We start from the raw sequence: 113,798 nt of genomic DNA, 5'->3' as shown, positions 1-113,798 counted from the left end.
GGCGACAGAACGCAATCGAGTTGCGACTCTGCGTCAACCCCCGGTAATGTCACGGTCGAGCCGTAGGCGTGCGAGAGGGGTGTTGCTACCGTGACCATCATGGCGACCCGTCATCAGCAGGGCACGCAGGGCTGCGACCGGAGCCTTCGCGAGACGATCGACGAGCTCGACGTCCCGGAGGGCTACAAAGCCGAGCTGATCAACGGGGAGATCATCTTGTCGCCTTCCCCCCCAAGGCTGCATTACCTCCTCATCCGCGCGATCGAGGCACAGCTGCGCGCGCACAACGACGGCTGGCAATGCCCGACGGAACAGACGATCGAGCATCCTCGCTTCGCCGACCTGCCCCAGCCCGATCTCACGCTGCTCCCCTTCTCCGACGACCCTGCGCAGGACGACACCTGGTGGCCCGCGGACAGGGCGCTTCTCGTCGTCGAGGTACTCTCCCGCTCCAACTCGGCCAACGACACGTTCGCCAAGCCACAGCTCTACGCCCGCTTCGGCATACCGCTCTACTTGATCGTCGACCCTTTCGGCGGCCAGTGCACGCTGTACACGAAGCCGGTGAGCGGCCTCTACGAGGACAAGAGCGCCATCCCCTTCGGCGCCCCGGTCCCCCTCCCGGACCCGGTCGGCTGCACCCTCGACACCAGTTCCTTCCGCACCTTCGACCGACCACGAGGACGCGGGCCTTCCACCCGCCCCAACGACTAAGGCCCTTCGGAAGCGAAAGAGGCCGACCGTCCCGCGCCCCGGACGTGCCGCGCGCAAGGACGCCCAGGTCCGGCACGCGATCACCCGGCTCCGCACTGAACCGAACAGTGTGGCGTGCAGGCGGTCGACATTGAGGAGCTGGACCGTCATGGCGACCCGAGAGCAGCCGTCCGGCATTTCGCAGGTCTTCGAGGAACTCGACGTTCCTGAGGGCTTACGCGCGCTTCGGCATCCCGCTGTATCTGACCATCGACCCCTTCAACGGGAAAGGCGTCCTGCACCTGGCTCCCACGAGCCGCGGCTACCGCAAGCAGCGCGTCTCAGCCTTCGGGGAGCACATCGACCTGCCCGAACCCGTCGGCTTCGTCTTGGACACCACCCGATTCGCTACCTACCCGGACGGGTGACCGACACCGTGCGGAGTCGGACGCGTCACCTGGCGTACGGGGGTGGGGGCCGGGAACTGCGGGCGGGTGGTGGTGACGGTGTCTCTTCCCGTTGGGAGAATGCCGAGGGCCCTCAGGGGTTCTGAGGGCCTCAAGGGTGGGGTGGGTGGTGCGGACCTGGGGTCAGGCGTCCAGGGCGGTGCCGTGGAGGCGGGTGGGTTTGAGACGGATGACGACGCGGTGGTCCTCGGCCATCCGGGCGAGGAAGGCGGTCTCGTCGGCGGGATCGGGGAAGCCGCCGGACATCGCGAGGAGTTCGAGGCCTGTGGCGTCGCCGGGGATGAGGCTGGGCGGGGAGACCTCGGCCAGGCCCTCGACCAGGGCGTACGACAGGACGGTGTCGCCCTGGACGTGGAGGGTGGCGCGGGGGTCGCGGCGCAGGTGGGTCACCTTGATGCGGCCTTCGGCGGAGGAGAAGCGCAGGAGGCGGGACTCGGGGTCCCAGACGTAGGCGAGGGTGGCCAGGTGCGGGTCGCCGTTGCGCTTGACGGTGGCCAGGACACCGAAGCTCTGGGCCCGGAGAATGCGGTCGGCCTCGGTGTCGGTCAGCGGGCGGGCCGCGGGGCCCTGTCCAGGACCGTAGGTGCGCGTGGTCATGGAAGTTCGTCCTCTCGTCCTGGAAGTCGGGGGTTCAGGCGGCGGTCGCGACGGGAGACTCGGCGGCGGGGGCGGGCTCGGGGGTGCGCGGGATGAGGAGGGAGACGATGAAGGCGGTGGTGAGGAGGGCGGCGGAGGTGGCGAAGGCCAGGTGGTAGCCGGTGGTGAGGGCTTCGGGGGCGGGAGTGCCGGAGGCGAGGTGGGATTCGGTGCGGGAGGCCGCGAGGGTCGAGAGGACCGCGACGCCGAAGGCCATGCCGATCTGCTGGGTGGTGTTGAAGAGGCCGGAGGCGAGGCCCGCGTCGTCGGCGCCGGCGCCGGACATGCCGAGCGTGGCGAGCGAGGGGAGGACGAGGCCGCCACCGGCGATCAGGACCATCACCGGCAGGAGGTCACGGACGTAGGAGGCGTCGACGGGCACCCGGGTCAGCCAGAGCATCGCGGCGACCAGCAGGACGAGACCGGCGAGGAGCGTGGCGCGGGTGCCGAAGCGGGCGCTGAGCGGGGCCGAGACGAACAGGGAGACGGCGCCGATCGCGACCGCGGCGGGGAGCATCGCCAGGCCCGTCTCCAGGGCCCCGTACCCCAGGACCTTCTGCATGTAGAGGGCGACGAGGATCTGGAAGGCGAACATGCCGGACAGGGCGAGCATCTGGGCGATGTTGGCTCCGGCGACGGCCCGGGAGCGCAGGATGCGCAGCGGCATCAGCGGGTTCTTCGCGGTGGCCTGGCGGACGAAGAACGCGGCGAGCAGGACCGCGGAGAGCGCGCCGAGGCCGAGGGTCCGTCCGGCGAGCCAGCCGTGCTGCTCCACCCCGACGACCGTGTAGATCGCGAGCATGAGGCCGGCGGTGACGAGCGCGGAACCCGCGACGTCGGCGCCCTTGGCGAGGCCGATCCCGCGGTCGTTCGGCAGTGCCGGGACGGCCAGCGCGAGGACCGCGAGCCCGATCGGCAGGTTGATCAGGAAGATCCAGTTCCAGGCGAACAGGTCGGTGAGCACCCCGCCGAGCACCTGGCCGAGTGAGGCGCCGACGGCCCCGGTGAAGGAGAAGACCGCGATCGCCTTACCGCGCTCCCCCGGCGAGGTGAAGAGTGTGACGAGGATGCCGAGCACCACCGCCGAGGCCATCGCGCTGCCGATGCCCTGGCCGAACCGGGCCGCGAGCAGCATCCCGGGGCCGTCGGAGAGCCCGGCGACCACCGACGCCGCGGTGAAGACCGCGGTCCCGGCGAGGAACATGCGCTTCCGCCCGACGAGGTCGCCGAGCCGCCCGGCGAGCAGGAGCAGACCGCCGAACGCGATCAGGTAGGCGTTGACGGTCCAGCTGAGCCCCGCGTCGGTGAAGCCGAGTTCCCGCTGGAGGACGGGGAGCGCGACGGTGACGATGCTGCCGTCGAGGATCGTCATCAGCCCCGCGGCCGACAGCACACCGAGGGCGAGGGTCTTGGACCTGAGGAATCCGGAGGTGGGGGGCGAGGCGAGCGACATCGAGATCTCTCCTGTTCCGTCGTGCGGGGTCGCACGAAGCCGACAAGAAAGACCATAACAGATAGTCCCGTTGCAGACGATCTATCTCGGATGTTTTCTAGGCGGTGCGCTCCCGAGCCCGCCTGGCACCGCCGACGACCTCCGCCCGCACGCCCAGATGCCCCTCCGCCAACCTGGTCAGCGCCCGCAGCATCACCTCGCGCTCGTCCTCCGGCAACTCCCCGAGCGCCGCCGAGTGCACTCCGTCGACGATCTCCTGGCTGCGCCGCGCGACCTCCGCGCCCTCGGCGGTGATCGCGATGATGCGGGCCCTGCGGTCCTTGCTGGACGGCCTCCGCTCGGCGAGCCCCGCCTTCTCCAGCGCGTCCACGGTGACGACCATCGTCGTCTTGTCCATGTCGCCGATCTCCGCGAGCTGCACCTGCGTCCGCTCCTCCTCCAGCGCGTGCACCAGCACACAGTGCATCCGCGCGGTCAGCCCGATCTCCGCGAGCGCCGCCGCCATCCGGCTCCGCAGCCCGCGGCTCGTGCGGTCCAGCAGGTACGAGAGATCCGGCTGGGCGTTCGTCGGCGCGAGAGAGGTCATGCCCTCATCATACAAACCGTTCCCGAACCAGATAATCCACAACAGCCCCATCTCCGCCCGCCACCTGCGCGGAGAGGGCGCCCGGCGGGTGGGCGTCAGTTCATGCCGTTGTTGACGCGGTAGACGTCGTAGACGCCGTCGATGGAGCGGACGGACTTGAGGACGTGGCCCAGGTGCTTGGGGTCGCCCATCTCGAAGGTGAAGCGGCTTGTGGCGACGCGGTCGCGGGTGGTCGCGACGGTGGCGGAGAGGATGTTGACGTGGTGGTCGGACAGGACCCGGGTGACGTCCGACAGGAGGCGCGGGCGGTCCAGGGCCTCGACCTGGATGGCGACGAGGAAGACCGAGTCCTCCCGCGGCGACCAGGCCACGTCGACCAGCCGGTCGGGCTGGTTCTTGAGCTCCTCGATGTTCACGCAGTTGGTCCGGTGCACCGACACGCCGCTGCCCCGGGTGACGAAGCCGACGATGTCGTCGCCCGGTACCGGGGTGCAGCAGCGGGACAGCCGGACCCACACGTCCGGGTCGCCCGCGACGACCACGCCGGGATCCCCGGCCGGACCGGCCCGGCGGGCGCGGCGGCGGGAGGGGATGGCGAGTTCGGCGATGTCCTCTTCGGCGCTCTCCACGCCGCCGAGCGCCTGGACCAGCTTCTGCACCACGGACTGCGCGGCCACATGGCCCTCGCCGACCGCCGCGTACAGCGAGGAGACGTCCGGGTAGCGCAGGTCGCGGGCCAGCGCCAGCAGCGCCTCCCCCGACATCATCCGCTGGAGCGGCAGGTTCTGCTTGCGCATCGCCCGCGCGATCGAGTCCTTGCCGGATTCGATCGCGGTGTCCCTGCGCTCCTTGGAGAACCAGTGCCGGATCTTGTTACGGGCGCGGGCGGACTTGACGAAGCCCAGCCAGTCGCGCGACGGCCCGGCGTCCAGCGCCTTGGAGGTGAAGATCTCGACGGAGTCGCCGTTGTCCAGCGTCGATTCGAGTGACACCAGCCGGCCGTTGACCCGGGCGCCGATCGTGCGGTGCCCGACCTCGGTGTGCACCGCGTAGGCGAAGTCCACGGGCGTGGCCCCCTGGGGCAGCGCGATGACGTCGCCCTTGGGGGTGAAGACGAAGACCTCCGACACCGACAGGTCGAAGCGCAGCGACTCGAGGAACTCCGACGGGTCGGCGGTCTCCTTCTGCCAGTCCAGGAGCTGGCGCAGCCACTGCATGTCGGCGGCCTTGCGCCCGCCGACGCTCTCCTCCTTGTACTTCCAGTGCGCGGCGACGCCGTACTCGGCCCGCCGGTGCATCCCCCAGGTGCGGATCTGGAGCTCGACGGGCTTGCCCTCTGGCCCGATCACCGTGGTGTGCAGCGACTGGTACATGTTGAACTTCGGCATCGCGATGTAGTCCTTGAACCGGCCGGGGACCGGGTTCCATCGCGCGTGGATCGAGCCGAGCGCCGCGTAGCAGTCGCGGACGGAGTCCACCAGGACGCGGATGCCGACGAGGTCGTAGATGTCCTCGAACGAGCAGTCGCGGGCGATCATCTTCTGGTAGATCGAGTAGTAGTGCTTGGGCCGTCCGGTGACGGTGCCCTTGATCCGCGCCTCGCGCAGGTCGCCCGAGACGTTCTCGATGACCTCTTGGAGGAAGACGTCGCGGCGGGGGGCGCGCTCGGACACCAGACGGGCGATCTCGTCGAACCGCTTGGGGTACAGGGTGGCGAAGGCCAGGTCCTCGAGCTCCCACTTGAGCGTGTTCATGCCGAGGCGGTGGGCCAGCGGCGCGAAGATCTCGAGGGTCTCGCGGGCCTTCTTCTCCTGCTTGTGCCGGGGCATGTAGCGCAGGGTGCGCATGTTGTGCAGCCGGTCGGCGAGCTTGATCACCAGGACCCGGATGTCGCGGGCCATCGCGACGACCATCTTGCGGACGGTCTCGGCCTCGGCGGCGTCGCCGTACTTGACCTTGTCGAGCTTGGTGACGCCGTCGACCAGCGCGGCGATCTCGTCGCCGAAGTCGGCGCGCAGCTCCTCCAGCGTGTAGGAGGTGTCCTCGACGGTGTCGTGCAGGAGGGCGGCGCACAGGGTCTCGGTGGACATGCCGAGTTCGGCGAGGATCGTCGTCACCGCGAGGGGGTGGGTGATGTACGGGTCGCCGCTCTTGCGCTTCTGGTCGCGGTGGTAGTGCGCCGCGACGTCGTAGGCCCGCTCGATCAGGCGTACGTCCGCCTTGGGGTGCGTGTTGCGGACCGTCTTGATCAGAGGTTCGAGCACTGGGTTCATGGTGGGACCGCGCTGGGCGCCCAGCCTGGCCAGCCGCCGGCGTACACGTGCCGCGGACGGTGGAATCGAGGACGGCGCCGCCCCCGAGGCCGCCGGACGCGGTGCGCCCGGTGACGACTCACCCTGGTCTTCGGCCCGGACGGTGTCGGCGGGGGCAGGCGCGGGCGCGGCGGAGTCGGCCTCGGGCGTCGGGTTCTCGCCCGCGCGGGACTCCGGCGCGGACGTCCCTGTGCTCTTGGCAGCAGCCGTCTCAGCGGGCACCCAGCCTCCTCGTCTCCCGGAACGATTCCCTGGTAAAGGCCCAGTCTATAGCCAGGACCAAGGCGACGACCCGGATACCCCGGTTCCCGCCTGACCGAAACTCCAGGTCAGACCGCCACCAGGGTGTGGATGGGAAGATCGGTCAGCCGGTCCCGCCCGTCAAGGAACGTCAGTTCCATCAGGACGCTCAGCCCGGCCGCCTCGGCACCCGACTTGCGGACCAGCGACGCGGCGGCCGCGGCGGTGCCGCCGGTGGCCAGGACGTCGTCGACGATCAGCACGCGGTCTCCGGGGCGCAGGGCGTCCCGGTGGATCTCGATGGTCGCGGTGCCGTATTCCAGATCATAGGTCTCGGCGTAGGTTTCCGACGGCAGCTTGCCGGATTTGCGCACCGGGACCACCCCTACGCCGAGGGCGAGCGCGACGGGCGCGGCGAGCAGGAACCCGCGCGCCTCCAGCCCGACGACCTTGGTGACGTCGCCCGCGGCCTCGGCCATGGCGGTCACCACGGCCTGGAACGCCGCCGAGTCGTCCAGCAGCGGGGTGATGTCCTTGAACAGCACCCCCGGCTTCGGATAGTCGGGGACGTCCCGGATCAGACCGAGGATCGACTGCTGCAGGCCCTGCGACGCCATGGGTTTCCTTCCCGGCAAAAGAGATGTGCATGACCGGGCCGAATGACCCGATCATGCACATCGGAGCTGCGTTTCCGCTGGTGGATCAGGGGCGGCGGGAACTCCGCGTGCCCTTTCGAGGCTGGTTGCGCGGCCCGCTCTGGACGACCTTGACGACCGTCTGGTGCGCTTCGGCGACCGCGTCGGCGTCCGGGGACTCCTCGTCGTCGAGGTCGTCGTCGGCGTCGTCATCGGGCTCGCCGTCGGCGGTCTTGGCCGCGCGGGCCTGCCGCTTCGGGCTCGCCGCGCGCCGCGCGACGTTCTCGCGGAGCTTGACGTACATCGGCTCGCGCTCCTTGAGCTGGACGAGCAGCGGCGTCGCCACGCAGATCGACGAGTAGGTACCGACGATCATGCCGATGAACAGGGCGAGGGACAGGTCCTTCAGGGTGCCCGCGCCCAGCAGCGTGGTGCCGATGAACAGGATCGCCGCGACCGGCAGGATCGCCACCAGCGAGGTGTTGAGCGAGCGGACCAGGGTGCTGCTGAGCGCCTGGTTCGCGGCCTGGCTGTAGGTGATCCTGCTGTTCTCGTTGAGCGGCTTGGTGACTTCCTTGATCATGTCGAACACGACGACCGCGTCGTACAGCGAGTATCCGAGGATCGTGAGGAAGCCCAGCAGGGTCGCGGGCGTCACCTCGAATCCGGACCAGGCGTAGAAGCCCGCGGTGATGATCAGGTCGTGGAAGAGCGCGACGACCGCCGCCAGCGCCATCCGCCACTCGAACGCCACCGACAGGTAGACGATGATCAGGATCATGAAGACGACGAGGGCCTGCCAGGCCTTCTTCGTCACGTCGCCGCCCCAGGTGGAGCCGACGCTCTCGGCGTTGACCTGGGTCCGCTCGACGCCGAGGTCGGTGGCGACGTTCGCCTGGACCGCGGTGATCTCGGCCGGGGTCAGCGGGTGCGTGGTGACCCGCCAGTTGCCGCCCGCCTCCTGGACGATCGGCGTGCCGCCGGCCTCCTCCGCGACCGCGTCGCGGACCTGGCTGATCGACGACTTGGCCGCGCCCTCGATGGTGAACACCGAGCCGCCGGTGAACTCCACGCCCGGGTGCAGGCCCCGGATCAGCAGGCCGGCGATCGAGAAGAGGATCAGAGCGCCGGAGATCGCGTACCAGAGCTTCGGCCGGCCGACGATGTTGGTCGCGAGCTCACCGTGCATGAACCGCTGAATGACACCCGACATCATGCCTCCAGGCGCTTCGCCGCACGGAATGCGGTGGGAGTGGGCTTGTGCAGCTCGCTGGTGTCGAGGCCGGACCACTTGTGGCCCTTGGAGAAGAACGACCAGCGGGCGAGCAGGGCGACCATCGGCTTGGTGAAGAAGAACACGACGATGAGGTCGATGAGCGTGGTCAGGGCCATCGCGAACGCGAAGCCCCGGACGCCGCCGACGGCCAGGAAGTACAGCACGAGGCCGGCGAGCATGGTCACCATGTCGGCGACCAGGATCGTGCGCCGGGCCCGTTTCCAGGCCGCCTCGACCGACGACCGCAGCGGCCTGCCCATGCGCAGTTCGTCGCGGAGCCGTTCGAAGTAGACGATGAACGAGTCGGCCGTGATGCCGATCGAGACGATCAGGCCGATGATGTGCGGCAGCGACACCCGGAACCCGGCGTTCTCGCCGAGGATGACCACCAGCACGTAGGTGACGCCGGTGGCGACCACGAGGCTCGCCATGGCGACCAGGCCGAGGGCCCGGTAGTACCAGAGGCAGTACAGCAGGACCAGGCCGAGGCCGATCGCGCCGGCGATGAGGCCGCCGCGGAGCTGGTCGGCGCCCAGCGAGGAGGAGATCTGGCTGACGGTCTGCTTGTCCTGCGGGAACTGGATCGGCAGCGCGCCGTACTTGAGCACCTCGGCGAGGTTCTCCGAGTACGCCTGGGTGAAGTCGGCGCCGCCGGAGATGCTGGCGGTGCCGCCCAGGATGGCGCCGTTGGAGATCTGCGGGGCGGAGACGACCCGGCCGTCCAGGACGATCGCGATCTGCGACTCGGGCGAGCCGGGGGCCGCGACGTAGGCCTCGTTGGCCTTCTTGGTCAGCTCGCCGAACTTCGCGGTGCCGTCCCGCTTGAAGGTCAGCACGACCTCCCAGCCGGTCTGGCCGGTCTGCGCGTTGGGCGCGGAGACGTTCGCTTCCTTGATCTCGGTGCCGGGCACGGCGACCGGGCCGAGGATGTACTTGTAGGAGCCGTCCTCCTCACACGCGACGACGTACTCGGCGTCGGACGCGTCCGCGCCGGCGACCTTGGCGCCGTCGGGCGTGCAGACCGTCTCCTTGTACAGCGCGATGACCTTCTCGTCCTTGACCTTGGAGAAGTCCTCTCCGCTGTCGACGGCGGTCGCGGTCGGCTCGGCCGAAGGCGAGGCGGTACCGGTCGGGGTCGCCGAGCCGGCCGGCGAGGGCGTCGCGGTCGGGAGCGCGGCGAGGCCGCTGGACAGGGCCCGGTTCTTCTCCGACGGGGTCGCGCTGGGCGTGGCCGAGCCGGTGGGCGTGGGTGTGACCGAGCCGCTCGGCTCGGCGGTCGGCTGCTCCTCCGGAACCAGGGTGCTCGCGCCGATGCCGGTGACGAGGACCTGGCGGAACTGGAGCTGGGCGGTGGTGCCGACCAGTTCGATGATCCGCTGCTGGTCGTCACGGTCTCCCGGGACGGACACGACGATGACGTTGTCGCCCTGCTTGGTGACCTCGGCGTCGGTCAGTCCGGATCCGTTGACACGGTCCCGGATGATCTTGATCGCCTGGTCCATCTGCTCCGAGGGAGCGGCCTTGCCGTCCTCGGTCTGGGCCGTCATGGTGATGGTCGTGCCGCCGGCCAGGTCGAGCCCCAGCTTGGGGACCGGTGACCCCTGGAGGAACATCACGCCGGTGAGCACCCCGAGGATCGCGAAGAACGCGACGAGGGTGCGCACCGGATTCGGGATGCTGCGGTTGTTGGACGCCACTGTGGTCGATTCTTCCTAGGTGATCCCTCGACGGTCCGGCAGGGCCGCCGCCACGGATGAACGGAACGAGGGATCAGGCCTTGTCGGAGGTCTGGGGCTTCGCGGGCGCGTCGTCGGCGTCGCCCTTGGTCAGCTCGACGCCGCCCTCGGCGGGCTTGTCGGCGTCCTCATCGGACTCGGCGTCGGCGTCGGCGTCCGCGGACTCCTCGTCGACGAACTCGACTTCCTCGATCACGCGCAGCACGGCCTGGGCCATGACCCGGACCTCGACGCCCTCGGCGATCTCCAGGAGGATGTCGCCCTCGTCGCTGTCCAGCACGGTGCCGTAGATGCCCGAGGACGTGACGACACGCGACCCCGGGTGCAGGGCGGACTGCATCTTCGCCTGCTCCTGCTGCCGCTTCTTCTGCGGGCGGATCAGGAAGAAGTAGAAGGCCACCGCGATGAGGGCCAGCCAGATGAACATGGACAACGGGTTGCCCTGCTCAGACGCTGCGAGAATCGACATTGTCGTCCAGTTTTCCGATCTAGGTGATGAGGGCCGGTCGCCGGGTGGTCCGATGATCCGTTCCGGGGTGGTCACGGAGTCTAGACATCCGGACACTCCACCGGCAAAGACGTGACGACCCAGCCCGTCGCGAAGTTCCCGGTCCCCGGCCGTCAGGCTAGTCGGCTTCTTCCCCCACGTCGAACAAGGCGGGCGCGGCGGGGCCCGGCACGGCGGGCGGGGTCAGGCCCAGGTGCGCCCAGGCTGCCGGAGTCGCGACTCTTCCGCGTGGCGTGCGGGCGAGCAGCCCCTGACGAACGAGGAAAGGCTCGGCGACGACTTCGACCGTCTCCGGCTCCTCCCCCACGCTGACGGCCAGGGTGGACAGGCCGACCGGGCCGCCGCCGAACTTGGTGAGCAGCGCCCGCAGGACCGCCCGGTCGAGGCGGTCGAGGCCCTGGGCGTCGACCTCGTAGAGATCGAGGGCGGCGTGCGCGAGATCCCGGGTGACCAGGCCGTCGGCGCGGACCTCGGCGTAGTCGCGGACGCGGCGCAGCAGCCGGTTGGCGATGCGGGGGGTGCCGCGGGAGCGGAAGGCGACCTCGGCGGCGGCGTCGTCGGCGATCCGGACGCCCAGCAGGCCCGCCGAGCGGCCGACGATCACCTCGAGCTCGGCCGGGTCGTAGAAGTCCATGTGACCGACGAACCCGAAGCGGTCGCGCAGCGGGCCGGGCAGCATGCCCGCCCGGGTGGTCGCGCCGACGAGGGTGAAGGGGGCGATGTCCAGGGGGATCGCCGTGGCGCCGGGGCCCTTGCCGACGACGACGTCGACGCGGAAGTCCTCCATCGCGAGGTAGAGCATCTCCTCGGCGGGGCGGGCCATCCGGTGGATCTCGTCGAGGAACAGCACCTCGCCCTCGCTGAGGGTCGAGAGGATCGCCGCGAGGTCGCCCGCGCGCTCGATCGCCGGGCCGCTGGTGATCCGCAGCGGGGCGCCCAGCTCGGCGGCGATGATCATGGCGAGGGTGGTCTTGCCGAGGCCGGGCCCGCCCGACAGCAGCACGTGGTCGGGGGCCCGGCCGCGCCGCAGGGCGCTGTGCAGGACCAGGGAGAGCTGCTCGCGGACGCGGTGCTGGCCGATGAAGTCGTCGAGCTTCTTGGGGCGCAGCGCGGCGTCGATCGCGCGGTCCTCGACGCTCTGCTCGCCGCCGACGAGACGGTCTTCGCTCACGGGCGGCTCAGCTTGCGCAGGGCCGCCTTGAGCAGCTCGGGAATCGGCGGGACCTGCTCGCCGTCGAGGTCGGCGGCGACCGCGTCGACCGCGGCCTCGGCCTCGCGCGCGGCCCAGCCGAGGCTCTGGAGGCCGGCCGCGACCTGGTCGCGCCACGGCTGGACGCGCTGGGCCGGGACGGGGAGACCGCCGGTGCCTCCCACGGGGGCGCCGAGCTTGTCCTTGAGCTCCAGGATGATCTTCTGGGCGCCCTTGGGGCCGACGCCCGACACCCGGGTGAGCGCACGGGCGTCGCCGGTGGCGACGGCGCGGCGGATCTCGTCGGGGGCGAGCGTGGCCAGCATGGCGAGGGCGACCTTGGGGCCGACGCCGCTGGCGGTCTGCACGAGTTCGAAGACCCGCTTCTCGTCGTCGCTGGCGAAGCCGTAAAGGGTGAGGGAGTCCTCACGGACGATCAGGGAGGCCGCGAGCCTCGCCTCCTCACCGGGCACGAGGGCCGCGGCCGTCGCCGGGGCGACCAGCAGCGCCAGCCCGACGCCGCCCACCTCCACCACGGCGCTGTCGGGGCCGGTGGAGTCCACCCGCCCGCGCACGTATGCGATCACCGTCTGCCTCCTCGTGTCTGCCCCGCCCGCGCCTGCGCGGCCCGGTGGGCCGCCGCGAGCCTCGCCTGCGCGCCCCCGCGCCACACGTGGCAGATCGCCAGCGCGAGCGCGTCGGCTGCGTCGGCGGGCTTGGGGGCGGTGGCCAGCCGCAGCAGCCGGGTGACCATGAGGGTCACCTGGGCCTTGTCGGCCCGCCCGCTGCCGGTGATCGCCGCCTTGGCCTCGCTGGGCGTGTGCAGCCCCACGGGCAGCCCGCGCCGTGCCGCGCACACCATCGCCACGCCGGCCGCCTGCGCGGTGCCGATCACGGTCGACACGTTGTGCTGGGCGAAGACCCGCTCGACGGCGACGGCCTCGGGCGCGAACTCGTTGAGGACCTGCTCGATCCCCTGCTCGACCTTCAGCAGCCGCTCGGCCTGCGGAAGGTCGGCATCGCTCCGGATCACGCCCACGTGCACGAGGGTGAGCGGAGCCCCGGGCGTCCCCTCGACGACCCCGACCCCGCACCGGGTCAGACCCGGGTCCACCCCGAGTACGCGCACGTTCGACCTCCGCGCTCACCTGCGAACACCAGTTCGGAAGAACCGGCCCCGCCAAACATACCGCGACCTTCCCCGAAGCGCCGCTGGGCGCGGCCCCGCACACCACCCGTTTCCAGCGAGCGCCGAAGGCGCGGCCGACGCACACCACCGGCTTCCGCAGAGCGCCGGAGGCGCGGCCCCTCACAAGGAGCCCTGCCCCACCCGTTCTCCAGGGAGTGCCGAAGGCGCGGAGCACCACGTGATCGGGCGCCCCTGGGCTGCCCCGTAGGCCCCCAGGGCCGAAGGGGCAGCCCAGGGCGCGAAAGCGCCCGATCACCAGCCCTACCGCAGGCCCCCTAGGGCCGGAGGCAGGGCCAGCTACTCGTCTTCTTCGAGTTCGGCCATGACCGAGTCGGGGACGTCCATGTTGGCCCAGACGTTCTGGACGTCGTCGCTGTCCTCGAGGGCGTCGAGGAGCTTGATGACCTTGCGGGCGCCGTCGGCGTCGAGCGGGACCTGCATGGTGGGCAGGAAGCTGGACTCGGCCGACTCGTAGTCGATGCCGGCCTCCTGGATGGCCTTGCGGACGCCGAGCAGGTCGCCGGCCTCGGAGACCACCTCGAAGTTGTCGCCGAGGTCGTTGATCTCCTCCGCGCCTGCGTCGAGGGCCGCCATCATGACGTCGTCCTCGGTGGTGCCGGTCTTGGGGACCACCACGACGCCCTTGCGGTTGAACATGTACGAGACCGAGCCGGGGTCGGCGAGCGAGCCGCCGTTGCGGGTCAGCGCGACCCGGACCTCGGAGGCGGCGCGGTTGCGGTTGTCGGTGAGGCACTCGATGAGCACCGCGACGCCGCCGGGCGCGTAGCCCTCGTACATGATCGTCTGCCAGTCGGCGCCGCCGGCCTCGAGGCCGCCGCCGCGCTTGCGGGCGCGCTCGATGTTGTCGTTCGGCACCGAGTTCTTCTTCGCCTTGTAGATGGCGTCGAAAAGGGTCGGGTTGGACTCGGCGTCGGGGCCGCCGGTGCGGGCCGCGACCTCGATGTTCTTGATCAGCTTCGCGAAGAGCTTGCCCCGCTTGGAGTCCAGGGCCGCCTTCTTGTGCTTGGTCGTCGCCCATTTGGAGTGGCCGGACATGCTCTTACTCCTCGTTCTTCGACTGACGCACCAGCTCGGTGAAGTAGCGGTGCACGATGGGGTCCCCGGTGAGCTCGGGGTGGTAGGCGGTGGCCATGAGGCGGCCCTGCCGAACCGCGACGATCCTACGGTGTGGACCCTCGGGCCGCGATCCCGCGTGCTGCGATCCCCCGGCCGCCCCGTGGGGATGATCCGGGAGCTCGACCCGGCCCAGGACCTCCACGCCCGCGCCGATGGACTCCACCCAAGGCGCCCGGATGAACACCGCGTCCAAGGGGCTGCCGTCGAAGTCGATCGTAGACTCGTAGGAGTCCACCTGGCGACCGAAGGCGTTCCGCCGCACCGTCATGTCGATGCCGCCTATCGTCTCCTGGCCGTCGGCGCCGTCGACGATCCGGTCCGCGAGCATGATCATTCCGGCGCACGAGCCGTAGGCGGGCAGGCCGGACCCGATCCGCTTGCGCAGCGGCTCCAGCAGGTCGAACGCGCGCATGAGCTTCCACATCGCGGTGGACTCGCCGCCGGGGATGACGAGGCCGTCGAGATCGTCGAGTTCTTCGGCGCGGCGGACTCGGACGGCGGTCGCGCCGCACTGCTCCAGGGCTCTGGCGTGCTCACGGACATCGCCTTGGAGGGCGAGCACACCGATGACAACAGACAAGACCGGACCTTTCCAGGGGGTTACTTCAGTGTAGAACGCACGGGTCTGCCGGTGATCTTCCCGCGCGTCCGGTCCTGGGTGGTTCGGAACGTCGTGGGTCAGGCCAGCCGGAACCGGCGCAGCGGCAGCTCCAGCGGCAGGAAGCCGTCCGCGCCACGGCCCGCGAGCTCCCTGCCGAACAGGCAGGCGCGGGCCAGTTCCAGGCCGAACTCCTCGGGGCCGAACGGCAGGGGGACGTCGGAGGCGCCGCCGTCGATGGCCTTCCAGAAGGGGGCCTCGGCGGGCAGCCGCTCGCCCTGGTCGACGACCACGCCGTCGTCGGCGGTGACGTAGATGTCGCGGACCAGCGCCCCGCCGGAGTACCAGCGGAACCAGCAGGCCCCGACCCGCTCGTGCAGGACCAGGACGCCGCAGTCGGCGCCGGGCAGCTCGGTGGCGATCGTGTCGGCGACGCGCCTGGCGTCGTCGTCGAGCTGGAACAGGCGGCGGTCGCAGACCGCGAGGCCGCCCGGGTAGGCGCCGATGAAGACCTCGTCCTCATACGGCCAGAGCGCGAAGTCCAGGACCGTCTCGCCGGTCGCCTCGACCGAGGCGGCGGGGTAGAGCCGCCTGGCCAGGTCGAGTGCGGCTCCGCCGTCGGGCTCCAGGCCCGGCCGGAACACCCTGCCGGGGTCGCCCCCGCTGCTCGCGCACGCCAGTGCCACCGACCATCCCACGCCTGCGCTCCCCTCCCGGCCGTCTCCCCCGCCGACCCGGGGCCGACCGAGAGTCAAGGCTAACGTGTCGGCCGCGGGCGCGGCGAGGTATCCCCGAGAGGAGACGGGCGCGGGAACGCCGTCGTGGGCGGTGCTACCAGCCGCGGCCGGCGAACTTGTCGGCCTCGTTCATGGTGCCGACGTTGATGCCGACCATGGCCTCGCCCAGGCCGCGGGAGACCTTGGCGATGACGTCCGGGTCGTCGTAGAACGTGGTCGCCTTGACGATCGCCTCGGCGCGCTGGACCGGGTTGCCGGACTTGAAGATGCCGGAGCCGACGAAGACGCCCTCGGCGCCGAGCTGCATCATCATCGCGGCGTCGGCCGGGGTGGCGATGCCGCCGGCGGTGAACAGCACGACGGGCAGCTTCCCGGCCTTGGCGACCTCCTTGACCAGCTCGTACGGGGCCTGGAGCTCCTTGGCCGCGACGTACAGCTCGTCCTCGGGCAGGGAGGACAGGCGGCGGATCTGGTCGCGCAGCTCGCGCATGTGGGTGGTGGCGTTGGAGACGTCACCGGTGCCGGCCTCGCCCTTGGAGCGGATCATCGCCGCGCCCTCGGTGATCCGGCGCAGCGCCTCGCCCAGGTTGGTCGCGCCGCACACGAAGGGGACGGTGAACGCCCACTTGTCGATGTGGTTGGTGTAGTCGGCCGGGGTCAGCACCTCGGACTCGTCGATGTAGTCGACGCCGAGCGCCTGGAGCACCTGGGCCTCGACGAAGTGGCCGATACGGGCCTTGGCCATGACCGGGATCGACACCGCCTCGATGATGCCGTCGATCATGTCGGGGTCGCTCATGCGGGAGACGCCGCCCTCGGCGCGGATGTCGGCGGGGACGCGCTCCAGGGCCATGACCGCCACCGCCCCGGCGTCTTCGGCGATCTTGGCCTGGTCCGGCGTGACCACATCCATGATCACACCGCCCTTGAGCATCTCCGCCATGCCGCGCTTGACGCGAGCGGTACCGACGGCGGTGTTCTCCGCGGGAACAGTAGTCACGGGATGTCTTCCTCACAGACGACGACAAAACAGTCGTCTTCCATGATATTGCCTGATCACGGACGTCCCGGACTCGGCACTGTGTCAGTGTCCGGGTCTGGGGGCTTACGGCATGACGGGCTTGCCCTTGTTGACCAGGACCACCCAGACCTGGCCGCGGGCGAAGGTCATCGGGGCGCCGGCGGTGGTGGTGAAGGTCGTGCCCTTGCGTTCGGAGGGGCGCGACCAGGTGCAGTCGTAGGCCTTGCCGTCGCGCAGCACGAGGGCCTTGCCCGTGCCGGTGACGCGGAGGTAGGGCGTGTAGGAGCCGAGGAAGTCGTGGTACTTGGATCTCTTGGTCTGCACGTACTGGATGACGATCGTCCTGCCGCCCTGGATCCCGCCTTCGGCCGCGGTGTTGGGGGCGCCGTTCCGGTAGGTGAGCCAGCGCTTCTTCTCGGCCGACCACCGGAAGGTCAGGCTGGCCGAGGGCCAGCGCGCGGTGTACTGCTTGATCTTCCGGCCGCCTTCGGGGGCCGGGCCGAAGCGGAAGCCGATGTCCTTGGCCCGGCCCGTCTTGGGCGCCCGGCGCAACAGCTCCTTGACGTCCCCGTAGAGGTTGTAGGGCGCGGACCGAGAGGAGGAGCGGATGTAGCCGGTCCCGCCCCTGTCCTCGGAGACGTCGGTCAGGAGCGCCTTGCGGATCTCCGGCAGCATCCTGGACTGGACGCCGGAGAACGCCAGCGCCGGCCGGGTGAACTGGCTGAGCAGGTGCAGATCCGAGATGCGGGCGCTGCGGACGGGCCCGACGCGGGCGGGGTACTTGGAGCAGAAGACCGCCATGATCCGGGTCTCGCCGCCCTCGACCTGCTCGACGTAGACGATGTCGGCGGACCGCAGGCCCTCCTGCGGCAGCGCGGGCCCGGTGTTGTCGACCTTGACGGCGATGACCCTGTTCCGCAGCCCTTTGTCTCCGCCCGTGAACGGGTGGTATCCCAGGCCGGTCGGGGTGGGCGTGGGCGTCGGGGTCTCGCTGGGGATCTCACCGGTGGCCGGGACGTGCTCGGGGTCCTTGCTGCACGCGGCGGCAGCCAGTCCGAGCAGCGACAACGTGAAGCCCCTCCGGGAAAATCCACGCAACGGCCTCTCCTTCACCCCGACGGCAGACCGGGTCGAAGATACCCGAGCTATCCCAGTGCGGGAGGAGTGTCATCTATCTCAAAGAATTCCGGCATCGGTGCATGACCGGCCAGCGGAAGGACCCGGGCGAGGATCCGGCGCCGCGCGATCCGGGTCGCCGACGCCGCGTCGTTGTAGAAGCGGCGGGCGAAGGCGACCTTCTGCGCCGCAGTGTCCAATTCCTCCAGGAGGGGGCCCACCCGGTCCCCGAGCGCCTCGTGGAATCCGGGCTGGTCGACCACCGCGCGCAGCGCCCGGGACAGGTCGCTCTCGGCGAACTCGCGGCCTTCGGCGTCGGCGGTGCGGGCGGCGTGCGCGGCCGTCGCGAGGACGAGGCTGGTGGCCGGGTCGAGGAGCTGGGAGGTGGCGAGTTCCAGGGCGACGGCGGCGCGGCGCACGAGGGCGCCGTCCAGGGCGGCTCTGGCGAGGTCCACCCGGGCGTGCAGCCGGTCGAGGCGGCCCGCCCGCCACGAGACGTAGATGGACACCAGGAAGAGGGCGGCGAGCCACAGCAGGAGGGTGAGGAGTCCGTCCATCAGGAGGCGGTCTCCACCACGCCGGGCGCGCCGACCGCGACGGTCTCGTAGACGCGCAGGACGTCGCGGGCGACCGTGGACCAGTCGTAGGCGCGCACCGCCGAGGCGGCCTCCTTGGACAGGGCGTCGCGCCTGTCCGGTTCGTCCAGGAGACGGGCGGCCTCCTGGGCGAGGGAGTCGGCGTCGCCGGTGCGGAACAGCACGCCCGCCCTGCCGCCGTCGAGCACGTGCCGGAACGCCTCGATGTCGCTGGCGAGGATCGGCGCGCCGGCCGACATCGCCTCGGTGAGCACGATGCCGAAGCTCTCGCCGCCCAGGTTGGGCGCGACGAACGCGTCGACGGAGTGGTAGGCGCGGACCTTGTCCTCCTCGCTGACGAGGCCGAGCAGCACCACCCGGTCCCGGAGTTCGGGGCTGACCTTGGCGAGGATGTCTTCCTCGTCGCCGGGGCCCGCGAGCAGCAGGCGCAGCCCCGGACGGTCGCGGCCGAGCGTCTCGAAGGCGCGCAGCAGGACCTGGAGGCCCTTGCGCGGCTCGTCGAGGCGGCCGAGGAAGCCGAGTGCCTGGGGCGCCTCCGAACCCGCGGTGCCGGTGCGGCCGGACCAGCCCGGGAGCGGCTCGGCCTCGGTGTACCGGCTCATCGCGATCCCGTTGGGGATGAGCACGGCGTCGCCGCCGAGGTGCTCGACCAGGGTCGTGCGGGCCGCCTCGGAGACCGCGATCCGGCCGGTGATCTTCTCCAGCGCCGACTGGAGGATCGGCGCGGTCACGCTGACCGCCCGCGACTTCTCGTAGGAGGCGTGGAAGGTCGCGACGAGCGGGCCGTCGGCGACCCAGCAGGCGATGAGGCCGAGGCTGGGGGCGGCGGGCTCGTGGATGTGCAGGACGTCGAAGGCGCCGTCCCGTATCCAGCGGCGCACTCGCGCCGCGGAGAGGAACCCGAAGGACAGCCGGGCGACCGACCCGTTGTAGGGCACCGGGATCGCCCGGCCCGCCGAGACGATGTACGGGGGCAGCACGGCGTCGTCGTCGGCCGGGGTGATCACCGAGACCTCGTGGCCCAGCTCGAGCAGCGCCTCGGCGAGATCGCGGATGTGCTGCTGGACGCCGCCGGGCACGTTCCAGGTGTACGGGCAGACGATGCCGATCCTCAAGAAAGATCCTCCACCCAGATCTTCTGCATCATGTGCCAGTCGGCGGGGTGGGCGGCGATGCCCTCGGCGAACGCGTCGGCCATGGCCTGGGTCATCGCCCGGGTCTTCTCCTTGCGGGTGCCTTCGCGCGGCTGCGGGACCTCCTCGTGGACGCGCGCGCCCCAGTCGTCGCCCTCGAACCACAGGGTGACGGGCAGGAGCGCCGCACCCGTCTGGACCGCGAGGGCCGCGGGGCCGCCGGGCATCCGGGCGGCGCGGCCGAAGAACTCGACCTCGACGCCGGTCTCGGAGAGGTCCCGGTCGGCGACCAGGCAGACGACCTTGGGCTCGCGCAGCCGCCGCGCCATGACGCCGAACGCCGAGGCGCCGCCGGTGAGCGGCAGGATCTCGAAGCCGAGGGACTCGCGGTAGGCGAGGAACCGCTTGTACAGCGACTCGGGCTTGAGCCGTTCGGCGACCGTGGTGATCGGGTAGCCCTGGGTGCCGAGCCAGGCCCCGGCGTGGTCGTAGTTGCCCATGTGCGGGAGCGCGATCACCACGCCGCGGCCCTTGGCCATGGCGTCGTAGATCTGCTGGTCGCCCGTGACGCGCATGCCGTCGCGGATCCGGTCGCGGCCGATGACGGGCATCCGGAAGCTCTCCAGCCAGTAGCGCATGTAGGAGCGCATGGCGGTGCGGCTCAGCTCGCGGACCTCCGGGGAGTCCGCGGGGCGACCGACGACCCTGGCGAGGTTCTTCTCGAGCTGCCGCACGCCCCCGCCCCGGGCGCGCCAGGTGCGCTCGCCGAGCGCGGTGAACAGGCGGCGGGCCAGCGGCTCGGGCATCCGCTTCACCGCGGCCCAGCCGAGCGCGTAGGCGGCGTCGGCGGCCTCGTCCCTGATCTGGATCACCGGCCCACCCGCTCGGCGGCCGCGCGGGTCTGGGCGTAGACGGTGTGGAAGCGCTGCGCGACGGTGATCGTGCCGAGCACGGCGAGGACGACGAGGGCTGTGTGCAGGGCGTACGGCACGCCCAGCCCGTACAGGCCCGCGCCGACGAGGCTGATGATCAGCCGCTCGGCCCGCTCGGCGATCCCGACGTCGCAGGTGAGGCCGAGTCCTTCGGCGCGCGCCTTGGCGTAGGAGATGACGACGCCGGAGACCAGGCAGTACAGGGCGAGCCAGGCCAGCAGGGCGTTGTTCCCCGCGCCGGTGAACCACAGGATGAGACCGGAGAAGATCGCCGCGTCGGCGACCCGGTCCATCGTGGAGTCCAGGAAGGCGCCCCACGGGCCGGTCTTGCCGGTGATCCGCGCGACCGCGCCGTCGAACATGTCGAACAGGACGAACGCGGTGATCACGATGGTTCCCCAGAACAGCTCGCCGCGCGGGTAGAAGCCCAGGGCCCCGGCGACCACGCCGGCGGTGCCCACGACCGTGATCACGTTCGGGGTCACACCGGTTCTGGCGAGTGTCCTGCCCACCGGGGTGACCACCTTGGCCAGCGCGGGGCGCAAGCGGTTGAGCATCGTCGTCCAAACCATCGACATCAGGAGTCCCGCCATCGTAGTCCCCGGGCAGCCGCCGGGAGGTGGCCCCTTGCCTGCGCGCCTCGGTGGGAGGAGGGTGGGAGTACGGGTGTGACGCCCGTCACCGCGGGCGTGCCCACACCCTCCCTCAACGTGGAGGTGAGCGGACATGTCCGACAAGAACGGCTCTTCCGGGGGGAGAGACACCGACGTAAGGGCTCCCGAGGCCGACCGGCCCGCGCGGATCAGGAACGTGGTGCTGGTCGGCCGCTCCGGAGCGGGCAAGACGACCCTCGCCGAGGCGCTGCTCTCGGCGTCCGGCGCGATCCCCAAGGCCGGGCGGGTGGAGGACGGGACCACGATCGCCGACCAGTCGCCGTCCGCGGGCGGCGAGGCCCGCCAGCACCGGACGGTGAACCTCGCCCTCGCGCCCTTCGCGTGCGACGGCGTCAAGGTCAACCTGCTGGACGCGCCCGGATACCCCGACTTCCTCGGCGACCTGCGGGCCGGGCTGCGCGCCGCCGACGCCGCCCTGTTCACGATCTCGGCGGTGGACGGCGTCGACGGGCAGACCCGCGCGCTGTGGGAGGAGTGCGCGGCGGCCGGGCTGCCCCGCGCCGTGGTGATCACCAAGACCGACCAGATGCGCGGCGACTACGCGGCGACCGTCGCGGCCTGCCAGGAGGCGTTCGGCCCCGGCGTGGTGCCGCTGTACGTGCCGGACGGGCAGGCGCTCGTCGGGCTGCTGAGCGCCCGCCGGTACGACTACTCCTCGGGAGAGCGCCGGGAGGAGGGCAAGGGCCTGCCTGAGCGGTACGCGCCCCTGCGGGAGGCGCTGCTGGAGGCCGTCATCCAGGAGAGCGAGGACGAGGGCCTGATGGACCGGTACGTCGCCGGGGAGGATCTGCCGGTCGACGAGCTGATCGGCGACCTGGAGAAGGCGGTCGCGCGCGGGGGGCTGTTCCCGGTGCTGGCCACCGCGGTCCCGCACGGGGACCGGCCGGGACCCGTCACGGGCATGGCCGAACTGCTCGAGGTGATCACGCGCGGGCTGCCGTCGCCGCTGGAGCACGAGCCGCCCGCGGTGACCCTGGAGGACGGCAAGGCGACCGCCGCACTCGTCTGCGACCCCGACGGGCCGCTCGCCGCCGAGGTGATCAAAACGGTCGCGGACCCCTATGTCGGGCGGATCTCGCTCGTCCGGGTGTTCTCCGGGACGCTCCGGCCGGACGAGACGGTGCGGGTGGCCGGGCACAACGGCAGCCCGCACGTCTCCGAGGAGCGCGTCGGGGCGCTCACCACGCCGCTCGGCCGACGGCAGCGGACCGTCGCCCAGTGCGTCGCCGGGGACATCTGCGCGATCTCGCGGCTCGGGCACGCCGAGACCGGCGACACCCTGTCGGCGCCCGCGCGGCCCCTGCGGGTGGCGCCCTGGGAGCTGCCCGACCCGCTGCTGCCCGTCGCGATCAGGCCGCGGTCCAAGGCCGACGACGACAAACTCGCCCAGGCGCTCGGCAGGCTCGTCGCCGAGGACCCGACGGTCCGGCTCGACAACGACGCCGAGACCGGGCAGCTCGTCCTGTGGTGCCTCGGCGAGGCGCACGCCGACGTGCTGCTCGACCGGCTGCGCGGCAGGTTCGGGGTCGAGGTCGAGCCCGCGGAGCTGAAGGTGCCGCTGCGCGAGACGTTCGGCGCGGCCGCCGAGGGGCTCGGCCGCCATGTGAAGCAGAGCGGCGGGCACGGCCAGTTCGGGGTCTGCCGGATCACCGTGGAGCCGCTGCCGCCCGGATCGGGCATCGAGTTCGTCGACCGGATCGTCGGCGGGGTCGTGCCGCGGCAGTTCGTCCCGTCGGTGGAGAAGGGCGTGCGGGCCCAGGCGGCCAAGGGCGTCGCCTCCGATCACCCGCTCGTGGACGTCCGGGTGACCCTGCACGACGGCAAGGCCCACCCCGTCGACTCGAGTGACCTCGCCTTCCAGACGGCCGGGGCGCTGGCGCTGCGCGACGCCGCGACCAAGGTCCCCGTCCCGCTCCTGGAACCCGTCGACGAGGTCGAGATCCTGGTCGACGACGACCACGTGGGCCCGGTCATGTCCGACCTGTCGTCCCGCCGCGGCCGGGTCCTGGGCGCCGAGCCCATCCCGGGCTCCCGCACCCTCATCCACGCCGAGGTCCCCGGTCTGGAACTCACCAGATACGCCGTGGACCTCCGCTCCCTCTCCCACGGCACGGGCACCTTCCACCGCACCTTCCTCCGCCACGAAAGGTTCTGAGCACCTGAAGGGTTCCAGCTCGGCCATCGGGCGCGGCCCCTGACCCGGAAATCACACGGGTGCGATCGGGCGCCGCGATCCCGAACGCCCGATCACCGCCGCGGCGGAGCGGCGGCGATCGAGCAGGCGGCGGTGCCGCCGGGGAGCTTGTGGCGGTTTCTGGCCACCAGGCGGTAGAGGCCGTGCGCCGCCCAGCTCACGGGCGGTACCGCGAGCACGTATCCGAGCGGCCGCCACGGGCCGCGTGCCGACCGCAGGAGCGCCGCGACGCCCCGGGCGCCGCCCGATACCGTCCCGTCGGGCCGCACCCACAGCACCTCGTGCGCCGCCCGCTCGGCGGTCACCCCGTAGCCCGCGAGGTCCTGCCACTGGTACGGCAGCACCTCCGCCGCGGGCCTGATCCGCCTCTCGATGAACCCCACGCACACCGTGCAGAACCCGCAGTCCCCGTCGAACAGCAGCACGTCTCCGGTCCTCATGCTGCGACCGTACGCCCCTCCTTGAACGCGTTCAAGGGTTCGCGATGTCTCCTTGAACACGTTCAAGGAGAGGGAGAGAACGCGCCCACCGACGGCGGGCGCGTCCCGGTCGATCATTCCGGCCAAGACTCGGCGAGGACCTTGCGGGTGTCCCTGAGGAGCTGGGGCATGACCTTGGTGTGGCCGACCACCGGCATGAAGTTGGTGTCGCCGCCCCAGCGGGGGACGATGTGCTGGTGGAGGTGGGCGGCGATGCCCGCGCCCGCGACGAGGCCGAGGTTCATGCCGACGTTGGCGCCCTGGGCGCCGGTGCCGCGGCGGACCGCGATCAGGCCCGCCTGGGTGAACTTGGCGAGTTCGAGCGCCTCGGCGTCGTCGAGCTCGGTGTAGTCCGCGACGTGCCGGTACGGGCAGATCAGCAGGTGGCCGGAGTTGTACGGGTAGAGGTTCAGCACCGCGTAGACGCCCTCGCCCCTGCGGACGACGAGGCCCTCTTCGTCCGGGCCCTTGGGGATCTCGCAGAACGGGCAGCCGTCGGCGGCGCCGGGCCCCGTCGGCTTGTTCTCGCCCTTGATGTAGGCCATCCGGTGCGGGGTCCACAACCGCTGGAAGCCGTCGGGCGTGCCGACGCCCTGCTGCTCCTCCATCTCACCCGGGTCGTGTCCCACCGCATCCCCTTTCCTAGGCCTGCCCAGGATAGGCGGGCCCGCCGCGCGGGGGGAAACCGGACCGTACCCACCGGGCCCGGTGGCAGGCTCTCGAAGAACCCGGCTTCGCCGGGGAGCCCACCACCGGACCGTACCCACCAGGCCCGGGGCAGGCTCTCGAAGAACCCGGCTTCGCCGGGGAGCCCACCACCGGACCGTACCCACCAGGCCCGGGGCAGGCTCTCGAAGAACCCGGCTTCGCCGGGGAGCCCACCACCGGACCGGTCACTTCCCGTTTAGCACCAAATCATCACGAATACCGGTATTCATAGGTGCTGCTCAGACTTCTCCGACATGATTGACCGCGCGACCAGGCCATGCAGGAGGAGTCCGCGATGACCGATCTCGACCGCCCCTACGGCGGGGAACACCGAGCCGAGGCCAGGCCGCCGATGCCGTACTTCCCCGCCCCGTCGGCCGCGGCCCCCGCGGCGCCGCCGCAGCAGGCCCCCGCGCAGCAACAGCAGCAGGGCGCGCCGCAGCAGGGCGGCCACCAGGGCACCGCTGCCGCGATGTCGGCGATGTCCGCGGGCGTCTCGACCGGCACGGTCCTGCCGCCGGGCCAGGCCCCGGCGGAGTTCGCTGCGACCGGCCGGCGGCGCAGCGGGGACCCCTTCTCGCCCGAGTCCTACTCCCCGGAGTCGTACGCGCAGGAGTCCTACGCCCCGGCCCCGGAGTCCTACGCCCAGCCGGGCTACCCGGCCGAGGCCGCGCCCCCGGAGGTCTACAAGGCCCCCGAGCCCTACCAGCCGGAACCCGTCGCGCCCGCGCCGCCGCCTCCCCCGGCCGAGGAGGCGCCCCGCCACCAGGGCGGCGTGCAGGGGCAGATAAAGATCGAGGACGAGGTCGTCGAGAAGATCGCCGCGCTCGCCGCGCTGGAGGTCAGCGGGGTCGCCGCACTCGGCGGGCAGAGCCGCACCTCCGAGACGATGGAGGCGGTCCGCCAGCGCATCGGCATGAGCGACCGGGGCGAGCCCCGCGTCCGCGCCCGCGTCCTGGACAACGAGATCTCCGTCGACATCGCCCTGATCGTCGAGTACGGCAGCGTCGTCATGGAGGTCGCCAAGGTCGTCAAGACCAACGTGGCCCGGATCGTCGGCCTCATGCTCGGCCTGCGCGTCGCGTCGGTGAACGTCACCGTCGAGGACGTCCGCATGCCCGACGAGCAGCCCCGCCCCTGACCGGGCGGCGTCCGGCTACCTGCGCTGGAGCTCGCAGTCGCGGGCGCCTTCCCGCGTGGTGACGGTCAGGCCGACCTTCTTGACGGCCTGGGACGAGACGTCCGGGAAGTCGAAGATGTGCGGGGTGGGGTCGCCCGCGGTGGTGTAGCTCTGCATGCTGGGCTCGCCGTTGGCCGGGACGACGAGGGCGCGGACCGCGCCCACGCCGGTGAAGACCACGGTGACCTTCACGCCGTCGTCCGCGCGCTTGTAGAAGGCCCGCTGGGTGCCGCAGGGGCCGTCGGCGCCCTTCTGGGTGCCCTGGCCCGAGCCGCCCCCGGAGCCTTTGCCCGGGTCCGCCGTGGCACCGCCGCCGAGGTCGGGGAAGTAGTCGCTGGGCGCGGGCGCCGCGGAGTCCCCTTCGGCGGGCGCACCGGGCGCCGCTCCCGTGGCCGTCGGCTCGTCTTCGAGCAGCGGCTGCGCCAGGACCGCGCCCGCGCCGAGGACGAGGACGGCGGCGAGGACGTAACCGGACCTGCCGAGGACCCGGTGGACCAGGGTGGTCTCCGGCATGTGCTCTCCCATGGGCGTTACTGGGGGGTAGGGAAGGAAACCAGAGGCTACCGCACCGGAAGGCCCAGGACCCTGGTCGCCATCAGCGCGATCCTGGCGGCGGCGTCCTCGTGCGAGCCCTCGGGCGTGACCAGGTAGCTGACGGTCACCCGCAGGACCATGTCGATCGCCAGCCGGACCGAGAACGGGTCGAGATCGGGCCGGTGCCTGGCCACCAGCGCGGTCACCGCGGTGATCGCCTGCGGCAGCGGCGGCACCTCGCGGTTGCGCACCACCTCGGCCAGCTCGCCCATGACCAGGCCCGTGCGGGCGCTGGTCAGCACGGCCTTGAGCACCGGGTTGGCCGAGGCCGACCGGAACGTGTAGAGCACCGCCTCCTCGACCGCGAGCCCGACGTCCTCGCGCCGGTCGAGGAGCTGCTCGGTGAGGCCGTCGAGGTGGCGTTCGAACTCGCGCATCACCAGCGCCTCGCCGAGCGCCTCCTTGGAGCCGAACTCGTTGTAGGCGCTCTGCCGGCTCACCCCCGCCTCGACCGCCACATGCGAGACGCGCAGCCGCTGCCACCCGCTGCCGAGGATCAGGCGTCCGGCGGCGTCGAGCAGCTTCTCCCGCGCGGGCGTGCGCGGCATCGTGGTCCCCGTCACACCCCGAATAGTACCGATCCGATCGGGTCCGGACGAAGATCGTCCGGACCCGATCAGATCACGTCCGGCGGCGTCAGACCTGCACGCGGTCGGCGATGGCCTTGAGGATCTCGGCGACGGCGGCGTCCACCGCGACGCCGTTGTTCTGCTCGCCGTTGCGGTAGCGGAACGAGACGGCGTCCTTGGCGACGTCGTCGTCACCGGCCAGCAGCATGAAGGGGACCTTCTGCTTCTGGGCGTTGCGGATCTTCTTCTGCATCCGGTCGCCGGAGGCGTCGACCTCCACGCGGACCCCGAGGTCGCGGAGCTTCGCGGCGACCTTCTCCAGGTACGGCACGTGCTCGTCGGCGATCGGGATTCCGACGACCTGGACCGGGGCCAGCCACGGCGGCATCGCGCCCGCGTAGTGCTCCAGCAGGACGCCGAAGAACCTCTCGATCGAGCCGAACAGCGCCCGGTGGATCATGACGGGGCGCTGGCGGGTGCCGTCGGCGGCCTGGTACTCCAGGTTGAACAGCTTCGGCAGCTGGAGGTCCATCTGGATGGTGGACATCTGCCAGGTGCGGCCGATCGCGTCACGGGCCTGGACGGAGATCTTCGGCCCGTAGAAGGCGGCGCCTTCCGGGTCCGGGACGAGGGCGAGGCCGGAGTTCTCGGCGGCGACCCGCAGCATCTCGGTCGCCTCCTCCCACTCCTCGTCCGAGCCGACGGACTTCTTCGGGTCGCGGGTCGACAGCTCCAGGTAGAAGTCGTCGAGGCCGTAGTCGCGCAGCAGGTCGAGCACGAACTTCAGGAGCGAGTGCAGCTCGTCCTGGGTCTGCTCCCTGGTGCAGTAGATGTGCGCGTCGTCCTGGGTGAGGCCGCGCACGCGGGTGAGGCCGTGCACGACGCCGGACTTCTCGTACCGGTACACGGTGCCGAACTCGAACAGGCGCAGCGGCAGCTCCTTGTACGACCTGCCCCGCGCGTCGAAGATCAGGTTGTGCATGGGGCAGTTCATGGGCTTGAGGAAGTACTCGGCGCCCTCCAGCTCCATGGGCGGGAACATGCCGTCGCGGTACCAGCCGAGGTGCCCGGAGGTCTCGTACAGCTGGCCCTTGGTGATGTGCGGGGTGTTGACGAACGAGTAGCCCGCCTGCTCGTGCCGGACGCGCGAGTAGTTCTCCAGCTCGCGCCGGATGATGCCGCCCTTGGGGTGGAACACCGGCAGGCCGGAGCCGATGATCGGCGGGAAGGAGAACAGGTCGAGCTCGGCGCCCAGCTTGCGGTGGTCGCGCTTCTCGGCCTCCTCCAGCATCCTCAGGTACTCGTCCTGCTTGTCGCGGGACTCCCAGGCGGTGCCGTAGATGCGCTGGAGCTGCGGGTTCTTCTCGCTGCCGCGCCAGTAGGCGCCGCCGGCGCGCATCAGCTTGAAGGCGGGGATGTTCCGGGTGGTCGGCAGGTGCGGGCCCCGGCAGAGGTCCTTCCAGCACAGGTCGCCGGTCTTGGCGTCGAGGTTGTCGTAGATGGTGAGCTCGGCGCCGCCGACCTCGACCGACTCCTCGTCGTCGACCCCGGCGCCGCCCTTGAGGCCGATCAGTTCGAGCTTGTAGGGCTCGTCGGCGAGCTCGGCGCGGGCCTGCTCGTCGGTGACGACCCGGCGGGAGAACCGCTGGCCCTGCTTGACGAGCTCGCGCATGCGGCGCTCGATCTTCTTCAGGTCGTCGGGGGTGAAGTGCTCCGCCACGTCGAAGTCGTAGTAGAAGCCGTTCATGACGGGCGGGCCGATGCCCAGCTTGGCGTCCGGGAAGAGCTCCTGGACGGCCTGGGCCATGACGTGCGCGGTGGAGTGCCGCAGGATGTCGCGGCCGTCCTTGGAGTCGATCTCGACGCCCTCAAGGTCGTCCCCGTCGGTGACGGCGTACTCCAGGTCGCGCAGCTCGCCGTTCACCCGGGCGGCGACGATCTTCGGGCCACCGCGCCCGGCGTCGTCGAGGACCTGGCCCGCCGTGGTGCCGGCGGCCACCGCTCGCTCGTCTCCGCCGAGGGTGACGCGCAGTTCGGACACGGGAACTCCTTGATCGCTCGAATTCGTCTGGGAAGCGATGAGGCCCCGGGAGTGATCTCCCGGGGCCTCATCTGGTGTCTCGGAGGTCAGCGCGCAGGCTCCGAGTGCCGGGTGTGCCCCGGCGTCGTCGTCTCTAGCGCTGCTGCCATGGTTGACACTCTACCGCTGTTCGGACGCGGCGCAGATCGAATATCGCTTTCCGCCCTCCCGGGCCGTCCCGCGGCCTCCGGCGCGGGGCCTAGTGCAGGACCGCGGGGGTCGCCGGGAGGGTCTGCGGGCTGACCGTGGCGGCGGTCGGCAGCCCCGCGGCGCGCCAGGCGACGAAGCCGCCTTCGAGGTCGGTGGCACGGGAAAGGCCCAGTTCCTGGAGGGCGGCGGCGGCGAGGCTCGAGGTGTAGCCCTCGGAGCAGAAGACGACGGCGCGGACGTCGTAGCCCGTCGCGGCCGCGATCCTGGCGTCGCTCTCGGGGTCGAGGCGCCACTCCAGGACGTTGCGTTCGATGACGAGCGCGCCGGGGATCTCGCCCTCTTCCGCGCGCTGCGCGGCGGGGCGGATGTCGATGAGCAGGGCCGGGTCTTCGGCGTACGCGGCTTCGGCGTGGGCCTGCGCGGGCGTCACGCGGACGAGGCGGGCGCGGGCTTCGGCGAGGAGTTCGTCGATGGAGCGGGCGCCGGCGGGGCGGGTCACCACTCCTCCGCGGACTCGGTCTTGAGGACGGTCAGCTCGCCCTCGGGCGTCAGGTCGTACCGGTTCATCGTGGACAGCGGCGGCGAGTAGACGTGGACGCTCACCGCGGGGGCGGCGGAGACGTTGCGGACGTCGTGGATGTGGTGCGTGCCGAAGTGCCTGACCCGTCCGCCGGAGAGCGCCTGCTCGGCGCGGAGCGTCGCCTCCTCGAGCTCGCCGAGGACGACGGCGAAGGCCCCGGCGGATCCGCCGTGGTCGTGGAACCCGGTGCTCTGGCCGGGGAGCCAGCTGATGATCCACACCTCGTAGTCCTCGTCCCCTTCGATCCGCTCGTACCAGCGGCCCTGGGGGTCGAGCCGCACGCGGTGCAGCCACTCATCACTCGTCTCGGCGAAGAGCCGGGCACGCTCGGCGAGCGTCGGGGCCCCGACTTCCGTGGTCGTCAGCGTCATGGGACCCATCCTGGCCTGCATTTCCTATTGAGTCAATCGGAAAGCTCTAGTTTGCAGGGATCAAGATCCGTCACTTGGGTCACAAAGCCGATGATCGGGTACAGAACACCCCGAACTACGGTCCCGGCCGGAGCGCGTGGAGCCGTCCGGCCGGGCCATAGGTTCAGCGGGAGGGGTCGAGGACGAGCTTTCCGATGGTCTTACGGGAGCGCAGGGCCTCGTGGGCGGAGCGGGCGTCGGTGAGGGCGTACTCGCCACCGTTGACGACCTTCAGGGTGCCCGCGGCGGCGAGGTCGAAGAGCTCGGTCATCGCGCGGCGCATGATGTCGCCGGGCAGGGTGAGGACATGAGGGAGCCACATGCCTACGACGGCCGTGGAGTGCCGCAGGAGCGAGGGCGCGGAGATGGGCGAAGGCTGCTCCCGAGAGGCCATGCCGTAGAAGGCGAGGCGGCCGAAGGGGGCGAGGGCGGCCAGGGACTGGTCGGTCACCGTGCCGCCGGTCATCTCCAGCACGACGTCGACGCGGCGGCCGCCGTTGGCCTCGATGAGGGCCTTGCGCAGCTCGGGCGTGGCGGGGTCCACCGCGACGTCCGCGCCGAGGCTCAGCGCGAACTCGCGCTTCTCGGGGCTGGACGCCGTCGCGATGACGCGGCCCGCGCCGAACGCCTTGGCCAGCTGGACGGCCAGCGTGCCGACGCCGCCCGCCGCCGCGTGGACCACCACGGTCTCCCCCGGCTCCAGGTGGACGCTCTTGCGCAGCATCACCCAGGCCGTCGCGCCCTGCACGATGAGGCCGAGCGCGGTCATGTCGTCCACGCCGTCCGGGATGTCGTAGAGCGCCCCTTCGAGCGCGAGCGCCTTCTCGGCGTAGCCTCCGCCGTCGGCGGTGAGGCCGACGACGCGGCGGCCCCCGGCCGTCCCGGCGATCTCGCCGCCGGGGACCATCGGCAGCTTGGAGGCGGCGAGGTAGGTGTTCTCCGCCTGATGGGTGTCGGCGTAGTTGACGCCCGCGCGGGTCACGTCCACGAGGACCTGGCCCGGCCCGGCGACGGGTTCCGGCAGGTCGGCCAGGGTGAGGACCTCGGGTCCGCCGAACTCGGTGATCTGGATGGCGCGCATGTCAGCTCCTCGGCCCGGGGACGCCCCGGAAACGGAACGGTTCGATGTCGCGGCCGGGCACGACCGGCCACGCCTGGCCGACGAGGTCGGAGTCCAGGATCTTCAGGAAGGCGTCGGCGACGGTCTCGACGTCGAGGATGGGGAACGAGCCGAGCGCCTCGCGCAGACCGTCGAGGATGGCGGTCTCGGCGAACGACGGGCACAGCGCGTTCACCTTGATGTTCTCACCCTCGTAGGCGGGCCCGAGCGAGCGGATCAGCCCGACGACGGCGGTCTTGTTCGCCGCGTACAGCGGGTCGATCGGCATGGGGGTGAGCCCGGCCATCGAGGCGGTCGCGATGATCTGCCCGCCGCCGCGCGCGCGCAGCGCGGGGAGCGCGGCGTTGACGCCGTAGACGACGCCGTCGAGGTTGATCGACATCGCGCGGCGGTAGCGCTCGACGTCGAAGAACTCGCCCATGCCCGAGCCGGTGGCGACCCCGGCGTTGAGGAAGGCGATGTCGAGCCCGCCGAAGCGCGCGACGGCCGCTTCGACCGCCTTGACGCTCTCGGCGGGCTCGCGCACGTCGCAGCGGACGAACAGGCCGCCCAGCTCGGCGGCGAGCTTCTCCCCGCCGGCCGTGTCGACGTCGGCGAGCACCACGTGCGCGCCGAGCCCGGCCAGCCTGCGGGCCACGGCCGCGCCGATCCCTGCCGCGCCGCCCGTGATCCAGGCGACCTTCCCGTGGAGTTCCATGGGACCCCTCCTTCAAGTAACTGACGGGTCAGTTAGGATACCGCCATGGACTTCGCGTTGAGTGAGCGGGCCGCGTCGTATCTGGCCCGGCTCGAAGATTTCATGACGAAGCACGTCTACCCGGCCGAACCCGTCTACGCCAGTCAGCACGCCGAGCTGGTGGCCGCGGGCAGGCCGCACGAGGTGCCTCCGATCGTCGAGGAGCTGAAGCGCGAGGCGCGGGCGGCCGGCCTGTGGAACCTCTTCCTGCCGGACGTCTCGGGCCTCACCAACACCGAGTACGCGACCCTCGCCGAGGTCACCGGCCGCTCCCCGCTGCTGGCCCCCGAGGCCACCAACTGCGCGGCCCCCGACACCGGCAACATGGAGGTGCTCCACCTGTTCGGCACGCCCGAGCAGCAGGAGAAGTGGTTGAAGCCGCTGCTGGCAGGCGAGATCCGGTCGTGCTTCGGCATGACCGAGCCCGATGTCGCCAGCTCCGACGCCACCAACATCGCCACCTCCATCGTGCGCGACGGCGACCACTACGTGATCAACGGCCGCAAGTGGTGGACCACCGGCGCGGCGGACCCGCGCTGCAAGGTCATGATCCTCATGGGCAAGACCGACCCCGAGGGCCACCCCTACCTCCAGCAGTCGATGGTCCTCGTCCCCCTCGACGCCCCCGGCCTCACCATCGTCCGGTCCCTGCCCGTCTTCGGCAGGCACGACCAGCAGGGGCACTGCGAGATCCTCCTGGAGGACGTGCGGGTGCCCGTCGAGAACCTGATCGGCGAGGAGGGCGGCGGTTTCGCCATCGCCCAGGCCCGCCTCGGACCCGGCCGCATCCACCACAGCATGCGGGCCCTCGGGATGGCCGAGCGCGCGCTCGAACTCATGTGCCAACGCGCGGTGGACAGGGTCGCGTTCGGCAAGGCGCTCGCCCAGCAGGGCGTCGTGCAGCAGCAGATCGCCGAGTCGCGCATCGCCATCGAGCAGGCCCGCCTGCTCACCCTCAAGACCGCCTGGCTGATCGACACCGTCGGGCCCAAGGGCGCGCGCACCGAGGTCGCCGCGATCAAGGTCGTCGCGCCGCGCGTCGCGGGCGAGGTCATCGACCGGGCCATCCAGATCCACGGCGGCGGAGGCGTCTCCGACGACTTCCCGCTCGCCGCGATGTGGGCGGGCGCCCGCTCGCTCCGGCTCGCCGACGGGCCCGACGAGGTCCACCTGCGTTCGGTGGCGCGTACCGAGCTCGCGTCTTATCTCGGAAAATAGAGTCCGGGAGGACGAGAACACACATGGCCAAGAGACTGTCCGCCGCCACCCGGCGGGACCAGCTGATGCGGGTCGCGCTCACCGAGTTCGGCAGGCGCGGCTTCCACCTGACCCAGATGGAGCACGTCGCGGCGGCGGCGGGCGTGTCCAAGGCCCTGCTCTACCAGCACTTCGAGTCCAAGGAGCAGCTCTTCGCCGAGGTCGCGCAGAACATCGTCGACGACCTCACCGGCCGCCTGTCGGCCGTGGACGTCGAGGGCGCGACCTCGCTGGAGCGCATCTCGGGCATGGTCGGCACCCTCTTCGACTACGCGACCGCCGAGCCCGACGCCTGGGCCGTCATCATCCGGCATCTCGACAAGCCCGAGGTGGGCGTGGAGCTGCGGGAACTGCGCGACAGGTTCGGCGAGGCCGCGGCGGGGCGGCTGCTGTCGCGGCGCCGCAAGGTGCTCGCCCCGGAGGAGCTGGCCAAGAACGAGCGGCGCGCCCCGCTGCTCATCCCGCTGATCTACGGGTCGCTGTTCTCGCAGATCTCCTGGTGGCTGGAGCACCCGGAGGTGCCGCGCGGCCGGGCCGAGTCGGCCGCGCTGGACTTCATCTGGCTCGGTCTGGACCGGCTCAGGGAAGGCGAGCACCTGCCCCATCCCTGAGGCCTCCTGCGCACTTCGGAGCCCATGAGGCCTTGCGGCGCCGGGCGCGGGTGCCCGATCATGGCGGCTACCGCGCTTTCGGTCCCCCCGCACCGGAAGAGGACGCCCATGGCCGACGACACATCCCTCGAAGCAGAGGAGCGGGCCGACGGCGTCCGCCGGTACTTCGCGCCCGACCCCGTCACCCCCGACCCGCCCGGCACCCAGGCCGAGCGGACCGTGCTGCTGTGCGCGGGCGCGCTCGGCGTCGTCGGGGTCGTGCTGCTGTTCGCCGCGCCCGTGTTCGGGGTGCTGCTCTGCCTGGCCGCCGCGGCCCTGGGCGGCTCGGCGGGGCGGCGGCTCCTGGCGGCGCGCAAGCTCGCCGAGCGTGCGCGGGCCGCCTACCGTGCCCGGCTGCTCGACACCGAGAACCGTCCGGCCGACGGCGTCGTGGACGGCTGGCTGGAGGGCTCGCTGCGCCGCGCCGTCGACGTCGGGTGGCGCGAGCTGGGCATGCGCGGACCGTTCGGCGGCCTCGGCTCGGCCGAGCTCCAGCTCGTCGGGGTCCCGCGGCTCTTCCCCGGCGTCACCGGACGGGTCGGCGCCGACGGCAGGCTCCGGCTGAACGCCTACCAGATCACCGTGCTCTACCTCACCGACCGCAAGCTGTGCGTCTTCCAGTGCGAGCTGAACATGGCGTCCGGCGGACTCCGGTACGCCACCACGCACGAGTTCCTCCGCCCGCACCTCAGCACCCTGACGACCGGGCACGGCTCGACCGCGCTGCCGGTCGCCGGACCGGACGGCACCGAGGCCCGGCCCGTCACCACGCTGGCGTTCGAACTCGGCGCGGCGGGCGCGACCGTCGCCACCGAGATCCCGGTCGCGGCCGACGGGGCGTCCGTCGAGTGGCTGTCCGCGCCGTCGCTGCACGCGGTCGCGGAGATCCGGCGGCAGCTCGACTGGACGGGCTGAGCGTCAGCCCGCCCGCCGGACCGGCTTGGCCATGCAGGTGGAGCACAGCTCGGGCACCGCGTCGTAGGGCGGGAAATCCGGGATGCGGAGATATCCCATGCGCTCGTACAGGCGGACGGCGTCGGGCTGGCGGTCGCCGGTCTGGAGGATGACCCGGACCGCGCCCGCCGCCCCCGCCGTCTCCTCGCTCCACACCATCAGGGCCGTCGAGACGCCCTTGCCGCGGTCGCCCGGGGCCACGTAGACGCGCTTCAGCTCGAGGTCGCGGCCGCGCCAGCGGAGCGCGGTGTGCCCGACAGGGCGGTCCCCGGCGCCGTAGGCGACGCCGACGAACTCCATCTCGGCCGGGTCGACGTGCAGGGCGTCCTCCACCGCGGCGTTCCCGATCGCGATCCGGTCGGCGTACCGCGCGTTGAGCTCTTCCGCCATCTCGGCGCGCAGCGCCACCGCGTCAGGGTGGTCCCACGCCACCCTGCGCACCGTCGTCGTCCGCCGCGCCGTCGGGAGTTCGGTCATGAGATCAGAAGATAACCCGCGGTGCCCGATGCGTATGACGGGAGGTCATGTGAGCCCCGCCTCGGCCTCGGCGGCCGCCCCCGCGGCGGCCGACGCGAGCTGCTCGGCCTCCTCGAAGGACTTGCGCGCCGCGGCCCGGTGCACCCGCACCTGGTCGAGCCGATGCCGGAGGGTCTCCTCCTCCTGCTCGACGTCCTCCAGCGCGCGGCGGAGCTGATCCCTTTCGGTGGCGAGCGCGTCGGCCTTGGCGCGCAGCTCCGCGGCCTGCCTTCTGGCCTCGAACCTCCGCCGCTCGGCCGCGCGCCTGCGCTCCTCGGCCTTCCGGTTCTCCTCGGTCTGGTCGGCCTCGGCCCTGTCCTGTTTCTTCTTCTTGCCGGGCTCGCGCGCCTTGCCTTCGCGGCCCTGCTCGTCCGGCTCGGCGGGCTCCTCCTCCCCGAACGCCGCGGGCAGGCCGAAGCCCACGTAGGCGCGCGGATGCGTCAGCCTTCCCGAGGCCACCTCGGCGGCGGCGTCGGCGTCGGAGACCGCGGCGTGCAGGGTCTCCTCGACCTCGTGCCTGGCCTGGTCGCCGAGCGGCCGCCCGGTCTCCTCCACCAGCGCCTCGGCGGCCCGGACCGCCTTGTCGATCAGCGGGGTGCGCCTGCGGTCGAGCTCGGCGGTGTCGCCGCCGCCCTCCCACGCGGCGCGCAGCCGCTCGCCGAGCGCCAGCACCTCGCCGGCGAGCGGCGGGCGCTCGCGCACGAGCAGGTTGACCGCCCACGCCGACACCGTCGGCCGGCGGAGTGCCTTGATCTGCTGAGCCGTCGCCGCGTCCCCCGCCGCCTTGGCCGTCTCCGCCAGCCTCCGGCGCGTCTGGACGAAGTCCCCCGGTGCCCCCCGGTACAGCTCCTCCATTGCCTCATCTAGCCCCACAGCCCTTGCCTACCACCTGCAAGGCCCACAGAACCCGCCGTCCGCCCATTTCCACCACTCAAGCGAGCAGATCATGGCCTATCGGTATCGTTCCGGCGGATCATGACAGGCCGGAAACCCCCGCTGCGGACATGCTGTTTCCCGGGTGCCGCGCGCTGCTCCCGCCGCCTTCACCCGGCGTTCGCGTCCGGCGTCTGCACTGGGCGCATGACCCTCTCGCGCCGGCAGGCGCTCACCACGACGGGGATCGCGGCGCTCGGCGCGGGCTGCGGGCCCGCCGTGGCGGTGACCGCTCCGCTCGGCGGCGGCGCCGCGGCGGGCAGGCCCGACCCGTTCCGGCTCGGCGTGGCCTCGGGCGACCCCTGGCCCGATTCGGTGGTCCTGTGGACCCGGCTCGCCCCCCGCCCCCTCGCCGACGACGGGCTCGGCGGCGTCGGCTCCCGGACCGTCCAGGTGGCGTGGCAGCTCGCCGAGGACGCCCGCTTCCGCAAGGTCGTCCGGACGGGCACGGTGGCGGCCAAGGCGTCGGGCGGGTACGCGGTGCACGTGACGCCCACAGGGCTGGCGCCCGGACGGGAGTACTACTACCGGTTCCGGGCGGACGGGCACCTGTCCCCCGTAGGACGGACCCGTACGGCGCCCGCGAGGGGCGCGATGACCCCGTTCACTTTCGCGGCGGCGTCCTGCGCGCACTACGAGCACGGGTACTTCACCGCCTACAGGAGGCTCGCCGAACAGGACCCCGACCTGGTGATCCACCTCGGGGACTACCTGTACGAGTACGCCCCCGGCTCGTACGGCGGGGCCAACGGGGCGGTGCGGAAGCACACCGAAGGCAAGTGCCAGACCTTGACGGACTACCGGCGCCGGCACGCCCAGTACAAGACCGATCCCGACCTCAAGGCCGCGCACGCGGCGGCCCCTTGGGCCGTCGTCTGGGACGACCACGAGGTGGAGGACAACTGGACGGGGACCGTGCCCGGTTCGTCCGTGCCGGGTTTCACCGCGCGCAAGCGGGCCGCGATGCGCGCCTACTACGAGAACATGCCGCTGCGCTCCGCCGCCCGCCCGTCCGGGACGAAGATGCGGCTCTACCGGCGGCTCACCTGGGGCGCGCTCGCCTCGTTCCACCTGCTCGACACCCGCCAGTACCGCACCGACCAGCCGTGCGACGACTGGCTCCGCACCGGCTGCGACGACCGGAACGACCCGGGAGGACGCGTCCTGGGCTCCGCCCAGCTCTCCTGGCTCGACGGCTCCCTGCGCGCCTCAGGGGCCCGCTGGGACGTCCTGGGGCAGCAGATCTTCCTGGCCCAGCGCGACATGGCACTCGGCCCCGCGCTCAAGGTCGGCATGGACGCCTGGGACGGCTACACCGCCGAGCGCGACAGGCTCTTCGACGTCCTCGCCGCCTCCGGCGCCCGCAACCCCGTCGTCCTCACCGGCGACGTCCACACCGCCTTCGCCGCCGACCTCCTCCGCGACTTCGACGACCCGGATTCCCCTCGCGTCGGCGTGGAGCTCGTCACCACCTCCATCGCCAGCGACGGCGACGGCTACCGCGACACCGCCGCCATCGCCGCCCTCCTCGCCGAGAACCCCCACTTCGCCCACGCCGACCAGCGCCGGGGCTTCCTCCTCGCCCGGGCCGCCCCCGACTCCCTCACCGCCGACTTCCACACCCTCGACCGCATCTCCCGCAAGAACACCCCCTCCCACCGCACCACCCGCCTCACCCTCCCCGACACCGCCCGCGCCCTCGCCTGACCCCACCCCGACCGCGCCACCGCCGACACGACCCGCCCGCCGTGGCCCAGCCCGGCGAACCCTGACGCGGCGCAACGCGACGGACACGACATGACACGTCCGCCCCGGCCCCGGACCACCCGTCCGGCTCGCCCCGACACGAACGTCCCGTGAACTCCTTCCAGAGCAGGGCCCCGGCCCGGCCGACGGCCACGGACCTTGACGAGGAGTCCCCCGGAACAGGGTTCCAGCCCGGCCACCGGCCACGGGCTTCGACCAGGAGCCCCAAAAGGGGTTCCAGACCGGCCACCGGCCACGGGCCTTGAGGGAGCCCCAACGGGGGGTTCCAGACCAGCCGGCGGCCACGGGCCTTGACGAGGAGCTCCCAGAAGGGGTTCCAGACCAGCCACGGGCCACGGGCCTTGACGAGGGAACCGCACCGGTGTGATCGGGCGCCCCGGCGTCTGCCCCGGAGTCCTGTGAGCCGCCAGGCGAGCAGGACGGAGGGGCAGACGCCGGGATCCCCGGCGCCCGATCACCGGAGCGACGAAGGAGCGGCCTAGGAAACAGCCCAGCCGGTGAGGCCTCGGCCGTCCAGGGGGAGGCGGGTGGTGGAGCGGTAGACGGAGCCGGTGAAGGAGGAGGTGCCGGGGGCGCCCACGTAGAGGGTGCCTCGGGTGATGTGGAGGGTGAGGCCGTAGTGGGAGGTCTTGGAGAGGCGGGGGGACAGGAGGCGGGAGGGGGTGAGGGGCTTGCCCTTGCGGGCGCGGAGGATCTGGGCCGAGGCGGCGCCGGGGATGCCGATGGCGAGGTCGGGGCGGCCGTCGCCGGTGAGGTCGCCTGCGGCCAGGGCGGCGCCGAAGCGGTCGTTGCGGTGGAGCCTTCCCGGCACGCCCTTGGTGTCGCGGCTCCACATGGGGCCCTTCTCGCGGAAGGACGGGCCGGAGAAGACGTGCACGGCGCCTTCGCCCGCGCCGAGGTCCCGGTCGGTGAGCGCTTCACCGGGGACGCCCACGGCGAGGTCGTCGTAGCCGTCTCCGTCGAAGTCGGCGGAGGCGAGGGCGGTGCCGAAGCCGTCGTCGCGTTCGGGGCCCCCGCGCACTTTCCCGGCCTGGGACAGCACCTTCGCCTTGCCGCGGAGCGGGTCGATGACCGTCACGGCGCCTTCGCCGCGGTGCCCCGCGCCGGGGACGCCGACGGCGATGCGGGCGCGGCCGGTCCCGGCGAAGTCGCCGATGGCGAGGGCGGAGCCGAAGGCGTCGGTCCGGGCGCGGCGCTGCTTCGTCCGGCCCAGGCGTGCCGGGAAGGTCTTGCGTCCTTTCACGCCGCGCGCCCGCAGCCCGTAGACGACGATCTCGCCTCCGCCGGACGCCTCGGGCGCGCCCGCGACGAGTTCGGCGTCGCGGTCGCCGTCGAGGTCGGCGACCGCGACCGCGGTGCCGAGGCCGCGCCGCCCGGTCAGCACGGGACCCGCGCGCAGTTCGGCGGCCCCGCCGAGGTACACCCGCACGGTCGCCGCGCCGGGTGCGCCGACGGCGAGGTCGGCGCACCCGTCCCCGTCGAGGTCGCCGGTGGCCAGGGCCGCGCCGAACCCGTCGAGGGGGCGGGCGGCGGCGGGGGCGAGCCAGGCGGTGCGGCCGTCGGCGTAGGCGACCGCGATCTGGCCCGCGCGGCGCTGGCCGCCGATGGTCGCCGACGGCGCGCCGACGACGAGGTCGGGGCGGCCGTCGCCGTCGAGGTCGTGGGCGCCTCCGCAGCCCGCGGCACGGGCGTGCGCGGGCGCGGGGAGCAGCGCGGGAGCGGCGAGGACGGCGGGCACCACGAGGGCGGCGAGCAGGCGCATGCCCGAAACGTCCCCTTCGGCCGCGACGTCCCGACGACCCGCGGACGGCCTCCGCATGACGTCCCACTGAATTCCGCGTGCAAACTCTGGGTAAGCAAGAAAATACTCTCCGAGAGGACAAGGGGGCCTGCCCTCGCGGTCGATGGTTTGGGGCGCGATGCCCTGATTACTTTCTGTTATGGCCGTACGTGATCTGGTAGTCGTGTTCATCATCGCCGGAGTGCTCTACCCGTCCGCGGGATCCCCGTCGGGCGGCCTCCTTCCGTCCGGATCCTCCGGATCGCCCGTGCGCATCGAGCGCGTGCGGCACGCCTCAGCCGAGGCGGGCGGACAGTGGGTGGAGCTGAAGAACCACGCCAAGAGCAGCCGTGACCTGCGCGGGTGGCGGCTGCGCGCCGGAAACGGGGCGGTGTACGAGTTCGGGCCCTACCGGCTCGGGCCCGGACAGTCCGTCCGCGTCCACACCGGGAAGGGCCACGACTCGCCTTCCGACCTGTACTGGGGCCGCCGCGTGCCCGCACTCCCCGACACCGGGGCGACGGTCACGCTGCGCACCCCCCACGAGTCCGTCGACAGCTGCCGCTACACCACCGAGGAGGACTCCTGCTGATGGCCGACTGACGTCCGATCGATGTCCGGCCGATGACCGAAGCCGGACCTTGCCGCGGCACTTTCTCTATAATTCCTATTGACTTGATAGGATTTTATGGGAGATCATAAGTGCCGCGCCCGTCCCCCTCTCCGGGCGTGGAGAAGACCGCCAACGCCCTGGAGTGTGAAGAAGATGCTCACCCGTCGCCAACTGCTGCGCAGTTCGGTAGTCCTCGGCGTCGGGAGCCAGGCAGTGACCCGCGGGACGGCCCCTGCCGACGCCCTCTTCACCGCGGGACGCGCGCCCGACCAGCGCCCCAACATCGTGCTCGTCGTCGCCGACGACCTGGGCTACGGGGAGCTGGGCGCCTACGGCCAGGACAAGATCAAGACCCCGGTCCTCGACCGGCTCTCCCGGCAGGGCCTGCGCTTCACCCAGGCCTACTCCGCGGCCCCCGTCTGCGCGCCGTCGCGGTGCTCCCTCATGACGGGCCTGCACACCGGGCACTCCCGGGTCCGCCAGAACCCCCAGGCGGGGTTCCCCGGCGACCTGCGCCAAGAGGACACCACCTTCGCCGAGATCCTCCAGGGGGTCGGCTACCGCACCGGCCTGTTCGGCAAGTGGGGCTTCGGGCCCGAGCGCCCCGGCGCCTCACACCCCAACGCCCGCGGCTTCGGCGAGTTCTACGGGTACATCACCCACACCGCGGCGCACGACTACTACCCCGACCACCTGTGGCACAACGGGCAGAAGGTCCGGCTGGCGGGCAACACGGGAGCCCGGAAGGGCAGCTTCGCCCCCGACCTCTTCCGCCGCCGCGCGGCGGACTTCGCACGCGAAGGCGGGGACGAGCCTTTCTTCCTCATGTACGCGACGAACCTTCCGCACGCGCCGGGCGAGGCGCCCAGCCTCGGGCGTTACGCGAGCAAGCCGTGGCCGCGCGCCGACCGGGCTCACGCCGCGCAGGTCACCCGGCTGGACACCGACCTGGGCACGCTCCTCGACTCGCTACCGAAGGCACGGCCGACCCTTGTCCTCGTCACGAGCGACAACGGCCCGCACGAGGAGCAGGGCTTCAACCCCGACAGGTTCGACGCCAACGGCAAGTTCCGCGGATACAAGCGCAACCTGTACGACGGCGCCCTGCGCGTCCCGCTCATCGCCTGGGGGCCCGGCCTGGTCCGCAAGGGCGTCACCGGCCGCGTCACCTCCCAGCTCGACGTCTTCCCGACCCTCGCGGAGCTCGCCGGGGCCGGGCTGCCGCGGCCGCTGGACGGGGTGTCCATCGCCGGCACCCTCGCCGGCCGCGGGAACGCGGCGCCCGCCGGGCACCTGTACTGGTACCGGAACGAGAAGTCACAGACGCGGCGCGCGAACAAGACCGAGGGCGGCAGCGTGACCCGGCTCGCCGAGGCCGTCCGGCAGGACGAGTGGAAGCTCATCCGGTACGCGCCGGGCCGCAGCCGTCCGGCGAGCCGCCGGAGCTGGCGGGTCGAGCTGTTCAACATGAACAACGACCCGCGCGAGTCCAGCAACGTCGCCTCCAAGCACCCGCTGGTCGTCAACCGGCTGCACAGGCTGGCCGACGCCTCCTGGACCTGACCGGCCGCCGGGCGGCACGCCCGGCGGCGGCGCGACGCCTCCCCGACCCCGCCGACGCGGACCCGCGGACCTCCCGTCCGCGCGGTCAGCATTCGCCTCTTCTGTACCCTTTGACGCTTTTGACGCCCGGTCAACTCGCCCCTTGTCCTCGCGGCCTTCCGGAGCGATGATCGCGAGTCCCAGGACATTCCGGCCTTATGCCAGGAAGGGGTTACAGAGTGGACCTTGAGGAGACGGCGGACCGGTGCCGTCGCATGATCGCCGAAGGCCCCGGCTACGCGGCGTTCCCCGTCACCGCGGGGCCGGGCGCCCAGCCGGTCTACCGGGCCGTCGTCGACGACGCGGCGGCCGTCGAGTTCGTGGAGATGTCCCCCGACCTCGCCTCGCACGCGGTCGAGACGTTCGTGTTCCAGCGGATCCGCGCCGCCTGGGTGCTGCTCGGCGGCGGCGCGACCCGCGACGAGGGCGTCCCGCACCGGGTGCCCGCCGCCCAACGGGACGGCCTCCACCTGACCGTGTCCCAGACCTACGTCACCCGCAAGCGCAAGGCGCCGCTGCTGGGACCGCGCCACATCTCCCTCGCCGAGGTGCACGTCTCCCTGGAGACCCGCACGGTCACCGCCGACGGCGTCCCCCTCCCCCTAGCCGCCCACGGCTGCGTGCCCGTCCTCTGGTCCGGCCGCCGCCCTCCCCTCGTAGAAGCCCGCGCCTCCTCCGGCGCCCTCCTCGCCACCCTCCGCCCCACCCCAGCCGACCGCCCCCGCCCCGCGAAAGCCCGCTGACCGGCCGCCCGCTCGCGCCGCAGCCGCCCCCGCGACCCGCCAGAGGCGCCCCGCGCGCCCCCGCCGCGCCCTGACGGGTCCCGGGCGGCCCCGGGCCGTCCCCGCCCGGAACGGCCCTTCGCGGACGCCTTCGCCGTCTCCGCACCCGTTCAGACGCCGCTGGGCGGCGGCGAGAGCACCACGGGCAGAACTCCCGCGAGACCGGCTCGGGCCCCGTCAGGGAGCCCGTCCGCCTCCCGACGCCGTCGGGCGCGGGCTGCGGGCGGGATCAGGCGCCGTTGGGGAGGGTGAGCGGGGGCGGGTAGTCGGCGGGTTCGTCCAGGGTCCCCCAGGGGCGGTGGGCCGCCTTGCCCGGGAGCCCGGCGAGTTCGGGGAGCCAGCGGTGGACGTACGCGCCGTCGGGGTCGTGCCGGTCGGCCTGGCGGAGCGGGTTCATCGTGCGGTTGGGGCGGGTGTCGTTGCCGGTGCCCGCGACCCACTGCCAGTTGCCCGGGTTGTTGGCGAGGTCGCCGTCGGCGAGCCAGTACCGGAAGCAGCGGTAGCCGTGCCGCCAGTCGAGGCCGAGATCGCGGGTCAGGTACGACGCGGTGATCATGCGGGCGCGGTTGTGCATGAAGCCCTCGTGCCTGAGCTGGCGCATCCCGGCGTCCACGATGGGGACCCCTGTGCGGCCCTCCTCCCAGGCCTTCAGCGCGTCGTCATCGGAGCGCCAGCCTTTGCCGCGCGGACGGTAGTCGCGGCGGGCGAGGTCGGGGAAGGCCGCCGCCACCTGGTGGTGGAAGTCCCGCCAGGCGAGCTGCCGGGTGTAGGGCTCGTACGCGGAGGCCGCCACGGCGAGCTCCAGCGGGGACAGGCAGCCGAACCGGAGATGGGCGCTGAGCCGGGACGTGCCCTTGTCGTCGGCGAGGACGTCGCGGGTGTCGTCGTAGGAGTCGACGCCGTGGGAGAGCCACGCCTTCATGAGCCTCCGGGCCTCGGTCTCTCCGCCCTTGGCCAGTCCCGGGGAGACCCCGGGGCGTTCCAGGTCGGGCATCTCGCCCGGGTAGAGGCCGCCGGGGAGGGAGATCGTGCGGGGCGTCCGCAGGACGCCCCGGCGAGGGGCCGCCGCCCAGGCCCGCCAGTAGGGCGTGAAGACCTTGTAGTGGTCGCCTCCGGTGGGCCGCAGGTCCCCGGAGGGCACCACGGTCGCTCCCGGATGCACCGTGACGTCCAGGGGAAGATCGCGCAGGGCGGCGAGTCTGCGCAGCGCGTAGCGGGACCTGTCGTCGGCGAGGTGGAGGGAGGTCGCGCCCGTCTCGTGCGCCAGGCGGCCCGCCTCCTCCGCAGGGTCCCCCGCGCGGACGATCAGGTCGGCGCCCCTCCCGCGCAGAGAGGCCTGCAGGTCGGCGAGCGCGTCGGCGAGGAACCGCAGCCGGTTGGGCACCGCCATCGGCCCGGCGAGGATTCCCCGGTCCACGACGAAGAGCGGCACGACGTCCCCGCCCGCGCAGGCGGCGGCCAAGGCCGGGTTGTCGTGCAGCCGCAGGTCCCTGGTGAAGAGCATGATCGAGGTGTTCATCACCCGGTATTCGTGCCCGCCCGGCCACCGGTTGCATCCGATCGCGGGATCTCGCGCGAAGATAGGGCGTCACCGGCGGCACACGGCGAAGGAGGCGGAGGTGGAGGGTCCCGGACTGAGCGTGGGCGCGGTGGCGCACCGCCTCGGGGTGTCGGCCTCCACGCTGCGCACCTGGGACCGCCGCTACGGGATCGGCCCCAGCAGGCGCAGCGAGGGCGCGCACCGCAGGTACGGCGCCGAGGACGTGGCGCGCCTGGAGGTGATGAACCGCCTCATCCTCGAAGGCGCCCCGCCCGGCGAGGCCGCGAGGGTCGCCCTCGGGATCCCCGCGCCGGCGGCGCCGCGTAAGCCGCGCGGCCACGGGGCCGGAGGCAAGCGGGTGCCTTTGCCGGCCGGCTCGGACCGCGCCCGGGGGCTCGCCAGGGCGGCGATGGCGCTGAACGGCCCCGCCGTGCTGACGGCGGTCCGGGAGGTCCTCGCCGACGAAGGGGTCGTCCCGGCCTGGCAAGGGGTCCTCGCCCCCGTCCTGCGCGGTATCGGCGAGCGTTACGCGGCCACCGGGGAGGCCGTGGAGGTGGAGCACTTCCTTTCGGCGCTCATCCTGGCCTGCCTCGCGGAGCGCGCCGAGCCCGTCGACCCGGCCAACGCGCGCCCGGTGCTGCTGGCGTGCGCCCCGGAGGAGCAGCACAGCCTGCCGCTGTACGCGCTGGCGGCGGCGCTGGCCGAGACCGGCGTGGCGGCCCGCAACCTCGGCATGCGGGTCCCGGAGAAGGCGCTGGCCGACGCCGTCGAGCGGATCGGGCCGGGCGCGGTGTTCGTCTGGTCGCAGATGCACTTCACCGGCGACACCGGCGTGCTCGACCGGCTGCCGACCGGCCGTCCGCCGCTGCGGGTGATCGCGGGAGGCCCCGGCTGGCGGCTCCCGTTCCCCGAGCGCGTCAGGTACGTCGCCACACTCGAGGAGGCCGTCGCGGCCGTCCACGAATGCCTGGGGCTCGTCCTCCCCGCTTGACCTCCACTTATTGACAAGTCATCTAATGCGGGCACCCTTTTTCGCGTTTTTGCCCTGCGCAAGTTGCGCACGCCTCCGGGGCCGACTATGAATAAGTTTTGAAGAGGTTCTGCGGAGGTGACCGGACATGACGACGACGTTCCAAGAGCTCGACGGCCTCACCGGCCTCGGCGCGCGGATCACCCGAGGCGACGAGGCGGCCTTGGCCGAGGCGTATGAACGCCTGGCCCCCGCCATCCGCGGATACGTCCGCGGGACGGTGCCGCAGGGGTCGGTCGACGACGTGATCCAGCTCGTGTTCCTCGAGGTCTGGCGCTGCCGGGAGCGGTTCGACCCGGCGCGCAGCCTGGAGGCCTGGGTCCTGGCGATCGCCCGGCGCAGGGCGATCGACGTCCTGCGCCGCGAGTCCCGGCATTCCGGACGCGCGGTGCCCTACACCGCGGCGGCCGGATCCTGGGACAACACCGCGTCCGTCGGCACCGCCCAGGACGTCCGGGCGGCACTCGCCCGGCTGCCGGAGGTCCAGCGCGAGGCGATCGCGCTCGCCTGCTTCGGCAGGCTCACCCAGCGGGAGATCGCCGACCGGCTTCACGTCCCGCTGGGCACGGTCAAGGCCCGCACGGCCCGCGGCCTGCGACGGCTCGGGGAGCTGCTGTGACCGCCGTGAGGCGGGGCGCCACGCCCGCCGCACCCGCGACCCCGCTGCCCGCCCCCGTGCGGCCCAGGATCGGCGCTTCGGCCTGCCTGCTCGGCGAGCCCGTGCGCTACAACGGCGGCCACGCCCGCTGCAAGTTCCTCACCGAGGAGCTCGACCCGCTGGTCGAGTGGGTGACCGTCTGCCCCGAGATCGAACTCGGCCTCGGCGCGCCCCGTCCGACCCTGCGGCTGCGCACGGACGGCCACCTCATCTCCCGCGACGGGACCGTCGACCACGCCGAGGGCATCGCCGCAGTCAACGAGCGGGTCATGCCCCGCTTCGCCGACCTCGACGGGTTCGTGGTCAAGTCCCGCTCGCCCTCCTGCGGCCTGTTCGGCGTGTCCCGCTACGCGTCGGGGCTCCCCGACGAGCGGACCGACGGCCAGCCCGTGGACCGCAAGGGCCGGGGCGCCTTCACCGCCGCCCTGGTCGCGGCCTACCCGGACCTGCCCGTGGAGGAGGACGGACGCCTCAACGACCCCCTGCTGCGCGAGCACTTCGTGGAACGGGTCTTCGCACGGGCCCGGATGCGCGCGCTGTTCGGGGCGCCCTGGCGGCCGCGCGACCTCGTCGCCTTCCACAGCAGGCACAAGCTCCAGATCCTCGCGCACGACCCCGTCGGGTACCGCGAGGCGGGCAGGGTCGTCGCCCGCGCCGGATCGGACGCGCCGGAAGACCTCGTGCCCGCCTACGCCGGCGTGTTCGCCGCCGCCCTCGCCGTCCGGCCCATCCGCGGCCGCCAGGTCAACGCGCTGCACCATGTGCTCGGCCCGCTGAGCCGCCGGATCGGCCCGGTGCGCCGGGCCGGGATCGTCGCCTCGATCGCGGCGTTCTCGGCCGGTGAGGCGCCGCTCAGCGTCCCCGTGGCGCTGCTGCGGCACGACGCCGAGGCCGAGGGCCTGACCTACCTGACCGAGCAGACCTTCCTCGAACCGTTCCCCGCCGCGCTCCCCCTGCGGCACCGCCTGTGAAGGAAGTCCCCCCGTGGCCCTCTCCGGATTCGCCGTCATCGGCTCGGGGGTGTCCGGCCTGACCGCCGCGCACCTCCTGGCCCGACGCGGCACGACCACCCTGTACGAGGCGGACTCCCGCCTCGGCGGGCACGCCCACACCCACGACCTGCCCGCCGGAGACGGTCGCGCGGACGGCCCCACCGTCCCGGTGGACAGCGGCTTCATCGTGCACAACGACCGCACGTACCCGCTGCTCACCGGGCTGTTCCGGGAGCTCGGCGTGGCCACCCGCGACACCGAGATGAGCATGTCGGTGTCGTGCGCGGGGTGCGGCCTGGAGTACGCGGGCGCGCGCGGCCTACGGGGGCTGCTGGCGGGCCGTCCCACCCGGCCCTACCTGGGGATGCTCAGGCAGGTGCCGCGCTTCCACCGTGCCGCGCGGGCGCTGCTGTCGGGCGGTGACGTGTTCGGCGGGCGGCTCCGGGAGGACGACCCGACGGTCGGGGAGTTCCTCCGGGCGGGAGCCTTCACCCGGTACTTCACCGCGCACTTCGCCAAGCCGCTCGTCGCCGCGGTGTGGTCGTGTCCGCCGGGGACCGCGATGGACTACCCGGCAAGGCATCTGTTCGCTTTCCTGGACAACCACGGGATGCTGTCGGTGAACGGGTCTCCGCAGTGGAAGACGGTCGTCGGCGGCTCCCGTGTGTACGTCGAGCGCATAGCCGCGGGGTTGCCCGAGGTCCTCCGGGACACCCCGGTACGGGCGGTCGTACGGCACGCCGACGGCGTGGACGTCTACGACGCCTCCGGCACGACGCGGAGCTATGCCGCCGCGGTCATCGCCACCCACGCCGACCAGGCCCTCGCGGTGCTGCCCGACCCGTCGGCGGACGAGAAGCGCGTCCTTGGGGCCTTCACCTACTCACGGAACCCCACGGTCCTGCACTCCGACACCTCGGTGCTGCCGCGCGCATCCGCGGCCCGAGCGTCGTGGAACTACGCGATGGACCTCTGCGCGGCGGACGTGGACCGCGTACGGGTCAGCTACGACATGAACCGCCTCCAGGGCCTGCCTACCGCCGAGCGCTATCTCGTCACCTTGAACGGGGCGGTCCCGGCGCGTCATGTGCACGCCCGGATGGTCTACGCCCACCCGGTCTTCACCCGCGAGTCCGTCGCCGCCCAGAAGGAGCTGCCCGGCCTCTCCGACGGCCGGCTCGCCTTCGCCGGGGCCCACCACGGCTGGGGCTTCCACGAGGACGGTTGCCGCTCCGGATTCGCGGCGGCCCGCGCGCTGGGAGCGATCCCGTGACGCCCGCCCTGTACGAGTGCGTCATCACCCACGCCAGGGCGGCGCCCGTCCGCAACGTGTTCACGCTCCGGACCTACCTGTGGCTGGTCGACCTCGACCACCTGCCCTCCCGCGGCCCGCTCGCGCGCTTCCGCGGCCGCGACCACGGCGACGGCGGCGACCTGCGCGCGGACCTCACCGCGTTCCTCGCCGGGCACGGCCTGCCCCGGCCGGGACGCGTGACCATGCTGTGCCACGCGCGCGTCCTCGGGCATGTGTTCAACCCCCTGACCGTCTTCTGGTGCCGCGCCGAGGACGGCTCCGCGCTCTGCACCGTCGCCGAGGTGCACAACACCTACGGCGGCCGCCACCGCTACCTCCTGCGCCCCGACGAGAAGGGCCGCGCGGAGACGGCCAAGGAGTTCTACGTCTCCCCGTTCCTGCCCGTCGAGGGCGCCTACCGGCTCAGCCTTCCAGAGCCCGACGGACGGCTCAGCCTGTCCGTCGCCCTGCACCTGCCGGACGGCCCGCCCTTCACCGCCTCCGTGCGGGGCGAAGGCCGACCGGCCACCTGGACCGCCCTCCTGGCGGCCTTCCTCCGGCACCCCGTCGCCCCGCTGGTGGGGGCCGCCCGCATCCGGACCAAGGGGATCGCGCTGTACCTGCGCGGCGTCCCCGTCGTCCCCCGTGACCCGACCCCTTGCGACACCACCTCCCGCGACACGATCAGGAGAGCACCATGACCGCGCTCGCCGAGACGGCCTCCCGCTGGCCCGCCTTGGACGCCGTTCCGCCCTACACCCTGCGCGCGCGGGCGGCCCGTCTGCTGTTCCTGCGGACGATCCGCCGCCTTCCGCTCCGCGTCGCGCTCGCGGACTCCGGCCCGGCGACCTCCGTGCCACCGGGCTCCGGGCCGGCGGACTCCCTGCTCTCGGGCCCCGGACCTACGGGCTTCCCGCTGTCGGACCCCGGGCTGCCGGACGAAGTCGTGGGCAGGGGCGGGCCCGTCCTGCGCGTCCACCGGCCCGAGGCGTTCTTCGCCAGGCTGGGCCATGACGGGCTCATCGGCTTCGGTGAGTCGTACATGGCCGGAGAGTGGGACGCCGACGACCTTCCAGGGGTGCTCACCGCCTTCGCCGGCGCCCTGGACACGATGGCGCCGCGCGCCTCCGCTTGGCTGCGCCCATTGGTCCTGCCCCGGCGAGGCCCGGACGAGGACGGCACCAAAGAGCGTGCGCGCTTGAACGTCAGCAGTCATTACGACCTGTCTAATGATCTGTTCGCCCTGTTCCTCGACGAGACCATGTCCTACTCCAGCGCGCTGTTCCCCGACGTAGACGGCCGACCGGCTCCCGGCGACCTCTCCGCGGCGCAGCACCGCAAGATCGACCGGCTGCTCGACCGGGCGGGCGTCGGCCCCGGCACCCGGCTCCTGGAGATCGGAACGGGCTGGGGCGAACTGGCCATCCGCGCCGCGCACCGGGGCGCGACCGTCACCACGATCACCCTTTCCGCCGAGCAGCGGGACCTCGCGCTGCGCCGCGCGGCGGCCGCCGGAGCCGCCGACCGGGTGACCGTCGAGCTGTGCGACTACCGGGACGCGACCGGCGCCTACGACGCGATCGTCAGCGTCGAGATGGTCGAGGCCGTCGGCGCCCGCCACTGGGGCGTGTACTGCCGCGCCCTGGACCGGCTGCTCGCGCCGGGCGGCACCGTCGCCCTCCAGGCGATCACCATGGCCCACCACCGGATGCGCGCCACCCGGAACACCCGGACCTGGGTCCACAAGTACATCTTCCCGGGTGGCCTCATCCCGTCCGTGACGGCGCTGGAACGGGCGCTGCAAGGCACGGCGCTGAGGATCCGCGACGACTTCGGCTTCGGCCTCCACTACGCCGAGACGCTCCGCCTCTGGCGCGCCGCCTTCACCGCGCGGGAGGCCGAGGTCGGCGCGCTGGGCTTCGACGCGGTGTTCCGGCGCATGTGGGAGTTCTACCTCGCTTACTCCGAGGCGGGCTTCCGCGCCGGTTACCTGGACGTCCGGCAGTTCGTGCTGGCGCGGGGGTGAGGGAAGTGCTCTGGCTGAACCTCGTAGCGAGCGCGGCGGCCATCGCCGTGCTCATGGGAGTCACCTACGCGCTGGGCGTACGGAAGGGCTCGCACGCGCTCATAGACATCACCTGGGGTGCCGCGTTCTCAGTCGTCGCACTGGTGAGCCTCGCCCTGTCGGCCGGGCACGGCGATCCCGTGCGGCGCTGGACCGTCGCCGCCCTGACCGTCGTCTGGGGAATGCGTCTCGCCGTCCACCTCGGGCGGCGCAACTGGGACGCCAAGGAGGACCCGCGTTACACCGAGCTGCTCTCGCCCGCGCCCCCTGAGCGACGGGACAGGTACGCGATACGGAAGGTCTACCTTCCGCAGGGCGTGTCGGTGCTGCTGGTCTCGCTGCCCGTCCAGGTGGCGATGTACCAGACGGCGCCGCCGGGGGTGTTCCTGTGGCTGGGCGCGGCGGTGTGGGCCGTCGGCCTCGGGTTCGAGGCGCTCGGCGACCGGCAGCTCGCCGCGTTCAAGGCGGACCCGGCCAACCGGGGCCGCGTCCTCGACACGGGCCTGTGGCGGTACACGCGGCACCCGAACTACTTCGGCGACGCCCTGGTGTGGTTCGGCTTGTTCCTCACCGCCTGCGACGAGCCGCTCGGCCTGCTGACGGTCGTGTCGCCGCTCGCCATGCTGTGGTTCCTCACCCGGGTGACCGGGGTGCGCCTCTCCGACGCCCGGATGGCCGACCGCAAGCCCGGATACCGCGAGTACATGGCCCGTACCAGCGCCTTCGTCCCGCGGCCGCCCAGGCGTCGTCCGTGAGGCGGCGGGATCCGGGACGGCCTTCGGGAACCCGCCCCTCAGACGTCGGTGGCCTCCTCGCGGGCCGCCGCCGTCGCGTCGGTGACGTCGCGCAGGAAGGCCGCGATGACGGCGCGCTCGGCGGGCGTGTACTTCACGGCGACCTCGCCGATGTGCTGCGCGAGGGGGCCGAACAGGCGCTTGCCGGTGTCGCGGGCGGTGTCCGTGGCCGTCAGATGGACGAGGCGGCGGTCGCCGGGCTCCCGGTGCCGCTCGATGTGCCCGGCGCGTTCCAGGCGGTCCAGGAGGGCCGTGGTGGCCGGGGGGCTCAGGTGCAGCGCCTCGCCGAGGCGGCGCGGGGTCAGCGGGACGCCGTCGCGCACCGCGCGCATGATCACCGAGAGCGCGCTCAGATCGGTCCGGTGCACCCGGTGGTACGCCCCGACGGCTTCGCGGTAATGGTCGGTCTCGGTGGCGACCAGATGCAGCCACTGGACCAGATCCGCGGGCTCGGCCCCGTCGGGAAGGGGTCGCGTTGAGTTCGGCACGGACACAGCATAGTCTTTCCGCCATGGAATCATTCGACGATCGAACTACCACCCCCGGCGACCCGCCCCGTCTCTCCGCGGCCGCGCGCCTGGCGGCGCCGGTGATCGCGGCGGTCACCGGCCGGCGGTCCAAGTGGGCGGTCGTCGCGGTCGCGCTCGCGGCCTCACTCCTCGTCCTCGCCTTCGGCGGTACCGCGACCAAGGACGACGGGCCGGGCGCGGCCCTGCCCAAGGGCGCCGAGTCCGCCGCCGTCGCCGAGCTGAAGGAGCGGCTGCCCGGCGCCGAGATCCAGACCGCGATGGCCGTGTTCGACCGCGCGGGCGGGCCCTTCACCGAGGCCGACAAGGCGTTCCTCGCCGAGCGCGCCGCGGCCTTCGCCCCGACCGCGCTGAACGGCCAGGTGGGCCGCGCCGTCTTCGCCGAGGACGACGGCACCGCCCTCATCCTCGTGCCCCTCGGCGGCGACCTTCGCGACGACGCCCTCGCCGACGCGGTGGGGGACCTCCGGACCGAGGCCAAGGCGGGCCTCCCGGACGGGGTCACCGCCCAGGTCACCGGCGGCGCCGCCTTCTCCGTCGACCTGTCCTCGGTCTTCGACGGCGCCAACACCGCGCTCCTCGGCGCGACCGCCCTCGTCGTCGCCCTTCTGCTGCTCATCACCTACCGGAGCCCCTGGCTGTGGCTGGTGCCCCTCACCGTCGTGGGGATCGGCGACCAGGTGGCGACGAAGGCCGTCTCGGCGTTCTCCCGCTGGGGGGTCCTCACCGTGGACGGCTCCACCCTGGGCATCACGTCGGTCCTCGTGTTCGGCGCCGGCACCAACTACGCCCTCCTCGTCATCGCCCGGTACCGGGAAGAGCTCCGGCTCGAAGACGACAAGCACGTCGCGATGCGAAGGGTGCTCGCCGGTGCGGGGCCCGCCGTGCTCGCCAGCTCCGGGACCGTGTTCCTCGCCCTCCTCTCGCTGGCGTTCGCCGTCACGCCCTTCAGCCGCAACATCGGGCTCGCCGGGGCCGTCGGCATCGCCGTCGCGGTCGTCTACGCCCTCGTCGTCCTGCCTTCGGCGCTGCTGCTGTTCGGCCGGGGGCTGTTCTGGCCGTTCACACCGCGCGTCGGGCAGCACGACAAGACCGGCGAAGGGGTCTGGGGCAAGACCGGACGGTTCGTCGCCCGCCGGCCCGCCGTGGTCGCCGCGGCCTCGGCGGTGGTCCTGGCGGGGCTCGCGCTCACCGCGACCGGCATCACCACCGGACTCGCGCAGACCGAGCAGTTCCGCACCCCCGTGGAGGCGACCGAGGGCCAGAAGACGATCGCGGCGGCCTTCCCCGCGGGCGTGGCCGACCCCGTCATCGTCCTCGCCAAGGCCGCGACGGCCGAGCAGGTGCGGACGGCCGCGGCGGGCGTCGAGGGCGTCGCGGAGTCTTCGGTCGGGGAGACCGACGGCGACCTCACCAAGGTCACCGCCGTCCTCACCGCCGAGCCCGGCACCGAGCAGAGCTTCCAGACCCTGCGCGACCTGCGCGCCGCGGTCTCGGCCGTCCCGGACTCCGACGCGCTCGTGGGCGGCACCCAGGCCGAGGACCTCGACAAGCGCGAGGCCGCGGAGCGCGACCAGCGCGTCATCATGCCCCTGGTCCTCGCCATCGTCATGGCGATCCTGCTGCTCCTCCTCCGCTCCGTCGTCGCCGCGGTGCTCCTCATCGGAACGGTGGTCGCGAGCTTCGCGGCCAGCGTCGGCGCGGGCTGGATGATCTTCCACGGCCTCCTGGGCTTCCCCGCCTTCGGCGCCGAGGTCCCCCTCTTGGCCTTCCTGTTCCTCGTCGCCTTGGGAGTCGACTACAACATCTTCCTGGTCACCCGGGCCCGCGAGGAGTCCGTCACCCGGGGCACCCGTGAGGGCGTGGTCCGCGGCCTCGCCGTGACGGGCGGCGTCATCACCAGCGCAGGCATCCTCCTGGCTTCGGTCTTCACCGTCCTGGGCGTGCTCCCCCTCCTCACCCTCACCCAGATCGGCGTCATCGTCGCGGTGGGCGTCCTCCTGGACACGCTGCTGGTCCGCAGCATCCTCGTGCCCGCCCTGGTCGTCCTCCTGGGCGACCGCTTCTGGTGGCCCGCCACCCCCGCCAAGGCGATCGACGAGCCCGCCAAGGAGCTGGCCACGGCCCCCTGACCCGACCGCGACGCCCCGGGGAGCTCCGCCTGAGAGAAGCGGACTCCCCGGGGTAGGTCCAAGACGACGACCTCAGAGGGAGCCCACATGAAGACGCTGTTCAAGACATCCCTGGCAGTGGCCGCCACGGCCGTCCTGGGCTCTCTCGCCACCCGCCCCGACACCCCCTGGTACCAGAACCTCGCCAAGCCCTCATGGCAACCGCCCCCCGCGGCCTTCCCCCTCGTCTGGACCCCCCTCTACATCTCCCTCGCCTACGCGGGCGCCCGAGCCATCGACCACGCCCCACCCGAGTCCCGCCCCGCCCTCATCCGCGCCTACGCCCTCAACCTGGCCCTCAACGCCGCCTGGACCCCCACCTTCTTCCTCCTCCGATCCCCCAATGCCGCCCTGGCCGAGATCACCCTCCTCAACGCCTCCAACGCCCTTCTCATCCACCGCTTCCTGAACGCCGACCGCCCCTCCGCCCTCCTCCTAGTCCCCTACGCCGCCTGGACCGCCTTCGCCACGGCCCTGACCGCCGCCATAGCCACCAGAAACTGACCCGGTACAAATCCCCCAATTCCGGAAATCCGAGAACGTCGACCACAAGGCCGGGTGCCTTTTCGGGGAACTGCTCGACCGGTCAGCGACGGAGGGTGATGGTCCGTCGTGCAAGGTCGTGCATGTTCTGAGCGGAGGTTCGGCCATGGCCCGGAGTCCGTGGCGGGCGACCCGGAGTCCGACGACGGCGGTTCCCCGACCATCCGGTGGGACGCGGGACGTCTCCCCGGTCGAGTCCGAAGCCGAGCGCGTCGCCGGTCAATGCCGTTCGACCACTTCGACGGTGACGGGCGTCCGACCCGAACGAGCGTCACCGAGGACCCTGCCGTCGCGAAGCTGTGCACGGCAGCCTTCGACGCCGTCGGGTCACGCGGGACCGGCCACCGGGATCACCGCGCCGAGCAACCGCTCACGTGCCCGCACAGTCGTCTTCGTCCAGCGTTCAGCGGGCCCGGCAGGCTCCTGGCGTCCGCCTTGGGCGCCTTCGCGTGGTCGCCGGGCTCAGCAAGCGTGAGCCCGGCCGCGCGCTGCGGGTGGCATGAGTGTACGAACGGACCAAGCGGTTCCGCTCCTACTCGTCCTGGCTGGTCCCCGGCGTTCTCCAGACACGCGGCTGCACCACGGCGGTCTTGCGCACGATCATGCGCAGAACCGACGCACCGGACGACGTCGAGGCGGCGGTGAACGCCCGCAGGCAGCGGCGGCGGGTCCTCCGCGAGGGAGACCACCGGTTCCCGTTCGTCCTAACGTGGAGTCATGGGCGACAACGACTCCGAATCCGCCGAGGCGGGTGCATCGGAATCGCCACTTGGGCGGCCCGCTGTCAGAACCTCGGATCGGATGGGCTATGTGTCCGACCTGGCGGTTTTTCTACGGGAGGACTACGGGGTCGATGCCGTGGTGGCGCCGGGGGAAGAGGGGCAGGCGATGGTGGTCCGGGTGACGTCGGGGCGGGGGAATCCGTTGCGGTGGCGGCCGACTTCGTGGCGAAGGCGGGTGGGCGGCGGTTCGTGAGGGGTGCGCGCGGGTGGGGAGAGGTGGTTCCGGTTGGGCGTGCGGGCTTGGCTCGCACCCGTTGACGAGCCCGATGCGGCCGCCTCGGCGGTGGTGCGGGAGCTCTACGACGGGGAACCGGACGACGCGACCATCGCGCGCGTCATGCGGCTCCCTTTCGGCGTTTGAACCCGCCGGAACCGCTTCCCCCGCGGGGCCGCCGGCGCCGGACGGGGAGCATGTGGCGGAGGTGGGGTCTGGAGCGCGGCGAGGCCCCGGCGTTCCTTGGACGGGTCCAGGGGCCGGGGCCTTGGCGCGGGAGGGCTAGGCGGGCTTGTAGACCTCGCTTTCGGTCTCGAAGACCGCCAGGGACGGGTCGTGGTCGAGGGAGCCGGTGTCGGCCATCGCGGACATCCAGTGGTGGAAGTTGTCGCCTCGGTCGCGCAGGACGTCGTACAGGCGGACGGTCAGGCGGCGGCGCACCGCGGCCAGCTCCGGGTGGGTGTAGCGGTTGCTGAGTTCGTGCGGGTCGGTCGCCAGGTCGTAGAGCTCGTTGCGGGACTCGGGGTTCACGACCAGTTTGTAGCGGTCGTCCCGGATCATGCGCTGCGGGTACGGGAAGTGGTGGCCGTGGAACTCCGCAGTGAGCTCCGCCCGCCACGGGACGTCCTCGCCCGCCACCAGCGGGAGCAGGCTCGCGCCGTCGACGGCCTGGGCCGGGTCGAGGCCGGCCAGGTCGAGGATCGTGGCGGTGCAGTCGGTGAGGCCGACGAACTCGCGGCGGACCTGTCCGGCGGGCATCCCCGGCACCCGGACGATGCCCGGGATACGGTAGATGTCCTCGTACATGGCCGGGCCCTTGTCGTGCAGGCGGTGGGCGCCGGTGAACTCCCCGTGGTCCGCGGTGAAGAAGACCGCGGTCGAGTCCTCCAGGCCCAGCTCGCGCAACGTGTCGAGGATGCGGCCGATCTCCCCGTCGATCATCGCGGCGTAGCCCCGGTAGACCGCGATGAGCTTCCGGGAGACGTCCTCGGCGAGGGTGTCGTACGTCCAGAGCGCGCTGTAGTTGCGTTGGACGGGCGGCTTCCCTTCGAACGTCTCCGCGACGGACGCGGGCAGCTCGATCTCGTCCGGGTCGTACATGTCGTAGTACTCCTCCGGCAGGAGGTACGGCAGGTGCGGTCCGAAGAAGTGGGTCGCGAGGAAGAACGGGCGGCGGCCGGTCCGGTAGTCGTCGGCGTACTCGTGCAGCCGCTCGATCGTGCGCGTCGCGAGGTAGTGCTCGAACGTCGCCTCGACGGGCTGGTGCAGCCGGGCGGCCAGCAGGTTTCCGGGGTTCCCGTTGGGCAGGGTGCCCCGGACGTGGTCGCTGATCTCGTACGGAGGCAGGCCGTTGTCTTCGAGGTACTTCAGATAGTCCGGGTGGTCCACCGGGTTGTGCCAACCTGGCAGATCCGCCCCCTCGAACCCGAAGTCCGCGGCGTTCCGGTGCGTCCCGACGTGCCACTTGCCTTGCAGCCCGAGCCGGTACCCGGCCGCGGAGAGCGCCGCGGAGAAGGTGAACTCCTCGCGCGGCAGGTCCTCCATGTAGCCGACGTTGCGCTCGTGGTTGGCCAGCAGTTTGTGCCGGAAGGGCAGCTTCCCGGTGAGGAGGCTGGCCCGGGCGGGCGTGCAGATGGCCGTCGGCGTGTAGGCCCGCTCGAACAGCGTGCCGGACGCGGCGAGGCCGTCCAGGGCGGGGGTGGAGACCTCCGTCGGGTTGTGGCAGCCGAGTGTGTCCACCCGGTGCTGGTCGGTCATGAGGAACAGGATGTTGCGGGGTGAGGCACTCACTTGCCGGCGACCTTGCCGTAGACGTCGCCGAGGTAGTACGTCGAGGGCTCGGGGACCTCCTTGAGCTTGCCGGCGCCGACGAACAGCTCGGACATGCCCTTCAGCCACGCGTCGACGGAGCCGTCGGCGGTCTTGGCGGCGATGTCGGCGGTGTTCAGGGGCCGGCTGTTGGCCTGGTCGGCCTTGACCTGGTCCTCCGGCAGCTTCAGGAACTCGGCGGTGGCCTTCACCGACTCCTCGGGGTTCGCCGAGCGGTAGTCGCTGGCCTCCTGGAGCACCTTGACGACCTTCTCGACCAGCTCCGGGTCCTTCTCGACGACCTCGTTGCCCGCCACGTAGGCGGTCGGGAAGCTCTGGTCGAAATCGGCGTTCTTGGCCAGTTCGACCAGGTCGGGAACGCTCTTCTTGATGGTGTCGATCATCGGGTACCAGATGCCCGCGGCGTCGATCTGGCCCGAGGCGAACGCGGACGCGACCGTCGCCGGGTCCATGGGGACGCGCTCGATGTCGTCGACGGTGAGCCCGGCCTTCTTGAGCGCCAGGGTGAGGATCATGTCGCCGGAGGTGCCCTCGGGGACGCCGACCTTCTTGCCCTTGAGGCCCTCGAGCGAGGTGATGCCCGGCTGCGCGATGACGCGGTCGGCGAGGCCGAGCGAGTTGACGGAGATGACCTTGGCCTGGCCGGAGGAGGGCAGCCACAGGGCCCCCGGGCCGATGTAGCCGAAGTCGAGGTCGCCCGAGCCGAGCGCCTGGATCTGGAGGGGGCCGTTGGTGAAGACCGAGACCTTGGGGTCGAGTCCGTTCTTCTCCCACAGCCCTTCCTGGTCGGCGATGGCGAGCAGGGCCGAGCCGTTGTAGTCGGCGATGTAGCCGAAGTCGACCTTCTGCGCGCCGGACTCGGCGGACGGGTCGTCGCCGCCGCAGGCGGTCGCGGTGAGGCCGAGGACGGCGGCGGTGAGGGCGGCGAGGGCGATGCGGGCTCTCATGGGATCAACCTTTCGCGTGGGTCTGCTGCTGGGCGGGCTGGTGGGGAGGCTGCTGCGTGGGCTGGTGGTACACGGCGCGCCATACGCGGTTGCGCAGGGCGGCGAACTCGGGGGAAAGGCGGGTCTGCTCGGTCCGGGGGTAAGGCAGGTCGACGTCTATGACCTCCTGGACGCGGCCCGGCCCCGCGGCCATGACCACGACCCGGTTCCCGAGGTACACGGCCTCGTCGACGTCGTGCGTGATGAACAGGACGGTGCGGCGCTCGCGGCTCCACGTGTCCAGCAGCTGGTCCTGCATCCGGACGCGGGTGAGCGCGTCGAGGGCGCCGAAGGGCTCGTCCATGAGCAGGACGCGCGGGTCGGCGGCGTAGGCGCGGGCGATGGCACAGCGCTGACGCATGCCGCCCGACAGGGTCTTGGGGAGCGCGTCGGCGAACTCGGCGAGGCCGACGAGGTCGATGTACCGCTGCGCGCGGGCGCGGCGCTCGGCCTTGCCGATGCCGGCGATCTTGAGGCCGAACTCGACGTTGCCCCGGACCGTCAGCCAGGGGAACAGCGCGTACTGCTGGAAGATGACCCCCCGGTCCGGGCCCGGCCCGGTGACCGGTCCCCCGTCCACGGTGACGCTCCCGCTGGTCGGCGTGACCAGCCCTGCGGCGATCCCGAGCAGGGTGCTCTTCCCGCAGCCGGACGGCCCGACGACGGTGACGAACTCGCCGTCGGCGAGGCCCAGGTCCACCGAGCTGAGCGCGGTCATCGTGTCGGCGCCGAGCGGGTAGACCTTGCCGACGCCGCGGAACTCGATCTTGTTCATCTGCGGTCCTGCCATCCGGTGAGGCGGCGCTCGGCGGCCAGCAGCAGCCGGTCCATGAGCAGGCCGAGGACGCCGATGGTGATGAGGCCGACGAAGATCGTCGGCAGGTCGTAGTAGATCTGCGCGTGCTGCATCCGGAAGCCGAGGCCCTCCTGGGCCGCGATCAGCTCGGCGGCGACGAGGGTCGCCCAGGCGCTGCCGAGGCCGACGCGCATGCCGACGATGATGAACGGCGACGAGGCGGGCACCACGACCCGGGCGAAGATCACCCGGTCGTTGGCGCCGAGGACGCGGGCGGCGTTGATGAGGGTGCTGTCGACCCCGATGACGCCCTGAAAAGTAGAGATCACGCACGACAGAAAGGCGCCGAGGCCGATGACGACGAGTTTGGGCGTCTCGCCGATGCCGAGGAGCACGATCGCGAGCGGGATGATCGCCAGCGGCGGGATCGTCCGGAAGAACTGGACCCACGGCTCCAGCAGGCCGCGCGCGGTGCCGTACCAGCCCATGAGGAAGCCGACCGGGACGGCCAGGGCGGTGCCGAGGGCGAAGCCGATGAGGACCCGGCGGAGGCTGGCCAGGGCGTCGTCGAAGAGGGTGCCGTCGGAGATCAGCTCCCGGCCTTGCTCGGCGACCTCGATCGGGCCGGGCAGGCCCTGCACGCCGGCGCCCGCGAGGGCGGCCCACAGGCCGATGCCGGCGGCGAGCGAGATCAGGTTGAGCACGGGGACGGGCACGCGCGGGCGCTGTTCGCGCGGCGCCTTCGCCGAGCCGTGCGGGGCCGCCTTCCCGACGGCCTGGGCACCGGTCACGACGGCCTGCCGATCGTCACGGTGCGCAGCTCGTGGGCGCCGTCGGCGCGGCTGACCTCGTAGTACAGGCGCAGGCCCTCGCCGTCGGCGATCGCATCGACATAACGGACGGAACCGGACCCGTGCGGGGTGACGACGGCGGGGCCGTCGACCGTCAGGCGCTCCCAGTGCAGCAGGTCGGGCGAGAACGCGAGGCCGGTCTTCTCCTCGTAATTGCGGGAGTAGTGGGACTCGCCGTCGTAGAAGCCGATGAATCCGGAAGAGGTCTCCACGACGCTGTTGATCCGCGCGGCCCAGCCGTCCCAACCGTCGCCGGGCTCGAAGACCACGCCGCGCCAGGTCCAGCTCGCGCCGTCGTCGGTGCTCTCGGCGAGCGCGGTCACCGAGAGGGACAGGCCCGTGTTGTAGATGTCGGCGGTCGCGTGCGCCGCGGTGGCCTCGGCGGTGCCGAAGGTGCCGCGGGCGGCGCTGACCAGCATGATCAGCCGGCCGTCGGCGGTCCGCTGCACCCGCGGGTCCTTGACGCCCTCGGTGCCGGTGGAGGCCGCGGTGAAGACCGGGCGGCGCGTCGCCACGTCGAACGCCTCGGGTGCGGCGGCCTCGACGACGTCGATGCGCCAGCGGTTGTCGGCGGCGTCGACGTAGCTGAGGTAGAGCTGGTAGACGCCGTCGGCGCGGCGGTGCAGGCAGAACCGCTCCATCGAGGGCGAGTCCAGCTCGGACTTCTCCACCGTCCAGACGTCGCGGAAGTCCACGCCGTCGTCGCTGACCGCGACCGCGCAGCGCCAGCCGCGCTCGGTGCGGGCGTCGCCGCGCGGACGGCGTCTGCGGTAGGTCATGAGGTAGCGGCCCTCGTCGGGCAGGACGCTCGCGCAGCCGACCCAGTAGCCCGGTTCGTCCTGTTCGGGGGTGAGCACGGTGACCCCGGCCTCGGGGTCGAAGGCGGGAATGGCGGTCATGATTCGTCCTCTCCGCGGCCTGTGCCGCCGGGGTAGCCGATGAGAAGCGGCGAGTCGTGGGCGACCAGGGCCAGCGCGCCGAGCGCGCCGACCTCGTCGCCGAGCGCCGCGGGATGTGCCGGAAGGCGCTGGGCGGGCGGCAGGTGGACGGCGAGGGCGGCCTCCGCGGCGGCCAGCACGCGCGGCACCGCGACCTCCCCGCCGACGACGATCCGGGCCGGGCTCACCGTGTTGCAGACCGAGGCCAGCGCGAAGCCCAGGGCCCGTCCGGCCCGGTCGAAGGCGGCGACGGCGCTCGCCTCGCCTGCTTCCAGTGCTTCAAGCGCGCCAGGCAGGTCCGCGGCTCCGGCTGCGGAGACGACGGCGGGGACCGACGCGACGGTCTCCAGGCAGCCCCGGCCTCCGCACGAACACGGCGCTCCGGCCGGATCGACCGGGATGTGGCCGATCTCGCCCGCGCCGCCGCCCGCGCCGCGCAGCAGCCGTCCGCTGACGACGATGCCGCCGCCGACGCCTTCGGAAAGGCGCGCGTAGACGACGTCCGAGAAGCCCTTGCCTGCGCCGCGGACCATCTCGGCCAGCGCGGCGAGCCGGGTATTGTTGTCGACCGCGACCGGGACGCCGAACCGCTCGCCGAGCGCGTCCGTGAGGGCGGTGACCCGGCGGGTCTGCTCGGCGGTCCGGCCGAGGGGCCCGGTGACGCCGACGCCGATGCCGTGGAGCGGTCCGAGGCCGGTGCGCAGGGAGTCGACGAGGCCGCAGGCGATCTCCAGCCGGCGCTGCCAGGACGTCGTCCTGGCGTAGCCGAGCGCGGCCGTGCCGATCACTTCCTGCGCGGCGTTGGCGACGGCCACGTGGACGCGCCGGTGGCCGAAGTCGAGGCCGATCGCCTGGCCGGTGTCCGGGTTCAGGGTGAGCAGCTCGGCGGGCCTGCCGGGCGGGCGCTTGCGGCCCGCGGACTCCGGAGTGGTGACCACGACGGCGCCCCGGGCGACGAGCGCGCCCGCGATGTCGGACAGCGTGGAGCGGGACAACCCGGACAGGGCGCCCAGCTCGGCGCGGCTCAGCGCGCCGCGCTCGCGGAGCAGCGCGACCACCCGCTCCTCGTGCCCGAGGCGGACACGGGCGAGCACGCCGGGTTCGGTCTCGGACATCGTTCTGCGCACTCTCCGGAAGAAGGGTTTGGCCGGGACTCCGGATGAAATCCCCGCTGGTGAAAAGGGAGGCTAACAGCCCAACAACCCACAATCCATACCTTTTCTACCTGAAAGACATGTGGGCTGCGTCACTTTCCGGCCGCGGCGCGGTTCGTCCGAAGATCCCGGAGTTTCCCGGATTCTCGATACGGTGGTTCCGACGGGTCTTGCGCGGACGGAGGCGTGGTGTTCATACAGCTGATCGAGGCTCCCGCGAGCAGCGCGGACACCCTGCGCGCGGCCTCCTACCGGTGGGCCGACCGGCTCGGCGCGACGTCCGTCGGATGGCTCGGCTGCACCGGGGGCGTCACCGGCGACGGGGTCTGGATCAGCGCCGAACGGTTCGAGTCCGAGCAGAAGGCCTGGGTGGAGAACGGGCGCCCGGGGCGGCGCCGCTGGTGGGCCGAGACGCTCGACGGGCTCGCCGGGGAGGCCCGGTTCGTCAACTGCCGCGAGGTCGAGGTGTTCGCCCCCGACCCGGACGCGATCGATACCGCCGGGTATGTCGAGGTCGTCCAGGGGCGGGTGAAGGATCCCGTCCTCATGCGGACCCTCCTGCGCAGCATGGAGAAGGAGATGTACGGCCACCGGGCCGACCTCCTGGGCTCCACCCTCGCCTTCCACCCGGACGACGGGTACACCCACCTGCTCTACCACACCAGCGAGGACGACCTCTTCGACGCGGAGCTCCGCGAGATCCCGCCCCGCGTCAAGGCGATGATGGACGCGATCTACGAGCTGAACCTGAGCACCCCGCGCAGGCTCGCCCTCACCGCCCCCTGGATCCACTCCCGCCGCACCACCGACCGCTGACCGTCGGCGGAGGCCGCCGCGGTCCGGGCCCGTGCGGGCCCGGACCGGCCGGGGTCAGCGCAGGGAGGCCCAGGCGGCGGCCAGGAGGGGTTCGCAGGCCAGGTGCGGCTTGCCCTCGGCGTCCCGCAGGCGCAGCGCGCCGAGCGCGCGCAGGACCTCGACGACCTCCGTGTGGTCGGCGTAGCCGGCGCCGGCGAGCGTTGAAAGGGCGAGCGCGGGCTGGTCGGACTCGCCCGCGACCTCGAGCCACACCGCGAGGTCCCCGGCGGGGCCCTGCTCGGCCTGACGCGCCAGAACCGTCCAGGCGGCCTCGAGCGTCGGGTCGTCCAGCACGCCCGTCGAGCGGACGAACTCCCGGGCCGCCCCGCCGAGGTAACGCGCGACGGACTCGCGGGCCTCCTCCGCGTCCCGCACATCGTCCTCGGCGAGGAGGACGAGCAGCGACGGCCAGCCCCCGGTCAGCGCGAACAGCTCGGCCGGGTCCAGACCGTACGCGCGGCCCGGCTCCTCGGCGACCGCTTCCGCGATCTCCTGCGCCGTGAAGGGCGCGAGCTCCAGGATCCGCGCAGGCGGGGTGTCCCGCAGCCGCGTCCACAGCGCCGCGTACCTTGGCGGCACCACGGCGACGACGGCGAGCGCCCCACCGCTCCCGCTCACCGCCTCGACGGCCTCCGCGAGCCCCGCCCGCGCCGCGTCCACCGACCTGCTGACGGCGAGATCCAGCACCACGAGCGTCACCCCCTCCGCCCGCCCCGCCCGCTCCACCGCGCTCCCGAGGACCGCCTCCCCCAGGCCCGTCCCCACCGTCCAGACCGCGACCCCTTCCTTCGCCTTCCCTTCCTCCTCCAGCACCCGCCCTACTTCCAGCAGCCCCAGCGCCTCACCCCCGACCACCAGCCAGACCCCGGCCCCTTCCCCCACGCCCTTGACGACCCGCCCGGCCCAGACCGGCCCCCACCCTTGCGCCCCCAGCGCGCTAGAACCCGGCGCAGGTACCTCACTCCCCTCAACGAGCACCGCCGGGATCTCCGCGGTCTCCTCCCCGGCCCCCCGCAACACCTCGGCGAGGACGACCTCACCGTCGGCCGCCACGACCGCGTCAGCGGCCACCGCGAACTCCGCGCCCTCCGACGACCCGGAACCCAGCGCGCTGGGAACTCCTGTCCCCTCGACCGGCGCGGGGACCTCTTCGGCGGGCGCTGCGGCCCCGGCCGCCTCCTCAGCGCCCCCGGCCCCGGCCTGCACGTCGGACCCGGCCGCCTCCTCTGCGGTGGCCCCTCCCCCCGCGTCTCCTGGCGCACCGGCTCCGGCGCCCGGCAGGCCAGGCACCCGCGCGAGCTCCTCGCCTCCTTCGGCGGGCACGGGCGGCAGCTCGGCGGTGTCCTCCGCACCCGTGCGAAGAATCTCGGCGAGGACGACCTCACCGTCAGCCGCGGGCTCCGACCGCGACGCGACCTCCTCGGCCCCACCCGCCCCAGCGGCCTCGGACGTCCCGGACGTCCCGGAAACCGAGCCGTCCAGCGCGCCGGAGTCCACCCCGACCGCAGCGGACCCGGAGCCCACCGGCGCGCCCGGCACGCCGGACGCGGCATCAAGCGCGGCGGAGTCCACCTCGGCGGCTTCGACGGGCGAAGCGGACTCGGCGCCCTCCAACGCGGAAGAGACGAGCACGCCTACCGCACCGGACTCCGCGCCTTCCGCGCCAGGAGCATGACCGGCGCTCTCAGAGCCGGAGGGATCCTGCTCGCCATCCCCGTCAGCGGGCCCGGAAGCAGGATCGGAAGGACCCCGTCCGCCATCCGGGTCGGTCGACTCGGAGAGGACCCGCCGGTCATCCCCATCGGCAGGCCCGGAAGGGCCCTGCCCGCCATCCGGATCAGCCGAATCAGAAGCAGCACCGGAAGGATCCTGTCCGCCGTCCGGATCGGTCGGCTCGGCGGGGTCCTGACGATAGTCCGGATCGACGGGCTGCGTCGGGGAGGCTTCGCCGACGGGTTCGGTGTGCGGAGCGGCCGGGAGTTCGGACGACGGGTCGGTGGCCGGATCCGCGCCGGGGGGCGTGTCGGCCGCTTCCGCTGGAGCCTGACCCGCTACGGGAGAGTCATCCGTTTCGTCGCTCTTGGCACCGTCGGGAGCGTCCGGCTGCGGGTCGGTCTCGGACGACGCAGCCTCGCCGGAGACCGGGACCTCGGCGGACGACGGGGATTCCGCGGACTCCCCAGGCTCGGCGGCCCCGGCGGCCTCGACGAGCGGCGCGTCCAGCGCGCTGGAAGCCTCGGCCTCCCCAGAGGCGGAATCCGCCGGATCCGCCTGCCCCTCGGGTTCGACGGGCGGGCCGTCCGAGCCGTCCGGCGCGGGGACCGTCGAGCCTTCACCGACCGCGGAGACTTCGGCGGACGCGGCGGTCCCGGACGCCTCGAAGGGCGTGTCCGACGCGTTCGGCGCGTCCGGCACGTCGGGAGTTGCCGCGCCCTCGGGGGCGGAATCAACCGGGTCGCCCGGCCCATCGAGCTCGACGGACCCGGCCGGGACATCCCCTTCCTCGCGCCCGGAACCGACCGGTTCGTCCCGGTCCTCAAGGTCGGCAACCGGGACACCCGAGTCGTCGGACCCGGGCGACGAGGCGGGTCCGTGGGCCGCCGGTGCCGCCGACCGGTCGGACGCCGGGGCCTCAGCCGGTTCCGCATCGGTGTCATGCGCGGCCGCGGTTCCGACCTCGAGCGCACCGACCACCTCGGACTCGGCGACCTCGGCGGGCGCAGAGGCTCCGGGCGCCTCAACCGGCGGCACCCCCGAAGCCGCCGCACCCTCGGTGACGGAATCGCCCGATTCGCCCCGCCCATCAAGATCAGCAGCCGCAGAGACACCCGTCTCTTCGGGCGCGGAAGCGGACGGTTCGCCCGGACCATCGAGGCCGGCGGGGGCAGCCGGAGCGACCGTTTCGACGGGCACGGAATCAGACGGTTCGCCCTGCACCTCAGGGTCGCCGAGCAAGGCGCTGGAGTCATCGGACACAGAGACCGGCGAGACCTCGGACTCGGAGACCCCCGCGGACGCGGCAGCCTCGGACACCTCGACGGACGGCGAGCCCAGCCCACTCGAAGCGCCGGCCCCGAGGGCGGAACCGGACGGTTCACCCCGACCCCCGAGGTCGACGGGGGAAGCCGGAGCGACCGTTGCGACGGAGGCGGAATCAGACGGTTCGCCCTGCTCGTCGGGGTCGACAGACGAGATGCCGGAGTCATCGGGCGCGGGGACCGACGACTCTTCAGAAGACTCGGAGAGCTCCGCGGACACAGGGGCTGCGGAAAGCTCGGCGGACGGCGAGCCCGGCGCGCTCGAAGCGGCACCCTCACGGGCAAAAGCGGACGGTTCGCCCTGTTCGCCGGAAGGCCCGGAGACTTCGGCGGACTCGGGGGCCTCGGACTCCTCAACGGGCGGCGCGCCTTGAGCCGCCGCGCCCTCGGGGACGGAATCAGACGGTTCGCCCGGCCCGCCGGGACCGACGGGCGGGATACCGGAGCCGCCGGACGCGGGGACCGACGAGGCTTCGGAACGCCCAGAGGACTCAACCTCGAAAGGCTCGATGAGCAGCCGGCCCATCGCGTTCCAAGCAGCCTCATGGTCGGAAACAGACGATTCGTCCTGGCCTTCGAAATCGGCGGGGGCAGCCGGGGCGGCCGTTTCGACGGGGGCGGAAGCTGATGGTTCGTCCTGGGCCTCGGAGGTGGCGGGCGGGGTGCCGGTCTCTCCTGCGGGGAAAACGGACGGTTCGCCCTGGAAAGGCGACTCCGGCGACTTCGGTGCTTCGTCGGCATTGCCGGGGTCGGGGAGGTCCTCTTCGGGTGAGGCGTCCCGGTTCGGATCCGGGTCGGCCTCGGACTCGGCGACGGAGTCGGACGGGGCGACGGGGAACCCGGCTTCCGCGGTCGCGGGGGTCGCCGCAGCCGGGTCGGGGTCGGGGAGGGATTCTGCGGGCGAAGCGTCCGGGTGCGGGTCGGACTCGGACTCGGACTCGGACTCGGACTCGGACTCGGACTCGGCGACAGGGTCGGACGCGGCGACAGGGTCGGACGCGGCGACGGGGAACCCGGCTTCCGCGGTCGAGGGGGTCGCCGCAGCCGGGTCGGGGTCGATGTCGGGGGTGTCGGACCCGGGTGCGAGCGCCGTGGGGGTCTCCTCGGGCTCTGCGGACTCGGGGGGCTCCGGGGCGGCCGCCTCGGGCGTCGACGGGTGCTGCGCGTCCGGCGTGTCGGGCTCGGGCTCGTCAGCGGAGAGGGCGGCTTCCACGATCGCGGAATCCGGCGCGGCCCGCACGTTGGGCTCGGGGTCGGCCGGGGCGGCGATCGTGCCGGGAGCGGGCTCGTCCTGCGGCTGCGAGGTGAGGGTGATGGCGCGCTTGGAGACGGGCCAGAGGAGGCGTTGCCAGGTGGGGGGCCAGAGGGATTCGGCGGTGGCGACGAGGGAGTCTTCGTCGGGGTGGTGGGTGGAGGCGGCGTCCAGGAGGTCGCAGAGGAGGAGGAGTTCGGGGGTGGGGGTGGTGGAGGCGGCGCGGATCTCGGTGAGGAGGTCGGCGTAGCGGGGCGGCCCGGTGAGGGAGGCGAGGGCGGCGACGCGGAGGCGGTCGGCCTCGGCGGCCTCCAGGAGAGGGAGGGAGGGCGGGGTGCCGGGGAGGGCGGTGACCGCCGCGTCGAAGGCCGCGACCACCTCGGCCAGGGCGCCCAGGTCCGGGTCGGTGGGGCGGGTGCTCTCCTGGAGCGCGGCCAGGATGCGGTGCGCTCCTCCCACGGACGCGGGCAGGACGCCCCGGAGGACCTCCAGGATCTCCGCGTTCTCCGCCTGCTGCTCCGGGCCCCGCCCGGCCCCTTCGTTCACCGACACAGCACAACACCCCTCGCCGAAGGTTCCCGTCGAACATCAGCCCGAACGACACTGCGGCGAGCGTAGGACGCCCCACCCGACAACTTCCGCTAATTCACCAAATAGCAACTCCCCCGCCCCCGGCACCTCACACCCCGGGCCCTCCCGCGCCGGGAAGGCGAATTGAGTACATGCGCCCATGCCGCGCGCAGAGCACCGCCCGAAGATGGGGAGATGCGCTTTCGTGCGGTCATCGCGGCCACGTACACGGCCCTCGTCCTCGGCGCGTCCGTCGTGACGTACCTCGATGGACGGGATGAAGCCGGATACATCCCCCTGCTCCTCCTCGTCGACCTTCCCCTGCTCGCCTTCCTGCCCGCGCCGGATCCGGAGTGGAGCCGGGCGGGGGATCTCGCCCTCCCGACGGCCGCCGGGCTCCTCCAGGCCGCGGTCCTCTGGGCCGCCGCGCTGGTGCCGGTCAAGCGGAGAACCGGGGGATCCGGCTGAAGGCAAGGGAAGCAGGGGGAGAACGGGAGGTGGGCTTTGCCCCGGTCGAGGGGGGAATTCCTAGAATGGAGACACCACCGTGAATACGGGGGTCACTGAAGACCTCCGAGCGCGGGGCCACTGAAGACCTCATGGCACGCTCACGGCGGCCACGCCCGGGAGGCACGGTGCAGAGACACCGCAGCCACCGGGCGCGCCATGTGCGGGGGCCGCACAGGTCACGATCTCGCCACAAGAACGCCCCCTGAGCAGCACTTTCGCGGACACTGCCCGGCTTGGGCGGTATTCATCATGAGTGACCGTTTTTTCGCTGCGCTTCGTCCGGACCGCGGCGCTCCCGACCCTCGCCGCCGCGCTGGGGATCGCGGCGCCGACCCTGGTCCTCTGGTCCCGGCTGCCGGCCGACGTCGCCGTGGGGTGGGGCGCGGAGGGCGCGCCCTATTACGTGCTCGCCAAAGGCCTGTTCCTTACCGCCCCGCTCTGCGTCGCGCTCTTGGCGGCCCTGTTCGTGCTGCGTTCACGCGTCGCCGCCTGGGCGCTCTTCGCGGGACTCGTCTACGCGCAGGCCCTCGCGCTCTGGGCGAACCTCGACCGGGCGGACGGCCACTCCGCGCGGCACCTGCCCGGCTCCGTCTCCGCGCCCATCCTGGTGGCCGGGACGACGTTCCTCGTGGCCCTCTGGAAGGCCGACCGTTCGGACGGCCCGGGCGGCAGGCGCCACAGGCCGGAGGGCCCCTACTGGACGGGCAGGTCGCAGAACACCTGGGTGATGGCCGGAGGCGTCGCCCAGCTCCTCTCCCAGGCCATCGCGTACACCGGTGCCCTCCCGGGACCCGAGCCCGTCCTTCCCCTGGTCGCCACCGGACTGTTCTTCTGCGCCACCGCGTCGGTCGAGGTGACCGCGGACAGGTCCGGGGTGCGGTTCGCCTACGGCCCCGGCGGGCTCGTCCGGCGCAGGCGCCCGCTGGAGAAGCTCGCGTCGGCCGGAACGGTCCCGACCGGCCGGCCCTGGTTCCTGCACCTCGGCCTTGGCGGCTTCCCCGGTGACGCGCGGCTCTCCCTGCACGGGGGCGACGCGCTCGTCCTGACCGACCGCACCGGCGGCACGTTCACCGCCTCCATCAGGGACGCGGAGACCGGCGCCGCCGTCATCAACGAGCTCATCGCCGCCACGCGCCGCAGCCGCCGCCCGGCCCCCGCCTCCTGACGCGCCGACTTGCCGGAACGGCAAACCCGTTTGGCGGAAAGGCCCGCCGCAGGCGATGCTCGGGAGTCCGGCCCGAACGAAGGAGCACCACGGTGAGCACTGGGGAGACCGGCGCGGCGACCACGAGCGCCGAAGCCTGGAACGAGCGGTACCGGCAGAGCGACCGGATCTGGAGCGGGCGGCCCAACCGCGTCCTCGTCGAGGAGGCCGCGGACCTCCCCTCGGGCCGGGCGCTCGATCTCGGCTGCGGTGAGGGCGCCGACGCCGTCTGGCTGGCCGGACGGGGCTGGAAGGTCACCGCGACCGACATCTCGGAGGTCGCCCTGGAGCGGGCCGCCGGCCACGCCGCCGACGCCGGGGTGACGGTCGACTTCCAGCGGCACGATCTCGACACGTCCTTCCCCGAGGGCGAGTTCGACCTGGTCACCGCGATGTTCTTCCACTCCTTCGCCGCCCTGGACCGCGAGCCGGTCCTGCGCAGGGCCGCCGCCGCGCTGGCCCCGGGCGGGCGGCTGCTGATCGTCAGCCACGCCGGGTTCCCGGCGTGGCACGAGGGCGACGAGCACGAGGACGTCCGCTTCCCGACGCCCGACGAGATCGTGGCCGACCTCGAACTGCCCGCCGAAGGCTGGGAGGTGCTCCAGGCCGCCGAGCACGAGAAGGAGGTCTTCCGGCCCGACGGCGAGCGGGCCACCCGGTGGGACAACACGGTCCTCGTGCGGCGCCTGCCCGGCTGAGGCGGGTCGGACCGGTTTGGGCGGTACCTGCCGCGGGGCAGGTTCCGGACGTGGCCGTCCATGATCCGGAACTGCGCACCAGGACGTTGAAGGCAGCCCACCGCCTGCTCGTCGTCGCTCTGTGGGCGCTGGCGATCTGGGCGGTGTGGCAGGTCAAGGAGGTGGCGATCCCGCTGGTGATCGCCGTCCTCATCGCCTCGGTGACGATCCCGCCGACGAACCGGCTGATCCGGCGCGGCATGAACCCGGCGGCGGCCACCGCGATCGTGTGGCTGACGCTGATCGCGGCCGGGACCGTGCTGGTCCTGCTGCTGGTCCCGCCGACGATCAGCGGCTTCTCGCAGCTCGCCGAGAGCTTCGACTCCTTCACCGTGACGATCCAGGACCTCGCCGGCCGGTTCGGCCTCGACGAGGCGCGCATCGCCGAGTACACGCGGCAGGGCCGCGACTGGATCGCCGGGCACTCCAGCAACATCGCCGGGGGCGCGCTCACCGGGGTGATCGCCACGGGCGAGGTGCTGGTCGGCGCGGTCCTGGCGTTCGTGCTGGCGATCTACTTCACGCACGGCGGCAACCGGCTCGTCGGCTGGCTCGCCGAGCTGCTGCCGCCGTCGGTGCGCGGCGGCCTGCACGACGGGGCCGAGGTCGTCTTCGACGTCATGGGCAGATACGTGCGCGGTGTCGCGATCGTCGGGTTCGTCGACGGGTTCTTCATCGGCCTCGCCCTGTGGATACTCGGCGTGCCGATCGCGGTGCCGCTGGCCGTCCTCACCTGGGTGGGCGCGTTCCTGCCGCTGGTCGGCGCGTTCCTCGCCGGGACCCTCGCCGCGATCGTCGCGTTCGTGGCCAAGGGCTGGGTCGTGGCGCTGATCGTGGTGGGCGTCACGGTCGCCGTCCAGCAGATCGAGGGCCACATCCTCGCCCCGCAGATCTACGGCCGCGCCTTGGCGCTCCCCGGGGCGGTCATCCTTCTGGCGATCGCCCTGGGCAGTGCCGTCGCGGGCATCGCGGGCGCCTTCCTCGCCGCGCCCATCGCCTCGGTGACGGTCGCGCTGCTGCGGCGCGCCCGGCACCGCGCCGAGGCGGCGGAGCACCCGGACGCCGTCGGGGAGTCGGGCGCGACCGCCGCCGAAGCCTGATGTCGATCTTCCGTCCCGGTGCGTCCGGCGGCCGGGGAACCGCGCGGTAGCCTGCCCTGACGCGATCCGACCGGCACGAAGGAGCGGCGACGCATGGGCGCAGGCCACCACCACGGACCGTCCGGGGACTCCCCCGCGGAGGCGCCGGGAACGCTGCGCTGGGCGCTCGCGCTGATCGTCCCGCTGGCCGTGGCGACACTCGCCGGACTGGTCTGGCTGTGGCCGTCGGACAAACCGGACACCTCCGCTCAGGGCACCCTGTCCCGGCACAAGGCGACCATCGTCGAGGTCGTCCTGGGCGAGTGCGCGAAAGCCGCGGACGCCCCCATCGACGTCAGCGGCGAGCCCACGGCGGCCGCCGCCGAGCCCGTCGATCCGCGCCGCTGCGGCACCGCGACGATCCAGTTCGCCTCCGGCCCCGCCGAGGGCGGCTACGCGACCGTCAGCCTCCCGACGGGCCCCGGCACGCACCTCTACGAGGCGGGTGACGACGTCCTGGTGATCGAGACGCCGGGCACGACGGGCCTCGACCGGTACCTCCTGTCCGACCACGACAGGTCGGACCCGCTCTGGATCATCGCCGCCGCGTTCGTCCTGGCCGTCGTGGCGTTCGGCAGGTGGCGCGGGCTCGCCGCGCTCGCCGGGCTGGCGCTGACGTTCACGCTGCTCGTGCTGTTCCTCATCCCGGCGATCCTCGCGGGCGGCCCGCCGCTGCTCGTCGCGATCGTGTGCGCCGCCGCGATCATCCTCACGGTGCTCTACCTGACGCACGGGTTCACCCCGACGACCACCCTCGCGGTGCTCGGCACCCTCGCCGCGCTCGCGCTCACCGGGCTGCTCGCGACCGCGGCGATCGGCCTGGCGAACCTCAACGGGATCACCGACGAGAGCAGCTTCTACCTCGACTACAACTACGCGATCAACACCCGGGGCCTGCTGCTCGCGAGCATCATCATCGGCTCCCTCGGCGTGCTGGACGACGTGACCGTCACCCAGGCGGCGACGGTCCGGGAGCTCTCCGCGGCGAACCCGTCGGCCGGTTTCGGCGAGCTGTACCGGGCGGGCGCGCGGGTGGGCCGCGCGCACATCGCCTCGGTGATCAACACGATCGTGCTGGCCTACGCGGGCGCGTCGCTGCCGCTCCTGCTGCTGTTCCGGATCGGCGACCAGTCGGTCGGCGACGTGCTCACCAACCCCGTCGTCGCCCAGGAGATCGTGCGCAGCGCCGCGGGGACGCTCGGCCTGATCGCCGCGGTGCCGCTCACCACGGCCCTGGCGGCCTTCACCGCGGCCCGCGCCCGGCGCTCTCCGACGCCGCGGCCCGCCATGACGGTCCCGGCGGCACGCGCTGAAGATCACCGGGCTTGACACCTGGCTCAAGTCCGACATGTTTCCCCTTATGGGAAATCTCGTACTCGACCGTGTCTCCAAGAGTTACGGCCCGCGCCAAGCATTGGACGAGCTGGGCTTCGAGGTGAAGGAAGGAGAGATCTTCGGATTCGTCGGCAGCAACGGGGCCGGCAAGACGACGGCGATGCGGATCGTGCTCGGCGTCCTCGCCGCCGACTCCGGCGAGATCCGCTGGGACGGCGCCCCGCTCGGCGACGCGGTGCGCCGCACGATCGGCTACATGCCGGAGGAACGCGGCCTCTACCCCAAGATGAAGGTCCGCGACCAGCTCGTCTACCTCGCCCGGCTGCGGGGCCTTTCCGCGCCCGCCGCCCGCGCCGCGACCGACGCCTGGCTGGCCCGGCTCGGGGTCGCCGAGCGCGCCGAGGACGAGGTGCAGAAGCTCAGCCTCGGCAACCAGCAGCGGGTCCAGCTCGCCGCCGCGCTCGTGCACGATCCGCGCCTCCTCGTGCTGGACGAGCCGTTCTCCGGGCTCGACCCGGTGGCCGTCGACGTCATGAGCGACGTGCTGCGCGAGAAGGCCGCCGAAGGCGTCCCCGTCGTCTTCTCCAGCCACCAGCTCGACCTGGTCGAACGCCTCTGCCACCGGGTCGGGATCGTGCGCGCCGGGCGGATGGTCGCGCTCGGCACCGTCGCGGAACTGCGCGCGGACGGAACGGCCCGCCTCGTCGTCGAGATCGAGGGGGCGGCGCCCGGATGGGCCGCCGCCGTGCCCGGGTTCACCCGGGAGGAGGACGGCTCCTACACCCCGGGCCCCGGCGCCGACGAGCAGGCGCTCCTGCGGGCCGCCCTCGACGCCGGCCGCGTCACCGAGTTCTCCTGGCGCAGACCCGGGCTCACCGAGCTGTTCCGCGAGACCGTCGCCGGTGACGCCCCGAAGGGAGCCGCCGCGTGAACGCGTTCGCGGAGATCCGGCTGGTCGCCTCGCGGGAGCTCGCCCGCCTGCGGACCCGCATGTTCCTGATCGTCACCGGCGGCATGATGGCGCTGATCGTGGGCGCCCTCATCGCGCTGAAACTGCTCGGCGGCTCCCCCGCCCTGGCCGTCGGGTTCGCCGACTCGGCCACCCGCGCCCAGGTCGTCGGGGTCACCGAGGCGGCGGGCCTCGAGATCGAACCGCGCACCGTCACGGACGAGGCCGCGGGCGAGCGGCTGGTCTCCGACGGCGACCTCGACGCGCTCGTCCTGGACGGCCCGCTCCGCCTCGTCGTCAAGGACGAACCGGACGACGACCTGCGCGGCGCCCTCACCGGCCTGGCCCGGCAGATCGCCCTCGACGCCGAACTGACCGGCGCGGGCCTCGACCCGAACGCGGTCGCCGCCGCGGTCGGCCGCGCCGACGTCGAGATCGTCTCCCTGGAGGGGACCGACGACCTGCGCGAGCAGCGGATCGGCCTTTCGGTCGGCCTGTCTCTGATCCTCTTCATAGTGCTCCAGACGACGGGGGTGCTCGTCGCCCAGGGCGTCGTGGAGGAGAAGGCGAGCCGTGTCGTCGAACTGCTGCTCAGCGCGGTCCGGCCGTGGCGGCTCATGGCGGGCAAGGTCCTCGGCCTCGGCCTCGTCGGGCTCGTCCAGATCGGCCTGGTCGCCGCCGCGGGCGTCACCGCCCAGGTCGCGACGGGCGTGCTCGGGATCTCCCTGGGCGCGCTGCTGGGCACCGCGGCCTGGGCGCTGCTGTGGTTCCTCGTGGGCTACACGATCTACGCGCTGCTGTACGCGTCGGCGGCCTCGACCGTCGCGCGGCAGGAGGAGATCGGCGGTGTCACCGCGCCCATCCAGATCCTGCTGATCATCCCGTACATGGCCGCCTTCACCGTGCTGCCCGCCGACCCCGACGGCCCCGCGGCGCGCGTCCTGTCCTACATCCCTTTCTTCGCCCCCATCCTCATGCCCGTCCGCGGCGCGTTCGGCGCCCCCTGGTGGGAGCAGGCCCTCGCCCTTCTGCCCGCGCTCCTCACGATCGGGGCCCTGATCTGGTTCTCCGGCCGCGTCTACACCTACTCGGTGCTGCGCATGGGCGGCCGGGTGTCCCTCAAGGAGGCGCTCAAGGGCAGGTGAGCGGGCCGGGAATGCGGGAGGGGGCGGGCGTGTTGTGCCGGGCGTGACGGTTCGTCCCGACCACGAAAGGACCCAGGAATGAGGAAGGGAATCCACCCCGAGTACCGCCCGGTCGTCTTCCGCGACAAGAGCGCCGACACGCTCTTCCTGACCCGCTCGACGGTGTCGAGCGACAAGACCGTGGAGTGGACGGACGGCAAGACCTACCCCGTCGTCGACGTGGACGTCTCGTCCGCGAGCCACCCGTTCTACACGGGCCGCGGCCGCACGATCGACACCGCGGGCCGCATCGAGCAGTTCCAGCGCCGGTACGGCAAGCGCAAGTAAAGCGCCCGAAGGGGGCGGATCCACCCGGATCCGCCCCCTTTGCGTTTTCCGGGACCCGGGTGACAGGGGCCACAGGGCCCTTTGCCAGGATCGACAGGCGATCACCGCCCCCTCCGGGGCCCGAAGCGAGGAGCCACCATGACCGAGACCGCCCAGACGCCCCCCGCCGACGACGTCGTCATCGTGGAGCGGTCCGGCGCGGTGGCGCTGGTCCGGCTGAACCGGCCGGAGGCGCGCAACGCGCTCAACACCGCCCTGATGACGGGCCTGCTGCGCGTCCTCGGAGAACTGGACGCCGATCCCGGGGTGCACGCGATCGTGCTCACCGGCACCGGGAAGGCGTTCTGCGCGGGCCTCGACCTCCGCGAGCTGGGTTCCAGCGGCGGGAACCTCGGATTCGGCACGCCGAGCCCCGGCGCGGCGCCGAACACCCCGTGGCCGCCGCTGCGCACGCCGCTGATCGGCGCGATCAACGGCCCGGCCGTCACCGGCGGATTCGAGCTGGCCCTGAACTGCGACGTCCTCATCGGCTCCGAGCAGGCCTCATTCGCCGACACCCACGCCCGGGTTGGGGTGCTGCCCGGCTGGGGCCTGTCGGTGCTGCTGCCGCTGGTCGTGGGCCGGGGCAACGCCCGCCGGATGAGCCTGACCGGCGACTACCTGCACGCCGCGGAGGCCCTGCGGGTGGGGCTGCTCACCCAGGTCGTCCCGGCCGACGAACTGGTGCCCGCCGCGCTCGCACTGGCCGAGACGATCGCCCGGAACGACCCGGCGGCCGTCCAGACCTACCTCGCCTCCTACAAGGCGATCGAGGAGGCCCAGATCGGCGAGGGCTACCGGGTCGAGTCCGACACCTCCACGGGCTGGCTCGAGGCGACGTTCGACCCGGCGAAGGTCGAGGCGCGCAGGCAGGCCATCATCGACCGCGGAAAGGCGCAGACGGCCCGCTAGGCGAACGGCGGCGAATCCCAAGGCCCGGCAATGATTGTCCAGGCTCACTTCTTTCACTCCATAGGCGCATATAGCGTTGTTAGTGACAGAGAAATAAGAAGCAAGGGGAATCACCATGAAGGTCATGCCGCTGGTCGCCGCCGCGACCCTCGCCCTCAGCGGATTCGCAGCAGTCCCCGCCGCCAACGCGGCGACGGCCCGGCAGGCCGACTGCCGGACGTACTCCAGCGTCTCGGTCTGCGGCACGGTCCAGCTCGACGCCCAGCAGAGCAAGTGCGTGAACACCTCGGTCGCCCAGGGCATGACCGAGCGCAGGGCCGAGGTCGAGTGCACCGCCTTCGGGTCCTGACCCGCCCCCGTCGCGGCCCCCGCGACCCCCGCGAGAGAACGAACCCTCCGCCCCGAGATTTCCCGCGATCCGCCGAGACACCTTCCGCCTTTGACCGGCGGTTCGCGGGAGCAAAGCGAAAGCGCGTCACTCTCTACGAGAGAGCGGCGCGCTTTCGCATTTTCCTGCTCTTTTACCCCCAATTAGGGAGTAGGCGAACCTTGTGGCTCGGATCGCATTTTCACGAACCGGCCAGCTCGTACGTCCGGACATAGTCGAACTTCGCGGTGGCGCCCGGGAGATTCAGCGAGATCAGGCCGATCCGAGGGGCCGTCCGGTAGGGCGTCGACCATGATCCGGCCCAGGTCCAGTGCGCCCCGTCGGTGCTGGAGGCCGCCCTGACCCGGTTCTGGCCGTCGACCTGGGTGTAGGCCAGGCGCAGCCAGAGCACCGAGGCGGCCGGGCCGCCGAACATCGGGCCGCTGGAGACCGCCTCGGGCGGGGTCGTCGTCGGGCGCTCGGCCTCCTTGTTGAACTCCGTGACGTGCAGGAAGCCCAGGTTGTTCAGGAGCGGCAGGACCGAGTGGGCGAGCTTGAAGTACCTGTCGTCGTTCTCGTACAGCACGAGGCCGGCCTGCTGGTTGCCGAGCCGCCCGTCGAAGGTCAACCTGGTCTCGACGAGGTAGTCGCCCTCGGGCGCGTCGCGGAGCAGGACCGAGGCGGTGTTGGTGGTCCGGTAGAGCTCGGCGGCCTGGGTGGGCCAGGTCAGCGCGCCGCCGCCGGTCGTCGCCGCGGTCGCCTTCTCGCCGCGGACCCAGCTCCAGGCCGCGTCGGCCGCCTCGGGACGGCCGGTGCCGTCGAACTCGTCGGAGTAGGCGGGCAGGAGGGCGCCCGGCTCCGGCTCGGCGACGCGCTCGGTCACGGGGGTGTAGAGCGGGGCCGCGCCGAGGTTGTCCGCGTCGACCCGGCCGCCCCGGGTGGCCGCGCCGATCCTGCCGAAGTCCGGCGCGCCGGCCGGGAGATCCACGGCGACCTCGGCGACGGGGTCGCGCAGCCGGTCGGCGGAGAGCGCCGCGGTGATCTCGTTCCCGCGCCGCTCGACGGCGACGTTCTGCCAGGTGGTGTAGGAGAAGCCCGCCGGGAGCGGGGCGCTCGTCTCGGTGGTCGCGCCCTTGATCGTCGTCGCGACGGTGAACAGGCCGCGGGTGCGGTCGATCCACGCGGTGATCGAGTTCTTGTCGTTCTTGTGCGCGACGACGAGCCCCGCGGCGCCGCCCGTGCCCTCGCCGAGCCGGAGGTCGCCCTCGATCCGGACGTCGCCCTTGACCTGCTTCTTGGCCAGCTGGAGTGACGCGCCGGAGGCCGGGGAGGTCAGGTGGCCGCCCGCGTCGGGGTCGGCGGCGACGGTCCAGTCGGTGAACCAGCCGTCGAGGGCGTCCGCGCCGTTGAAGTCTCCGCCGGTCTCGAACGCGGCGACCGGGGCCTCCTCCCGCTCGGTGGACGGGCCCGCGCCGGCCCGCACGACGGGCCAGCCGTCGATCCAGTCGAGCCGGTCGATGAGCAGGGGGCGGCGGCTCAGGTTCGTCAGGGTGCCGCCCCACGGGCCGATGACGGGCGGGAAGTCCGGCTCGTCCTCGGAGATCGCGTGGTAGACCAGCCAGTCCTGGCCGGACAGGTCGGTCTGGAGCGCGTTGTGGCCGGGGCCGATCCAGGTGTCGCCGTTGGCCGCGAGGACGATGCCGTCCTTGCTCGTCAGGTCCATCAGATCGGCGCCGCTCGGCGTGGTGAACGGGCCGAGGGGGTTGTCGGCGCGGCCCGCCTTGACGGTGTAGCCGCTGAACGCGCCGTCGCAGCAGCCGCCGTCGGAGTAGAAGAGGTAGTACCAGCCGTCGCGGCGGACCACATAGCCGCCTTCGGCGCGGCGGCCCCGGGCGATCTGGGTGATCGGGCCGGTGAGCGCCGTGGCGTCGGCGTTCATCTTGGACACGCAGATCGTGTCGTAACTGCCCCAGTACAGGTAGTGCTGTCCGCCCACGTCGGTGAACAGGGACTGGTCGATGTTGCCCGTCGGGCAGCCGCTGCCGCCCGCCGGGATCAGCCTTCCCCCGTCCGTCCAGGGTCCCGCGGCGGACGCGCTGACGGCGAGGCCGACTCCGCCGTTCGAGAGCGAGTACGTCAGGTGGTACTCGCCGTCGACGTAGCGGATGTCGGGGGCCCAGGGCCGGGTCCCGGTGGGCCACCAGGACGGGCGCTGCGCGAACGGGAAGACCTCGCCGACGTAGGTCCAGTGGACCAGGTCGGTGGAGCGGACGACCGGGAGGATGCGCTCGCGGGTGTCGCCCTGCCCGATGAACACCGCGTTCGTCGTGCCGTACGCGTACCAGGCGCCGTCCTTGGCCTTGATCATCGCAGGGTCGGGCAGGGTGTCCACGGCGCCCGCGGAGACCGGGTTGGCGTACCCCTCGGCCGGTGCCGCGAGGGCCGCGCGCTGCGGCGCGCCCACGAGGCCGGCGGCGGCCACGAGCGCCGCCGCGACGACCGCGATCCGCGCTCGGAGACCGGCATGGCCCATCGAACTGATCACTCTCTCCCCTTATGCCGATACTTCGGAGGAAATCTTCACTGGTGCAGTGGACCTTAACGATCATTAAGACCGATTTCCAGACCAGCAAAGTAGGATTTAGAGTGACGCGCGACACACCGCGGCCGGACCGCACGGGTCAGCGGAAGGCGCGGACCGAGAGCTCGGTCGTCAGGGCGACGGCGACGGACTGGACGGCCAGCAGCCCGACGAGCACGACGAGCTGGACCACCGCCGCCTGGACCGGGCTCGCCCCGCCCAGCAGCATCCCCACGAACGCGCCGGGCAAGGTGACCAGGCCGACGGTGCGGGTCTGGTCGAGGGCCGGGATCAGGGAGGTCGCGGCGGCCGGACGGCAGATCTCCAGGGCCGCCTGCCGGTCGGAGAAGCCCAGCGCGAGTGCCGCCTCCACCTCGCCCCTGCGGATCTCCAGCTCGTCCCGGCAGCGCCGCCCGCACAGCGCGGTGACGGTCATCGCCCCGCCGAGCAGGATGCCCGCGACCGGGATCACCGCGAGCCCGCGCGGCGGCACCAGGCCCGTCCCGAGCAGCAGCGCGAGCACCGGGAGGGTCCCGCCGAGCATCGGCAGCAGCGCCCACCAGGCCCGCTTCGGGGACCTCCCGCCGCCGAGCCGGGACGCCGCGGTCCAGCCCGCGACCGCGTACATCGCGAGCACGAACAGGCAGGTGGCCCACAGCCGCGTCGCCACCTGGGTGATCAGCAGCGCGACCGCGCCGAGCTGGACCGCGGCCCGGATCCCCGCGGTCACCACCGCCCGCCCGTGCCCCAGCCCCGCCAGCGCCGCCACCGCCGCACCCGCCAGGACCAGCCCGACGATGACGGCATAGAGAAGGGGTCCAGGAACAAAAAGGCTGGTCACGGAGGTCATTATCGGGCGTTCAGGCGATGACCCGGGGCCCGGCCGGAACGTATGATCGTTTCATGGGACAGACCTGTACACATCTGGATCAGATCGCGGCCGACGCCAGTCCGTCGTCTGACGGCTGTGAGGACTGCCTGCGTTCCGGGGGACGATGGGTGCATCTGCGCATGTGCCGAACCTGCGGACACGTCGGCTGCTGCGACTCCTCACCCGCCAAGCACGCCACCGCCCACTTCCACGAATCCGCCCACCCGCTGATCAGCTCCTACGAGCCCGGCGAGGATTGGGCCTGGTGCTACGTCGACAACACCGGTTTCCACGTCCAAGGCCTTAAGGATTTCAGTCACCCATGAGTGATGCTGAGCGGCCGGTGCTGCTTTCGGTCGATGACGATCCGTCGGTCTCGCGGGCGGTGGCCCGGGATCTCCGGCGGAAGTACGGGCGGGATTTTCGGGTGATCCGGGCGGAGACGCCGGATACGGGACTTGAGGCGCTCAAGGAGCTGAAGCTCAAGGGGGCGCGGGTCGCGGTGATCCTCGCCGACTATCGGATGCCGGAGATGTCCGGGATCGAGTTCCTTGAGTCGGCGATGGACATCTATCCGCGGGCGCGGCGGGCGCTGCTCACCGCGTACGCGGACACCGACGCGGCGATCGCGGCGATCAACGTCGTGGACGTGGACCACTACCTGCTCAAGCCGTGGGATCCGCCGGAGGAGAAGCTCTACCCGGTCGTCGACGCGATGATCGACTCCTACCTGGACGAGCCCGATGTGAACGCGGCGGAGACCAAGGTCATCGGGCACCGGTGGTCTCCCCCGTCGTTCGAGGTGCGGGACTTCCTGGCGCGCAACGCGGTGCCGTACCGATGGTTCCAGATCGAGGAGCCCGAGGCGCTGCGGCTGCTCCAGGCCGCGAACCTCGACCCGGCCGCGGAGCTGCCCGTGGTCGTCACCCCCGACGGGGGCGCTCTGGTGGCCCCGTCGACGGCCCAGCTCGCCGCCGCCGTCGGCCTCGCGACGACCCCCGAGACCGACCTCTACGACCTCGTCGTCGTCGGGGGCGGTCCCGCGGGGCTCGGGGCCGCCGTGTACGGGGCGTCGGAGGGGCTGCGGACCCTGCTGGTCGAGCGGTACTCCACCGGCGGGCAGGCCGGGCAGTCGTCCCGGATCGAGAACTATCTGGGCTTTCCCGACGGGGTCTCCGGCGGGCAGCTCACCGACCGGGCGCGCCGCCAGGCCGTCAAGTTCGGCACCGAGATCCTCACCAGCCGCGACGCCGTCGGCCTGCGCGCGCACGGGCCGGGCCGGATCCTGTCGTTCGGCGACGGACGGGAGGTCACCGCGCACACCGTGATCATCGCGACCGGCGTGCAGTACCGGGAGCTCGTCGCCCCGGGCGTCGCCGAGCTCACCGGGCGCGGCGTCTACTACGGCTCGGCGATGACCGAGGCGGCCTCCTGCCAGGGCGACGACGTCTACATCGTGGGCGGCGCCAACTCGGCGGGCCAGGCCGCGGTGTTCTTCTCGCGGGTCGCCAAGTCCGTCACCCTCCTGGTGCGGGGGCGGTCGCTGGAGGACAGCATGTCCTACTACCTGATCGAGCAGCTCCGCTCGATCGGCAACGTGCGGGTCAGGCTGGAGACGACCGTCACCGAGGCGCACGGCGGCGACAACCTCGAGGCGCTGACGCTGCGGGCGCCCGACGGGTCGAGCGAGCGGGTCACCGCGAGCCACATGTTCGTGTTCATCGGCGCGCAGCCCCGCACCGATTGGCTCGCCGACGTCGTGGAACGCGACGAGCACGGCTTCATCAGGACCGGCACCGACCTCGTCGTCGACGGGCGGATGCCGCGCGGCTGGCCGCTGGACCGCGATCCGTGGCCGCTGGAGTCGAGTCTGCCCGGCGTGTTCGTCGCCGGGGATGTGCGGGCGGAATCGGTGAAGCGGGTCGCCTCGGCCGTCGGAGACGGCGCGATGGCCGTCTCGCTCGCGCACCGGTACCTGGGGTCGGCATGAGCCTCGCCGACAGGGAAGGCGCCCTGACGCCCGGCGAGCTGCGCGGGCTGTTCCTGTTCGAGTCCCTGGACGGCGAGCAGCTCGGGTGGCTCGCCGAGCGCGGCTGGACCGCGTCGGCGCCGGCCGACACGATCGTCATGGCCGAGGGCGAACCGGGCGAATACCTCATCCTCCTGCTGGAGGGGACGATCGCGCTGAGCCGCCGGATCGGCGCCGACGAGGTCGAGACGAACCGGACGGATCAGGTCGGCGTCTACGCGGGAGCGGTCCGCTCGTATGTCGACGCCGAGACCGCCAAGGGCTATCCCGCCTCGGTCCGGGCCTGCTCGGACTGCCGGTTCTTCGTCCTGCCGAGCGCTGATTTCGCCTGGTTGATGCGCACCTGGTTCCCGATGGCCACCCACCTGCTGGAAGGGCTCTTCCTCGGCCTGTCCAACACCCAGACCATCGTCAACCAGCGGCAGCAGCTCCTCGCGCTCGGCTCGCTCAGCGCGGGCCTCACCCACGAGCTCAACAACCCCGCCGCGGCGGCGGTGCGCGCCACGTCGCGGCTGCGCGAGCGGGTGGAGGGCATGCGGCACAAGCTCTCGATGCTCGCGCACGACCAGATCGACCCGCGGCTGCTCACCCTGCTCGTCGACGTGCAGGAGGAGGCCGTCCGCGGTATCGCGGACGCGCCCAAGCTGAGCGCGGTGCAGGAGTCCGAGCGCGAGGACGAGATCGCCGACTGGCTCGAGGACCACGACTGCCAGGCACCGTGGGAGACCGCGCCGATCTTCGTCGCGGCGGGGCTGGACACGTCGTTCCTGGAGCGGGTCGAGGCCGACGCGCCGCCCGAGCTGCTGGAAGGCTCGCTGCGCTGGCTGGCCTACACGCTGGAGTCCGAGCTGCTCCTCGGCGAGATCACCGACTCGGTGAACCGGATCTCCGGCCTCGTCCAGGCCGCGAAGCAGTACTCGCACATGGACCGCTCGCCCTTCGAGCGCGCCGACATCCACACGGGCCTGGAGAGCACCCTCGTGATGCTCAACGGCAAACTCGAGGGCCTCGACGTCGTCACCGACTTCGACCGGACCCTCCCGCCCGTCCCGATCTACGCGGGCGAGCTCAACCAGGTGTGGACCAATCTCATCGACAACGCCGTCCAGGCCATGAACGGCTCGGGCACCCTGACGATCCGAACGTCCCGTGACAACGACCACGTCCGCGTCGACGTCTGCGACACCGGCCCCGGCATCCCCCGCGACCTCCGCCGCCGCGTCTTCGAGCCCTTCTTCACCACCAAACCCGTCGGCAAGGGCACCGGCCTGGGCCTCGACATCTCCTACCGCATCATCGTCACCCGCCACGGCGGCGACCTCACCGTCGAGTCCACCCCCGGCGACACCCGCTTCACCGCCCGCCTCCCCCTCACCGAACGCCCCCCGACCTGACCACCACAACTCGTGTCAAGCCCGGCCCAGATATCGCATCTACCAGCAGAAACCACATAAAGAATACGCACCGCACCGACACCACTCCTTTCGGTAATCTCCGGCTGTGCCCACTCCCCAACACGAGGCTTTGCACCGCGTCTTCCAGGAGGACACCGGGCTGATGGCCCGCGTCCTGCAGAACGTCCTGCACCTCACCATGCCGATCATCGACAAGGTCGAAGTCCTCAACGTGGACCTGACCGACCTGTCACCGGTGTCCCGCTGGCCGGACACCCTCCTCAGGATCGAGTCCGCAGCCGGACCTTTGATCATCGTCGTCGAGTCCCAGACCGAGCCATCGGAGCCCAAACGCCGCCGGTGGGCGCGCTACATAGCGCACCTCCAGGACATCTACGACTGCGACGTCTCCCTGGTCGTCACCTGCCGCAAAGCCGCGACGGCCAGCTGGGCGGCAGAGCCCTTCAGGGTCGGGCCCGCGGGATGGCCCTCCATGATCGTCATCCCCGTGGTCCTCGGCCCCGACAGCATGCCGATGATCACCACCTTCGCCGAGGCAGTCCGCGACATCCCCCTGGCCATCCTGTCCGCGTTCATCCACGGGGACTCCCCGCATGCGCATGCGATACTGGAAGTACTCGCGGCCACGCTCGCCACCATTGCCGACGTGCACCGGGCCGCTCATCTGGCCGAGTTCATCGAGGGCGGCCTGGGCAAAGGCCCCGGCCGCCGGATGTGGAGGACCTTCATGGAGACCCAGTCCTACCCGTACATCTCCGAACTCCGGGCCGAAGGCCGCGTGGAGGGTCGCGTGGAGGGTCGTGTGGAGGGTCGCGTGGAGGGTCTCCTCCTCTTTATCGAGGGACGCGGCATCACGCTCACCGATGAGCAGCGTCAGCGGATCATCGGGGCGACCGACACCGACGAGATCGATCGGTGGACCGTCAACGTCGCGAACGCGAACTCCGCCGAGGAGATCTTCGGCTGAGTTCGGCGCTTGTCCGGGCCCGTCTCTTCGAGGCGGGTCTTTTGGTTCGGGCGGGCGGGTGGGGGGTGGTGGGGGTCGGTACGCTCGGGGGGTGGGCTTTCGTCATGAGGCCGCGGCCGGGGTGCCGGGGCGGGTGGGGCCGGGGCGGCCTCGGCGGTACGGGGAGGCCGAGGAGCTCGAGGTGATCTTCGAGGGGGCGTTCCGGGCGGTTCGGCGGAAGGGGTACGCGGAGGTGACGGTGGCGGACGTGCTGGCCGAGGCGGGGGTGGCGCGGCGGTCGTTCTATCGGCATTTCGGATCCAAGGACGAGTTGATCGCGGCGATGTTCCGGCGGGAGGCCGAACGGTTCACGGCCGCGGTGACGCGGGCGGTGCGGGCCGCGGCGACGCCCGGGGAGGCGCTGGTGACGTGGGTGGACGAGATCCTCGCGCTCGCGCTCAGCCCGTCGAAGGCGCGGCGGGCGCAGGTCTTCGCCTCACCGGACGCGGCGCAGCGGCACTCGGCGGACGACCATCAGCGCACCTATGGGCCGCTCATCGCGCTGCTCGCCGAAACGCTGCGGGAGGGGGCGGCCGACGGCACGTTCCCGGCGGCGCGGCCGGAACCCGATGCCCGGCTCGTCAGCGCGGCCACGTGGGAGACCCTTGCCGCGCTGCGGGACGAGGCCGACGCGGAGGTGCAGCAGGGGAAGCGGGCGGACCTGCTTTCGTTCGTGCGCCGCGCGCTGGGCGTGGCCGAAGGCACGGGGCGGTAGCGGGGCCGTCAGTACAGGCGGGCGAAGGCCTCGGCGAGGTCGCGGCGGAGCCTGTGCCGGGCGAGGGCGGCGTCGCCGGCGAGGACGGCTTCGGCGATGCGGCCGTAGGAGTAGCGGGACCAGCGGGAGAGCTCGACGGCGTCGGGCACCTCGGCCCGGCCGCGGGCGCCGCCTTCGGCGCGCAGTTCGCGCAGGTGCCGTCCGGCGAGTTCGGTGACTATGTGCAGGAAGAGCGTGAGGACGGGGTTTCCGGCGAGTTCCGCGATCTCGGTGAAGGTGACCCGGGCGGTCGCGGTCTCGTCGCGGGCGGCTGCGACCGCCGCGTGCAGCGCGCGGGTGACGCGGGGTTCGGCGCGGCGGGCGAGGAGGAGGTCGAGGCAGCCCAGTTCGACGGCCTCCCGGACGGCGTGGAGGTCCTCCCGGGTGGCCCGCCGGTAGTCCAGGTAGAGGGCCATCATCTCCACGGCCGCCGACGGTTCCGGCTCGGTCACCGCGAGGCCGCCCGAGGGTCCGCGCCGCATGGTGGCGACGGCGTGGTGCTCGAGGATGCGGACGGCCTCGCGGAGCACGGCGCGGCTCACCCCGTACCGGGCGAGGAGCTCGGTCTCGGTGCCGAGGAGCTCCCCGGCGGGCCAGCCGCGGTGCACGACCTCGTTGTGGATGCGGACGGCGAGCAGTTCGCTCAGTTTGGCGTCGCCGTCGGGGGCCGGGGCGGGCCTGTCCTGGCGCAGGGCGCGGTCGCGGGACGGCCGGGCGGCGATGTACTCGGCCACACCTTCCATGTACCGGGTCGCGGCGGCCCTGGCCTCATGGGCGTCTCCGGCGACGACCGCCTCCACGATCCGCCTTCTGGCGTGTTCGACGGGCTCGCCTACCGGTCCCGCGCGTCCGACCGCCTCACCCGTCGCGAAGCGGTCGGTCAGCTCGATCAGGACGTGCAGGAACAGCCGGAGCACGGGGTTGCCGGACAGCCGGCCGAGGGTCGCGTGGAAGACGTCCATCGCGGGGATGTCGGCGGGCGCGCCGCGCTCCTGGCCGGGCGGCAGGACCATCGCGCGCAGGGCCGGAATGTCGCTCTCACCGATATGGGCGGCGGCGCCGGCCGCGGCGAGGGGCTCCAGCATCAGCCGGGCCCGGACGAGGTCGGCGACGCCGGTCCCGCCGTGCTCGAGGTACAGGATGATCGCGCGGGTCGCGGGGCCGTGGTCGGGCGCGGTGACGTACAGGCCGCCGCCGTTGCCGCGCCGCATCCGGGCGGCCCTGTGGTGCTCGACGAGGACGAGGGCCTCGCGCAGGACCGAGCGGCTGACCTCCAGCCGCACCCGCAGCTCCTCCTCCGAGCCGAGGGGCGCGCCGACGGGCCACCCGGCGAGGGCGATCTCCTTCTCGATGCGGCGCGCGGTGCGCAGCGCGAGTTTGGCGTCGGCGTGCGGCATTGCCTCTCCAGGCGGGTGGACCGCGGCGGCACGGCGGCGCGACGGGCTCCGCATCCTACCGCTCATCGCGCTCCGCGCCCGGCCGCGCGCCAGCCGCCGGGGCGGTCGCCGTCGATCACGACGGTCCGGGACGCGAAGAGCCAGCGGTCTCCGACGGGCACGAGGACGTCGAAGTAGCGCCCCCAGTGGTCGGGCCCGCCGGGGGTGATGACGAGGAAGTACGCGGTGGTCTCGACCTGATCCGGGGTGAAGATCCGGAAGTCGAGGTTCGTCACCATATGACGGGTGTAGAAGCGGGACCCGTCCGTGGGGACGCCGATCTCGCCGGGTGCGAGCGCCGCGGTGATCGCGGCCCGGCCGACGAGGGGCGGGTCCGGCTTGATCGTCAGGACGCCGTCCTCGGTGAACTGGGCGGCGAGGTCGGCGGGGCGTCCGCCGTCGCCGGCCGCGGCGTACCTGGTGAACGCGTCGCGGATCAGCTCGCGGGCCGAGAGTTCCTGCTGGTCCATCCGGCTCTCCTCGCTCGCGCCGACGCGCGCACGCCGATGACGCACGGCTAAGAGTGTAAGAAACGATCGACTCATAAGTACCCGATTACGGAACATTCCGCCAGGCTCTAGGCGACCTAGGTCATACCGTATAAGGTTTGGCGCATGTCGATTGCCATCTCGGAAGAGCACCGATCCCTCGCGGAAACCGTCGCCGACTTCCTGCGGCGCCGTGACGCGCGCGGCGCCGCCCGCGCGCTGCTCGACGCGCCCGAGGAGGGCCTGCCCGCCTTCTGGCCGGAGCTCGGCGAGCTCGGCTGGCTCGGGCTGCACCTGCCCGAGGAGCACGGCGGCTCCGGCTTCGGCCTGCCCGAACTCGTCGTGGTCGTCGAGGAGCTGGGCCGGGCCGTCGCGCCGGGGCCGTTCGTGCCGACCGCCGTCGCGTCCGCGTTCCTCGCCGAAGCCGCCCCCGCGGACCTCCGGGCCGAGCTGCTGCCCGGCCTCGCCGACGGCTCCCTCGTCGGTGCCATCGCGCTCGACGGCACGGTGACCGTCTCCGGCGGCAAGGCCGACGGCGACGCCGGCGCCGTCATCGGCGGAGGGCTCGCGCAGATCCTGCTGGTCGCCGCGGGCGACGACGTCGCGGTCGTACGGACCGGCGACGGCGTCACCGTCGAGGTCCCGGCCAACCTGGACCAGACCCGCCGCGCCGCCCGCGTCACCCTGTCGGGCGCCCCCGCGACCGTGATCCCCGGCGGCCGCGCCCTGCTGACCGACCTCGCCCGGCTGCTGTTCGCCGCCGAGGCCACCGGCCTCGCCCGCGAGACCACGGTCCTGGCCGCCGAGTACGCCAAGATCCGCGTGCAGTTCGGCCGCCCGATCGCCACCTTCCAGGCGGTCAAGCACCACTGCGCCAACATGCTGGTCGCCGCCGAGATGGCCACCGCCGCCGTGTGGAACGCCGCCCGCACCGAGGACACCGCGCAGCGCTCCTACGCCGCGGCGATCGCCGCGACCCTGGCGCTGCCCGCGGCCCAGCGCAACGGCCAGCTGAACATGCAGGTCCAGGGCGGCATCGGCTTCACCTGGGAGCACGACGCGCACCTGTACATCCGCCGCGCGGAGGCCGTCGCCGCGGTCTTCCCCGCCGAGCCGGCCGCCCAGGACGTCACCGCCGCCTCCCGCGCGGGCGTGAAGCTGGAGCGCACGGTGGAACTGCCGCCGGAGGCCGAGACGTTCCGGGCCGAGGTCCGCGCGTTCGCCGACAAGATCAAGGGCCTGGACGAAGCCGCCAAGAAGGCCGCGATGGTCGACGAGGGCTACGCCGTCCCCCACTGGTCCGAGCCCTTCGGCCGCAACGCCAAGGCCGTCGAGCAGCTCGTCATCGACGAGGAGTTCAAGGCCGCGGGCCTGCGCAAGCCCGCCTACGGCATCACCGGCTGGGTGCTGCTGACCCTCGCCCAGCACGCCACCGAGGAGCAGGTCGCGCGCTGGCTGCGCCCCGGCCTCCTCCAAGAGGTCATCTGGTGCCAGCTGTTCTCCGAGCCCGACGCCGGATCGGACGCCGCGGGCGTCAAGACCAAGGCGGTCCGCGTGGACGGCGGCTGGGTGCTCAACGGCCAGAAGGTCTGGACGTCCGGGGCCCACCTCGCGTCCTACGGCCTCGCCACGGTCCGCACCAACCCGGACGCGCCCAAGCACAAGGGCATCACCACGGTCGTCATCGACATGAAGGCGCCCGGGGTCGAGGTCCGTCCGCTCCGGCAGTCGACCGGCGGCGCGGACTTCAACGAGGTGTTCTTCACCGACGTGTTCATTCCGGACGCCGACGTCGTCGGCCCGATCGACGGCGGCTGGACCGTCGCGCGGGCGACCCTCGGCAACGAGTCGGTGAGCATCGGCGGCGGCCAGGGCGGCGCGACGATCCCGCACGCGATCTTCCTCGGCGCGTTCGACGCGGCCCCGGCGCGGCTGTCGGGCGGCGCGGGACGGCTCGGCCGCTACCTCGCCGCCGACGAGGCGCAGAGGGCGATGAACCTGCGGACCGCGATCCGGGCCGTCACCGGCGCCGGCCCCGGTCCGGAGGGCGCCATCGCCAAGCTGGTGCTGAGCGAGAACGGCCACGAGGCGTCCGCGATCCTCGCCGAGCTGGGCGGCGCGAACACCGCGTTCTCCGAGGGCGACGGCCTCACCGCGAGCATGGTCCTGTGGCACCGCGCCATGGCCATCGCGGGCGGCACCTCGGAGATCAAGCGCAACCAGATCGGCGAGCGCATCCTCGGCCTCCCCCGCGACCCGCTCATCGTCTGACCCCCCTGGCCCCGCAGGTCCCCGCCCACACCCTGGGGCGGGGCCCCGCACCGACGGCCGGAACGAACCGAGGCCCCGTCTTCCCCAAGACGGGGCCTCGGCCATTCCGGCCTTGACGGGGCGCGGTCTGTGCGATCATGGGCCGGTCCTCCGCCGCGGATCTCTGAGTGGAGGACCATGGACGGGGCGGGGCGGGCGGAGCTCGTCGAGGTGTGCGGGCTGATGGCGGCGGCGGTCCGGGCGGCGGGTCCGCCGGACTGGGCGCGGGCGGTGGTGCGGGCGCATGCGACGGGACTGCGCGGGGCGGGACATGTCGTCTACGAGACTCCGGGCGGGCGGGTGCGGCGGCCGCTGGAGGACGCCGACGAGGCGATCGCGAACCTGGTCCGGCTGGCCAAGGGGCCGACGCCCGGACTCGACGTCGCCCTGAGGGTCGAGCCTTCCGGCGGTTACGAGGCTTCTGTGACGCCGCGGACAGCGCGCGGCCTGTCCGGCGGGGTCTGCCTCCTGGAGCCCGGGCTCTCCCGGCCTCCGGAGGGAGGGTCCCAACCCGGTCCCGAGCGCGACTCCCCCGCGGGCGACCCCGGCGAGGCCGTCCGGCTGATGGACGCCTACCTCGCCGAGCTGGACCGTGTCCTGGGCCGCGAGCCCTCCTCCAGGACGCCGACCCCTGACGCGCTCCTGGCCGACGTCGAGCGGAGCGTCGGCCGGGCGCTGCCCCCCGACCTGCGCGCGCTGTACGCCGCGGGCCACCACGACGACGGCTTCCCCTGGCGCTGGCTGCCCCCGGAAGAGATCCCCGGCGAACACGGCTATATCGCCCATGCGGATCTCATCGCCCACCCCGTCCTGGACGCCGATCCGGCCGAGACCGTCCGGTGCGTCCGGACGCACGAGGCGTGGATCCCCTTCGCCTACGACGGCGACGGCACCTACCTGCTCGTGGACCTCGCCCCCGCCCGGTTCGGCCGGCCCGGCCAGGTCGTGTGCACGGGCACGGCCATCGACGACGGCCCCGCCTACGTCGCGGAGTCCGTCACCGCCCTGCTGCGCCGCCAGCTCGGCCGGCTACGGGACGGCGCCTACACCCTCGACCCGGACGGCGAGTACCTGGAGTTCCACGCCGACCTGTGGCACCAGGGACTCCAGAGGGCCCGCCGCCACCTCGTCGCCGACCCGGCCACCCCGCTCGTCCCCGACGCGCGCCTCCAGGACCTCACCGTGCGCGGCGTCGCGGGCTTCCTCGACCTCGCGCCGCTCGCCGCCGCGCCCCGCCTCAAGAGCCTCAAAGCCCTGTGCGGCTCCACCGACCTCGCCCCCTTGGCCGCGCTCCCCCTGGAGAACCTCGACCTCACCGCGGACGCCGACCTGGCGCCCCTCGCCGGGCACCCAGCCCTGCGCTCCCTCGCCCTCGCCACCACGACCCCCGTACACCTGACCCTCCTGCGCACCCTCCCCCGCCTCGAATCCCTGGACCTCTCCCGCGCCCCCGTCCCCGACCTCGAACTCCTCCCCGACCTCCCCGCGCTCCGCTCCCTGACCCTCGCCCTCCCCCAGTGGGAGGAGCTGTGGCGCCGCACCGACCGCCACCCCCGCCTCGCCGTCGCCGCCCTCCACGGCGACCCCGACTCCGCGACCCGCGCGGCCTGGGCGGCCACCCTGCCCAGCGCCCCCGCCACGACCCCGCTCCTCCACCACACCGCCACCCTCCCCACCTGATCCCGGCAACGGGTCCGAGCCGGGACCGCGCGCCGACGCGCGCGTGGTCCCGGCTCGGGAGCCGCCTCGCCCGGCGGCCGGTCTCCGCGCCCGGAAGGGCGCCGCGGAAGTGAACCCGCCCGCCTCGTCCTTCTCCCTCCGGAGAGGGGGCCATCCAGGTACGGACGGGGCGGGCGGGGGGATCAGGAGTGGTACAGCCAGTCCACGTAGACCGGGTCGTCCAGGTCGCGCTTGAGGAACAGCTCGTTGCGCAGGACGCGGCCGACGCCGTCGACGTGCCAGATGTCGCCCCACAGGCGGGCCGTCGTCTGGACGCGGGCGGTGCGGACGGTCCGCTCGGCCTGGTAGGCGAGCAGCGCCTCGTCGGTCTCCCGCTCGGCGAGGTGCCCGGACAGCGCGAACGCGTCCTCGATGGCCTGGCAGGCGCCCTGCGCGAGGTACTGGAGCATGGGGTGCGCGGCGTCGCCGGTGAGCACGACACGGCCGTCGATCCAGGTCGGGATCGGCAGGCGGTCGTACATCGGCCAGTGGCGGACCCGGCCGAGCGACCGCAGGCCGACCTTGACCTCGTCGCAGCAGTCGGCGAAGGCCGCGTCGAGTTCTTCGGGGCCGCCCCACTCCGCCTCGCCGCGCTTCCACGCGGGCGACTCGAAGACGGCGACGGTGTTGAACATCTCGCCGCCGCGCAGCGCGTACTGGACGAGGTGGCAGCCCGGGCCGAGGTAGACGACGACCTCGTTGAGCGCGTGCTCGTCGAGCTCGCGGCCGAGGTCGGCGACGGGGAAGGCGCCCCGGTAGGCGACGTAGCCCGAGCAGACCGGCTCGTCGTCCGACAGGCGGGCGCGGAGCCTGGAGTGCAGGCCGTCGGCGGCGACCGCCAGGCCCGCGGTGTGCTCGGCCTCCCCGACCCGGACGACCACGCCGTCACCGGTGTTGTCGACGCCGTCGACCTTGCTGCCGGCCACCAGGTCGACCCCGGCGCGGCGGCAGGCGTCGGCGAGGACGTCGAGCAGGTCGCTGCGGTGGATGACGACGTACGGGGCGCCGTACCGCTCGACGAACTTCTCGTCCAGGTCGAGGCGGGTCAGCACCGAGCCGTCGATCGCGTCCTTGAACAGGAGGCGGCGGGGCGCGACGCCCTTGCCGAGGACCTCGTCGAGCAGGCCCCACTCCTTGAGGATGCGGGCGGCGTTCGGGGCCATCTGGAGGCCCGCGCCGACCTCGGTGAACTCGTCGGCCCGCTCCAGCACGCGGACGCTCTTGCCCGACCGGGCCAGCGCGTAGGCGGAGGCCAGACCGCCGATACCGCCGCCGACCACCACAACATCGACATCGGTCATGATCGTCTCTCTTTCTCAGATCCAGGAGCCGACCGAGGGCGCCTCGGGGGCGCGGCCGGTCAGCCAGGCGGCGAGGTCGGCGGCGTGGCCGCGGCCCGCGTGGGTGGCCAGGGCGTCGGCGGCGATCGCCGCGTTGACGTCCTGCGCGAGGTCGGCGAAGGACGTGCCCGCGGCGAGGTCGACCGCGTGGATCGAGACCTCGCGGGTGCGCATCCACGGGGTCTCCGACACCGGGACCGTCCGGCCCAGGGCCGTCACGACCGGACTCCGCCACGCCTCGTCCGGCAGCGCGTCCAGGTCGGCGGCGAGCGCGGCGGCGGAGCCGTGGACCAGCTCGCGGAGCCGCCCGGCCGGGAGCTCGGCGCCCGCCTCGATCTCGGCGCCGCGTTGCTCGGGCCCCGCGTACATGCGGCTCTCGACACCGGTCGCGGCCCAGCTCACCAGACGACGGAGCGCCTCGGCGTTGTAGTGGACGTGCGCGACGAGGTGCTTGCGCGTCCAGCCGGGAAGGGCGCTGGGCGCGTCGAAGTCGGCGTCGCCGAGGCCGTCGAGGGTCTTCAGGAACAGCGCGGTGCCCTGGTCCATCCAGTCGCGGGTGGTCATGCGGCCGCGTCCGGGTAGGCGGTGGTGTTCTCCAGGCGGCCGATGCGCTCGATCTCGACGACGACCTTGGACCCGGCCTGGAGGTAGCGGGCGGGCTTGCGGGCGTGGCCGACGCCGCCGGGGGTGCCGGACGCGATGACGTCGCCGGGGCGCAGCGTCATGATCGTCGACAGGTAGCGGACCAGCGCGACCGGGTCGAACACGAGGTCTCCGGTGTTGGCGCGCTGCATCTCCTCGCCGTCGACGGAGCAGGAGATCTCCAGTGCCGGGCGGACGCCGCCGGGCAGCTCCTCCGGGGTGACCAGGACGGGGCCGAGCGGGGTCGTGCCCTCGAAGGTCTTGCCCTGAAGCCACTCGCGGGTACGGAACTGCCAGTCGCGCATCGTCACGTCGTTCATCACGGTGAACCCGGCGATCGCCTCGACGGCCTCCTCCTCGGACGCGCGGCGGACGGCCTTGCCCACGACGACGACGAGTTCGGCCTCCCAGTCGTGCGCGTCGGACTCGGGCGCGAGCCGAATGTCGTCCTCCGGGCCGATGAGGGCGTCGGTGAACTTCGCGAACAGGGTCGGGTACTCCGGAAGGTCGCGGCCCATCTCGAGGATGTGGTTGCGGTAGTTCAGGCCCACGCACAGGATCTTGCCCGGGTCCGGGATGACCGGCGCGAACCCATCGGCCTCGACGAGCGGGCCGTCGACGGCGGCCTTGGCCCGCCAGTCGTCGGCGGCGAGCAGGGCCTTGACGTCGGCGAAGCCGAGGTCGACGAGGCCGGCGTCGGTGACGCGGACCGCCTTGGTGGCACCGGCGGTGCGGATGGTGGCGAGACGCATGGATCAGTCCTCCTGCTGGGTGAAGCGGATGTCGCGGTCCAGGCCCAGGCGCTCGAACACCGGGGTGTCGCTGAACCGGAAGAAGTCGGCGCCGCCCTCGGTGGCGGCGGTGAACGGCTGCCAGGACGGCACGACGAAGAGGTCGCCGCGCGCCACCTGCCAGGTCCGGGCGCCGACGGTGATCTCGGCGATCCCGTCGAACACCTGGTGGACCGAGGATCCGACCTCACGGGCCGGGGCCGTCCGCGTGCCGGGGGCGAGCCGGTGGAACTCGGCGCGGATCGTCGGCAGCACGTCGGAGCCGTCGCGCGGGTCGGTGTAGCGGATCGCGGCGTGGCCGGGCTCCAGGGTGACCGGGTGGCCTTCGGCCTCCAGCTCGAGCTGGTCGGTCAGCGCCCTGTCGGTGTGCTCCCAGCGGTAGGCCAGCAGCGGGGTGCCGACGCCGGTCGGGGCGATCCGGGTGAGGGGGCGCAGGCCCGGGTGGGCCCAGAGCCGCTCGGAGCGGGAGCGCTCGGGGGCTTCGCGCGTCTCGACCTCGTCCGGGCCGAACTGGAAGAAGGTCGCGTCCGTGGCGTACTGGAAGGGGATGTCCAGGCCGTCGATCCACGCCATGGGCCGGTCGGTGATGTTGTGGTGGCCGTGCCAGTTCCAGCCGGCCTGCGGGAGGAAGTCGCCGCGGCGCATCGCGACCGGGTCGCCGTTGACGACCGTCCACACGCCCTCGCCTTCGACGACGAAGCGGAAGGCGTGCTGGGTGTGGCGGTGGACGGGGGCGTCCTCACCCGGGTTCAGGTACTGGATCGCGGCCCAGAGCGTCGGGGTGGCGAACGGGCGGCCGCCGAGGCCCGGGTTGGCCAGCGCGATCGCGCGGCGCTCGCCGCCGCGGCCGACCGGGACGAGGTCGCCCGCCTGCTCGGCGAGGGCGTAGAGGTTCTTCCACTGCCACACGTGGGCCTGCGCCTTCGAGCGCGGCTCGGGCGGCATCAGGTCGCCGATCTCGGTCCACAGCGGCACCAGCAGCTCGGACTCGAAACCCTGGTAGAGAGCCTCGAGTTCCGGGGTCCGCGCGGGCTGGTCGGGCGCGTCGGAGACGGGGATCGTCACGGGAGTGGTCATCGGACGCCCTTCGCTCGGCCCGTCGATCTCTCGGCGGGAGGTGTGTTCTCGGTGCCTGGAGCCTGCCGTGTTTTCCACCACAAGGGATAGACTTTTCTGCTGTGAAGAACAAACCGTCCTACGCGATCAGTTCGGTGGACCACGCGCTCCAGCTCGCGGCCCTTCTCCAGCAGGAGGGCGCCCTGCGCGTCACCGACGTCGCCGACCGCCTGGAGGTCTCGGTCTCCACCGCCCACCGTCTCCTGGCGATGCTGGTCTACCGGGACTTCGCCGAGCAGCTCCCCGACCGCCGCTACGGCCCCGGCAAGGTCCTGCGCCCGGCGCCCCTGACCGAGGCCCCGGTCGCCCTCCTGCGCCGGGTCGCCCTCCCCCACCTGCGCGCCCTGGTCGACCGCACCGACGAGACGGCGAACCTCATGGTCCCCGCGGGCGACGAGGTCCGGATCATCGCCACCGTCGAATGCGACCAGATCCTCCGCGTCGGCGACCGCGTCGGCCGCACCCTCCCGGCCCGCTTCGCCTCCGCGGGCAAGGCCATCCTCGCCGCCCTCCCCGCCGAAGAAGTCGAGTCCCATTACCCGGACGACTACCCGTCCTTCGCCCGCGAACTCGCCCAGATCCGCCGCCGCGGCTTCGCCATCAACGACCAGCGCACCGAAACCGGCCTCACCGCCCTGGGCATGGCGGTCCGCGACCCCTCCGGCCGCCCCATCGCCGGCATCTCCCTCTCCATCCCCACCGCCCGCTTCATCCGCGACGCCCTCCCCACCTGGACCACCGCCCTCTCTTCCGCCACCACCCGCCTGGAAGCCGCCCTCTCCTCCGCCGACTGACCCGGCTGCCCTAGGGGGCATATTCGACCGTTCGGTCTTGATGGGGCCACCGTTCCGGGGTGGCCAGGACCAAGGAGTTCGATCCGGACGCGGTGTCGCGGAGAACCACCCTGACCGCGCGTTTCACCGGCAGGGTCGCCCTCGTCACCGGCGGGGGTCAGGCGCGGAGGCGGGCCAGGTAGAGGACGGCCGGGCGGAAGCCGCGCTGCTCGTAGAGACCGATGGCGCGGTCGTTCGCGGCGAGGGCGTCGATCCAGACGTCCTGGACGCCCAGGGCGGCGAGTTCGGTGTCGATCGCGTCGAGGAGCCCGGTGCCCAGGCCGTGGCCGCGGCCCTCGGGACGGACGAGCAGGGAGCGGATGTGCGCCGCCCGATCGTCGCTCACCCAGGTGTCGTCGGCGTCGGTCCGCACGTCCACCAGGGCATAGCCCACGAGTTCGCCGTCCTGCCGCGCGAGCAGGACGAACCCGTCACCGCTCAGCCAGCGCAGGTACTCCTCGCGGCGCACCCGCCAGGAGTCCTCGTCGTCCTTGTACCGCCAGCCGGGCTGCACCCGCTGATGGTGGTGGTGGAGTTCGAGCCACAGGTCCCGCAGCTCGTCCACGACCTCGGGCCCGGCCTTCACGATCTCGACGCTCATCCCCCCACGTTCGCATTCCGCCCGCCCGGCGTCCCTCCCCACCCCCCTGGGATCCTCCCGAATCCGCATTTCGCCCTTCGAGGCCCGTGGCCGCGGCCGGTCCGACCTGCTCGGCCGCCCGTATCGCCGCGCCGACCGAGCGGAGCCGCACATGCCCCTGCGCCACGTGCCCGGCCCGGCCCGGCCCGGCCCGGCCGCCCTCCTCTGCGGACTCCTCCTCGCGGCGCCGGTCACCTCGGCGGGCCGGCCGCTCCCGGCGACGTCGTCGCGCGGCCCGCCCCGCCGCCGCCCGTCGCGACGCCGCCCGTCGCGACGGCGACGGAGCCGCGGCGCCCCCGCCTCATCGAGGTCACCCCCTTTTCGAGTGGCGCTACCGAGATCGGCGACGGCGACCCCTGGATCGCCGACCTTCCCGCCCCGACTCCGAACCGACGCGGCGGGGGCCGTCGACGGGGCCCGGTGCCACCGCGTCCGTCAGGGTTTGCGGGCCAGGCCGCAGAACTGGTCGATCTCGGCGGGGTCGGCGCCGGGGGCGGGGTGCCAGCGGGGGCAGGAGACCAGGCCGGGCGGGACCAGGTCCAGGCCGTCGAAGAAGGCGGACAGCCGCGTGGGCGAACGGAGGACGTAGCGCGGGTTCGCCTTGCGGTTCCAGATCTCGATGGCCTCGACGGACGCGGGGTCGACGACGTTGGTGGCGTCGTAGAGGGCGAGGTAGCTGCCGCTGGGGAGGGCCGCGAGGAGGCGGCGGAGGAGGGCGCGGGCCTCGTTGTCGTCGGCGATGTGGCCGAGGACCCCCATGAGGAGGAGGGCGACGGGTTCGGTGAAGTCGAGGGTGTCGTGGGCCGCGGCGATGATGTTGTCGGGGTCGCGGAGATCGGCCGACAGATAGGCGGACTCGCCCTCCTCGGTACCGGTGACCAGCGGGCGGGCCTTCGCGAGGACATGCGGGTCGTTGTCGACGTAGACGACCCGGGCCTTCGGATCGGCGCGCTGGGCGATCTGGTGGGTGTTGTCGGAGGTCGGCAGGCCGCTGCCGATGTCGAGGAACTGGCGGACGCCGAGGTCGGCCGCGAGGTGGTGGACCACCCGGTTCAGGAACGCGCGGGTGGCCTGGGCGAGCAGTGCCATGTCGGGAACGACCTCGAGGATCTCGTCGCTGACCCGTCTGTCGCCGGCGAAGTTGTCCTCGCCGCCCAGCCAGTAGTTCCAGATCCGGGCGCCCTGGGGGACGTCGGGGTTGACCTCGGGACCTGCGCTCGGCACGGGGGCGCTCCCTCACTTGATGTTCATTTTAAGGACTCTCGGGGACATCCAACTACTGATCATCCTCTTCAGGTGGAAAGTTCCACAATCCTTCTCATGAAGGAATTCCCCGCAGGCAGGGCGACGCGCCCGGGAGGCCGTGCCCCGCACGTCCGGGGAGAGGTTCCGCCGAAACACGGGCGGCGCGCACTGGATTCGGGGCAGGCTGGTCCCGTGGGGCGCAGGCGGCGGAGACGGTCTCCGTCCGGCCGAGGAGGGTCATGAGCAGGTTCCTTGCGCTGGTCGAGGTGGACGAACGGGCACTCGACGGGCTCGAACCCGATCCGGGCTTCGAGGAGCGGATGGCGAAGGTGATGGGCGAGATGAGCGGCGCGGGGGTGCTGACCGACACCGCGGGGCTCACCGGCACCGAACGGGGCGTACGCCTGCGCTGGTCCGGCGGGGCCGTCCAGGCGGCCGAAGGGCCCTTCACCGAGACCGCGGAGGTCGTCGGCGGCTACCTGATGCTCGACGCGAAGGACCGCGCCGAGGCCGTCGCCTGGATCGAGCGGTTCCTCGCCGCCCACCCCAGGGACTGGTCGTTCAGCGTCCAGATCCGCGAGATCGAGGACTTCCCCGAACCCTGACGGCCCGGCCGGCGCGAGGTCGGCCCCACCCCGGATCCGTGGGCACCCGACCCCGCGATCCGCCCGCCTCCGCGCGATCGCCCGGACCTCGACGGAACGACTCACCAAGAGAAACGCCGAGCCGGGGCGGGGGCCAGAGGGCTGATCGGGCCTTCCCCGGCTCGCCGGGGGGAACGGGGCCGAAGGGCGGGTCAGAGGGCCGGGAGGGTGGGGTAGGCGGAGAGGTCGGCTTCCAGGGCGGCGGCCGTTGCGCGCAGGGCTGGGAGGAGGCGGGCCGCGGTGTCCGGGGCGGACTCGGGGCCCGCGTGGGTGGCGACGTTGAGGGCGGCGATGACGGTGCCGCGGTGGTCGCGGAGGGGGACGGCGACGGAGCGCAGGCCCGCGTCGAATTCCTGGTCGACCAGGGCGTGGCCGTCGGTTGCCGCCGCCTCGATCAGGGCGTGCAGTTCGGCGGGGTCGACGTGGGTGTGCGGGGTGAACGGGGCGGGGCTGGTGGCCGGGAGGAGCGCGGCCCGCTCCCGCTCGGGGAGTGCGGCGAGCAGGACGCGGCCCATGGAGGTGGCCCAGGCCGGGAAGCGGGTGCCGACGTTGATGGCCACTCGCATGATCTTGCTGGCCGGAACACGGGCGACATAACGGATATCGGGCCCGTCGAGGACCGCGAGGGACGCCGAGTCGTGGACGCGGTCGACGAGCGCGCGCAGGTGGGGCAGCACCACGTCCTCGAAGGTCAGGGTGCTCAGTTCGGCGTACCCGAGGTCCAGGACCTTGGGCAGCAGGACATAGCGGCGGCCCTCCAGCCGGGCGTAGCCGAGCGCCTCCAGGGCCATCAGGGAGCGGCGCGCAGTGGCGCGCGGCAGCCCCGTGGCCTCCGCGGACTCGGCGATGGTGACGCCGCCCGGCCGGGTGCCCAGGGACGCGAGCACGGCGAGCCCGCGGTCGAGCGACTGGAGGAACCCCGGGCCGAGTTCCCGCTTGGGATCGCGGCTGCGGTCGGTGCCCGGCACCCGGTCGGCCTCCGGCCGTGGCCGCCGCAGCGCCTCCTCCATCGCGCTCACCCGCGCGCCCGCCGCCCCCGCGACGCGCTCGTGCAGCGACGCCACATCATGCCTGCTGGTGTGGCTGACGACGCTGAGCGCGCACGCCACCGCCCCGGACGGCCCCCGCACGGGCACCGCCACCGCGATCAGTCCTGGTTCGATGAGCTGGTCGTCGGCGGCCCATCCGGCGCGGGAGGCAGCGGCGACCCGGCGCCGGAACCCCTCGGCGCCGCCTTCCGGGACGGGGGCGGGCACCGAGTAGCGCGTGTGCTCCGGCTCCCCCGCCCCGCCGATCCGGCGTTCGAAGGCGGCCCAGCGGGCGGCGTTCCAGTCGGCGGCGAAGATCGGCCCGGGGGCGCACAGCTCGGCGGGCAGCAGGTCGCCGACGCGGAAGGCCACCGACATGGCCCGCCGCCGTGGCGACTGGACGACGAAGCGGGCCCCGTCCCCATCCGGCACGGCGACCGAGACCGACTCGTCGAGCTCGTCGGCGAGGGCCGTGGCCAGCGGACCGAGGGACTCGGCGAACCCGGCCCCCTCCAGATAGGCGTTCCCCAGTTCCATCAGCCGTGGCGCGACGACGACCTCGCGCCCCTGCCAGCGCGCGTAGCCGATCTGGACGAGCGTGCCCACGACCCGGTCGACGGTGGAGCGGACCAGCCCGGTGGACTTGACGAGATCGGCCGGCCGCTGTGGATCGCGGGCCCGGCCGAGGAGGTTGATCACCTCGAGACCGCGCTCCAGCGGCCCCGTCGCGCCCGATTCCGCGCCAGGCGGCGGTGTCTCCGACGCCTGGTCGAGCGACGCCTCGTACCCCATCTGAGCACCCCTCCCCGTGTCGCCGATCACAGTATCGACCGCCGCGCCCTTGACATCACCCGAGCGGTCGGCGGACACTGACCGCACACTATTATGAACTAAAGTTCACTGGGCGAACAACCCCCGAGCGGAAACCGGCCGGATCGGAGTCGCCGAGACCGGGTGGACGCGGAGATCGAGGTCTGCTGATGGACAAGGTGGTGGCGAGCGCGGCCGAGGCCGTGCGCGACGTCGGGGAGGGCTCCTCCCTGGCCGTCGGCGGCTTCGGGCTGAGCGGCGTGCCGAACGTGCTGATCGAGGCCCTGCACCGGGCGGGCCCGGGAGGGCTGCGGGTCGTGTCGAACAACTGCGGCGTCGACGGCGGGGGCCTGGGCATCCTGCTGGAGGCGGGGCTGATCGAACGCGTCACCGGCTCCTACATCGGCGAGAACAAGGCGTTCGCGCGCAAGTACCTGGGCGGCGAGGTCGAGGTCGAGCTGATCCCGCAGGGCACCCTGGCCGAGCGGCTGCGCGCCGGCGGCTGCGGCATCCCCGCCTTCTACACCCCGGCCGGGGTCGGCACCGCGGTCGCCGAGGGCGGCCTGCCCTGGAAGTACGCGGTCGACGGCTCCGTCGCGGTCTCCTCCCCGGTCAAGGAGGTCCGGGAGTTCGGCGGCAAGGACTACGTCCTCGAAGAGGGCATCACCACGGATTTCGCCCTCGTGCACGCGGTGAAGGGCGACCGCCACGGCAACCTGGTCTTCGCCAAGTCGAGCCGCAACTTCAACCCGCTCGCGGCGATGGCCGGGAAGATCACCATCGCCGAGGTCGAAGAGCTGGTCGAACCGGGAGAGCTGGACCCCGAAGAAGTGCACCTGCCGGGCGTGTTCGTCCAGCGGGTCGTGGCGCTCACCCCCGAGCAGGCCGCGAACAAGGGCATCGAGAAGAGGACGGTGCGCGCGTAATGGCCTGGTCCAAGAACGAGATGGCGGCCCGTGCCGCGCGGGAGCTCACCGACGGCTCCTATGTGAACCTCGGCATCGGCCTGCCGACGCTGGTCCCGGGCTTCGTGCCCGCGGGCGTCGACGTCGTGCTGCATTCGGAGAACGGCCTGCTCGGCGTGGGTCCTTACCCGTTCGAGGCCGAGGTCGACCCGGATCTGATCAACGCGGGCAAGGAGACCGTCACGGTCTTGCCGGGCGCGAGCTTCTTCGACTCCTCCCTGTCGTTCGGCATGATCCGCGGCGGCCACATCGACACCGCGATCCTCGGCGCCATGCAGGTGTCGGCCCGCGGCGACCTCGCGAACTGGATGATCCCGGGCGCGATGGTCAAGGGCATGGGCGGGGCGATGGACCTCGTGCACGGCGCGGGCCGCGTCATCGTCATGACCACCCACAACGCCAAGAACGGGTCCGCGAAGCTCGTCGAGGAGTGCGATCTGCCGCTCACCGGGAAGGCCTGTGTACACCGGGTGATCACCGACATCGCGGTGCTGGACGTCACGCCCGACGGCTTCGCCCTGGTCGAGACGGCCCCGGGCGTCACCGTCGCCGAGGTGGTCGAGCGGACGGGCGCGAAGGTCCACGTTCCTGAAGGGGTGCTGTGATGGGCGACGTCTACATCGTCGACGCGGTCCGTACGCCGATCGGCAAGTACGCGGGCGCCCTGTCGGGGATCCGCCCGGACGATCTGGCGGCCGGGGTGCTGCGCGCGCTGGTCGAGCGCAGTCCGAACCTCGATCCGGCCAGGATCGACGACGTCGTCTATGGCAACGCCAACGGCGCGGGCGAGGACAACCGGGACGTCGCCCGGATGGCCGTGCTGCTCGCGGGCCTGCCCGTCAGCGTGCCGGGCGCGACGGTGAACCGGCTGTGCGGCTCCGGCATGGAGGCCGTCATCCAGGCCTACCGGGCGATCGCGCTCGGGGACGCCTCGATCATGGTCGCGGGCGGCGTGGAGTCGATGAGCCGCGCCCCCTGGGTGCTGCCGAAGCCGGAGCGGGCCTTCCCCGCGGGCGACCAGCAGCTGGTGTCCACCACCCTGGGCTGGCGGCTGGTCAACCCGGCGATGCCCCGGGAGTGGACCGTGGCGCTGGGCGAGGGCGCCGAGCTGGTGGCCGACAAGTACGCGATCGGCCGCGAGGCGCAGGACGCCTTCGCGCTGGAGAGCCACGCCAAGGCCGACGCCGCCTGGCGCGCCGGGTTGTACGACGCCGAGGTCGTCCCGGTCGCGGGCGCCGACCTCGCGCGCGATGAGGCCATCCGGCCGGGCGGCACCCTGGCGTCCATGGCGAAGCTCAAGCCGGTCTTCCGCGCCGAGGGCACCGTCACCGCGGGCAACGCCTCCCCGCTCAACGACGGCGCCGCGGCGCTGCTGCTGGCCGACGAGGCGGGCCTCGCCGAGCTCGGCCGCGAGCCGCTCGCCCGGATCCGGGCGAGCGCCGTCACCGCCCTGGAGCCGCAGTACTTCGGGCTCGGCCCGGTCGAGGCGGTCGCCAAGGCGCTCGGCCGCGCCGAGGTCGGCTTCGCCTCCCTGGACGTCGTCGAGCTGAACGAGGCGTTCGCCGCCCAGGCCCTGGGCTGCCTCGCCGCGCTGCCCGACCTCGACCCATCGATCGTGAACCCGCGCGGCGGCGCGATCGCGCTCGGGCATCCGCTCGGCGCGTCCGGCGCCCGCATCACCGGGGCGGTGGCGCACCAGCTCGCCGCCCGCGGGAGCGGCGTCGGCGTCGCCTCCCTGTGCATCGGCGTCGGGCAGGGCCTGGCGCTGGTGCTCGACCGCTAGAAACCCATCATCTTCTTGGAAAGGAGGCCGGACGTGACTCCTCCGCAACCGCCCACTCAGGCGGAGATCAGCGCCGAGATCGCGGCGCTCAGCGGCTCCCGTCCCGGGCTCGCGCACCCCGACCGCGGCTACGCGCCGTACCGCAGCAGCGTCCTGCGCCATCCGGGCAAGCCCCTCGTGGTCGTCAAGGACCCCGAGGCGGTCGAACTGACGGGCCCGGCGTTCGGCGTCAGCGACGTCACCGACCTCGACAGCGACCTCACCCGCCAGCACACCGGCGAGCCGCAGGGCGAGCGGATGACGGTCACCGGCCGCGTCCTCGATCGCGACGGCCGTCCGGTGCGCGGCCAGCTCGTGGAGGTCTGGCAGGCCAACGCCGCCGGGCGTTACGCCCACCAGCGCGACGACCACCCCGCCCCGCTGGACCCGCACTTCACCGGCGCCGGCCGCTGCCTGACCGACGACGAGGGCCGCTACGCCTTCACCACGATCAAGCCGGGCCCGTACCCGTGGCGCAACCACACCAACGCCTGGCGGCCCGCGCACATCCACTTCTCGCTGTTCGGGCGGGCCTTCACCCAGCGGCTGATCACCCAGATGTACTTCCCGGGCGACCCGCTGTTCCCCTACGACCCGATCCTCCAGTCGGTGACCGACGAGGCGGCGCGGAACCGCCTCATCGCCACCTACGACCACGACCTGTCGGTGCCCGAGTGGTCGCTCGGCTACCGCTGGGACATCGTGCTGGACGGACCGGCCGCCACCTGGATCGAGGAGGGACGCTGATGGGCACCCCGGCATCCCCGGCTCCGCTGGAGCCGACGCCGTCGCAGACCGTCGGCCCGTTCTACGGGTACGCGCTGCCCTTCACCGGCGGCGAGGAGCTCGCGCCGGTCGGGCACCCCGGCACGATCACCGTCCACGGGTACGTCTACGACGGCGCGGGCGCGCCCGTCCCCGACGCGCTAGTGGAGATCTGGCAGGCCGACGAGGCGGGCTCGCTCAAGGGCGCGCCGGGTTCGCTGCGCCGCGATCCGGTGACCGGCGGGATCCTCGGCCGCAACGGGGTGGACTTCACCGGGTTCGCCCGGATCGCCACCGACGCGTCGGGCCGCTGGTTCGTCCGGACCCTCCCACCGGGGCCGCACCGCGACGGCGCGGTGCCGTACCTGTCGGTGTGCGTGTTCGCGCGCGGACTGCTGCACCACCTGTTCACCCGGATCCACCTGCCCGAGCACGCCGCGGCGCTCGCCGCCGACCCGGCGTTCGGGGAACTGTCCGAGGCCCGGCGGCAGACGCTCGTCGCGGTGGAGGAGCGGCCCGGGGTGTACCGGTTCGACATCCGCCTCCAGGGCGGCGCGGGCGAGGAGACGGTCTTCCTTGACTTCGCCTGATCCGGCGGACTCCGGCCTGCTGTCACCGGTCGTCGCCGGTGCCGCCGTCGAGGCGGCCACCGGCGACGCCGCGGTGCTGCGCGCCCTGCTGGCCGCCGAGGCGGCGCTGACCCGGGCGCAGGCCGCGCTCGGGCTCGCGCCGCGCGCGGCGGCCGAAGCGCTGGACGCGGTGGATCCGGCCGCCTTCGACGCCCGGGACCTCGCGCTGCGCGCCCGCGCCGGCGGCAACCCGGTGATCCCCTTCGTCAAGGATCTGAAGAAGGCGGTCGGGCCCGAGGCCGCCCCCTATGTCCACCGCGGCGCAACGAGCCAGGACATCCTGGACACCGCCCTGATGCTGGTCGCCCGCCGGGCCCTCGCCCCGATCCTCGCCGATCTCGCGGCGACCGCCGAAACCCTGCGCGGCCTGGCGGCCGCCCACCGGGACACCCCGATGCCGGGCCGCACCCTGACCCAGCACGCCGTCCCCACCACCTTCGGCCTCAAGGCCGCGGGCTGGCGCCACCTGATCCTCGACGCCCACGCCCGTCTCCTCGCCGCCGACCGTGCCCTCCCCGCCCAACTGGGCGGCGCCGCAGGCACCCTGGCCGCCTTCACCACCTTCGCCCCCACCCCGCCCGAGCCGGCCCCCGGCCGGCCCGGCCCGAACTCAGCCGGATCGAGCGACCCCGACCTGAACGGACCGGGACAAGGTGCCGCCGACCCGGACGCCTCTCATTCCGACGAGCCCGGACGGGACTCCTCCGGCCCGCACGAGGCCGGACCGGACCAGCAGAAACCGGACGGGCCCGGCAGGAACGAAGCCGGGCTCGACACGTCCCTTTCGGGCGGGGCCGAACTGAGAGGATCCGACCTGGGCGGACCTCGCTCGCACGTGGCCGGGCTCGGCGTGTCCGGATCGGGCGCTTCAAGCCTGAACGAGGGCGGGCGAAAGGTGTCGGGGCTTGTCGCGGCTTATGCCGGTGAGGTGGGGCTTGCGGTGCCGTTGCTGCCCTGGCATACGTTGCGGACGCCGGTGGCCGATCTGGGGGCCGCGCTGGCGTTCGCCGGGGGTGCCCTGGGCAAGGTCGCGGCGGACGTGCTGGTGCTCGCCCGGACGGAGATCGCCGAGGTCGCGGAGGGGAGCGGCGGTGGGTCGTCGGCGATGCCGCACAAGAGCAATCCGGTGCGGGCCACGCTGATCGCGGCGGCGGCGCGGCAGCTGCCGGCGCTGGCGTCGGTGCTGCTGGGGGCGCTGGTCGCGGAGGACGAGCGGCCCGCGGGGGCCTGGCACGCCGAGTGGCAGCCGCTGCGCGAGGCGCTGCGGCTGGCGGGCGGCGCGGCCGAAGCGGCCGGGGCGCTGGTCGGCGGGCTCGTCGTGCGCCCTGGGAAGATGCGCGCCGACCTCGGCCTCACCCACGGGCTGATCGTCTCCGAGCGGGCCGCCGCCGAGCTCGCCGCCTCCCTCAGCCGCGAGAAGGCGCGCTCTCTCCTTGAGGAGGCGTCCGCGACCGCCGCCACGACCGGCGTGCCGCTGGCCGAGGCCGTCGCGGCGCTGCTGCCGCCCGGCACCGCGGCCCCGTTCGACCCCGACCCGACCACCTATCTCGGTGCCGCGCCCGCGCTGGTGGACGCCGCCCTGACCCGCGAGGCCGCCTCATGACGCTCCACTACCGCCTCGACGGCCCGGAAGACGGCATCCCGCTCGTCCTCGGGCCCTCGCTCGGCTGCTCCCTGCACGTGTGGGACGCCGTGCTCGGCGAACTCACGCGCGCCCACCGGGTGCTCCGGTTCGACCTGCCAGGGCACGGGGAATCCCCGGCCGTCCCCGGCGCGACGACCATGGAAAGGCTCGCGGGCCTCGTCCTGGACGCCGCCGATCGGGCGGGCTTCGGGCGCTTCCACTACGCGGGCGTCTCCATCGGCGGCGCGATCGGCGCGACCCTCGCGCTCGCCCGTCCCGAGCGGATCGCCTCCCTGGCGATGGTCTGCTCCTCGGCCCGGTTCGGCGAGCCCGCCGCCTGGAAGGAGCGGGCCGGAACCGTCCGGGAGTACGGCACCGCCGTCATGGCGGAGGGCACCGCGCCCAAGTGGTTCGCGGGCGAGCCGGGCCCGCTCGGCGTCCGGCTGCTGGCCGACCTCGCCGCCGCCGACGACGAGGGCTACGCCGCCTGCTGCGAGGCGCTCGGCGCCTACGACGTCCGCGCCGACCTCGCCCGCGTCGCCGGACCGGTCCTGATCCTCGGCGGCAAGGCCGACCCGGCCACCCCGTCCGCGCACGCCCGCGAACTCGCCGACGGCATCGCCGCCGCCGTGCTCGTCGAGCTCCCGGCCGCCGCCCACCTGGCCCCGGTCGACCGGCCCGCGGCCACCACCGCCGCCCTCCTCACCCACCTCACCGCCGCCGAATCCGCCGCACGCGGCACGGCGGAAGGCGCCTCCGCCGACGACCCGGGCACCGCGCGCCGGCCCGCCGCCGCACCCGGTGCCGCCGAAGGCGGGTGGGTGGACGAGCGGGGGGCCGAGGAGCGGTTCGAGGCCGGGATGAGGGTTCGGCGGGCCGTGCTCGGTGACGCGCACGTGGACCGGGCGAACTCCCGCAAGACCGCCTTCACCGGTGATTTCCAGGACTTCATCACCCGCTACGCGTGGGGCGGGATCTGGACCCGGCCGGGGCTGGACCGGCGCACGCGCAGCGCCATCACCATGACCGCGCTGATCGCGCGCGGCCACCACGACGAGCTGGCCATGCACGTGCGGGCCTCGCTCACCAACGGACTGAGCCGGGACGAGATCAAGGAGGTCCTGCTCCAGTCCGCCATCTACTGCGGTGTGCCCGCCGCCAATTCTGCTTTCGCCGTCGCCCAGCGGGTGCTGGACGAGATCGAGGAAACATCATGACCCACCCCATTCCCGCCCGTACCCAGGTCGCGATCATCGGCGCCGGCCCCGCCGGGCTCCTGCTCGGCCATCTCCTGCACCGCAAGGGCGTCGACACCGTCGTCCTGGAGAACCGGGACCGCCCCTACGTGGAGAAGCGGCAGCGCGCCGGGATCCTGGAGCAGGGCACCATGGACGTGCTGCGCGCCACCGGCGCGGCGGCCGGGATGGACGCCCGCGGCCTCCAGCACGACGGCATCGAGCTGCGCTTCGCCGGGGAGGCGCACCGGATCGACTTCCCCGCGCTGACCGGCCGCTCGGTGATGGTCTACGCGCAGACCGAGGTCGTCAAGGACCTCATCGCGCTCCGCCTGGAGGCGGGCGCGCCGCTGGCGTTCGAGGCCGAGGCACTCGACATCTCCGGCATCGAGGGCGAAGCTCCGCAGATCCGCTACCGGCACGAGGGGGCCGAGCACACCCTCACCGCCGAGTACGTGGTGGCCTGCGACGGGTTCCACGGCATCGGCCGCCGGATCATGCCCGAGGCCGGCAAGCGCACCTTCGAGCGCGTCTACCCGTTCTCCTGGCTCGGCATCCTCGCCGACGTGGCCCCGTCCTGCGACGAGCTGATCTACGCGCACAGCCCCGAGGGGTTCGCGCTGCACAGCATGCGCTCGCCCGAGGTGAGCCGGCTGTACCTCCAGGTCCCGCCGGACACCGACCTCGCACAGTGGTCGGACGACCGGATCTGGGAGGGCCTCGCCCGCCGCTTCGCGATCGACGGCGACTGGAAGCTCGCGACCGGACCGATCACCGAGAAGGGCATCACGCCCATGCGCAGCTTCGTCACCGAGCCGATGCGGCACGGGCGGCTGTTCCTCGCGGGGGACGCCGCGCACATCGTGCCGCCGACCGGCGCCAAGGGCCTGAACCTGGCCGCCGCCGACGTCACCCTGCTGGCCGCCGCGCTGGTCCGCCGGTACGCCTCGGGCGACGAGTCCGGCCTGGACGCCTACTCCGAGCAGGCGCTCCGCCGGATCTGGCGAGCCGAGCACTTCTCTTACACGATGACGTCGATGCTGCACACCTCCCCCGACGACGACGCCTTCGGCCACCGGCTCCAGCTCTCCCAGCTCGACTACATCGCCTCGTCGAAGGCCGCGGCGACATCTCTCGCCGAGAACTACACGGGCCTGCCCATGCCGGGCCTGGACGAGCTGGCCTGACCGTTCCACGCACCCTGATCCGCATCGAGGAGAAACCCATGACCACCCCGGCCAACGCCGCTCCCGTCTGGGAGGGCAAGATCTTCGACGGCACGTGGACAAAGGCGTCCGGCGGTGTCATCGAGGTCACCGCGCCCGCCGACGGATCCCTGGTCGCGACGGTCGGCAACGCCACCGTCGCCGACCTCGACCGCGCCGTCGCCGCCGCCGGGAAGGCGCAGCGCGAGTGGGGCGCCCTCACCTACGACAAGCGCGCGTCCGTGCTGCGCAAGGCGTCCGCGCTGCTGGAGGCCGACCCGTCGCGGATCGCGCGCTGGCTGGTGCCGGAATCCGGCTCCGGCCAGGGCAAGGCCGCCTTCGAGGTCGGGCTGCTCGTCTCCGAGCTCGCCGAGTCCGCCGCCCTCGCCTCTGAGCCGTACGGCGAGATCCTGCGCAGCTTCAAGCCGCGCCTGTCGGTCGCGCGGCGGGTGCCGGTCGGCGTCGTCGGCGTGATCTCACCGTTCAACTTCCCGGCGATCCTCGCGCTGCGCTCGGTCGCCCCGGCCCTCGCCGTCGGCAACGCGGTCGTGCTCAAGCCCGACCCCCGCACCCCGATCGCGGGCGGCCTGGCGCTGGCCGAGCTGCTCGCCGACGCGGGCCTGCCCGAGGGCGTCCTGCACGTCCTGCCGGGCGGCGCGGACGTCGGCGCGGCGCTCGTCGCGCACCCGGGCGTCCCGTGCATCTCCTTCACCGGCTCGACCCCGGCCGGGCGCGCCATCGCCACCGCCGCCGCGCCGCTGCTCAAGAAGGTCCACCTGGAGCTGGGCGGCAACAACGCCCTGCTCGTGCTGCCCGACGCCGACGTGGAGGCCGCGGCCTCGGCCGGCGCCTGGGGCTCGTTCCTGCACCAGGGCCAGATCTGCATGACCACCGGACGGCACCTCGTGCATTCCTCGCTCGCCGCGAAGTACACCGAGCTGCTGGCCGAGAAGGCGAAGCACCTCCCCGTCGGCGACCCGACGGACCCGGCGAACGCGCTGGGCCCGATCATCGACGCCGGGCAGCGCGACAAGATCCACGAGGTCGTCACGTCGTCCGTCGCGCAGGGCGCGACCCTCGCCGCGGGCGGCACCTACGAGGGCCTGTTCTATCGGCCGACCGTGCTCACCGACGTGCCGCGCGACTCCCGCGCGTTCACCGAGGAGATCTTCGGCCCGGTCGCCCCCGTGACGGTCTACGAGACCGTCGAGGAGGCGCTGGAGATCATCAACGCCTCCGAGTTCGGGCTGTCGGTGTCCATCCTCACCGGCAATCCGTACGCCGCCTACGAGCTGGCCGACCGGATCGAGTCCGGCGCGGTGCACATCAACGACCAGACCGTGGACGACGAGGCGGTCGCCCCGTTCGGTGGCAACAAGGCGTCCGGCACCGGCGGCAGGTTCGGCGGGCGCGCCACCCTGGACACCTTCACCGAGGTCCAGTGGGTGACCGTGCAGTCGCAGATCGAGCGCTACCCGTTCTGACCGAATCGGTGAGATAGGCCCCTGGACCGCCGATCCGGGGGCCTTTCTACCCGCTCCTCCCAAGACGACACTCGGGGTGGCGGAGACTTGACCCTCGACCCCGTGACCTTGATCGGCGGGCGGGTACCGGTACCCCCGTCAGACCACGACGGGGAGGTCGGAAGAGTGCACAGACGTCGAGTAGCCGGTGTGGCGCTAGCCGCCGCGCTGGCCGGTTCCACCGTCGCCGCTCCAGGAGCGGCGGCGGCCCAGGTGGGTGAGGGCGGGCCCGCGGCCGACTGCGCGGCGGGCCAGGTCAAGGATCTGGCGCAGTGCCTGGTCAAGTCGCGGCCGCCCGCGACGGGCGGCTCCAGTTCCTCGTCGACGGGTTCCGGTTCGTCCACCAGGGTGGCCGGCGAGGCCGCGGGGGCGGCCGTCGAGGACGAGGCGGTGATCGTCGGCCAGACCGTGCGCGCCGACGACGGCGTGCAGGTCACGTTCGAGCGGAACGGCGCCGCCGCGCCGGCGACCGCGCGCGAGAAGGAGGGCGTCGCGCTGTTCCTGGCGCCGCGCACCGCACCGGGCGACGGCGCGCCGGCCGCCACGCCCGGTACCACGGCGGACGATCCCGCCCCTGCCGCGGTCCAGGCCGCACCGCAGGACACGCTCAGCGCGCTGGGCGACTGGCAGGCGCAAGGGTCGGGCTGCTCCCGGCAGTCGCCCGCCGGGACCGTCGTGCTGATGCCGCGTCCGGCCGCCGCCGCCGATCCGGGCGACGGCTCGACCGGGTACTGCTGGCTCGACGCGATCACGGGCGGCAAGACGACGGCCCAGGCGAACGGGCAGGTCTCCGCCCCGCTCGTCTACCTTCCGGCCGACGCCGCGGCCCAGACCGTCCGGGTCACGGTGAGCTCGGACCCGGTGCCGGTGCTGTCGGTCGACATCGACCGGCGTGACGGCGCGGGCTTCCAGAACGCCCTGGCCACGCAGCTTCCGGCGGCCATGCCGAGTTACTACAACGTCGGTTTCGCGGGCTGCGGCTGCCTGCTCACCGAGGCCCCGACCATCCGCAACGTGGTCGTGGCCACCGGGCAGACCGCCACCGAGGCGCCGGTCCTCGCCCCGACCACGCCCACCGCGCCGACCGCGCCGACGGCTCCGGCCACCACGCCCGTGCTGGAGGAGGACCGCGAGGTCCAGGAGCGCGCCGACGCGTCGCTCGGCCTGGTCAAGCGGGCCAAGCCGCCGACGGACGACCTGGAGGCGGGCGACGAGGTCTCCTACGACTTCACGGTCACCAACACCGGCGGCACGGTGCTCACCGGCGTGGCGGTCGAGGACTCGCTGATCCCGGCGGTCTCCTGCCCCGCGGGAGACCTCGCCCTCAACGCGATCACCACCTGCACCGGCACCTACCGGGTGACCGAGGCCGACGTCGACGCGGGCCGGATCGTCAACACCGCGAAGGCGACCGCGACCCGCACCGATGACCAGGCCGAGGTGGAGTCCGGCCCGTCGACCGCGGTCGTCAAGATCAGGAAGCGCCCGTCGTGCCATGACGACGGCGAGTGCCGGCCCCGGCACAAGGAGCCCTGCCGCGACCTGCCCTGGTACGCCGGCGGGTCCTGCGACCTGGCCTTCCCCTGGCACGGCGAGCACTGGCACAACGGCAAGCCCTGCTTCAAGGACCACCACCACAAGACCCGCCACCACCACAAGCACTACGGCCATCACCAGCATCACGGCCATCACGGCCACAAGCCGCGGCGGCACGCGGTGAAGCACAGGAAGGCGCCCAAGAAGCCCAAGATCCGCGAGAAGGCTCCGCTGCTGTGATTCCCGGGCCTGCGGCCCGTTTCACGCCCTAGCCGTGGGGGCCCGCGCGAGGTGCGCGGGCCCCCACGGCCGTCGGCGGAGAACGTTCCGGGAACGGCCGGTGACGGTCGTCCGGGGGGTCTTGCGAAAGAGTTTCACGTCCCCTCACATAAGAGACATGAGTCACATTCTGCGCCGCGGGATGCTCGCGGTCCTCCTGCTGCTCTCCTCCTGCCTCACCGCCCTCGCGGTACCCGGTGCCGCCTCCGCGCAGGGCGGCACCTTCGACGCCCTCACCTACAACGTCGCCGGGCTCCCGGAGATCCTCTCCAGTGCCGCCACCGACCGGACCACCTCGCACACCGCGATCGGGCAGCGGCTCGGCCCGTACGAGATCGTCAACGTCCAGGAGGACTTCAACTACCACGCGGCCCTCTACGCGGCCGACACGCACCCGTACCGGACGGCGACGACGGGCGGCGCCGGGATCGGCAGCGGGCTCAACACCGTGTCGTCCTACGCCTTCGACGAGCTGTCCCGCACCAAGTGGGCGGACTGCGCGCTCGGCTCCGGCGACTGCCTGACCCCCAAGGGGTTCACCTTCCTGCGGGTCCGCCTCGCCGAGGGCGTGTTCGTCGACGTGTACAACCTGCACACCGACGCGGGCTCGGAGAGCGCCGACATCACCGCGCGCGCCAAGAACCTGGCCCAGGTCACCTCGTACATCCAGACTCACTCGGCGGGCAAGGCCGTCATCGTCATGGGCGACACCAACACCCGCTACACCCGCACCGGGGACACCATCGCGGCCTTCGCCGCCACGAACGGGCTCACCGACGCGTGGGTGCAGCTGGAGCGCGGCGGGGTCCCGCCCGTCGCGGGCGCCGCCGCCCTGCTCTGCGACGACGCGGCGCCGGCGGACTCCTGCGAGACCGTCGACAAGATCCTCTACCGGGGCGACGGCGCCGTGTCGCTGACCGCCACCGACTACCGCAACGACAGCGCGCTGTTCCGCGAGGCCGGCACCGGGCTCATGCTCTCCGACCACCACCCGATCGCGACGACCTTCTCCTGGACGACCAACCCCGCCGTCCAGCAGAGCGACCTCTACGGCGGCACCGGGGGCACCCCCTTCACCGACGTGCCCAGCCTCACCGCCGGGGCGTCGCCCACGACCTTCACCCTTCGCGGCGGCTCCCGGCTCGACCAGGCTGCCGTGACCCTCTCCGGGGGTATCACGCTGGCCCACGGCGGCACCGGAGGCACCGCGCAGTCCTTGACGCTCGGGGCGGGTGAGCACGTCGCGTCCGCGAAGATCTGCCAGGGCACCTACAGCGGCGGCGTCCGGGTGTTCTCGGTGACCCTCACCACCTCGCTCGGCCGGACCCTGACCGGGGGCACGGCGACGTCCGACTGCGTCACCCGGACCGCCCCCTCGGGCTGGCGCGTCGCGGGCTTCCACGGCCGCGCCGGCTCGGCCGTCGACAGGCTCGGCGTCGTCTACACGCCGCGCTGATCGCGTCCGGCCCCCGGCTCCGCACCGGGGGCCGGGGCACCCGCCGGCCCTCGGTAGGGTCGGCGGGTGTCCACGAACAGCAGGCGCGGCGCGCGCGCCGCGCGCGAGCCCGCCGCACCCAGACTGCCCGACGTGCCGGCCCCCGCGGCCCCCGAGGTCTTCGACGGGGGCGCCGACCAGGTCCACATGTCGCTGGAGTTCGGCCCGCTCGACCTGCGCGGCCGGGACGTCGGCGCCGCCGAGTTCGTCCGCTGCCGCTTCTCCGGGACCGCGCTGTCCGGGCTCAAGGCGCGCCGCGCGGAGTTCTCCGACGCGGTGTTCGCCGGGGCCGACCTCGCCAACGTGCGCTTCGCCGACACCCAGCTGGCGAACGTGGCCGTCACCGACTCCCGGCTGACGGGCGCGGCCTTCACCGAGTCGTCCTTCCGCGACGTGCTGTTCGAAGGCTGCCGCGCCGACCTGGCGTCCTTCCGCTTCTCCCGCTTCCGTGACGTCGTCTTCCGCGACTGCACCCTGACCGAGGCCAACTTCCAGAACGCCGACCTCACCGGCGTCCGCTTCGAGCGCTGCACCCTCACCTCCGCCCAGTTCAGCGCCGCCACCCTGAAGGGCGCGGTCTTCACGAACTGCGACCTCTACGCCCTCTCCGGCGTCACCGCCCTGGCTGGCGCCACCATCCACCCCTCCGACGCCCACTCCCTCCTCCACACCCTCGCCTCAGCCCTCGACATCACCATCTCCGGCTGACGCCCCGCAGGAGGGCCGGCACCGGTCGCCCGCCGGCCGCGGGCCCCCGGGGCGGAAGATCCACGCGGTCTCCCCGCCCTCCTTCGTCCGCATGACGACCCGCTCGTAGTCGGCGCGGCCCAGCGCCAGCTCGTCGGCCGCGCGCCGGAAGACCTCATGCGAGAAGGCGAACGCGAAACCCGAGTGGCCGCCGGCCAGGGCGTCGCGCAGCTCGGGCGCGTCGAGCAGGCGGAACAGCAGGACGATGTCCGA

The 113,798-nt window shown here is 72.7% G+C and carries 106 protein-coding genes and 1 pseudogene (1 of these 107 running past the window's edge); 54 read left to right on the top strand and 53 right to left on the bottom strand.

Annotated features, from left to right (window positions below; translation table 11 throughout):
* Positions 1–99: 99 nt before the first annotated feature.
* Positions 100–714, top strand: a complete 615-nt coding sequence (locus EDD29_RS09325) for a Uma2 family endonuclease (protein WP_148085912.1) — start codon at positions 100–102, stop codon at positions 712–714.
* A gap of 569 nt (positions 715–1,283) precedes the next feature.
* On the opposite strand, the gene EDD29_RS09320 is transcribed toward EDD29_RS09325, so the two are convergent.
* The 20 genes from EDD29_RS09320 to pgsA form a co-directional block, all read right to left on the bottom strand.
* On the bottom strand, positions 1,284–1,757 hold the full coding sequence (locus EDD29_RS09320) for a TIGR03618 family F420-dependent PPOX class oxidoreductase (protein ID WP_123664010.1): 474 nt from the start codon (positions 1,755–1,757) through the stop codon (positions 1,284–1,286).
* Between the two features lie 34 nt (positions 1,758–1,791).
* Positions 1,792–3,249, bottom strand: coding sequence for an MFS transporter (locus EDD29_RS09315; protein ID WP_123664009.1), 1,458 nt, complete (start codon positions 3,247–3,249; stop codon positions 1,792–1,794).
* A 97-nt stretch (positions 3,250–3,346) separates the two neighbouring features.
* The gene (locus tag EDD29_RS09310) at positions 3,347–3,835 is read right to left on the bottom strand and encodes a MarR family winged helix-turn-helix transcriptional regulator (RefSeq protein WP_123670367.1); all 489 of its coding nucleotides are present in this window, start codon (positions 3,833–3,835) and stop codon (positions 3,347–3,349) included.
* 95 nt (positions 3,836–3,930) lie between these two features.
* Positions 3,931–6,108: a RelA/SpoT family protein gene (locus EDD29_RS09305; RefSeq protein ID WP_123664008.1), complete on the bottom strand. Its 2,178-nt coding sequence runs from the start codon at positions 6,106–6,108 to the stop codon at positions 3,931–3,933.
* A 368-nt stretch (positions 6,109–6,476) separates the two neighbouring features.
* The gene (locus EDD29_RS09300) at positions 6,477–7,004 is read right to left on the bottom strand and encodes an adenine phosphoribosyltransferase (RefSeq protein WP_123664007.1); all 528 of its coding nucleotides are present in this window, start codon (positions 7,002–7,004) and stop codon (positions 6,477–6,479) included.
* An 85-nt stretch (positions 7,005–7,089) separates the two neighbouring features.
* Positions 7,090–8,235, bottom strand: a complete 1,146-nt coding sequence (secF, locus tag EDD29_RS09295) for a protein translocase subunit SecF (RefSeq protein WP_123664006.1) — start codon at positions 8,233–8,235, stop codon at positions 7,090–7,092.
* Positions 8,235–9,995, bottom strand: coding sequence for a protein translocase subunit SecD (secD, locus tag EDD29_RS09290; protein ID WP_342774412.1), 1,761 nt, complete (start codon positions 9,993–9,995; stop codon positions 8,235–8,237). Before secD ends, secF begins: the two co-directional genes overlap by 1 nt.
* A gap of 73 nt (positions 9,996–10,068) precedes the next feature.
* Positions 10,069–10,503 (bottom strand): preprotein translocase subunit YajC, encoded by a 435-nt coding sequence (gene yajC, locus EDD29_RS09285; protein WP_123664005.1) that lies wholly within the window; start codon positions 10,501–10,503, stop codon positions 10,069–10,071.
* A gap of 157 nt (positions 10,504–10,660) precedes the next feature.
* Complete coding sequence (gene ruvB / locus EDD29_RS09280; RefSeq protein ID WP_123664004.1) at positions 10,661–11,713, bottom strand: Holliday junction branch migration DNA helicase RuvB; 1,053 nt, start codon at positions 11,711–11,713, stop codon at positions 10,661–10,663.
* Positions 11,710–12,318 carry a Holliday junction branch migration protein RuvA gene (gene ruvA / locus EDD29_RS09275; RefSeq protein ID WP_123664003.1) on the bottom strand — a complete coding sequence of 203 codons (609 nt, stop codon included), beginning with the start codon at positions 12,316–12,318 and terminating at the stop codon, positions 11,710–11,712. The genes ruvB and ruvA overlap by 4 nt, the downstream gene beginning before the upstream one ends.
* Positions 12,315–12,860: a crossover junction endodeoxyribonuclease RuvC gene (gene ruvC, locus EDD29_RS09270; RefSeq protein WP_123664002.1), complete on the bottom strand. Its 546-nt coding sequence runs from the start codon at positions 12,858–12,860 to the stop codon at positions 12,315–12,317. The genes ruvA and ruvC overlap by 4 nt, the downstream gene beginning before the upstream one ends.
* A gap of 357 nt (positions 12,861–13,217) precedes the next feature.
* Positions 13,218–13,976: a YebC/PmpR family DNA-binding transcriptional regulator gene (locus EDD29_RS09265; RefSeq protein WP_123664001.1), complete on the bottom strand. Its 759-nt coding sequence runs from the start codon at positions 13,974–13,976 to the stop codon at positions 13,218–13,220.
* A gap of 4 nt (positions 13,977–13,980) precedes the next feature.
* Positions 13,981–14,637, bottom strand: a complete 657-nt coding sequence (pdxT, locus tag EDD29_RS09260) for a pyridoxal 5'-phosphate synthase glutaminase subunit PdxT (protein ID WP_123664000.1) — start codon at positions 14,635–14,637, stop codon at positions 13,981–13,983.
* A gap of 98 nt (positions 14,638–14,735) precedes the next feature.
* The gene (locus EDD29_RS09255; protein WP_123663999.1) at positions 14,736–15,353 is read right to left on the bottom strand and encodes a DUF6928 family protein; all 618 of its coding nucleotides are present in this window, start codon (positions 15,351–15,353) and stop codon (positions 14,736–14,738) included.
* Positions 15,354–15,486: 133 nt separating this feature from the next.
* On the bottom strand, positions 15,487–16,392 hold the full coding sequence (gene pdxS, locus EDD29_RS09250) for a pyridoxal 5'-phosphate synthase lyase subunit PdxS (protein WP_123663998.1): 906 nt from the start codon (positions 16,390–16,392) through the stop codon (positions 15,487–15,489).
* 105 nt (positions 16,393–16,497) lie between these two features.
* The gene (locus EDD29_RS09245; protein WP_246052635.1) at positions 16,498–17,481 is read right to left on the bottom strand and encodes a DUF3048 domain-containing protein; all 984 of its coding nucleotides are present in this window, start codon (positions 17,479–17,481) and stop codon (positions 16,498–16,500) included.
* 77 nt (positions 17,482–17,558) lie between these two features.
* Entirely contained in the window at positions 17,559–18,086 is a 528-nt protein-coding gene (locus EDD29_RS09240) for a hypothetical protein (RefSeq protein WP_123663996.1), read from the bottom strand.
* On the bottom strand, positions 18,086–19,240 hold the full coding sequence (locus EDD29_RS09235) for a glycosyltransferase family 4 protein (protein WP_123663995.1): 1,155 nt from the start codon (positions 19,238–19,240) through the stop codon (positions 18,086–18,088). The genes EDD29_RS09240 and EDD29_RS09235 overlap by 1 nt, the downstream gene beginning before the upstream one ends.
* Positions 19,237–20,130, bottom strand: a complete 894-nt coding sequence (locus EDD29_RS09230; RefSeq protein ID WP_211359613.1) for a phosphatidylinositol mannoside acyltransferase — start codon at positions 20,128–20,130, stop codon at positions 19,237–19,239. The genes EDD29_RS09235 and EDD29_RS09230 overlap by 4 nt, the downstream gene beginning before the upstream one ends.
* The gene (gene pgsA, locus EDD29_RS09225) at positions 20,127–20,747 is read right to left on the bottom strand and encodes a phosphatidylinositol phosphate synthase (RefSeq protein ID WP_123670364.1); all 621 of its coding nucleotides are present in this window, start codon (positions 20,745–20,747) and stop codon (positions 20,127–20,129) included. Before pgsA ends, EDD29_RS09230 begins: the two co-directional genes overlap by 4 nt.
* A gap of 169 nt (positions 20,748–20,916) precedes the next feature.
* Here pgsA and EDD29_RS09220 point away from each other — a divergent pair, with 169 nt between their 5' ends.
* A complete protein-coding gene (locus EDD29_RS09220) occupies positions 20,917–23,019 on the top strand; it encodes an elongation factor G-like protein EF-G2 (protein ID WP_123663994.1) in 2,103 nt (700 codons plus the stop codon).
* A gap of 92 nt (positions 23,020–23,111) precedes the next feature.
* On the opposite strand, the gene EDD29_RS09215 is transcribed toward EDD29_RS09220, so the two are convergent.
* The gene (locus EDD29_RS09215) at positions 23,112–23,498 is read right to left on the bottom strand and encodes a thiol-disulfide oxidoreductase DCC family protein (RefSeq protein ID WP_123663993.1); all 387 of its coding nucleotides are present in this window, start codon (positions 23,496–23,498) and stop codon (positions 23,112–23,114) included.
* Between the two features lie 113 nt (positions 23,499–23,611).
* On the bottom strand, positions 23,612–24,145 hold the full coding sequence (locus tag EDD29_RS09210; protein ID WP_123663992.1) for an HIT family protein: 534 nt from the start codon (positions 24,143–24,145) through the stop codon (positions 23,612–23,614).
* 395 nt (positions 24,146–24,540) lie between these two features.
* Here EDD29_RS09210 and EDD29_RS09205 point away from each other — a divergent pair, with 395 nt between their 5' ends.
* Entirely contained in the window at positions 24,541–25,386 is an 846-nt protein-coding gene (locus tag EDD29_RS09205) for an Asp23/Gls24 family envelope stress response protein (RefSeq protein ID WP_170201329.1), read from the top strand.
* 15 nt (positions 25,387–25,401) lie between these two features.
* On the opposite strand, the gene EDD29_RS45335 is transcribed toward EDD29_RS09205, so the two are convergent.
* The 7 genes from EDD29_RS45335 to EDD29_RS09170 form a co-directional block, all read right to left on the bottom strand.
* Positions 25,402–25,938, bottom strand: a complete 537-nt coding sequence (locus EDD29_RS45335; protein ID WP_170201328.1) for a hypothetical protein — start codon at positions 25,936–25,938, stop codon at positions 25,402–25,404.
* Between the two features lie 47 nt (positions 25,939–25,985).
* A complete protein-coding gene (locus EDD29_RS09195; RefSeq protein ID WP_148085911.1) occupies positions 25,986–26,582 on the bottom strand; it encodes a TetR/AcrR family transcriptional regulator in 597 nt (198 codons plus the stop codon).
* A 73-nt stretch (positions 26,583–26,655) separates the two neighbouring features.
* A complete protein-coding gene (gene thrS, locus EDD29_RS09190; protein ID WP_123663988.1) occupies positions 26,656–28,629 on the bottom strand; it encodes a threonine--tRNA ligase in 1,974 nt (657 codons plus the stop codon).
* Between the two features lie 238 nt (positions 28,630–28,867).
* Positions 28,868–29,317, bottom strand: coding sequence for a rhodanese-like domain-containing protein (locus EDD29_RS09185; protein ID WP_211359612.1), 450 nt, complete (start codon positions 29,315–29,317; stop codon positions 28,868–28,870).
* Complete coding sequence (locus tag EDD29_RS09180; RefSeq protein ID WP_123663986.1) at positions 29,314–29,769, bottom strand: cysteine dioxygenase; 456 nt, start codon at positions 29,767–29,769, stop codon at positions 29,314–29,316. The genes EDD29_RS09185 and EDD29_RS09180 overlap by 4 nt, the downstream gene beginning before the upstream one ends.
* A gap of 163 nt (positions 29,770–29,932) precedes the next feature.
* Positions 29,933–30,889 carry a quinone oxidoreductase family protein gene (locus EDD29_RS09175; protein ID WP_123663985.1) on the bottom strand — a complete coding sequence of 319 codons (957 nt, stop codon included), beginning with the start codon at positions 30,887–30,889 and terminating at the stop codon, positions 29,933–29,935.
* 1 nt (position 30,890) lies between these two features.
* Positions 30,891–31,625: an SDR family oxidoreductase gene (locus EDD29_RS09170; RefSeq protein WP_123663984.1), complete on the bottom strand. Its 735-nt coding sequence runs from the start codon at positions 31,623–31,625 to the stop codon at positions 30,891–30,893.
* 45 nt (positions 31,626–31,670) lie between these two features.
* Here EDD29_RS09170 and EDD29_RS09165 point away from each other — a divergent pair, with 45 nt between their 5' ends.
* The 3 genes from EDD29_RS09165 (at position 31,671) to EDD29_RS09155 (ending at position 34,486) form a co-directional block, all read left to right on the top strand.
* Positions 31,671–32,882 (top strand): acyl-CoA dehydrogenase family protein, encoded by a 1,212-nt coding sequence (locus EDD29_RS09165; protein ID WP_123663983.1) that lies wholly within the window; start codon positions 31,671–31,673, stop codon positions 32,880–32,882.
* A 23-nt stretch (positions 32,883–32,905) separates the two neighbouring features.
* Positions 32,906–33,532, top strand: coding sequence for a TetR/AcrR family transcriptional regulator (locus tag EDD29_RS09160; RefSeq protein WP_123663982.1), 627 nt, complete (start codon positions 32,906–32,908; stop codon positions 33,530–33,532).
* A 108-nt stretch (positions 33,533–33,640) separates the two neighbouring features.
* A complete protein-coding gene (locus EDD29_RS09155; protein WP_123663981.1) occupies positions 33,641–34,486 on the top strand; it encodes a hypothetical protein in 846 nt (281 codons plus the stop codon).
* Positions 34,487–34,489: 3 nt separating this feature from the next.
* Here the strand turns inward: EDD29_RS09155 and EDD29_RS09150 are convergent, their stop codons facing one another.
* Together EDD29_RS09150 and EDD29_RS09145 are read right to left on the bottom strand one after the other, a co-directional pair.
* Positions 34,490–35,002: a GNAT family N-acetyltransferase gene (locus EDD29_RS09150; protein ID WP_123663980.1), complete on the bottom strand. Its 513-nt coding sequence runs from the start codon at positions 35,000–35,002 to the stop codon at positions 34,490–34,492.
* A gap of 45 nt (positions 35,003–35,047) precedes the next feature.
* Positions 35,048–35,896: a hypothetical protein gene (locus tag EDD29_RS09145; RefSeq protein ID WP_123663979.1), complete on the bottom strand. Its 849-nt coding sequence runs from the start codon at positions 35,894–35,896 to the stop codon at positions 35,048–35,050.
* Between the two features lie 225 nt (positions 35,897–36,121).
* On the opposite strand from EDD29_RS09145, the gene EDD29_RS09140 reads away from it, so the two are divergent.
* Positions 36,122–37,681 (top strand): alkaline phosphatase D family protein, encoded by a 1,560-nt coding sequence (locus EDD29_RS09140; protein WP_123663978.1) that lies wholly within the window; start codon positions 36,122–36,124, stop codon positions 37,679–37,681.
* A 538-nt stretch (positions 37,682–38,219) separates the two neighbouring features.
* Here the strand turns inward: EDD29_RS09140 and EDD29_RS09135 are convergent.
* Complete coding sequence (locus EDD29_RS09135; protein WP_170201327.1) at positions 38,220–39,503, bottom strand: FG-GAP and VCBS repeat-containing protein; 1,284 nt, start codon at positions 39,501–39,503, stop codon at positions 38,220–38,222.
* A gap of 178 nt (positions 39,504–39,681) precedes the next feature.
* On the opposite strand from EDD29_RS09135, the gene EDD29_RS09130 reads away from it, so the two are divergent.
* The 3 genes from EDD29_RS09130 (at position 39,682) to EDD29_RS09120 (ending at position 42,479) form a co-directional block, all read left to right on the top strand.
* Positions 39,682–40,113: a lamin tail domain-containing protein gene (locus EDD29_RS09130; RefSeq protein WP_123670363.1), complete on the top strand. Its 432-nt coding sequence runs from the start codon at positions 39,682–39,684 to the stop codon at positions 40,111–40,113.
* A 174-nt stretch (positions 40,114–40,287) separates the two neighbouring features.
* Positions 40,288–41,697, top strand: a complete 1,410-nt coding sequence (locus tag EDD29_RS09125; protein WP_170201326.1) for an arylsulfatase — start codon at positions 40,288–40,290, stop codon at positions 41,695–41,697.
* Positions 41,698–41,915: 218 nt separating this feature from the next.
* Positions 41,916–42,479: a hypothetical protein gene (locus EDD29_RS09120; protein WP_148085910.1), complete on the top strand. Its 564-nt coding sequence runs from the start codon at positions 41,916–41,918 to the stop codon at positions 42,477–42,479.
* 268 nt (positions 42,480–42,747) lie between these two features.
* Here the strand turns inward: EDD29_RS09120 and EDD29_RS09115 are convergent, their stop codons facing one another.
* Positions 42,748–44,037, bottom strand: coding sequence for a cryptochrome/photolyase family protein (locus EDD29_RS09115; protein ID WP_123663974.1), 1,290 nt, complete (start codon positions 44,035–44,037; stop codon positions 42,748–42,750).
* A 100-nt stretch (positions 44,038–44,137) separates the two neighbouring features.
* Between EDD29_RS09115 and EDD29_RS09110 the strand changes: the two genes are divergently transcribed.
* The 7 genes from EDD29_RS09110 to EDD29_RS09080 all read left to right on the top strand — a co-directional run bounded on the left by EDD29_RS09110 (position 44,138) and on the right by EDD29_RS09080 (position 50,852).
* Positions 44,138–45,049 carry a MerR family transcriptional regulator gene (locus tag EDD29_RS09110; RefSeq protein WP_211359611.1) on the top strand — a complete coding sequence of 304 codons (912 nt, stop codon included), beginning with the start codon at positions 44,138–44,140 and terminating at the stop codon, positions 45,047–45,049.
* A 127-nt stretch (positions 45,050–45,176) separates the two neighbouring features.
* Positions 45,177–45,707: an RNA polymerase sigma factor gene (locus EDD29_RS09105; protein ID WP_123663972.1), complete on the top strand. Its 531-nt coding sequence runs from the start codon at positions 45,177–45,179 to the stop codon at positions 45,705–45,707.
* On the top strand, positions 45,704–46,717 hold the full coding sequence (locus tag EDD29_RS09100; protein WP_342774408.1) for a YbgA family protein: 1,014 nt from the start codon (positions 45,704–45,706) through the stop codon (positions 46,715–46,717). The genes EDD29_RS09105 and EDD29_RS09100 overlap by 4 nt, the downstream gene beginning before the upstream one ends.
* 13 nt (positions 46,718–46,730) lie before the next feature.
* Positions 46,731–48,011 (top strand): NAD(P)/FAD-dependent oxidoreductase, encoded by a 1,281-nt coding sequence (locus EDD29_RS09095; protein WP_123663971.1) that lies wholly within the window; start codon positions 46,731–46,733, stop codon positions 48,009–48,011.
* Positions 48,008–48,733, top strand: coding sequence for a DUF1365 domain-containing protein (locus EDD29_RS09090; protein ID WP_246052632.1), 726 nt, complete (start codon positions 48,008–48,010; stop codon positions 48,731–48,733). The genes EDD29_RS09095 and EDD29_RS09090 overlap by 4 nt, the downstream gene beginning before the upstream one ends.
* Positions 48,730–50,058, top strand: a complete 1,329-nt coding sequence (locus EDD29_RS09085) for an SAM-dependent methyltransferase (protein WP_123663969.1) — start codon at positions 48,730–48,732, stop codon at positions 50,056–50,058. The genes EDD29_RS09090 and EDD29_RS09085 overlap by 4 nt, the downstream gene beginning before the upstream one ends.
* A 5-nt stretch (positions 50,059–50,063) precedes the next feature.
* Complete coding sequence (locus tag EDD29_RS09080) at positions 50,064–50,852, top strand: DUF1295 domain-containing protein (RefSeq protein ID WP_342774407.1); 789 nt, start codon at positions 50,064–50,066, stop codon at positions 50,850–50,852.
* Positions 50,853–50,890: 38 nt separating this feature from the next.
* Here EDD29_RS09080 and EDD29_RS09075 read toward each other — a convergent pair whose 3' ends face one another.
* On the bottom strand, positions 50,891–51,379 hold the full coding sequence (locus EDD29_RS09075) for a MarR family winged helix-turn-helix transcriptional regulator (RefSeq protein WP_211359610.1): 489 nt from the start codon (positions 51,377–51,379) through the stop codon (positions 50,891–50,893).
* 23 nt (positions 51,380–51,402) lie between these two features.
* Here EDD29_RS09075 and EDD29_RS09070 point away from each other — a divergent pair, with 23 nt between their 5' ends.
* From EDD29_RS09070 to EDD29_RS47630, 5 genes and pseudogenes are all read left to right on the top strand, one after another.
* Positions 51,403–53,550 (top strand): MMPL family transporter, encoded by a 2,148-nt coding sequence (locus EDD29_RS09070; protein WP_123663967.1) that lies wholly within the window; start codon positions 51,403–51,405, stop codon positions 53,548–53,550.
* Between the two features lie 87 nt (positions 53,551–53,637).
* Positions 53,638–54,093 carry a TspO/MBR family protein gene (locus tag EDD29_RS09065; protein WP_123663966.1) on the top strand — a complete coding sequence of 152 codons (456 nt, stop codon included), beginning with the start codon at positions 53,638–53,640 and terminating at the stop codon, positions 54,091–54,093.
* Between the two features lie 542 nt (positions 54,094–54,635).
* Positions 54,636–54,827: pseudogene (locus EDD29_RS46755) on the top strand (Scr1 family TA system antitoxin-like transcriptional regulator); the annotation flags it as partial.
* 22 nt (positions 54,828–54,849) lie between these two features.
* Complete coding sequence (locus EDD29_RS44885; protein WP_148085909.1) at positions 54,850–55,107, top strand: hypothetical protein; 258 nt, start codon at positions 54,850–54,852, stop codon at positions 55,105–55,107.
* Positions 55,108–55,140: 33 nt separating this feature from the next.
* Complete coding sequence (locus EDD29_RS47630; RefSeq protein ID WP_281281048.1) at positions 55,141–55,275, top strand: hypothetical protein; 135 nt, start codon at positions 55,141–55,143, stop codon at positions 55,273–55,275.
* 135 nt (positions 55,276–55,410) lie between these two features.
* On the opposite strand, the gene EDD29_RS09060 is transcribed toward EDD29_RS47630, so the two are convergent.
* Genes EDD29_RS09060 through EDD29_RS09035 form a run of 6 tightly spaced genes read right to left on the bottom strand, consistent with a single transcriptional unit; the run spans position 55,411 to position 61,644 of the window.
* Positions 55,411–56,919: a sulfatase family protein gene (locus tag EDD29_RS09060; protein WP_246052630.1), complete on the bottom strand. Its 1,509-nt coding sequence runs from the start codon at positions 56,917–56,919 to the stop codon at positions 55,411–55,413.
* Positions 56,916–57,905 carry an aliphatic sulfonate ABC transporter substrate-binding protein gene (locus EDD29_RS09055; RefSeq protein WP_123663964.1) on the bottom strand — a complete coding sequence of 330 codons (990 nt, stop codon included), beginning with the start codon at positions 57,903–57,905 and terminating at the stop codon, positions 56,916–56,918. The genes EDD29_RS09060 and EDD29_RS09055 overlap by 4 nt, the downstream gene beginning before the upstream one ends.
* Before the next feature lie 4 nt (positions 57,906–57,909).
* Positions 57,910–58,719: an ABC transporter ATP-binding protein gene (locus tag EDD29_RS09050; protein WP_123663963.1), complete on the bottom strand. Its 810-nt coding sequence runs from the start codon at positions 58,717–58,719 to the stop codon at positions 57,910–57,912.
* Positions 58,716–59,531, bottom strand: a complete 816-nt coding sequence (locus EDD29_RS09045) for an ABC transporter permease (RefSeq protein WP_123663962.1) — start codon at positions 59,529–59,531, stop codon at positions 58,716–58,718. The genes EDD29_RS09050 and EDD29_RS09045 overlap by 4 nt, the downstream gene beginning before the upstream one ends.
* Positions 59,528–60,490: a glycoside hydrolase family protein gene (locus EDD29_RS09040; RefSeq protein ID WP_123663961.1), complete on the bottom strand. Its 963-nt coding sequence runs from the start codon at positions 60,488–60,490 to the stop codon at positions 59,528–59,530. Before EDD29_RS09040 ends, EDD29_RS09045 begins: the two co-directional genes overlap by 4 nt.
* Positions 60,487–61,644: an ROK family transcriptional regulator gene (locus tag EDD29_RS09035; protein WP_123663960.1), complete on the bottom strand. Its 1,158-nt coding sequence runs from the start codon at positions 61,642–61,644 to the stop codon at positions 60,487–60,489. Before EDD29_RS09035 ends, EDD29_RS09040 begins: the two co-directional genes overlap by 4 nt.
* A 228-nt stretch (positions 61,645–61,872) precedes the next feature.
* On the opposite strand from EDD29_RS09035, the gene EDD29_RS09030 reads away from it, so the two are divergent.
* Complete coding sequence (locus EDD29_RS09030) at positions 61,873–62,499, top strand: hypothetical protein (RefSeq protein ID WP_123663959.1); 627 nt, start codon at positions 61,873–61,875, stop codon at positions 62,497–62,499.
* 54 nt (positions 62,500–62,553) lie between these two features.
* On the opposite strand, the gene EDD29_RS09025 is transcribed toward EDD29_RS09030, so the two are convergent.
* Positions 62,554–67,380, bottom strand: coding sequence for a hypothetical protein (locus tag EDD29_RS09025; protein WP_123663958.1), 4,827 nt, complete (start codon positions 67,378–67,380; stop codon positions 62,554–62,556).
* A 213-nt stretch (positions 67,381–67,593) separates the two neighbouring features.
* Between EDD29_RS09025 and EDD29_RS09020 the strand changes: the two genes are divergently transcribed.
* The 10 genes from EDD29_RS09020 (at position 67,594) to EDD29_RS08975 (ending at position 76,044) form a co-directional block, all read left to right on the top strand.
* A complete protein-coding gene (locus tag EDD29_RS09020) occupies positions 67,594–67,866 on the top strand; it encodes a hypothetical protein (protein ID WP_123663957.1) in 273 nt (90 codons plus the stop codon).
* A 295-nt stretch (positions 67,867–68,161) separates the two neighbouring features.
* Positions 68,162–69,073 (top strand): hypothetical protein, encoded by a 912-nt coding sequence (locus tag EDD29_RS09015; protein WP_123663956.1) that lies wholly within the window; start codon positions 68,162–68,164, stop codon positions 69,071–69,073.
* 92 nt (positions 69,074–69,165) lie between these two features.
* Positions 69,166–69,810 carry a class I SAM-dependent methyltransferase gene (locus EDD29_RS09010; protein ID WP_123663955.1) on the top strand — a complete coding sequence of 215 codons (645 nt, stop codon included), beginning with the start codon at positions 69,166–69,168 and terminating at the stop codon, positions 69,808–69,810.
* A gap of 50 nt (positions 69,811–69,860) precedes the next feature.
* Positions 69,861–70,949, top strand: a complete 1,089-nt coding sequence (locus tag EDD29_RS09005; RefSeq protein WP_170201325.1) for an AI-2E family transporter — start codon at positions 69,861–69,863, stop codon at positions 70,947–70,949.
* A gap of 93 nt (positions 70,950–71,042) precedes the next feature.
* The gene (locus tag EDD29_RS09000) at positions 71,043–72,317 is read left to right on the top strand and encodes a YibE/F family protein (RefSeq protein ID WP_123663953.1); all 1,275 of its coding nucleotides are present in this window, start codon (positions 71,043–71,045) and stop codon (positions 72,315–72,317) included.
* 31 nt (positions 72,318–72,348) lie between these two features.
* Entirely contained in the window at positions 72,349–73,254 is a 906-nt protein-coding gene (locus tag EDD29_RS08995) for an ABC transporter ATP-binding protein (protein WP_123663952.1), read from the top strand.
* Positions 73,251–74,417: an ABC transporter permease gene (locus EDD29_RS08990; protein ID WP_123663951.1), complete on the top strand. Its 1,167-nt coding sequence runs from the start codon at positions 73,251–73,253 to the stop codon at positions 74,415–74,417. Before EDD29_RS08995 ends, EDD29_RS08990 begins: the two co-directional genes overlap by 4 nt.
* Before the next feature lie 78 nt (positions 74,418–74,495).
* The gene (locus EDD29_RS08985) at positions 74,496–74,744 is read left to right on the top strand and encodes a type B 50S ribosomal protein L31 (protein WP_123663950.1); all 249 of its coding nucleotides are present in this window, start codon (positions 74,496–74,498) and stop codon (positions 74,742–74,744) included.
* A gap of 138 nt (positions 74,745–74,882) precedes the next feature.
* Positions 74,883–75,695, top strand: a complete 813-nt coding sequence (locus EDD29_RS08980; protein WP_123663949.1) for an enoyl-CoA hydratase — start codon at positions 74,883–74,885, stop codon at positions 75,693–75,695.
* 115 nt (positions 75,696–75,810) lie between these two features.
* Positions 75,811–76,044, top strand: a complete 234-nt coding sequence (locus EDD29_RS08975) for a hypothetical protein (RefSeq protein WP_123663948.1) — start codon at positions 75,811–75,813, stop codon at positions 76,042–76,044.
* Positions 76,045–76,264: 220 nt separating this feature from the next.
* Here EDD29_RS08975 and EDD29_RS08970 read toward each other — a convergent pair whose 3' ends face one another.
* Together EDD29_RS08970 and EDD29_RS08965 are read right to left on the bottom strand one after the other, a co-directional pair.
* Complete coding sequence (locus EDD29_RS08970; protein WP_211359609.1) at positions 76,265–78,607, bottom strand: family 43 glycosylhydrolase; 2,343 nt, start codon at positions 78,605–78,607, stop codon at positions 76,265–76,267.
* Between the two features lie 136 nt (positions 78,608–78,743).
* Positions 78,744–79,493 (bottom strand): ABC transporter permease, encoded by a 750-nt coding sequence (locus EDD29_RS08965; protein ID WP_123663946.1) that lies wholly within the window; start codon positions 79,491–79,493, stop codon positions 78,744–78,746.
* 17 nt (positions 79,494–79,510) lie between these two features.
* Between EDD29_RS08965 and EDD29_RS47625 the strand changes: the two genes are divergently transcribed.
* The 5 genes from EDD29_RS47625 to EDD29_RS45325 all read left to right on the top strand — a co-directional run bounded on the left by EDD29_RS47625 (position 79,511) and on the right by EDD29_RS45325 (position 84,679).
* Positions 79,511–79,840, top strand: coding sequence for a ubiquitin carboxyl-terminal hydrolase 14 (locus tag EDD29_RS47625; RefSeq protein ID WP_342774406.1), 330 nt, complete (start codon positions 79,511–79,513; stop codon positions 79,838–79,840).
* Positions 79,837–81,504: an NAD(P)/FAD-dependent oxidoreductase gene (locus tag EDD29_RS08955; protein WP_123663944.1), complete on the top strand. Its 1,668-nt coding sequence runs from the start codon at positions 79,837–79,839 to the stop codon at positions 81,502–81,504. Before EDD29_RS47625 ends, EDD29_RS08955 begins: the two co-directional genes overlap by 4 nt.
* Positions 81,501–82,937: an ATP-binding protein gene (locus EDD29_RS08950; protein ID WP_123663943.1), complete on the top strand. Its 1,437-nt coding sequence runs from the start codon at positions 81,501–81,503 to the stop codon at positions 82,935–82,937. Before EDD29_RS08955 ends, EDD29_RS08950 begins: the two co-directional genes overlap by 4 nt.
* 106 nt (positions 82,938–83,043) lie before the next feature.
* Positions 83,044–83,925: a hypothetical protein gene (locus tag EDD29_RS45330; protein WP_170201324.1), complete on the top strand. Its 882-nt coding sequence runs from the start codon at positions 83,044–83,046 to the stop codon at positions 83,923–83,925.
* A 91-nt stretch (positions 83,926–84,016) separates the two neighbouring features.
* A complete protein-coding gene (locus EDD29_RS45325; protein ID WP_170201323.1) occupies positions 84,017–84,679 on the top strand; it encodes a TetR/AcrR family transcriptional regulator in 663 nt (220 codons plus the stop codon).
* Between the two features lie 8 nt (positions 84,680–84,687).
* On the opposite strand, the gene EDD29_RS08935 is transcribed toward EDD29_RS45325, so the two are convergent.
* Together EDD29_RS08935 and EDD29_RS08930 are read right to left on the bottom strand one after the other, a co-directional pair.
* The gene (locus EDD29_RS08935; RefSeq protein ID WP_123663940.1) at positions 84,688–86,115 is read right to left on the bottom strand and encodes a FadR/GntR family transcriptional regulator; all 1,428 of its coding nucleotides are present in this window, start codon (positions 86,113–86,115) and stop codon (positions 84,688–84,690) included.
* 62 nt (positions 86,116–86,177) lie between these two features.
* The gene (locus EDD29_RS08930; protein WP_211359608.1) at positions 86,178–86,669 is read right to left on the bottom strand and encodes a nuclear transport factor 2 family protein; all 492 of its coding nucleotides are present in this window, start codon (positions 86,667–86,669) and stop codon (positions 86,178–86,180) included.
* A gap of 99 nt (positions 86,670–86,768) precedes the next feature.
* On the opposite strand from EDD29_RS08930, the gene EDD29_RS08925 reads away from it, so the two are divergent.
* Together EDD29_RS08925 and EDD29_RS47620 are read left to right on the top strand one after the other, a co-directional pair.
* A complete protein-coding gene (locus EDD29_RS08925) occupies positions 86,769–88,913 on the top strand; it encodes an acyl-CoA dehydrogenase family protein (RefSeq protein ID WP_123663938.1) in 2,145 nt (714 codons plus the stop codon).
* 177 nt (positions 88,914–89,090) lie between these two features.
* Positions 89,091–90,632 (top strand): SMI1/KNR4 family protein, encoded by a 1,542-nt coding sequence (locus EDD29_RS47620; protein ID WP_123663937.1) that lies wholly within the window; start codon positions 89,091–89,093, stop codon positions 90,630–90,632.
* Between the two features lie 182 nt (positions 90,633–90,814).
* On the opposite strand, the gene EDD29_RS08915 is transcribed toward EDD29_RS47620, so the two are convergent.
* The 4 genes from EDD29_RS08915 to EDD29_RS08900 are packed head-to-tail and all read right to left on the bottom strand — an operon-like array spanning position 90,815 to position 94,521.
* Positions 90,815–91,972, bottom strand: coding sequence for an FAD-dependent oxidoreductase (locus tag EDD29_RS08915; protein WP_123663936.1), 1,158 nt, complete (start codon positions 91,970–91,972; stop codon positions 90,815–90,817).
* Positions 91,973–91,987: 15 nt separating this feature from the next.
* Positions 91,988–92,575: a maleylpyruvate isomerase N-terminal domain-containing protein gene (locus EDD29_RS08910; RefSeq protein WP_211359607.1), complete on the bottom strand. Its 588-nt coding sequence runs from the start codon at positions 92,573–92,575 to the stop codon at positions 91,988–91,990.
* Positions 92,572–93,405, bottom strand: coding sequence for a fumarylacetoacetate hydrolase family protein (locus tag EDD29_RS08905; protein WP_123663935.1), 834 nt, complete (start codon positions 93,403–93,405; stop codon positions 92,572–92,574). Before EDD29_RS08905 ends, EDD29_RS08910 begins: the two co-directional genes overlap by 4 nt.
* Before the next feature lie 3 nt (positions 93,406–93,408).
* Positions 93,409–94,521 (bottom strand): cupin domain-containing protein, encoded by a 1,113-nt coding sequence (locus EDD29_RS08900; RefSeq protein ID WP_123663934.1) that lies wholly within the window; start codon positions 94,519–94,521, stop codon positions 93,409–93,411.
* A 101-nt stretch (positions 94,522–94,622) separates the two neighbouring features.
* Between EDD29_RS08900 and EDD29_RS08895 the strand changes: the two genes are divergently transcribed.
* Complete coding sequence (locus EDD29_RS08895; protein ID WP_211359606.1) at positions 94,623–95,354, top strand: IclR family transcriptional regulator; 732 nt, start codon at positions 94,623–94,625, stop codon at positions 95,352–95,354.
* Between the two features lie 157 nt (positions 95,355–95,511).
* Here EDD29_RS08895 and EDD29_RS08890 read toward each other — a convergent pair whose 3' ends face one another.
* Together EDD29_RS08890 and EDD29_RS08885 are read right to left on the bottom strand one after the other, a co-directional pair.
* Positions 95,512–95,994, bottom strand: coding sequence for a GNAT family N-acetyltransferase (locus tag EDD29_RS08890; protein ID WP_170201322.1), 483 nt, complete (start codon positions 95,992–95,994; stop codon positions 95,512–95,514).
* A 474-nt stretch (positions 95,995–96,468) separates the two neighbouring features.
* Positions 96,469–97,257 (bottom strand): SAM-dependent methyltransferase, encoded by a 789-nt coding sequence (locus EDD29_RS08885; RefSeq protein WP_123663931.1) that lies wholly within the window; start codon positions 97,255–97,257, stop codon positions 96,469–96,471.
* Positions 97,258–97,517: 260 nt separating this feature from the next.
* On the opposite strand from EDD29_RS08885, the gene EDD29_RS08880 reads away from it, so the two are divergent.
* The gene (locus EDD29_RS08880) at positions 97,518–97,883 is read left to right on the top strand and encodes a YciI family protein (protein ID WP_123663930.1); all 366 of its coding nucleotides are present in this window, start codon (positions 97,518–97,520) and stop codon (positions 97,881–97,883) included.
* Positions 97,884–98,074: 191 nt separating this feature from the next.
* Here EDD29_RS08880 and EDD29_RS47985 read toward each other — a convergent pair whose 3' ends face one another.
* Entirely contained in the window at positions 98,075–99,742 is a 1,668-nt protein-coding gene (locus EDD29_RS47985; protein ID WP_123663929.1) for an IclR family transcriptional regulator domain-containing protein, read from the bottom strand.
* A gap of 188 nt (positions 99,743–99,930) precedes the next feature.
* On the opposite strand from EDD29_RS47985, the gene EDD29_RS08870 reads away from it, so the two are divergent.
* From EDD29_RS08870 to EDD29_RS08815, 12 genes are all read left to right on the top strand, one after another.
* Complete coding sequence (locus EDD29_RS08870; RefSeq protein ID WP_123663928.1) at positions 99,931–100,686, top strand: CoA transferase subunit A; 756 nt, start codon at positions 99,931–99,933, stop codon at positions 100,684–100,686.
* Entirely contained in the window at positions 100,686–101,330 is a 645-nt protein-coding gene (locus tag EDD29_RS08865) for a CoA transferase subunit B (RefSeq protein ID WP_123663927.1), read from the top strand. The genes EDD29_RS08870 and EDD29_RS08865 overlap by 1 nt, the downstream gene beginning before the upstream one ends.
* Positions 101,330–102,508, top strand: coding sequence for a thiolase family protein (locus EDD29_RS08860; protein ID WP_123663926.1), 1,179 nt, complete (start codon positions 101,330–101,332; stop codon positions 102,506–102,508). Before EDD29_RS08865 ends, EDD29_RS08860 begins: the two co-directional genes overlap by 1 nt.
* A gap of 33 nt (positions 102,509–102,541) precedes the next feature.
* Entirely contained in the window at positions 102,542–103,294 is a 753-nt protein-coding gene (gene pcaH / locus EDD29_RS08855) for a protocatechuate 3,4-dioxygenase subunit beta (protein WP_123663925.1), read from the top strand.
* Positions 103,294–103,902, top strand: coding sequence for a protocatechuate 3,4-dioxygenase subunit alpha (gene pcaG / locus EDD29_RS08850; protein ID WP_123663924.1), 609 nt, complete (start codon positions 103,294–103,296; stop codon positions 103,900–103,902). The genes pcaH and pcaG overlap by 1 nt, the downstream gene beginning before the upstream one ends.
* A complete protein-coding gene (locus EDD29_RS47615; protein ID WP_123663923.1) occupies positions 103,889–105,544 on the top strand; it encodes a lyase family protein in 1,656 nt (551 codons plus the stop codon). Before pcaG ends, EDD29_RS47615 begins: the two co-directional genes overlap by 14 nt.
* The gene (gene pcaDC / locus EDD29_RS08840) at positions 105,541–106,782 is read left to right on the top strand and encodes a bifunctional 3-oxoadipate enol-lactonase/4-carboxymuconolactone decarboxylase PcaDC (RefSeq protein WP_123663922.1); all 1,242 of its coding nucleotides are present in this window, start codon (positions 105,541–105,543) and stop codon (positions 106,780–106,782) included. The genes EDD29_RS47615 and pcaDC overlap by 4 nt, the downstream gene beginning before the upstream one ends.
* Positions 106,779–107,987, top strand: coding sequence for a 4-hydroxybenzoate 3-monooxygenase (locus EDD29_RS08835; protein WP_123663921.1), 1,209 nt, complete (start codon positions 106,779–106,781; stop codon positions 107,985–107,987). The genes pcaDC and EDD29_RS08835 overlap by 4 nt, the downstream gene beginning before the upstream one ends.
* A gap of 38 nt (positions 107,988–108,025) precedes the next feature.
* Positions 108,026–109,489 (top strand): aldehyde dehydrogenase family protein, encoded by a 1,464-nt coding sequence (locus EDD29_RS08830; protein ID WP_123663920.1) that lies wholly within the window; start codon positions 108,026–108,028, stop codon positions 109,487–109,489.
* Positions 109,490–109,678: 189 nt separating this feature from the next.
* Positions 109,679–111,304 carry a DUF7507 domain-containing protein gene (locus EDD29_RS08825; protein WP_148085908.1) on the top strand — a complete coding sequence of 542 codons (1,626 nt, stop codon included), beginning with the start codon at positions 109,679–109,681 and terminating at the stop codon, positions 111,302–111,304.
* Positions 111,305–111,461: 157 nt separating this feature from the next.
* The gene (locus EDD29_RS08820) at positions 111,462–112,799 is read left to right on the top strand and encodes a jacalin-like lectin (protein WP_123663918.1); all 1,338 of its coding nucleotides are present in this window, start codon (positions 111,462–111,464) and stop codon (positions 112,797–112,799) included.
* A 66-nt stretch (positions 112,800–112,865) separates the two neighbouring features.
* Positions 112,866–113,546, top strand: a complete 681-nt coding sequence (locus EDD29_RS08815; RefSeq protein WP_246052626.1) for a pentapeptide repeat-containing protein — start codon at positions 112,866–112,868, stop codon at positions 113,544–113,546.
* On the opposite strand, the gene EDD29_RS08810 is transcribed toward EDD29_RS08815, so the two are convergent.
* Positions 113,517–113,798, bottom strand: partial view of a hypothetical protein gene (locus EDD29_RS08810; protein ID WP_123663917.1) — the end only. It continues 420 nt past the right edge of the window; 282 of the gene's 702 nt are visible here — the last part of the coding sequence; its start codon lies off the right edge, out of view — the gene reads right to left on this strand; the stop codon is at positions 113,517–113,519. The two genes, EDD29_RS08815 and EDD29_RS08810, sit on opposite strands and share 30 nt — an antisense overlap.

It is taken from the genome of Actinocorallia herbida (assembly GCF_003751225.1).
Classification (GTDB): domain Bacteria; phylum Actinomycetota; class Actinomycetes; order Streptosporangiales; family Streptosporangiaceae; genus Actinocorallia; species Actinocorallia herbida.
The sequence above is the reverse complement of the archived record's forward strand: the minus strand, read 5'-3'. Positions and strand labels throughout refer to the sequence as shown.

Bases quoted from the DNA above. Each gene is read 5' to 3' on its own strand.
- EDD29_RS08965 (WP_123663946.1), bottom strand. From the start codon at position 79,493: ATGACCTCCGTGACCAGCCTTTTTGTTCCTGGACCCCTTCTCTATGCC.
- yajC (WP_123664005.1), bottom strand. From the start codon at position 10,503: ATGTCGATTCTCGCAGCGTCTGAGCAGGGCAACCCGTTGTCCATGTTC.
- EDD29_RS09320 (WP_123664010.1), bottom strand. From the start codon at position 1,757: ATGACCACGCGCACCTACGGTCCTGGACAGGGCCCCGCGGCCCGCCCG.
- EDD29_RS09240 (WP_123663996.1), bottom strand. From the start codon at position 18,086: ATGGACGGACTCCTCACCCTCCTGCTGTGGCTCGCCGCCCTCTTCCTG.
- EDD29_RS08860 (WP_123663926.1), top strand. From the start codon at position 101,330: ATGGGCGACGTCTACATCGTCGACGCGGTCCGTACGCCGATCGGCAAG.
- EDD29_RS09300 (WP_123664007.1), bottom strand. From the start codon at position 7,004: ATGGCGTCGCAGGGCCTGCAGCAGTCGATCCTCGGTCTGATCCGGGAC.
- EDD29_RS09315 (WP_123664009.1), bottom strand. From the start codon at position 3,249: ATGTCGCTCGCCTCGCCCCCCACCTCCGGATTCCTCAGGTCCAAGACC.
- pcaG (WP_123663924.1), top strand. From the start codon at position 103,294: ATGGGCACCCCGGCATCCCCGGCTCCGCTGGAGCCGACGCCGTCGCAG.
- EDD29_RS09175 (WP_123663985.1), bottom strand. From the start codon at position 30,889: ATGCGCGCCATCCAGATCACCGAGTTCGGCGGACCCGAGGTCCTCACC.
- EDD29_RS09165 (WP_123663983.1), top strand. From the start codon at position 31,671: ATGGACTTCGCGTTGAGTGAGCGGGCCGCGTCGTATCTGGCCCGGCTC.
- EDD29_RS08830 (WP_123663920.1), top strand. From the start codon at position 108,026: ATGACCACCCCGGCCAACGCCGCTCCCGTCTGGGAGGGCAAGATCTTC.
- EDD29_RS08820 (WP_123663918.1), top strand. From the start codon at position 111,462: ATGAGTCACATTCTGCGCCGCGGGATGCTCGCGGTCCTCCTGCTGCTC.
- EDD29_RS08950 (WP_123663943.1), top strand. From the start codon at position 81,501: ATGAGCCTCGCCGACAGGGAAGGCGCCCTGACGCCCGGCGAGCTGCGC.
- EDD29_RS09070 (WP_123663967.1), top strand. From the start codon at position 51,403: ATGGAATCATTCGACGATCGAACTACCACCCCCGGCGACCCGCCCCGT.
- EDD29_RS09085 (WP_123663969.1), top strand. From the start codon at position 48,730: ATGACCGCGCTCGCCGAGACGGCCTCCCGCTGGCCCGCCTTGGACGCC.
- EDD29_RS09135 (WP_170201327.1), bottom strand. From the start codon at position 39,503: ATGCGCCTGCTCGCCGCCCTCGTGGTGCCCGCCGTCCTCGCCGCTCCC.
- EDD29_RS08905 (WP_123663935.1), bottom strand. From the start codon at position 93,405: ATGCGTCTCGCCACCATCCGCACCGCCGGTGCCACCAAGGCGGTCCGC.
- EDD29_RS09125 (WP_170201326.1), top strand. From the start codon at position 40,288: ATGCTCACCCGTCGCCAACTGCTGCGCAGTTCGGTAGTCCTCGGCGTC.
- EDD29_RS09205 (WP_170201329.1), top strand. From the start codon at position 24,541: ATGACCGATCTCGACCGCCCCTACGGCGGGGAACACCGAGCCGAGGCC.
- EDD29_RS08915 (WP_123663936.1), bottom strand. From the start codon at position 91,972: ATGACCGATGTCGATGTTGTGGTGGTCGGCGGCGGTATCGGCGGTCTG.
- EDD29_RS09155 (WP_123663981.1), top strand. From the start codon at position 33,641: ATGGCCGACGACACATCCCTCGAAGCAGAGGAGCGGGCCGACGGCGTC.
- EDD29_RS09180 (WP_123663986.1), bottom strand. From the start codon at position 29,769: ATGACGCTGACGACCACGGAAGTCGGGGCCCCGACGCTCGCCGAGCGT.
- EDD29_RS08955 (WP_123663944.1), top strand. From the start codon at position 79,837: ATGAGTGATGCTGAGCGGCCGGTGCTGCTTTCGGTCGATGACGATCCG.
- EDD29_RS47620 (WP_123663937.1), top strand. From the start codon at position 89,091: ATGGACGGGGCGGGGCGGGCGGAGCTCGTCGAGGTGTGCGGGCTGATG.
- EDD29_RS09150 (WP_123663980.1), bottom strand. From the start codon at position 35,002: ATGACCGAACTCCCGACGGCGCGGCGGACGACGACGGTGCGCAGGGTG.
- EDD29_RS09000 (WP_123663953.1), top strand. From the start codon at position 71,043: ATGGGCGCAGGCCACCACCACGGACCGTCCGGGGACTCCCCCGCGGAG.
- EDD29_RS08975 (WP_123663948.1), top strand. From the start codon at position 75,811: ATGAAGGTCATGCCGCTGGTCGCCGCCGCGACCCTCGCCCTCAGCGGA.
- EDD29_RS09310 (WP_123670367.1), bottom strand. From the start codon at position 3,835: ATGACCTCTCTCGCGCCGACGAACGCCCAGCCGGATCTCTCGTACCTG.
- secF (WP_123664006.1), bottom strand. From the start codon at position 8,235: ATGTCGGGTGTCATTCAGCGGTTCATGCACGGTGAGCTCGCGACCAAC.
- EDD29_RS08880 (WP_123663930.1), top strand. From the start codon at position 97,518: ATGAGCAGGTTCCTTGCGCTGGTCGAGGTGGACGAACGGGCACTCGAC.
- EDD29_RS09220 (WP_123663994.1), top strand. From the start codon at position 20,917: ATGTCCGACAAGAACGGCTCTTCCGGGGGGAGAGACACCGACGTAAGG.
- EDD29_RS08835 (WP_123663921.1), top strand. From the start codon at position 106,779: ATGACCCACCCCATTCCCGCCCGTACCCAGGTCGCGATCATCGGCGCC.
- EDD29_RS09115 (WP_123663974.1), bottom strand. From the start codon at position 44,037: ATGAACACCTCGATCATGCTCTTCACCAGGGACCTGCGGCTGCACGAC.
- EDD29_RS09140 (WP_123663978.1), top strand. From the start codon at position 36,122: ATGACCCTCTCGCGCCGGCAGGCGCTCACCACGACGGGGATCGCGGCG.
- EDD29_RS09215 (WP_123663993.1), bottom strand. From the start codon at position 23,498: ATGAGGACCGGAGACGTGCTGCTGTTCGACGGGGACTGCGGGTTCTGC.
- EDD29_RS08865 (WP_123663927.1), top strand. From the start codon at position 100,686: ATGGCCTGGTCCAAGAACGAGATGGCGGCCCGTGCCGCGCGGGAGCTC.
- EDD29_RS09325 (WP_148085912.1), top strand. From the start codon at position 100: ATGGCGACCCGTCATCAGCAGGGCACGCAGGGCTGCGACCGGAGCCTT.
- EDD29_RS47985 (WP_123663929.1), bottom strand. From the start codon at position 99,742: ATGGGGTACGAGGCGTCGCTCGACCAGGCGTCGGAGACACCGCCGCCT.
- EDD29_RS09145 (WP_123663979.1), bottom strand. From the start codon at position 35,896: ATGGAGGAGCTGTACCGGGGGGCACCGGGGGACTTCGTCCAGACGCGC.
- EDD29_RS08925 (WP_123663938.1), top strand. From the start codon at position 86,769: ATGTCGATTGCCATCTCGGAAGAGCACCGATCCCTCGCGGAAACCGTC.
- EDD29_RS09020 (WP_123663957.1), top strand. From the start codon at position 67,594: ATGCGCTTTCGTGCGGTCATCGCGGCCACGTACACGGCCCTCGTCCTC.
- EDD29_RS44885 (WP_148085909.1), top strand. From the start codon at position 54,850: ATGGGCGACAACGACTCCGAATCCGCCGAGGCGGGTGCATCGGAATCG.
- EDD29_RS47625 (WP_342774406.1), top strand. From the start codon at position 79,511: ATGACCCGGGGCCCGGCCGGAACGTATGATCGTTTCATGGGACAGACC.
- EDD29_RS09105 (WP_123663972.1), top strand. From the start codon at position 45,177: ATGACGACGACGTTCCAAGAGCTCGACGGCCTCACCGGCCTCGGCGCG.
- pcaDC (WP_123663922.1), top strand. From the start codon at position 105,541: ATGACGCTCCACTACCGCCTCGACGGCCCGGAAGACGGCATCCCGCTC.
- EDD29_RS09160 (WP_123663982.1), top strand. From the start codon at position 32,906: ATGGCCAAGAGACTGTCCGCCGCCACCCGGCGGGACCAGCTGATGCGG.
- EDD29_RS09305 (WP_123664008.1), bottom strand. From the start codon at position 6,108: ATGAACCCAGTGCTCGAACCTCTGATCAAGACGGTCCGCAACACGCAC.
- EDD29_RS09050 (WP_123663963.1), bottom strand. From the start codon at position 58,719: ATGAACAAGATCGAGTTCCGCGGCGTCGGCAAGGTCTACCCGCTCGGC.
- EDD29_RS08985 (WP_123663950.1), top strand. From the start codon at position 74,496: ATGAGGAAGGGAATCCACCCCGAGTACCGCCCGGTCGTCTTCCGCGAC.
- EDD29_RS45335 (WP_170201328.1), bottom strand. From the start codon at position 25,938: ATGCCGGAGACCACCCTGGTCCACCGGGTCCTCGGCAGGTCCGGTTAC.
- EDD29_RS09210 (WP_123663992.1), bottom strand. From the start codon at position 24,145: ATGGAGGAGCAGCAGGGCGTCGGCACGCCCGACGGCTTCCAGCGGTTG.
- pgsA (WP_123670364.1), bottom strand. From the start codon at position 20,747: ATGCTCAACCGCTTGCGCCCCGCGCTGGCCAAGGTGGTCACCCCGGTG.
- EDD29_RS08870 (WP_123663928.1), top strand. From the start codon at position 99,931: ATGGACAAGGTGGTGGCGAGCGCGGCCGAGGCCGTGCGCGACGTCGGG.
- EDD29_RS09130 (WP_123670363.1), top strand. From the start codon at position 39,682: ATGGCCGTACGTGATCTGGTAGTCGTGTTCATCATCGCCGGAGTGCTC.
- EDD29_RS08995 (WP_123663952.1), top strand. From the start codon at position 72,349: ATGGGAAATCTCGTACTCGACCGTGTCTCCAAGAGTTACGGCCCGCGC.
- EDD29_RS08900 (WP_123663934.1), bottom strand. From the start codon at position 94,521: ATGACCACTCCCGTGACGATCCCCGTCTCCGACGCGCCCGACCAGCCC.
- EDD29_RS08980 (WP_123663949.1), top strand. From the start codon at position 74,883: ATGACCGAGACCGCCCAGACGCCCCCCGCCGACGACGTCGTCATCGTG.
- EDD29_RS08935 (WP_123663940.1), bottom strand. From the start codon at position 86,115: ATGCCGCACGCCGACGCCAAACTCGCGCTGCGCACCGCGCGCCGCATC.
- EDD29_RS08890 (WP_170201322.1), bottom strand. From the start codon at position 95,994: ATGAGCGTCGAGATCGTGAAGGCCGGGCCCGAGGTCGTGGACGAGCTG.
- EDD29_RS08910 (WP_211359607.1), bottom strand. From the start codon at position 92,575: ATGACCACCCGCGACTGGATGGACCAGGGCACCGCGCTGTTCCTGAAG.
- EDD29_RS09055 (WP_123663964.1), bottom strand. From the start codon at position 57,905: ATGAGAGCCCGCATCGCCCTCGCCGCCCTCACCGCCGCCGTCCTCGGC.
- EDD29_RS09265 (WP_123664001.1), bottom strand. From the start codon at position 13,976: ATGTCCGGCCACTCCAAATGGGCGACGACCAAGCACAAGAAGGCGGCC.
- EDD29_RS09040 (WP_123663961.1), bottom strand. From the start codon at position 60,490: ATGACCGCCATTCCCGCCTTCGACCCCGAGGCCGGGGTCACCGTGCTC.
- EDD29_RS09065 (WP_123663966.1), top strand. From the start codon at position 53,638: ATGAAGACGCTGTTCAAGACATCCCTGGCAGTGGCCGCCACGGCCGTC.
- EDD29_RS09035 (WP_123663960.1), bottom strand. From the start codon at position 61,644: ATGTCCGAGACCGAACCCGGCGTGCTCGCCCGTGTCCGCCTCGGGCAC.
- EDD29_RS09170 (WP_123663984.1), bottom strand. From the start codon at position 31,625: ATGGAACTCCACGGGAAGGTCGCCTGGATCACGGGCGGCGCGGCAGGG.